Below are 111,535 nucleotides of genomic sequence, written 5' to 3'. Positions count from 1 at the left end.
GGTCCGACACCGTCATGATGCCGAGCGCGCGACGGCCGAACTTGGCGGCCAGCGTGTAGAGCGCGGACGCCTCCATCTCGATCCCCAGGACGCCGTACTCGGCGGTGCGGGAGACCAGCTCCGGGCGGTCGTTGTAAAACAGGTCACCGGAGAACACCTGGCCGACGTGCACGTTCAGGCCCGCGGCCTCGGCGCCGTCGACGGCGGCGCGGAGCAGCTGGTAGTCGGCGGTCGGCGCGTAGTCGATGCCGTGGAAGCGCAGCCGGTTCATCTGCGAGTCGGTGCTGGCGGACATCGCCACGATCACGTCGCGCAGCTTCACCTTCTCGGTCAGCGCGCCACAGGTACCGACCCGGATCAGCGTCTGTACGTCATACTCGGCGAACAGCTCGTGGGCGTAGATCGCGGCCGACGCCTGACCCATGCCGGAGCCCTGCACGGAGATCTGCTCACCCTTGTAGGTGCCGGTGAAGCCGTACATGCTCCGGATCTCGGTGTAGCAGCTGACGTCGGACAGGTAGGTCTCGGCGATCCACTTGGCCCTCAGCGGATCCCCGGGGAACAGCACGCGCGGCGCGATCTGCCCCTTCTCGGCGGCGATGTGAATACTCATGGACGGGATGCTCTCACGGTTGCCGGTCGAGATAGTTTGAAGCAGTGACATATTCGATCACCCCTGGTTCCCTCGCGCTGTCCCGTGCCGTTCTAGACCGTGCTGCCGACCGGAGGCGGGACGAGGAGTGGCTTGAGAAGGCTTGGGCCGCGCCGGACACGCAGGTGGTGCTGGTCGCCGGCGACAAGCTGGCCGTGACGCCGGACCGGTCCTCGCTGAAAATGGTCCCGCCTGGAGCCGCGCCGGAGGGGCTGCGCATCTTCCTGGGGATCGACCGGGAGGCGGGCGCTGGGCAGAGCGCCGACGGCCGCGCGGTGTTCGCAGTACTGGTCGAGGACGAGCCGGACGAGAGCTACGCCGGGCTGCGCGAGATCGGCGGCGTACTGGACGACCGGGAGGCCGGGATCGCGGTCAACGTGATCGGGCTGGCCAACTGGCACGCAGTACACACGCACTGTGCCAACTGTGGCGCGCACACCGAGGTGGTTGATGCCGGGCACGTACGGCGTTGCCCCGAGTGTGGGCTGTCGCACTTCCCGCGGAGCGACCCGGCGATCATCGTGCTGGTGACGGACGACCAGGACCGGGCGCTGCTCGGCCGGAACCCGAACTGGCCGCCGGGGCGATACTCCACGCTGGCCGGCTTCGTGGAGCCGGGCGAGTCGCTGGAGGCCGCAGTACGGCGTGAGGTGTTCGAGGAGTCGGGGGTCGTCATCGGTGACGACGTGTACTACGCGGGTAGCCAGCCGTGGCCGATGCCTTCCTCGCTGATGCTCGGGTTCTACGCACGGGCGACCGGCTTCGAGATCGAGGTGGACGCGGACGAGATCGTCGACGCGCGCTGGTTCAGCCGGGACGCCCTCCGGGCGCTGGTCGATGCAGGCGACATAGCGCTGCCGGGCAACATCTCCATCTCGCGCCGCCTGATCGAAGGCTGGTACGGCGAAGAGCTGTCCGGCAGTTGGTGATCGACCGGCTCAGGCGGCGATCTTCTCGGCGACCTGGGCGAGCGACGGGTTCGTCATCGCGGTGCCGTCGGCGAAGACCAGGGTCGGCACGGTCTGGTTGCCGTTGTTGACCTTCTCGACGATCTTCGCGGCGTCCGGGACCTGCTCGATGTCGACCTCGGTGAACTCGATGCCGGCACGCTTCAACTGCCCTTTCAACCGGTGGCAGTAGCCGCACCAAGGTGTCGAGTACATCGTGAATGCCGCCATCGTGGCTCGCTCCGTCTCTGTTCAGGGCGGGCTCGCGACTCTGTCCGACGGCCCGTCTACTGTGGCTCTCGTTGTATCCGAACCGCTTTCCAGGTGGTGCTTGTTCCCGCATGTCTCAGCCAGTGAGCGATGTCACACAGATGGTCGCGAGTCGGTCCGCCGACTCGCTGCTCGAGGCGCTCGACCCCGAGCAGCGTGCCGTCGCGACGGCGCTGCACGGACCCGTCGTCGTGATGGCCGGAGCGGGCACCGGGAAGACCCGCGCGATCACCCACCGGATCGCGTACGGCGTTCGCACCGGCACCTACGACCCGGCCCGGGTGCTCGCGGTGACGTTCACCCAGCGGGCGGCGGGGGAGATGCGCGGGCGACTCGCCCAACTCGGTGCACACGGGGTGCAGGCGCGGACTTTCCACTCGGCGGCGTTGCGGCAGGCGAAGTGGTTCTGGCCGAAGGTGTACGGCGGTGAGCTACCGCCGATCATCGACCGGAAGTTCCCGCTGTTGACCGAGGCGGCCTCGCGCTGCCGGGTGCGAGTGGATACCCCCACCCTGCGTGACCTCGCCGGTGAGGTCGAGTGGGCGAAGGTGACCAACGTCCGGCCGGACGACTACGCACGCCTCGCGCCGCAGTCGGGACGAGCCCTGGCCGCCTTCGACCCGGCCACTGTCGCGCGGGTCTTCGCGGCGTACGAGGACGTCAAGACCGAGCGCGGCCGGATCGACCTGGAGGACGTGCTGCTCTGCGCGGTCGCGCTGCTCGCGGAGGACGAGCGGGTCGCCGCCGAGATCCGCCGGCAGTACAGGACGTTCGTCGTCGACGAATACCAGGACGTCAGCCCGTTGCAGCAGAGCCTGCTCGATCTGTGGCTCGGCGGTCGCGAGGACGTCTGTGTGGTCGGCGACCCCGCGCAGACCATCTACTCCTGGGCGGGCGCCGATCCGGAAAACCTGGTCCGCTTCGCGTCCCGGCATCCCTCGGCCGCGGTGATCAAACTGATCCGGGACTACCGCTCCACCCCGCAGATCGTGGACGTCGCGAACAAGGTCCTCGACGCCACCGGACCGGCCGGCCTGCCCGGACGCGTCACGCTACGCTCCCAACGCGAGTCGGGACCGTCGCCGACCTACCGCGAGTACCCCGACGAGGTCGCCGAGGCGGACGCGGTCGCCCGGGCCATCTCCCGCCTCCAAGACTCCGGTACTGCGTTACGCGACGTCGCCGTGTTGTTCCGCACCAACGCGCAGTCGGAGAACTTCGAGCAGGCCCTGGCCGAACGGAAGCTCCCGGCCGTGCTCAAGGGGGCCGAGCGGTTCTTCGAGCGGGCCGAGATCCGTCAGGCCGCGATGCTGCTGCGGGGCCAGGCGAAGGCGGGAGACACCTCGGACGACCTGGCCGAGACGGTCCGCGGGATCCTCGGCGGCGCCGGCTGGACCCAGGACCCGCCGGAGGGCAAGGGTGCGGTCCGGGATCGGTGGGAGTCGCTGAGCGCACTCGTCACGATGACGTCGGACTTCGCCGCGGCACATCCCGAGGCCGGGATCGTCGAGTTGATGGCTGAGCTGGACCGGCGTGCCTCGATCCAGCACGCGCCGCTCGCCGAGGGGGTCACCCTGGCGACGCTGCACACGGCCAAGGGGCTGGAGTGGGGCTGCGTGTTCATCGTCGGCGCCCACGAAGGCACCCTGCCGATCAGCTATGCCCAGACGCCCGCTCAGATCGAGGAGGAGCGGCGACTGTTCTATGTCGGCGTGACCCGGGCGAAGGACCAGCTGTCGATCAGCTGGTCGACGTCCCGCTCGCCGGGCGGCCGCGGCCAGCGCGGCCCCACCCGCTTCCTCGACCCGATCGGAGTCCGCACCTCCCGGATCACTGAGCGGGAGCCCTCCTCGCGGTCCGGCGCGCCGCGCGCGTCCCGCTCGGACAAGCCGATCCCGAAGTGCCGGGTCTGCGGCCGCGGCCTGACCGAAGCAGCCGCCCGGAAGCTGGGCCGCTGCGAGGACTGCCCCTCCTCGATGGACCAGAAGCTGTACGACGCCCTGTTCGCCTGGCGTGCCGAGCGGGCCGCCGAGGAGCGGATGCCGGCCTTCGTCATCTTCACGGACGCCACCCTGATCGCCATCGCCGAAACCCGCCCCACCGACGAGCGAGAACTTCTCCGCATCCCTGGCATCGGCCGCACCAAGATCACCAAGTACGCCGAGCCGGTTCTCAACATCTGCACCCGCTGACCCGGCTCCCGGACCCCCACCTCTGGGGGTACTAGGACCATTGGCCGATGTTGCCCGGGCCTGGTTCGCCGTACGTTTCAAACGCGGGAAACAGGGCCAGCTGGGGACGCTCTGGGGTCGGAGACACCACAGCGATGGGAGAGTTCCTGATGGGTATCACCAGACCGCGTACCCGCGCCAAGACACTTGTGGTCGCAGTTGTCGTGGCGGTGGCAGTCCCCCTGATCGGTCTCGGCGTCTCGGCGGGCCCAGCCGCCGCCGCATCGTCCAAGGGTTGCGAGGGCGGTGGCTACACCGTCCTCGGCCGGGGCCCCGGCTTCACCGGAACCGTCGCCGCACCCGCCGGCCGGTTCCTCGTCCGGGGCAAATACACGCAGTTCGAGGTCGACCCGAAGGACTTCGCGGTCTATGACCAGTCGTTCACGGGGGCTGCCAACCCGCTCGACCAGACCGGCGGCCGGTTCACGCCGATCTACGCCGGCAGGATCCCGGACCACCGCGGCCTCGCCCTCAACAGCGCCATCTCGCTGCAGCTCAAGGACGCCGACCTCGAACTCTCGCGGACTGGCACCGGGCTTTCCATGAAGCTGCAGGCGAAGGACTGCGCCAACGGTGGCATCTTCCAGATGGAGCCCCAGCGCTCCGACGGGACCCGTACCCGCGTCGTGCACCAGTTGGCCGCCAGCGCCTTCTACTACGACAACCCGAACTTCCGGGCCCGGCTCGGCCAGTTCCTCGGCTCGGAGTGCACCAGCGTCCAGACCGGGCCGGCCAGCCGCTTCTGTGTCAGGGTCACCCCCCGGGTGAACATCGGCAATGACGTGTCGCCGGACTTCGCGGTCCGCGACAGCGCCCAGGTCGCGACCCGGATACCCCAGCCCGAGTGCGGTCCGGACTTCACCAACAACCTCGGCCTGGCGGAGACCCGTGACCACTGCGGCGGGATGTCCATCTGGGACGTCGCCAGCGGCGGGCGGATGGGGATGGTGACCGGTGAGGACGCGACCGAGGTCGCCAACCCCCCGACCGTCTGCACCCAGAACTGCCAGGCGCAGAACCAGGTCAAGGGCCGGCTGGTCGTCCTCGATTTCCCGTTCCAGGTACCGGCTGGTAGTCGGCTGACGCCGAGGACCTCGACGGAGGGACTGAACGCACCCCTCACCCCCTGATCCGGCGCCCCTCCCCCCGGGCGCCCCAGACCGCGGCGACCTCCTGGCCGCGGTCCGCACGCCTGGCACAGGCTTCCTGTGCCAGGCGTGTGTCGTCCCGCCGTGCAGCTGCGGCGTAAAGGCGTTGCGCGGCTGGGAGTCGGCGCTGCAAGGTTGTCGAGCAGAATTCTGCTGGTGGCAGACTCCGTCCGTTGCGGTGGCAATTAGGTGACAGAGGCAACGATCCCGGAGGGTGCCGAAGGCGCGGCGGAGCGTGCCGGAACGGGGTGACGGGAGCAAGTTTCCGCCCCCGGCGGCGGCAACTTCCGGCCAACTTCGGAAACTGGCCTTAAATAGTTTGCGGGCCCCAACGGACTCGGCGTACTGTTCTTTCTGCGGCCGAGGTATGGCCGAAAACTTCAACCATAGCGATCGAGCTTGCCGCCCGGTTCGCACACAACGAGAGGAGGTGCCTTGGACATGATCACCAACGTCGCTAAGAAGCCGTTCGGCGCTAGCGCGCTGCTTTGCGTCCCGATCCAGGGCGCCTCGCCGCGCCTGCACGGCGCGACCGTTGTGCTGACGGCCATTGGCTTCGTCCCGGTTCAGGGCGCAGCTATGACCGATGTGCGGTACGGCGGTCAGGGTTCTCGAGCATGGAGTCCACCGGTCTGACGAAAGTCAGCCGGCACCTCCAAGGCCGCGGAACCCGAAAAGGGTCCCGCGGCCCTTTTGTTTGTCAGCCACATGTTTGGCGGCCATCGCCCGGTGGTCGTCACCGACGACAAGAGATCAGCACGACAGTCACTCAGGAGGTGACCGGAATGAGCGTTAGCTTCCTCGATGCATTCACCGAGGTGGCAACTGCGCAGGACCTGCCCTGTCGGTCCTACGCACCAGAACTCTTCTTCGCCGAATCCCCGGCGGATGTCGAGTACGCCAAGTCTCTTTGCACCACCTGCCCGCTGAAGGCCGAGTGCCTGGCCGGAGCGCTCGAGCGTTCCGAGCCGTGGGGAGTGTGGGGAGGCGAACTGTTCGTCCAGGGAGTTGTGGTTCCGCGCAAGCGGCCCCGTGGGCGTCCGCGCAAGTGTGACACCGTAACCGCAGCCTGACGACCAACCCCCGAATCGAGACTTCAAGCCATGACGACCCAGCTTTCACCCAGGAGAATTGAAATGCATTTACTTCAAGAAGATCTTGCTCGTGCTCATTGTCGTTCTAAATTGAACGACGCAGAGCAGAACCGCCGCTTCCGCCTGGCGAACCAGATCGTCAAGGCGCAGAAGACGGCCGAGCGGGCCACCCGACGTGCGGAGAAGGCAAGCGCAAAGGCGCGCCTGACCCTCGCCCGGCTGGTCTGATTCCACCCCGGCTCACCCCTGACCAGGCGAGCCGACGCAAGAACTGAAAGACCGAGGGCCGGCATCCACCGAGGATGCCGGCCCTCGCCAGCTCGCTATCCCTCGAGCAGGGCCTGTTGGATGCGGCCGGATTCGTTCTGCTCGACGGGCACGCCCAGGTAGGTGGCGGTGTGGGCCCGGAAGACGTGGTGGGCCGAGTCGATGATGCCCGAGCCCGGTTGGGAGTAGATCAGCTCGCTCAGCGGGCCCGGTCGCCAGCCGGTCTCCTCCTCGACCTTCCCGGGCTGCGGCTTCGGCCGGCGTCTCACCCGGCTCGACGATGCCCTCCGGCCAGCTCGTGTACTGCGACCGCTGCGCCCGCGAGAACGTCCGCAACCTCAAGGGCAAACTCGACAGCACCTGGTGGTAGGTCAGTCGTCGTGGCCGAAGCCCGGGAGGAACTCCTCGAGCACCGACTTGAACGGCGCCTCGGCCTCAAGCTGCGACAGCACCGCGATGCCGCCGATCCAGACGCGATGGATCAGCAGGTACGACGGGGGCAGGTTGATCTTGAGCGCGAGGGACGCGGTGGGCGAGCGGAAGTCGCCGGTCCGGTTCGCCTGGGCGCGCATCCACGCCCGGCTGAACTGGAACGTCTCTTCCCGAGCCGGCTCGGCGAACGGCGCCAGGTAGTCCATCAGCTGGTCCGGGTCGATGTCCATCCGCGGCTTGATGAAGCCCTCTTCGCGCAGGCCCGCCAGCACCGCCGCGCCGTCGCCGTTCAGCGAGATCCGCAGCAGCCGCCCGATCGCCGGTGGCAGCCCGTCGGGGAGCCGTGCGCAGAGGCCGAAGTCCACCACACCCAGGCGTCCGTCGGGCATCACCCGGAAGTTGCCCGGATGCGGGTCCGAGTGCAGCAACCCGGCCAGCCTGGGTCCGCTGAACATGAACCGGACGTACTTCAGGCCGACCTCGTCCCGCTCGGCCTTGGTGCCGCCGGCGATCACGCCGGACAGCGGCTTGCCCTCGATCCACTCGGACACGATGACCGAGGGGGAGTGCTTGATCACGCGCGGCACGACGAACTCGGGGTGGCCCTTGAAGGCGTCGGCGTACTGCTGCTGGGCCTGGGCCTCGCGGTCGTAGTCGAGCTCCTCGCCGATGCGTTCCTGCAGCTCGGCGACCAGCGGCTTCATGTCGAGCCCGGGCACCAGCGAGCCGAACGTCCGGGCGAACCTGCCCAGCTGCCGCAGGTCTGCTCGCAGCGCTTCGGCGGCCCCTGGGTACTGCAGCTTCACCGCGACCTCGCGGCCGTCCTTGAGGATGCCCCGGTGGACCTGGCCGATCGACGCGGCCGCGGCGGGCAGATCGTCGAACTCCTCGAACCGGTCCCGCCAGCGCTTGCCCAGCTCACGCGACAGGATCGCGTGCACAGTCGAGGCCGGCATCGGCGGCGCGGAGTCCTGCAGCTTGGTCAGAGTCGCCCTGTACGGCGCTGCGAGCTCCTCGGGCATCGCCGATTCCATCAGGCTCAGCATCTGTCCGAACTTCATCGCTCCGCCCTTGAGCTCACCCAGGACGGAGAACAGCTGGTCCGCGGTCCGGCGCTGGAACTCGGCCAGCACGGTCTCGGCGGGAGCACCGCCGATCCGTTTGCCCAGCCCCACGGTTGCGCGGCCCGCGGCGCCGAGTGGCAGGCTGGCCAGTTTCGCGGTGCGGCTCAGCGCTTTGCGGGGGAGGTCGGACACGGTCCCATTCTGTCGGGTTGCGCAAGCGGAAACGACGGAGGGGCGGTGGTGGACCCTGGTGGGTCGCACCGCCGCCCCTACGACTTGGTGCGTCAGGCCTTGCCGAGGATCCGGTTCAGGTTCGTACCGCACTCGGGGCACTTGGCCTTGGCCATGCGCGTGCCCTTGTCGTTGACCTTGACCTCGCCGTCGGCGGTGCGCTTGGCCTTGCACTTGACGCAGTAGAACTCGCCGCTCCAGGTCTCTGCCATGAGGGCCCTCTCCTTGCTTTGAATACCAGCCGAGGCATATAACCCCGGCCGTCGTGGATGCTAACGGCAGGCTGTCCTGCCGTAGGCCGTTCGGCCCAGTCGGGATTCACCCTACGGCAGGCTGGGAGTGACTCAAGCGCAACTCCCGCCTAGCGCGCCGCGTGGAAAAGCCTTTCCGGGCCTTGCTGTGACGTGGCTGAGACACAGAACAGGCTCCCGGTGGTCCGCCTTCGGAACCGCTCGGCTTCCCCTCCGAACGGCCCCGGAGGCGGTCCGGGAGTCTGCTGGAGTTGACGCTGCCAGTCGCCCGCCGTGCTGACAAGACCCGGTTGTCCACCCCTGTGGATAAACCTGTGCGCAAGCTGTGGGGCGCGCCGACGGACGCTGTGGACGAGTGGGGGAAGAGGATGTGAACAAACTTCGTCCACGGTCTCGCCAACAGGCACCTGACCTGCGCAAACGTCAATTCACAGGATGTGGACAGAAAAAAGTTGGCGGATTCGAGGGGGTAGCGTCTGAGGCATGGCCGACTCTCCACCGCGCTCGATCCCGCCGTACGTGGACATCCGCCGCAGCAAGCGGCGCAAGCGGACCGTGAGCGCCTACCGCGACGGTGAGCGGGTGGTCGTGCTGATGCCCGACCGGCTGTCCGCCGCCGAGGAGGCGCGCTGGGTCCAGACCATGCTCCAGCGGCTGGACAAGCAGCGCAGCCGATCCCGCGTGTCGGACGAAAAATTGTTGGCCAGAGCACACGATCTCGCGTGTCGTCACCTGCCTGAAGTGCCCGAACCTGCGTCAGTCAGGTGGGTTTCGAACCAGAACAGACGGTGGGGATCCTGCACTCCGGCGGACCGCTCGATCCGCCTGTCGACCCGATTGCAGTCCATGCCGGCCTGGGTGGTCGACTACGTCCTGGTCCACGAACTCGCTCACCTGGTGGAGCCGTCCCACAACGCGGCGTTCTGGAAACTGGTCCACCGCTACCCCAAGTCCGAGCGCGCCGAGGGGTATCTGGAGGGCATCTCCGCCGCCGCCAACCTGGACCTCGAAGACTTCTAGCGTTGCCTACCCTCGGGGTGGCGTTGGGGCTGGCACCAGGGTGGAGTCGGTGGCTTCCTGCATGGTGGCGCAGCCCTGTGTTCCCGAAGGCTGTTACCCGTGACCAGCGCGGCGTCGGGCCGGGCTGGGAGGGTGCGCCGGAGGCGGGCGCGGAGGGGCAGGAACCACTATGTCCAGGGGACAACTCACGGTGCGGGCGGCACGTTGGAGCGCCACCCACCCGTGGCGGGCGATCGCGATGTGGGTCGCGGTCGTCGTCGCGTGTTTCGCGCTCGGTTCGGTCACGGGGACGAAGCAGTCGGACAACGAGGGCGACATCGGCGAGGTGACCCGGGCCGACAACATCGTGAAATCGGGTGACTTCGCGGATCCGGACGTGGAGAGCGTGCTGATCACGCCGCACTCCGGCGCCTTGGACAGGGCCGAGGCCGACCAGGTGGCCGGCGTCGTGACTCAGCGGATGCGCGCCCTCGGTGGGGTCGCGGAGGTCGCTCAGCCGGTGCTGTCGCCGACCAAGGACGCCCTGATCGTCAGGGTGACCCTGAAGGACGGTGACGACAACCGGGTCCAGCCGCTGCTCGACACCACCGCCAAGATCCAGCAGGAGAACCCGGGCCTGCGGGTCGAGGAGGTCGGCGGCCTGTCGATCGACAAGGCGCTGACCGAGACGCTGGGCAAGGACTTCCAGCGGGCGGAGATGTTCAGCCTGCCGGTGACCCTGGCGATCCTGCTGGTCGCGTTCGGCGCGCTCATCGCGGCAGCCGTGCCGCTGGTGCTCGCCCTGTCGGCGGTGGCCGCAGCGATCGGCCTGTCCGCTGCGGCTTCGCAGCTGATCCCCGCGGTCGACGCGGTGAACAGCGTCATCCTGCTGATCGGTATGGCGGTCGGCGTCGACTACTCGCTGTTCTACCTGCGCCGAGAGCGAGAGGAACGCGCCAAGGGCCGCGGTCACGTCGACGCGGTCGAGATCGCCGCGGCCACCTCCGGCCACGCGGTCGTCGTCTCCGGTACTGCGGTGATCATCTCGATGGCCGGGCTGTTCCTGGCTCGCGACGCCGTGTTCTCGTCCTTCGCGGTCGGCTCGATCCTGGTCGTCGCGGTGGCGGTGGTCGGTTCGCTGACCGTGCTCCCGGCGGTGCTGGCCAAGCTCGGTCGCTGGGTGGACCGTCCGCGAGTCCCACTGCTGTGGCGTCTGACGGCGAACAAGTCCAGGCCGCGCTTCTGGCCGACCATGCTGAAGCCAGCTCTGAAGCACCCGGTCGCCACCCTGCTGGTCTCGGTCACCGCGTTGCTCGCGGTGGCGGCACCCGCACTGGGCATGACCCTGAAGTTCCCCGGGACCGAGGACCTGCCGCGGGACACGGCGGTGATGAAGGCGTACGACCGGCTCACGGCCGTCTTCCCGAGCACCGGCACCAGCCACGAGGTCGCAGTACGGGCTCCTGCGGACCAGCAGGCGGCGGTGAAAGCCGCATTGGCCGACCTGGTCAAGCGGACCCAGAGCGACACCCTGTTCGCGCAGGACGGGTTGGAGGAGCCGCGGGTCTCCAAGGACGGCACGGTGACCGTGCTCGAGGTGGCCACGCCGTACGAGGGCGGTAGCCAGCAGGCGCGGGACTCGCTCACCAAACTGCGCAAGGAGCTCATGCCGCAGACGGTCGGCAAGGTGCCGGGGGCGGTGTACGCGGTCGGCGGGTTCGTGGCGGCTGATGTGGACTATGCCGCGCACACGCGGTCGAAGCTGCCGCTGGTGATCGGGTTCGTGCTGCTGCTGACGCTGATCGTGATGATGGTGACCTTCAGGTCCGTGGTGGTCGCGGTCACCGCGATCGGGCTGAACCTGCTCAGCGCGGGCGCGGCGTACGGGGTGGTGACGGCGGTGTTCCAGAACACCTGGGCCGAATCCATCCTCGACTTCCGGTCGAACGGAGCGGTCGTGTCCTGGCTGCCGCTGTTCCTCTTCGTGGTGCTGTTCGGGCTGTCGATGGACTACCACGTGTTCGTGGTCAGCCGGATCCGCGAGGCCGTACTGCGTGGCGTCCCGACCCGACAGGCCGTTGCCGAAGGCATCACGAGCTCGGCGGGTGTGGTCACGAGCGCGGCGGCCGTGATGATCGGAGTGTTCGCGGTCTTCGCCACCTTGAGCACGCTGGACATGAAGCAGCTGGGCGTGGGGCTGGCGGTGGCGATCCTTATCGACGCGACCATCATCCGCGCGGTTGTCCTACCTGCTGTGATGATCCTGCTCGGCGACGCCAACTGGTGGGCCCCGAAGTGGCTGCGCGGCAACAACGCCAAGCACGCCGCCACCCCCACCACCGCCCCGGAGGAGGAGCGCGAACTGACCCCCGTCGGCTGACAACACCCCGTACTACGCGCATCGCCCCGCCGGGCAGTTCCGGGTGGGGCGATGCGCGTTGCGACTCAGGTGGCTGGTTCGAAGCGGACAGTCAGACCTTTGGCGACGGGCGTGTTGCTGCCCTTGGCGACGTCGTCGGCCGACATGAGGACGTTGGTTTCCGGGTAGTACGCCGCTACGCAGCCGCGGGCGGTCGGGAAGGACACCAGTCGGTAGCCGGCCGCCCGGCGCTCGACGCCGGCGAACTCGCTGACGATGTCCACGCGCTGGCCGTCCTTCAATCCCAGCTCGGCCAGGTCGTCCGGGTTCACGAAGACCACCTCGCGGGTGCCGTCGATGCCGCGGTAGCGGTCCTGCAGCCCGTAGATCGTGGTGTTGAACTGGTCATGGCTCCGCATCGTCTGCAGCAACAACCGGCCGGGCTCGGTCGGCAGCCAGGACAGGTCGTTCGCGCTGAACTGCGCCTTCGCGTCAGAGGTCTTGAACTCGCGGCGATCCCGGGCGGCATGGTCGAGCAGGAACCCGCCGGTGGCCCGCAGGCGCTCCTCGAAGTTCTCGTACCCGTCGGCGACCCGGCCGATCCGATGCCGGATCAAGCTGTAGTCGGCAGCGAAATCGGCCCACGGGATCTCGCCGACCTCGGGCACCACGAGGGCCGCGATGCCGCAGACGATGCCGATCTCCGACTTCAACTCCGGTGCCGGGGGCAACAGGTTCCCGGTGGACAGGTGCACCGCGCCTTGGGAATCCTCCACTGTGACCGACTGCGGGCCGTTCGGGGTGCGGTCGTGATCGGTCCGCCCGAGCGTCGGAAGGATCAGCGCCTCCCGTCCGGTGACCGTGTGCGAGCGGTTCAGCTTGGTGGACACGTGCACCGTGAGGTCGCACTCGCGAAGCCCCTGGTGCACAACGGCGGTGTCCGGGGTCGCCATCGCGAAGTTGCCGCCCATCGCGAAGAACACCCGGACCGAGCCGTCGCGCAACCGTCGTACCGTGTCGGTCGCGTCGATGCCGTGGTCGCGCGGCGAGGTGAAGGCGAACTCCGCGTCCAGCTTGTCCAGGAACTCCTCCGGCATCTTCTCCCAGATGCCCATGCTGCGGTCGCCCTGCACGTTCGAGTGGCCGCGCACCGGGCACGGGCCGGCGCCGCGCTTGCCGATGTTTCCCTGCAGCAGCAGGACATTGACGATCTCGGTGATGGTGGCAACGGCCTCACGATGCTGGGTCAGACCCATCGCCCAGCAGATCACCGTCGCCTTGGACTTGATGAAACGCTGGGTGAACTCCTCGATCTCGGCGCGCGTCAGTCCCGTCGCCAGCTCGACCGCGGGCCAGTCCAGCTCGTCGTTGTGCTTGGCGTAGAGCTCGAACCCGCTGGTGTGCTGCTTGATGAAATCCAGGTCCACCACGGTGCCGGGCGCGGCGGCCTCGGCCCGGAGCAACAAGTGGCCGACGGCAAGGAAGAGGGCCTGGTCGCCGCCGATCCGGATCTGCAGGTGCTGGTCCGCCAGCGCGGTGCCCTTGCCGATCCAGCCGGAGGGGCGCTGCGGGTTCTTGAAGTTCATCAGGCCCGGCTCGGGCAGCGGGTTGACCGAGACGATGTCGGCACCGTGCTTCTTCGCGATCTCCAGGTGGCTGAGCATCCGGGGTGCGTTCGTGCCGGGATTCTGACCGACGACGACGATCAGCTCGGCCTCTTCGAGCATCTCGAGCGTGACGGCGCCCTTGCCGCTGCCGATCACCCGCGACAGCGCAGTACCGGATGATTCGTGGCACATGTTGGAGCAGTCGGGGAGGTTGTTCGTGCCGTAGGCGCGGACGAAGAGCTGGTAGAGGAAGGCAGCCTCGTTGCTCGTCCGGCCGGAGGTGTAGAAGACGGCGTCGTCTGGGTTGTCGAGCGCTTGCAGGTGACGGGCCACGACGTGGAAGGCCTCGTCCCAACCGACCGGCTCGTAGTGGTCACTGCCGGCCCGGAGCAGCATCGGCTCGGTGATTCGGCCGAGCTTGCCGAGCTCGTACTCCGAGATCTGGTTCAGCTGGTCGATCGAGTGGTCGGCGAAGAACGCGCGCGGCACTCGTTTACGGGTGGCCTCCCAGGCGACCGCCTTGGCGCCGTTCTCGCAGAACTCGGCGGCGTGCTTACGCTTGGAGTCGGGATCGGGCCACGCACAGGACGGGCAGTCGAAGCCGCCGTCCTGGTTCATCTTCAAGAAGACCTTGCCGGTTCTGGCCGGTCCCATCTCGCGGAAACCGAACTTGAACGACGAGAGCACGGCGGGGACGCCGGCGGCCTTCTTCTTCGGCTGTTCGATGTCGACCATGGTTCAACAATAAATGTTCTATCAGTCGAAGCCGGTTTGATAGGCGTCGGTGTGGCTGGGTGGTGTCCCGCCCCATCCGACCGGCGAGCACTATGTAACGCGATCCCATAGTGCGACCATCCAAGGATTTCTAGAGTCCTCGGCCATGGAGACCCGACGAGCACTTGTCACCGGAGCCGCGTCCGGCATCGGCGCAGCCTGCGCCCAGCGCCTGGCCGCCGACGGTGTCCAGGTCATCGCGGTCGACTACGACGCCGAGGGCCTCGCCCGGCTGTCCTCGGACCGGATCGAGCCGGTCACGGCCGATCTCGCCGAGCTGGACAGCCTCGGCGACCTGCCGACCGACGTCGACATCCTGGTGAACAACGCGGGCGTGCAGCAGGTCGCCCCGGTGGAGCAGTTCCCGCCGGAGCGGTTCGGCTACATCCTGCGGCTGATGCTGGAGTCGCCGTTCCGGCTGATCCGCCAGACCCTTCCCCACATGTACGGCCGCGGCTGGGGCCGGGTGATCAACATCTCCTCGGTTCACGGGTTGCGGGCGAGCCCGTTCAAGGCGGCGTACGTCGCGGCCAAGCACGGGCTGGAGGGCCTCAGCAAGGTGGTCGCACTCGAGGGCGCGGCGCACGGGGTCACCAGCAACTGCGTCAACCCGGCGTACGTCCGGACCCCGCTGGTCACCGCGCAACTGGCCGACCAGGCAGCCACGCACGGGCTGACCGAGGCGGAAGTGCTCGACAAGGTTCTGCTCGACCCGGTCGCGGTGAAGCGGCTGATCGAGCCGGCCGAGGTGGCCGAGCTGGTCGCACTGCTGTGCGGCCCCGCCTCGGCTTCACTCACGGGGAGCTCACTCGTCCTCGACGGCGGCTGGACCGCCCACTAAAGGAGCTCAGAATGTCCACCTCAACACAACCCGTCCGGACGAAGACCCCGATCGCGAGGGTCGTCGGTGCCAGCCTGATCGGCACCACCGTCGAGTGGTACGACTTCTTCCTGTACGGCGTCGCCGCGTCCGTCGTGTTCGGCGATCTCTTCTTCCCCAAGGGAGAGCAGCTCACCGGCACCCTGCTGAGCTTCGCCACCTTCGCCGTCGGGTTCTTCGCCCGGCCGATCGGCGGCGTGGTGTTCGGCCACTTCGGTGATCGCCTCGGCCGCAAGAACCTGCTGGTGCTGTCCCTGCTGATGATGGGGCTGGCAACCTTCGCCATCGGGTTGCTGCCGACCTATGCCCAGGTCGGTGCACTCGCGCCCGTCCTGCTGACCGTTCTGCGGCTCATCCAGGGATTCGCGCTCGGCGGCGAGTGGGGTGGCGCAGTACTGATCGTGTCGGAGCATGGTGATCCCAAGCGGCGCGGATTCTGGTCGTCCTGGCCGCAGGCGGGAGCACCCGCGGGCCAGCTGATCGCCAACGGCGTACTGGCTGGGCTGGCCGCGTTCCAGAGTGACGCGGACTTCAACAGGTGGGGCTGGCGGATCCCGTTCTTGCTGTCGGCCGTGCTGGTGCTCGTCGGGCTCTGGGTCCGGCTGCGGATCGAGGAGTCGCCGTTGTTCAAGCAGGCCCGGGCCAAGCAGGAGCCGACGGACAAGCTCCCGTTCATCGAGGTGATCACCAAGTACCCGAGGGAAGTGCTGACCGCGATGGGCGCCCGGATGGCGGAGAACGTCAGCTACTACATCTTCACGATCGTGATCGCGACCTACGCCAAGGAGCACCTGGGCCTGGGCAAGTCGTTCGCGCTCAACGCAGTACTGATCGGCGCCGCGATCCACTTCTGCGCGATCCCGTTGTGGGGCGCCTTGTCCGACCGGATCGGGCGCAAACCCGTCTATCTGTTCGGCGCGGTCGGCGTCGGGGTCTGGGCCTTCGTCTTCGTCGCCCTGGTGGACACGAAGAACTTCGCCCTGGCCGCCCTGGCGGTCACCGTCGGCCTGGTCCTGCACGGCGCGATGTACGGGCCACAGGCATCCTTCTTCACCGAGCTGTTCGGCACCCGGGTCCGCTACTCCGGCGTCTCGGTCGGCTACCAGCTCGCCTCGGTCGTCGCCGGCGGCCTGGCTCCGTTCATCGCGGTCGCCCTGCTGAAGGCGTACGACTCGGGCTTCGCGATCGCCGTGTACGTCGCGGTCTGCGCGGTGATCTCGATCATCGCCGTCACCTCGTACGGCGAGACCGGCCGGCGCGACCTCGCCACCGTCTGACCCAGCACTCAAGACCCTGCGTCCGAAGAACCGCGGGGCGGGACCCCCGGTTCTTCGGACGCAACTGGTGGGGGTGGCATGATCGCGGAGATGGAGGAACTGCTGCGGTTGCTGGCGGAGGATGCGCCGGGCAACGAGCTGTCCCGGGCCGCGAGGTCGGACCCGGTGGCACGGGAGCTGGCATTGCGGATCCGGGCCGGGATGGACGCGAGCAAGAAGCGCGAGGCCGAGCTGTCCGCCCTGGTCGACGTGGCCCGCGAACTCGCCTCCGCCCGCGATCCCGGTGGCGTCCTGGACACGATCGTGCACCGGGCCCGGACCCTCATCGGCACCGACGTCGCGTACCTCACCCTGTACGACGCCGCGCAGGGTGACACGTTCATGCGGGCAACAGACGGGTCCGTCTCGGCCGCCTTTCAGCAGCTGCGCCTTCCCCTCGGAGCCGGTCTCGGTGGGCTGGTCGCCGAGACGCACAAGCCGTACTGGACGGCCGACTATCCGGGCGACCGGCGGTTCCGGCACACCTCGCCGATCGACAGCGCGGTCGGGGAGGAGGGACTGGTCGCGATCTGCGGTACTCCGCTCATCGTCGACGGCGCCTTCGTCGGAGTCCTGTTCGCCTCCAACCGGACCCGCAGACCGTTCAGCCGCGAGGAGGTCTCGCTGCTGGGATCCCTTGCCGCTCTGGCTGCCGTGACGATCGTGCAGGTGCGGGCGGCGGCCGAAACAGCGGCCGCGCTCGATCAGTTGTCCGAGGCGCACGCCGGGGTCGAACATGCCGCGGCAGCCCACGACCGATTCGCCGAGATCGTCTTGTCCGGTGGAGACGTCGACGCCATCGCTGCCGCACTCGCCGAGCTGCTCGGGGTCTGGGTCGTCCTGGTCGATGCCACGGGCAACGAATTGGCAGCGGCCGGAGAGGCCGACCACCCTCCGGTGCCCTGGGCACAGTCACCGGAGTCCGGCCGGCTGACGCGGATCGGCGACTGCTGGGTCGTCGCCGCGACGGCAAAAGGCGAACGACTCGGCGCTCTGGTCATCGGTGGCGTCGGCGAACTGTCCGGCGCGGACCAGCGCATCGTGGAACGCGCCGCAGTGGTCACCGCGCTGGTCCTCCTCTTCCGCCGGCAGGCAGCCGAGCAATCCCGACGCGCGCAGGCAGACGTCCTCGCCGACGTCCTGAGCGGAACAACCGACCCCAGAGCACTGGCCGACCGTTTCCGCCTGCTTGGCCGCCAGAAGGAGCTCCCCAAGCAGGTGGTGGTCGCCGTCTGCCGGGGCGACCACTCCGGAGTACTGGCTCGCCTCAGTGCGCCGCTGCAGGACAAGCTCGCCCTTGCAGGCCCGTACGCCGGGGACCTCGTGCTGCTGGTTGCTGGGTCGGACGCGCCCAAGGTGTCACGCGAACTGGCGGAGGTAGCCCGGCGTACGGGCGTGACGATCGCAGCTACTGGTCCCGCCAGTTGGGGCCAAGCGCTGGTCGAGGCGCATCAGCAAGCGGCGCGGCTGGTCACAACCATGCTTCGACTCGGGCGGTCGGGGCAGTCAGCCACACCGGATGATCTAGGTGTAGCTGGGCTGGTGGGTGCCGGTGAGGTCGACATTCAGGCTCACATCGATCACGTGCTCGGTGCTGTCGTCAGCTACGACACCCAGCGAGGCACGGACCTGATCGGGACCCTGGAGGCGTACTTCTCGGCAGGCCAGAGCCCGACAAGAGCGGCCACTGCGCTGCACATCCATCCGAACACCGTGCAGCAGCGGCTGGACCGAATCACTGCCCTGCTTGGCGATAACTGGCAGCTGCCGGAGCGCGCTCTCGACGTACAGGTCGCTCTCCGACTGCTAAAGGCCCTCAGGGGCTGAACGGGCGTTCGCGGCCCTCAAGCTCGGCCTGCTGGCCCCCGAGGCCTAGTGTTCCCGCATGGAGGATCGGCGAGTCGTAGTACTGGTTGTTCCGGCGGAGGGGACGTGGGCTCCACCCGGACGGTCGATGGATGCCTGGCGTCTGGCTCTTGCCGAGGACACGTATGAGGTGCTGGCGTCGTTGGACCGTGTGGAGGTCGCCGTGGCCGTGATCGGCGGTGACCAGTCGGCCCTGCCTGGGATCGCCGCACTGACCTACCCAGGCACGCCGGTCTACGCCGCGGGCTCCGTCCTCGACGCGGTCGCGAAGGCGGGCCCGGCAGCCGCGGTCGTAGCGGTCAGCCACGACGCGCCCGATCTCCCGGGTCTCCTGATCGGCAAGCTCTTCCGCGCTCTGTCCTCCGCCGACATCGCCGTCTGCCCGTCCGAAGACGGCTCCCTGGTAGCCATCGGCGTCAACGTCCCCGTCGCGCCCTGGGTGTCGGTGGACCTGGGCTTCGACACGGGACTGGCCGAGTTGGAGCGGACGAAGCCTCGGCGGCATGCGGTGGCGGTTGGTCCTGGCTGGCACAGATTGCGATCAGGCGGTGACCTTGCGCGACTGGATCCCGGCCTGGAGGGCTGGGATGCGACCCGCTCGATACTTCGCGGTGCCTGAGCCGTCACCTTCTCCGGTTCGGCTCGTTTCATCTGGCAGTGGGACCTCGGGGGTGTCCACGGAGGCCGTCGTCGCGACTGGCCTGTCGGTGCCGTTCAGGGGCGGTGAGACCGGCAGCAGCCAGGGAGGTGGGGGAGCGACGACGGCCCGGGGCCGCGTGCGGACGTGTGCGGACCGAACTTCAGGGATCGGTCCGCACACCCCGGCCGCGATCAGGCAGCGATGATGCCGTACTTGATCAGTTCCTTCTCCACCAGGTGCAGGCCGTGCTGGCCCGGCAGCGCGTCGATCTTCGCGTCGATCCGGCGCACCTCGGCCAGACCCTCCTCGCCGCCGTACAGGTAGTTGAGCATGTGCTTCACCTCGGGCGCCGGCATGATCGTCGAACCGACGATGCCCCACGCCTTGTTCAGCGCGAACCGGGCGATCCGTTGTGCCTTCCGGCTGCGCTCCAGCCGGTCGCGGGCCTGGCTGTTGTAGAACGCGACGTGCCGCGTCTCCTGCTTGGCGATCCGCTTCAGGATCTCCGTCAGCACCGGGTGGTTCTCGGACCCGATCAGCCGCGTGTACGCCGAGTGCGCGCACCACTCGTTGATCGCACCCCAGGCCATGTGGGTGGCGATGAAGTCCTCGCCGATGATGTTGGCCAGCAGCGACTGGCGGATCGGGGCGAGCCGGTCCTTCCAGCCCAGCCGGCTCCGGACCGCCTTGGTGCGGTCAGGACCGGTCGGGACGCCGTGCCGTTCGAGGATCTCGTCCAGCACCTCGCCGTGCCAGTACTCCTCGAGGTTCCACATCGTCAGGAAGACGGTGACCTCGGGGTCGGCGTGCGACGGGGTAACGAGCAGATCGCGCAGGTAGCAGACCGTGTGCGTCTCGACATCGCTCATGTAGCTGAGGCACCGCAGGGCGTCCTCGGACAGAGGCTGGGTCTCGAACGAGGTCAGGTCGAGATCGTCCCAGCGGATTCGGCTGGAAGTCTGGGCGTACTGATCGATGTCGAAGCTCACGGAGATCCTTCGGCACACTAGGGCGACCGGATGGGTCGCGATCCGACGAGTGAGATCGAGGGTACGGCCAAGCACCGACAGTCCGCTATCGAATGACCTGCTGGTAAGCCCTGTGCACCAGGTCCTCCACGGTTCGGTCCACGCCGCTGGGCAGCGCGTCGATCCCGAACCACGCCAGGTCGTGCGACTCGTCGCTCACGACGTAGTCCGTGCCCGCCGCCGTCACCAGGAACTGAACGTCCAGGTGGAACGCGCCCCGGCAGCCGCCCGCGAGCAACTCGTGCCGCGACAGTTGCAGTGGGCTCGGGGCGATCTGCAGGTCCGTCAGCCCGGACTCCTCGGTCGCCTCGCGCAGAGCCGCTCCCGCCAGAGTGGTGTCACCGATCTCACAGTGCCCGCCGAGCTGCAGCCAGCGGTTCACAACCTTGTGCAGAGTCAGCAGCACCCTGGTCCCGGACGGATCCAGGACCAGGGCACTAGCGGTCAGATGCTCCGGCCGGCTGCTCCGCCACATCCCGTCCTCGTGCGCCGCGAGGTAATCGAGGTAATGCTCGCGGAGCTCCGCCTGCACAGCGTCCGGCGGATTCCAGTTGGTCAGCGTGGCAGTGGCGTCGGAGTGCAGCGTCACTTGTCGGTGGTGCCTTCTTCGTTGCCCTGGTCATCTTTCGGGGTCTCGTCGGCCTCGCTGTCATCGGCCGGCAAGAAGTCGGTGATGTCGATGTCCGCGAGCTCGCCGGCGTGCTGGGCGAAGCCGATCGGGTCGTCCAGATCAGTGGCGCTCGGCAACAGATCGGGGTGTGACCACAACTCGTCGCGTCCGTCCACACCCCGCGCGTCCCGTACTGCGGCCCACAGGTTCGCGGCGTCCCTCAGGCGACGTGGCCGCAACTGGAGCCCGACGAGCGTGGCGAACGTCTGCTCGGCGGGACCACCAGCGGCGCGCCGGCGGCGTACGGTCTCTGCTAGTTGGACCGCGGCGGGCATCCGGTCCTTCGTCGCCTCGCGGACAACGTCGTCGACCCAGCCCTCCACGAGCGCGAGCGCGGTCTCCAGCCGGACGAGGGCGGCCTTCTGCTGCTCGGAGTCCTCCGGCTCGAAGAGCCCGTCCGCAAGGGCTGCCTGCATCGCCTCGGGGTTCTGCATGTCCACGTCGGCCATCGCGCGCTCGATCTTGCCGGTGTCGACCTCTATACCTGCGGCGTAGTCGGCAACGGCGGCGAACAGGTGCTGCCGCAGCCAGGGCACGCCGGCGAACAGCCGCTGGTGAGCGCACTCGCGCAGGGCGAGGTAGAGCCGGACGTCCTCGTCGGTGAGACCGAGGCCCTCGGCGAACTTGGCGACGTTGTCCGGGATCAGCACCGCCTGCCCGGCGGGGCCGAGTGGCAGACCGATGTCGGAAGAGCTCACGACCTCACCTGCCAGCTCGCCGAGTCCCTGGCCCACCTGGGCGCCGAAAATGGAACCACCGAGCTGGCGGAGCATGCCTGCCATCGGCCCGGCGAGCTGCTGAGCCTCTGCGGGCAGCGCGCCGCCCATCGCGCCGGCGACGTGCTCGGCGACCGGATTGACGAGCGTCTGCCAGACCGGGAGGGTGTTTTCCACCCACTCCGCCCGGCTCCAGGCCGCGGACGTGGTGGAAGCCTCGGGCAGCGTGGTCGCCGGGTCCAGCCAGTGCTCGGCGAGGCGGACGGCGTCGGCGACACGGTCGCTGTCGGTCGGCGTGACGGACCGGTCGCCGGCCGCGGCGACGGTCTTGCGGGCGATGTCCTTGGCCAGGTCCCAGTTCACCGGCTTGCCGTCGGTCGAACCGCTGAGCAGCTGCTGGACCTGCGCGAAGATCGCGTTGAGGTCGGGGGCGCCGCCCGCGCCGGCCGCACCGGAGAACTGCTGGAACATGGCCTCGAACGGAGTTCCCTTGAACGGGTTGTCCGGCTCGTCGCTCATCGGAGTGGGCCTTCCTGTGCAGTGGGGCGTACAACTCCAACGTACTGGTTACCCCGTACCGTTCCTCCATGGGCGAACGAACTCAGCCCGCCGGAAACACAGGGCGAACGGTTTCTCACCCTGTGACTCCGCCCGCAGCAGAACATGAGGAATGGTCATGACCGAGGCGATCAGGTTGCTGGACATCCGTGAGGCCGCGCTGTCCACCGACGAGGTGCTGGCAGCGATCACCGACCCCGCGGCCGGCGGGACCGCGCTTTTCATCGGCACCGTGCGCAACCACGACCACGACCGGCCGGTCGACGAGTTGCGCTATGAGGCCCACCCGGACGCGCTCCGGCACCTGCGCCAGGTCGCCGAACGGGTCTGCGAGGACCCGGCCGTGACCGCTCTGGCGGCCGTGCACCGCACCGGCCCGCTGGTGGTGGGGGACGCCGCGGTGATCGTCGCCGTGGCCGCCGCGCACCGCGACGTGGCCTTCGCCGCCTGCCGCCGGTTGATCGACGATCTCAAGGCGGAGGTTCCGATTTGGAAACACCAGCACTTCACCGACGGTGCGAGCGAGTGGGTCGGTGCTTGTTGACCCGTACGCTGGGCCGCATGAAGGTGGCCGGATGAAGGTTCTGGTGTGGCTGGCGTTCCCGCTGGTCGCCACCGTCCTGGCGATGTGCTGGGCGGCTTGGCGCGGGCGGAGCCGTGGTCCACGCCGGTCCGGTGGCGCCTTCGCGTCGGTGGAGGACTTCCGCCGCTTCAACGAGGCGATGGCCGCTCCCGGTCCCCGCTCCACTCCTGAGCCGCGCGGAGGACTGCGCGGCCTCATCCACAAGTTCAAGATCGCAGGGCAGGGTTCGTGACACGTCGCACCGCCACGCTGGTCACCTCGATCATCGTGCTCGTCATCTCGCTCGGACTCGTCACCGCCTTCCCGGTGCCGTTCGTCTCCTTCAGCCCGGGTCCGGTGAAGGACACCCTCGGCGCGGCGACGAAGGACAAGCCGGTGATCGAGATCACCGGGCACGAGACCTTCCCGACCTCGGGGGAGCTCGACCTGACCACGGTCTCGGTCACCTCGCCGAACCGTGACCTGACCCTGCCGCAGGCGATGCGGAACTGGTTCGACCCGACCCACGACCTCTTCCCGCGCGACATCATCTACCCGCCCGACCAGAGCGCCGCCCAGGTCGAGCAGCAGAACACCGCGGAGATGACCAGCTCGCAGGACAGCGCCGTCGCCGCCGCGCTGGAAGAGGCGAAGGTGCCGTACAACCCGAAGGTCTCGACGGTGTCGAAGGGCAGTCCCGCCGACGGCCACCTGAAGCCGGGCGACGTCATACTGAAGATCGACGGCCAGCCCGCGACCCAGGTGCAGCAGGTCGGCGAGCTGGTCCGCAAGAACAAGGTCGGCGACAACGTCACCTTCCTGATCCGCCGCGGCGGTGCCCAGCAGACCGTTGTGGTGAAGGCCGCCGCGGCCCCTGACGACGCCTCCCGGCCGATGGTCGGCATCGCCATCGGCGTTGACTCGCGGGTGAAGGTGAGCGTCAATCTCGGCCAGGACATCGGCGGCCCGAGCGCCGGTACCGCGTTCGCACTCGCCATCTACGACAAGTTGACACCCGGCCCGTTGCTCGCGGGGAAGCACGTCGCCGGCACCGGAACCATCGACGCGGTCGGCCAGGTCGGCGCGATCGGTGGCATCCAGCAGAAGATCGCCGGAGCCAAGGACGCCGGAGCCACCGTGTTCCTGGTGCCGGCACCGAACTGTGCGGCCGCGCTGCATTCCGGGGTCAAGGACATCCGACTGGTGAAGATCACCACCCTGCACGAGGCGATCGGCGCACTGAAGGCACTGGCCAGTGGAACTGGAGAAGTCCCGGCATGTACTCCCTAGGACCTGATACAAGCTCGCCTGCCGACGCGCTCAGCCGCGCGGTGATCGAGATCGAGAGGCACGTCAGCAGCGCGGGCTGGGACCAGCCCGCGCAGTTGTTCGCGCTGGTTCCGACCGAGGAGTTGCTCCGCGCCGAACCACAGCTGGCTGCCGAGCTCGGTGCCGACGACGCCTCCCAGCCGCTCACGCCGGTCGCGCAGGGCGAACTGCCCGGCGGGATGGACGACGAGCACCTGGCTGACGCGCTGGCACGGATCGAGTGGCCCGAGGGGGTCAGCGGTTGTGCCCTGGCCGTGGAGCGGATCGTGCTGCCGGCTTCGGTCGAGGCCGGCCTTTCCGACGCGGAGTCGGACGCCGAACTGGCCCGCCTGGCAGGCAGCGATCCGCGTCGCCACGAGGTCCGGATGGTGGCCGCCGTACTGCGCGAGGGCGACCGGTTCGGGGCGGTCCGGTTGCGCACCCACGACGAGGACAGCGCAGTGCTCACGGGAACGGACTTGGTCCCCACGCTGTGCGAAGTACTGTCATTGACATTCGAGCCCTCGACCGGTCCGGTCGAGGGTACTGGGGTCGACGGCAGCAGTGACGACGAGGAGAAGCGAGCATGAGCGACGGCGTCTACGACATGCCGGAGGAGCCGCGCCGGTCGCGGCGAACGCCGGGTCAGCGTCCACGGGCGCTGCTGCCTACCATCGCGACGCTGATCGTGCTGCTGATCCTGTTCAGCGTCTTCACCGACCTGTGGACGAACCGGCTCTGGTACCGGTCGGTTGATTTCGGTTCGGTTTTCAGTACCGTGCTGGGCACCCGGGTTCTGCTGTTCCTGGTGGTCGGCCTGCTGATGGCCGCCGCGGTGGTCGCGAACGTGATCATCGCGTTCCGGACCCGCCCACGGGTCGCCCTCGCGCCGTCTCCGAGCCCCGGCTTCGAGCGGTACGGCGAGTTGCTCCAGCAGCGCGGCAAGATCGCCGTGGGCGTGCTGGGCGCCCTGATGCTCGTGTTCGGCGGCTCGGCCGCGTCGGGGGAGTGGAAGGTCTTCCTCGCCTGGCGCAACCGGACCCCGTTCGGTGTCACCGACAAGCACTTCAACAAGGACATCTCGTTCTTCGTCTTCGACTACCCGTGGATGCGGGTGCTGCTCGGCTTCGGCTACTCGATCGTGCTCCTGTCGCTGGTCGCCGCGATCATCACGCACTACCTGTACGGCGGGTTCCGCCCGTCCGCGAAGGGCCAGAAGGCCTCCGGCTCGGCGCAGGTGCAGTTCTCCATCCTGCTGGGTCTGCTGGTTCTCCTGAAGGCCTTCAGCTACTGGCTTGACCGGTTCGGGCTGACAACCTCCGACAGCCGCCTCTTCACCGGCATCTCCTATACGGGCGACCACGCAGTGCTGCCCAGCAAGGAGATCCTCGCGGTCATCGCTGTGCTCTGTGCCGTGTTGTTCTTCGCGAACGTCGTACGGAAGACCTGGCTGCTGCCGGGCGTCGGCACGGTGGTGCTGATCCTGTCGGCCATCCTGCTCGGTGCTTTGTGGCCGGCTGCGCTCCAGCAGCTGCGGGTCCGCCCGAGCGAGCCGGTAAAGGAAGCGTCGTACATCACCAAGAACATCCAGGCGACCCGCCAGGCGTACGGCCTGGACAACACCAAGGTGATCAACTACGAGGCGAAGACGACGGCGAACGCGAGCCAGTTGGCGGCCGATGCCGAGGTGCTGCCCGGTATCCGGCTGATCGACCCGACCGTGGTCGGACCGACCTTCGAGCAGTTGCAGCAGGTGCGGGGCTTCTACTCCTTCCCGAGCGACCTGGACGTCGACCGCTACAAGATCGGCAACCAGACCCAGGACACCGTCGTGGCCGTCCGCGAGGTGCAGGTCGACCGGCTGCCGGCCGGCCAGCGCAACTGGAACAACGACCACACCGTCTACACGCACGGTTACGGCGTGGTCTCCGCCAACGGCAACCAGAGCAACCGGGACGGGACGCCGGTGTGGTCCGAGAAGGACCTGCCGCCGGTCGGTCAGCTCGGCGACTACGAGCCGCGGATCTACTTCGGCGAGCAGTCCCCGGACTACTCGATCGTCGGTGGCCCCAAGGGCGGATCCGCGGTCGAGCTCGACACCCCGGAGGGCAAGAACGGCGGCGACCCGACGCTGAACACGTACACCGGCAAGGGCGGCGTCCCGGTCGGTTCCTTCTTCAACCGGTTGCTCTACGCCACCAAGTTCCGCGACGCCAACATCCTGCTGTCCAGCCGGGTGAACCCGGACTCGAAGATCCTCTACGACCGGAGCCCGCGGGACCGGGTCGAGAAGGCCGCGCCCTGGCTGACTCCCGACGGTGACCCCTACCCGGCCGTCGTCGACGGTCAGGTCGTCTGGATCGTCGACGGCTACACCACCACGGCGAACTACCCGTACTCCGAGAAGGTGGCGCTGGACGACAGCACCAGGGACACCACCACCGGCCGGGGCACGATCGCGCAGCAGCCGAGCGAGCAGATCAACTACATCCGCAACTCGGTCAAGGCGGTCGTCAACGCCTACGACGGGTCCGTCAGCCTGTACGCGTGGGACGACAAGGACCCGATCCTGAAGACCTGGATGAAGGCCTTCCCGGGCACGGTCCAGCCGCGCTCGGCGATCTCGCCGTCGCTGATGTCTCACCTGCGGTACCCCGAGGACATGTTCAAGGTGCAGCGCGACATTCTCGCGAAGTACCACGTGACGGATTCGACCACCTGGTACCAGAACAGCGACCTGTGGCGCGTGCCGGCCGACCCGACCCAGGGTGCGTCCGCAGCTGATTCCTCCGTCATCAACCAGCCGCCGTTCTACCTGTCGCTGCGGATGCCGGACCAGGCGGACCCGAAGTTCTCGTTGACCTCCGTCTACGTGCCGAACGCGGAGCGCGAGAACCTCACCGCCTTCATGGCCGTTGACTCCGAAGCCTCGTCGCCGGACTACGGGCAGTTCCGGATACTCCGATTGCCCGGCAACGTGCAGATACCTGGTCCTGGACAAGTCGCCAACAAGTTCCAGACCGACGATGCGATCCGAACCGCACTGCTGCCGATCAACCAACCCAGCAGCGGCGCTAGAGCCCAGTTCGGCAACCTGCTGACGTTGCCGCTAGGTGGTGGTCTGCTCTACGTCCAGCCGGTCTACTCGGTCCGGACCAGCGGGCAGGGTAGTTATCCGGTCCTCCGGTACGTCCTTGCGGGTTTCGGTGACCGGGTCGCCTTCGGCGCCAGCCTGCAAGAAGCCCTGACGAAGGTCTTCAACACGTCGGTGAGCACGGGCGAGGTCGATCCCAACGCCCCCAAACCGAACAATCCACCGGCGAACCAAACGATCAAGCAGGCGCTCACCGAGGCGCAGACCGCCTACGACGCCGCGCAGGCTGCTCTGAAGAAGGGTGATCTGGCCGGCTACCAGGCGCAGGTCAACAAGATGAAGGCCGCGATCGACCGCGCGGTGCAGGCCGGCGCCGTGGTGACACCGCCGACGCCGACGCCGACACCAACGCCGAGCGGAAGCCCTTCCTCACCACCGCCATCCAGTCCACCCACGAGCCCACCCAGCTCCCCGACGGGATGATCGACTGATCCGGGCGGCGACACCGACTCACCTCGGCGTCGCCGCCCGTTTTCGTGGCGTCACCTGGGCAGGTCATCCACAAGTTTGGAATCACCGCCCGGGAACCCTCAGAACCGGTGCAACTTCTCTGGCAAGGAAAGACGCCTGCAGCAGGGCAGGCGCCTGATCCGCCTCAGGAGGCTGTCATGTCCCTCTCCAAGCTGTTGCGGTTCCGGCTGTTTCGGTCGCATGCCGGGTCGGTGACTCGCCGTATCGTGAGCGCCGGCGCGATCGGTCTTGTCGCAGTCGGCATGCTGCTGCTGGCAACGCCGGCCTCGGCCGTAGGGCTGGATCCGGACTCCTCGTCCCATCACCACCCGCTTCCCCCGTCGACCCAGCAAAGGGCGTGCATCATGGACGGCTTCGTCATCGACCACCTTCCCGGCGGCATCGGTTCGCCGAGCGACTTCGAGTACGAGTGGGAGGACATCGTCTTCCACAGCAGGGTCTGGGAGACCGGCCCCGATCCGGAAGGTGCGACCGTGGTCGACCTTACGGTGAAGACGATCCGCGGCGACAAGCTGACGGATCTCGCCGAGCTGCGCGACTTCCTCACGGAGTACCACGAGAAGGATCCGGACGAGTGGCAGCTCACCCCGGCGCAGATCGGCCAGTACGACGGCTATCTCGCCGAGGGCCAGGTGTTCTACTTCATCTCCCCGGGAGTCGCCGCCGAGGTCTCGATCGACCGGTCCCGCTTCTCCGAGAACGACCTGCTCAAGACCGCGGAAGGCTTCCACCCGGACGAATCCGCCTGACCCACTCGGGGCCCGCGGCCGGCATCGCCCGGGCCCCGTGGTGGTCAGGAGCGCACTGTGATGTCTCGTTTACTGATCGTTCGATCAGCTCAGTGCCCGATCAGCCGATGCAGCCGGTGGAAAGTCTGGACGAACCCGAGTCGCGGCCAGGTCCGCGACGACAGCAGGTTGGTGACCCGCCAGTCCGTCACGACGGAGTCGTAGCCGACTTCGGCGGCCCAGTTCAGCACGGCTTCCCCGAGCGCCCGCCCGGCGCCGATCCCCCTGGCATCGGGGAACACGGCCGCGTAGGCAAGGAAGCCCGCGTTGTCCGGCTTGGCCAGACCGCCGTGTGCGCTGGACTTCTCGATCGAGCATCCGACCGACGAACCGATCACCCGGCCGTTGTACTCGGCAACGAACGTCGCGTAGTCCCTGTCATCGATCGACTCTTCCCAATCCGCCAGCGCCTCTTCCAGCGTCGGTACCTCCCCGGCCGAGAGCACCGGCGACAACCCCTGATGCTGCGGTAACACCAGATCAAGCTCAGCCAGTACTGCGATGTCGCCGCGCCCAGCTCGTCGTACGGTCAGGCCCGGGCGCCCCAATAGCGGCGTACTGGGCACCGGACGAACCGCGTGCGCATGCTGGGATCCGAACCCGAGCCGGAACCACGCGTCGATCAGCTCTGCATCGTCCGGCACCAACGCGTAGAACGCAGTACGACCATCCTCCACCCACCTCACCGCGGCGGCACCGAAGAGGTCGCGGACCTTCTCTGGTTCACGAACCGCATGCCCGGCGCGCTCCACCCAGACATTCGATCCCCACACCGCCGACGGTTTCGGGGCCCCCAGCAAGTATCCGGTGAGCTCGTCGCCCTCAACCAGCACGGACCCGGATGCCCCCTCGGTCTCCCAAGCCGCAGCGACCTCCACCAGAGCGATCTCCGGATCCTCGTACTCCGCCGGCAGCAACGGATGCCTGCTGCGGTGCCGCGCCTGCCTCTCCGCGAGCAACCCTGCCGCAGCGCGCAGATCAGCCGCCTCGAACGGCCGAATGTTCAGTCCAGACATACCCGGACGGTACCGCTGTCCCCGTCGACCCGCCCACGGATTTTCCCAGGTCGGAGGCACGCCGATACTCGATTTGGTTGCACGCCCCGGATCCCCTAAACTAAAGACACAACGACGCGGGGTGGAGCAGCTCGGTAGCTCGCTGGGCTCATAACCCAGAGGTCGCAGGTTCAAATCCTGCCCCCGCTACCACAGAAGGCCCGGACTATACGGTCCGGGCCTTCGCCTTGCTATGTGGGCTTTGACCTGCGGGTTTGTCTCGTCCGAGATTCCCTAGCGTGACGGCCTGGGCTCGGTGAGGGTCGGCTTGTCGGCCGGGTCGTCGGCCAGCTTTCTGCGATCCGTACCCAGATCCGTACCCAACTCGGTTGTTCGTGGGTCGTGCCGGTCGTGGCGAGTTCGATCGGTTCGCCGATCGCCTGTGCCATCGCTCGGTCCGTACCCCGCCACTTGTGGGTATGGATCTGTCCCGTGACGGTCACGTCAGCGTGGCCGATCCGCTCACTGAGCGTCTTGATGTTGTGTCCGGCGTCCTGAGCGATCGTGGCGTAGGTGTGCCGGAGGGGGCGGCCTTCGGGGCCGACCATCAGGTAGTCGGTGTTCGGGTAGCTCTTGCCGTGCGCTTCGCGCTCCTCGTTGATGCGGTCGATGTGCTTCCTGAGGATGATGACCGCGAAGGTGTCGAGGGAGATGCCCCGCCGGCCAGCTTCCGATTTGCCGTCTGATGCCTGTGCTTTGCCGCCGACTACTACGCGTGTGTCGCCGATATCTAGAACACCGCTGTCCAGATCGACCATGTGCCGCTCGACCCCGGCCAGCTCGGAGCGGCGCATCCCGGTCGTTGCTGCGAGCACGCACATGCCCGAATAGCGATCCTCTAGTGCGATCCGGAGGAAGGCCCCTAGTACGACAGCCGTAGTCGTGATGATGCCTTTCGGCAGGGGGCCGCGGAGGGTGGGTGCGGCCTCGGCCAAGAGTGGGGACATGGGACAGGTAGTCGGGACCTTGAACACGTTATTTCGTGTCCGCGGTCCCTGTGTGGTGTTCAAGGTCGCCGCTTCGTGACCGCTGCGCAGTCCGGGCCCGTCCCCGCAACATCACAAGCTCCGGCTGTAGTTCTAGTTGTTCAGGCGACCAAATCTCGTGCTTGGGTTTGGCGGCGCGCTTGCCGCGTACGCGGGGGATAACTGCGGATGGCGCGGGGTTTGAATGGAAGTAGTTTCCACCTGACGGCATCCTTCAAAGGTAGTTGTACGACCACGTGGATATTTCTGACTGACTTCACACTCAGGCCGGGCGAATAGTCGGCCGGGGGCTCTGCCCCGCTTGGAGCGCCGAACCGCTTCGCGGGCGGCGTCGAGATTCGTCCCGCACGCTGCCGCAATCTCTCGGGATGGCGAGGTCTCGTGGACGGTGCGCGCATTCGGAGGTCCACCGAATCTCCTGGCAGGGGTTGTCGGATCCGGAACGTAGTGTTCGTGGAACAGGTGAATGGTGGCCAGTCGAGGGCGCCACAGGGCAACACAAGGAGTCAGGCGATGACGCGTCCGCGGTGCCTATGTCACAGGAATCCGTCGCACTCAACTCGGGAGGCGTTGTGAAGCTCCTTCTCACATCCGGAGGCATCACGAACGAGAGCATCCGCGATGCGCTGGTCGAGCTGCTGGGCAAGCCGATCTCCGAGTCCCGTGCGCTCCTTATCCCCACGGCGCAGTGGGGCCACCCGATGCTCGGGCCTGTCTCTGTGCGGGGCTTCGTCGCCGGCGAGCCTCCGCGGCTCATGTCCAGCCTGGGCTGGGAATCCGTGGGCGTCCTCGAGCTCACCGCGCTGCCCAGCATCGGCGAGGAGCGGTGGGTGCCGTGGGTCCGAGAGGCCGACGTGTTGTTGGTGGACGGTGGCGACGCGTCGTACCTGTGCCACTGGATGCGGGAGTCAGGGCTGTCGGAGGTCATCTCGTCGCTGCCCGAGACGGTCTGGGTAGGTCTGAGTGCCGGCAGCATGGTGATGACACCGCGGATCGGTGACGACTTCGTCAACTGGCCTTCTGCGCTGGACGACCGCACGCTCGGGGTCGTCGACTTCTCGATTTTCCCGCATCTGGACCACGAGCAGATGCCGGGGAACAGCATGGTCGATGCGGAGAGATGGGCCGCCGACATCGCAGGTCCGGCCTACGCCATCGACGACCAGACCGCCATCAAGGTGACCGACGGCACGGTCGAGGTCATCTCCGAAGGGCACTGGAAGGCCTTCCCCGCCTAGCCGCCGACTGCTAGCGGAGTGTCCCAGGGACCCTCCTGTGCGTCGTGCTGGGTCAAGCCGCCGACCGACGGCATAGCCTGACCGCTCATGCCGCATTGGGCGCGCGGCGATGCCGGACGATCAGCCCCGAGCGTCCGCCCCCGCTACGGAAGAAGGCCCAGACCACCAGGTCTGGGCCTTCGCTTTGCCATCTGCCGTCTGACCTGCGCTTTTTCGCATTGTGGCCACCGGGAATCGACCCGGTTTCGACCAGACCCGCGGCTGTGGCCTCGTCGAGGGACGACAGGCAACTCATCGACGTGGCGCCGACCATCTGCGCGACGACAGTGGTCGAGAACTCGCGGCCCACGATCGACGCGGCGTGGATCAGGGTCACGGCGCCCGGCGACAAACGACTCAAGCGGCTCCGGATGGCTTCGCGCACATTGGCAGTCACCGGGGCGAGCCCTCCGGCGACCTTGCCCGCGGGGAGCACGCGCCCCACCTCGCCGACGAAGAACGGGTTGCCCCTGGTGAGGAGATGCACCTGCTGCGCATCGCCGGGGGTGACATCGTGTCCCACCACTGATGCGAGGTGCATCGCCACGCCTTGCTCGGTCAAGCCGGTGAGGTCGAGCTGTCGTGTGATCGGCTCTCGAACGAGGTCGGCGAAGTACGCGGCGTGCTCGTGCTCGGTGTCGCGGTGGTTCACCATGATGAGCACCCGTTCGTCGCGCACGGTTCGCGCGAGGTGCTGCAGCAGCAGGAGCGAGGGACGATCGGCCCAGTGCGCGTCGTCGAGGACAAGGACGAGTGGGCTCCGTGCGGTGATCTCGCGGAACAGTCGCGCGACGGCGTCGAACAGGCGAAAGCGGTCTTCAGCCGACGCCGTGGCCTCCAGTGTCGGCTGCGGCCCACCGAACACGTCGGGTGCCAAGCGCGCGAGGTCCTCGTTGACCTCCGCGATGCCGACCAGCTCCACCGCTCCACGGAGCAGCTGACGCCACGGCCAGTACGGCGGCGCTCCCTCGGACTCGACCGCGACACCCCACAGCGCCGGTATGTCGCGGTCGCCGGCCACAACTGTCAGCTCCTCGGCAAGTCTGGTCTTGCCTATCCCCGGCTCGCCCCGGCACAGCACGATGCTGGGACGCTCCTGCTGCACGTCATCCAGATAGCCGACGAGCGCAGCTAGCTCCCGGTCGCGTCCGACGAGGACACTTCGCATTCCCCAACCATACGAAGCCAGGCTTGGCCCGACACAAGGATCTCCTGGGCAAAGCCGTCGTCGACGGCTGGCTCGACACCGGCGACAGGAGTGGTCGCCTGCCGTGGCGGAGGGTCCTCTACCTCCTAGCAGGTATGCCGGCTTCCCGCTCACCCCACTCCAGGTCGGCCGCTGGCGGGAGTGAGCGGCGCGCGGTTTCCAGTCAGGATGAAGGGACTGAAGCCCACTCCGATCGTGGGCGAATCGGCAGGAGGCAGGGTCAACATGGAGCGTGCAGACTGGCTGGACGGCGCTGTGAATCCTGCGCAGGCGCGATTCCTCATGGTCACGGCCATCACCCACCACCGGATCAGTTCGCCAGTCTGGGGCAAGGACGAGGTCCAGAAGCTGTACGCAGAGCTCAAGGAGATCGAGCTTTCCGCGATGGCGCTGGTCGCTGGCCTCAGGGATAGCGTCGCTGTCGAACCGAGTCCTGAGCCTCCCCCCACTCAGTAGCCGAAGAGAGCCTGGCCTCGTCGCGGTCGCGTCGCTCTCCTGGATCCCGTCGGGGCAGGCGGGTGGCAGAATCGACGTAGTTTCAGTGGTCCGGGCAACGCCGGCGGCAGCGGAGTCGCACGGCGTACGGGCGAGAGAAGCGATGAGATGGTGCGGAGCCGGGTGAGCGCGCCCATCGCACGTTGGTCGGGCAGGCTGCTCGCCAGTGTGGCGATGGTTGCTGCAGTGACCGGCGTCGTCATGCTGCTCAAACCACATGTCCCCGTGCTGAGCCTGTTGGTCCTCTACCTTCTCGCTGTCTTGCCGGTTGCCGTCCTGTGGGGAGCGCGTTTGGCGGCGATCACGTCAGCCGTCAGTATCGCGGTCTTTGCCTTTCTTCTGCCCCCGGATACTTCGGCCCTGGTTGCCGACTCCCGGAACGTAGTGGCGCTGGGAGTGTTCTTGGTGACGGCGGTGGTCGTGGCCGAGCTCGCGGCCCGGTCCCGGCGCTCGGCGGTGGAGTCGGCGCGCCTGACGCAGGAGCAGTCGGCGTTGCGGCGGGTCGCGACACTGGTCGCGCAGTCGGTCCCGCCATCGGCGGTGTTCGAGGCCGTTACGCGGGAGGTCGGCCGGCTCTCCGGTGCAGATCTCGCCCGGATGGAGCGCTATGACGACGACGGGACCGTGACGGGCGTCGCCGCCTGGAGCCGGGGACTCGGCCAGCTGGTCGTCGGAACGCAACTCGACCTCGGCGGGTTGAGTATCGCCCGCGATGTCCGGCGAACCGGCGGCCCTGTCCGGCTCGAGAGTTTCGCCGGCGCCACGGGCGGGATCGCCCAGGAAGCGCGTGCCCTGGGTATCCGCGCGTCGGTAGGTTGCCCCATCGTCGTGGCCGGTCGCCTGTGGGGCGTGATCGCCGCCTCGACGAAAAGTGATACTCCGTTCCCGGCGAACACGGAGTTGCAGATGGCGAGCTTCACCGAGCTCGTCGCCACCGCCGTCGAAAACGCTGAATCGCGCGCGGAGCTTCGCCGCATGCTCGACGAGCAGGCCGCCCTGCGGCGCGTGGCGACACTCGTCGCCGGCGGGGCCGTGCCCGATCGTGTGTTCACTGCGGTGGCCAAGGAGCTCGCTGAGCTGACCGGTGCCGATATCACGGGGATCTTCCGCTTCGAGTCCGATGGGACGGCGACGCTGATGGGGCGCCGCGGCTTGAGCGATGAGGAGATGCGCGTCGGCGCGCGCCTGATGCTGGAGTCGCCCTCGGCTATCGCGTCAGTACAAGCGACTGGCGAGTCCGCACGGTACGACGTGGACGACGCGCTGCTCCAGCGCCTCCCCGAGTTCCTCCGCGAGTGGGGCGTCCAGTCTGCGGTTGCCAGCCCGATCATCGTCGAGGGCCGCTGCTGGGGCGGCATCAGTGTCGCTTCGCGGCAGGGGCCCTTCGGCCCGGCGACCGAGCAGCGCATGGTCGAGTTCACCGAGATCGCCGCCACCGCGATCGCGAACGCGGAGAGCCGCGCACAGCTGACGGCGTCCCGCGCCCGGGTGGTCGCTGCCGGAGATGAGATGCGGCGGCAGGTGGAGCGGGACCTGCACGACGGAGCACAACAACGGCTGGTATCGCTGGCGCTCGAGCTCCGTCTTGCCCGGGACACCGTGCCCGCTGAGCTGCCGGCGCTCAGGGCCGGCTTCGGTCGGGCCGCCCAGGATCTCACCGAGTTGCTGGACGAACTGCGCGAGATTTCGCGTGGCCTGCACCCACCGATCCTGGCCGAAGGCGGTCTCGGCCCGGCGCTGCGGACGCTGGCCCGGCGCTCAGCTGTCCCCGTGCAGTTGCAGGTCGAGACCGAGTCGCGCTATCCAGCGCCGTTGGAGGTGGCGACGTACTTCATCGTTTCCGAGGCGCTCACCAATACGAGCAAGCACGCCGGCGCATCTCGTGCGGAGGTCTCCCTCATGGAGCGAGCCGACACACTGCGGCTGCGCGTCTTCGACGACGGGATCGGCGGGGCAGAACCGCAGGGTGGATCGGGTCTGCTCGGGTTGCGCGACAGGGTCGAGGCTCTCGGCGGTTCGATCGACGTGATCAGCCCGATCGGCCACGGCACGGTGATCATGGCATCACTTCCGATCGAGCGGGCTGAGACGGCAAGCCTCAGTGGGCCGTGACGCAGAGTTCGTTGCCTTCGGGATCGGTCAGCGTCGTGAACCTTTGATAGACCGCCACGACCGTGCCGTTCAGCTCCCGCAGCGGCGCCGGAGTTCACGTCGCGGTTGGGAGGTGGGTACCAGGTTGTCCGGTTCCGTCCTTCGATCGGAGAAGTTGATGTTCGCGATCATTGCCGCTGTGATCTTTGGGTTGGCGCTCATCTTGGATTGGGCTAACGCCTCGGTGAGTGATGCGTTCACGCCACAGACTCTGCTGATGGCTGGGCTGCTATGCATCGCGCTGCACCTGGCCGGCATCGGAACTTCTACCCGCTGGCGCGGTCGCCGGAGGTAGGGAACCCGGGGGCAGTCCCGGCGCATCGACCACGAGGGGATCGGTGTATTCGAAACCCCACGGCGGCCCGGCCGCGATCAGCCACTCGATCGCTGGCAGGCGGTGAAGAGGATGAGTGCCTGGCCGGCCTCGCTGTGGCTGGTGCTGAGCAGGTAGGCGCCGATGAAGAGTGCGGCTGCTGTCGTGAGGTTGAAGTACGCGATGCTGACTCGCTTGATCAGAAACCTGAAGTAGAGCCGCGGATGCCGGTAGAAGAAGATCTCCATCGCCCAGACTGCCGTCAGGATCACCCCCACAATGACGGCCAACACCTGCACTGTCGTGCTCATGGCAACCACCCGCTCGGGCCTAGATATGATACGAGTCTCTGACTATTTCAAGCGAGAGTTGTCTACCGAGGTCGTTGGCCAGATCCTCATGTGCTTCAGGGCTTGAGCCAGGCAGGCAGCTCGGTCGCCGACTTCACCCGTACTGCGGCCTCTCCCGGCTCGGGCGTTTCGAAGTCGGCGAGGTGCTGATCCAGTACTACGTCCGCCACGTCCCGCCGGCCCGCGCTGATCCGATTGTCAGCCCGGCGCCGGCGGATCGTCTCATGGTCCACGTCGAGGTAGACCAGGGTGAACTCCGCGCCGCCTTCGTCCGCCAGAGTTCGCCAGGCGTCCCGGAGGAAACGCAGCGAACTCGTGTCGTCCAGCACCACGTTCCGCCTGGCGGCCAGGAGGGCACGGACTTCGTTGGAGGCAAGTGCGTTGGTGCGGACCCATTCCTCCACGGGGATTCCGTCGCCACCCCACAGGCCGCGGCGCTCGTTGATCTCGTCCAAGCTGACGATGACGGCCTGCAGTGCCGGCGCAATAGCTTGCGCGACGGTGCTCTTGCCTGAGAAGGACGTTCCGCACATCAGCACCAGCCTGGTCACGGGTCGATCCGACCTGGTCGTCCTTGCCGCAGTCAACTGATTTGACCTCAAGTCCGGTTGAGCTAGCAGGATGAAGGGACTCATACGCGACATCGCTGTGGTCAACGTGAACCAGCAGTACGTCCGCCGGGAGGGGTCCACGGCAGACGTACTGCCTGTCGAGCACGGCGGGCCGGTACTTCCTGGCGAAGGACGACGGCAGCTGGCAGCTCGCGGCTGCTCAGAACACGGTCGTAGTACCGGAGGCCTGAACGGGCTCAGGGCATGACTGGTCGGGCGGCGTGTCTCGGGCCGGTCAGCTCACGACGGATGGCGAGGCCGATGGCGACGAACGCCGCGCCCCAGACCAGTGCGGTGATCCCGAGCCAGACGGCGATACCGACGGCTCCGGCGCCCGGATTGGCGACGAACAGGACCCCCAGCAGGATCGAGAGCGCCGCGCTGAGCAGAAGCAGCCAACGGGGTGTCGCCATGTTGGTGCTGAAGGCGCCGACCGCCTCGAACACCCCTCGGACGATGAGCCAGATGCCCAGGATCCAGGTCAGTGTCACCGCCGTCACGGCCGGGCTGAAGATCGCGAAGAACGCCGCGATCAGCGCGATCACACCGATCAACACCAGCCAGACCCTGCTGCCACGCGACTCGGGCTGAAACGCCTGCACGATCGAGCCGACGCCGTCCGTCAACGCCCAGAACCCCCACAGCAGGGCCAGCGCGATCGCTGTCGAGCGTGGCCAGCTGATGGCCAGAATTCCGAAGACGATGGCGATCGCACCACGAACGACGAGCATCTTCCAGCCGGTGTTGAGCCAGTCCCATTCCATCTCCCGACCTCCTCGGTCTGGACGCACCAGAATGTGCGGTTCTCCCCTCATCGTTCTCGCATTCCGAGCCCTCGGCAACGCCCAGATGGGTAGTTCCGGGGCAGATGTGGACAGGCGGGACTGATGTGGCGCCAGGCGGGTATGACAGGCAATTGAGGAGTGCCGGTTCCGGGGGCGGGGCCGGCACCCCTCATCCCCCGAACCCGTCGGACGGCCGCTCAGGTAACGAAACCGACAACATGTATTCGTCTGCGCGCCGAGCCATCGCAGCCGGTGGCGATCGAGTGGTAGGCATGGCGGGCTCGGATTCCAGAAGACCGAGCGACGACTATCCCGCCCCGGGGGGCCGAGGGCGGGTTGGGGGGATTCATGGGAAGAAATCGTGCTGCGCTCGTAGCCGGTGCCGGGCTCGCCGCGATAGTTGTGGCGACCGGATGCGGAAGTACTGCGAACACGCGCGACGCGTCCGCGCCGATCACGGTCACGGCGACGGTGACGACAGAACCGGCCGCTGAAGCATCAAGCGCCACGCCGACGGCCGAAACCTCGAAACCTGCGGGGCTGCTGTCTCAACCTCCGACGACGAAGCCGACCACCAAGGCAACCAAGAAGCCGCCGACCGTCAAACCGACGACTCGGGTCACCAGCACCAGGCCGAAGCCGACGACCAGGCCAACGACGACCAGGCCGACCACGACCAGGCCGACGACGACCAGGCCGACCACGACGAAGCCGACGACGACGTACTACGCGAACTGCGCGGCGGTCCGGGCTGCCGGGGCTGCACCGATCCATCGAGGGGAACCCGGGTATTCGCGCAAGCTCGATCGAGACGGCGACGGCATCGCCTGCGAGACCTGACATTCGACCAGCAGGGCGGCCGCGAGTTGACGAGCTGCGGCGGGTGAGCCGGAGCCGGAGGTTATCGGTCGGTGACGGCTAGTTCGCCTAGCTCGGACCAGTCGTTCTGACCGACCTCGAAGTTGACGATCTTCGGGGTGGCGGCGAGGTATGGCGGCAGCGTCTGCTGAGCCTGCTTGAAGTGGGCGGACTGGACGTGTTCGCCGCCGGCCTCGCCGTCGCGGAACGCCTCGACCAGGACGTATTCGTTCGGGTCGTCGAGGGAGCGGGACCAGTCGAACCACAAGCAGCCGGGCTCACCGCGCGTCGCCGCGGTGAAGTCGGCGGAGATCTCAGGCCAGGCGTCGGCGTGCTCGGGCAGCACCTGGAACTTTGCGGTGATGAAGATCATGAGAGCTCCTAGGATCTGAAGACACGAGTATGCCGATGCTATCGGCGGAGCCCGGGTGCGGTTGTGTCAATTCGAGACCGAGCCCCGGTCAGCGCAGAGTGAAGCCCATGGCCACGGGATCTCGGGGGCCGAACGTGAAGGTTGCTGTGCCGGTGAGGTAGGCGCTGCCTTCGACCTCGGTGACGACCGCTGGGCGGCCCTCGGCGACGACCTCCTCGACGACGCGGCCGAGGAAGGTGGTGCCGATCATCCGCGGCTGGTGGTCACCTCGAGTGCGCGCGTCACGACGTGCGACGGGACGTTGTGGATGGCAACCTTCGAGACCGCGCCCGCGGAACAGGTAACCGGAGGGGATCCGGTTCGACCAGATGCTGCTCGCGATCGTCGACGAGGTCGCCGAGCGGTTCCCGGTGGAGTCGGAGCAGTTCTACCTGCACGGATTCTCCGGCGGCGGCCAGTTCACCCACCGGCTCCGCTACCTGCATCCCGACCGGCTCGCGGCGGCTTCGATCCCGGCGCCGGGGCGGATCACGCAGCTGGACGACAGCCTGCCGTGGTGGCTCGGCACGAAGGGGTTCGAGGAGAAGTTCGGTCAGCCGGTCGACTTCGAGGCGCTGCGCCGGGTGCCGATCCAGCTGGTGGTCGGACCAGACGGGAAGCTGCCGAATCGTTGTCGGCAGCAACGGGAGCGGCTTGGTCAGGCGGCGACGCGGGAGCGGTTCTGCTGGGCCCAGACGGCCCGGCGCAGTTTGAACTTGTCCGGGTAGCCGGCGGCTCTGCCGATCATGTAGACGTCGTGGCTGCGCATGTTGACCATGGCGGCGACGTACCAGACGGGGTTTCCCTCGGCCAGCATGGTGACGATCATCTGGGTGGCGGTGTGCTCGGACATCTCGATCTTCTCCCTGCCTAGTAGGTGCCTTCACTGATACGTCGGATCAGGTCCGGCGATTTAGACACGGGCCGGGGAGATTTTTCTCGGCGGTCTGAGCGGTCGGCGGGGTACCTTCTGAGGAACAGCTGAGAAGAAACGAGCGCCCCGACCAATGATCGGGGCACTCGCCCGTGCGGGTCCCGGGGGGAGTGGGACCTCCACACGTGGGGGGATTTCGAACGTAACCGGTCGGTGGGGTCAGGTCAGAACCATTCCGCGATTCCCCGAACGGGTGTCCGCTCAGCGAACCCCTGCGCCCAACGGTCGCTCCGCCGGGGGAATCCTTGCGTCCGAATGATGGTGGGGCTGGACCCGCGCCTCTTCGGACGCACGGAGTCCCAACGGCCGGCCCCCGGGGATTCTTTGCGTCCGAATGATGGTGGGGCTGGACCCGCGCCTCTTCGGACGCAAGGAAGCCGGGAGCGCCCTGTCACAGGGAGATGATCGCGTCCGCGGCGGAGGCCGTCGCGGCGATCAGGCGGGCGTTGTTCTCGTCGCTGCCGAAGGTGCGCTCGTGGGCCTCGTCGGGCGATCGCCCATGACGCAGATGCCGCTGCTCCAGCCGCTCGTGCCGGACGTCCGCGCTGAGGTCGAGGTACCAGCACGCGTCGAGCAGGGTTCGCCCGGTGGACCACGGTTCCCGGTCGAGCAGGAGGTAGTTCCCCTCGGTGATCACCAGGCTCACCTCGGGCGCGACCGGGATGCTCGCCGCGATCGAGTCCTCCAGGTCGCGATTGAACCGTGGCGCCCAGATCGTCTCGTCGGGGGATCTCTTGAGCCGCTCGAGCAGGGCGACGAACCCGTACCCGTCGAAGGTGTGCGGCGCGCCTTTGACCTCGGCAAGCCCGAGCTCCTCGAGCGCCGCCTGGGCCAGGTGATACCCGTCCATCGGAACCAGCGCGACCTTGTGCCCGTCGGCGATCAGCTGCGCCGCGAGCTGCTCGGCGTACGTCGATTTGCCGGCCGCGGGCGGTCCGGTGATGCCGAGGATCGCGCGGCTTCCACCTGTTGCGAGCTCAACCGCACGGTCGTAAGCCGCTTCGCGTGACGTCATCCCCAGATGTTATTCGCCCAGACCTTGCCCAGGTCGCTCTCGTGGTGGTCAGCGACCAGGCGACGGGCGATCGAGCCGACGGCTTCGAGCTGGAGGGTCTGGTCGTCGTCGGGCAGTCGGAAGCCGAGCGTTGTCACCGTGTCGAGGCAGCGCGCGCTCCCGAGGATCGCCCAGCCTCGCCGCGCTTGTGCAGAGAGGTCGAGGTCCTCGGCCAGAACGAGCTCCCCGCCGACGACGGCTCGCAGTACGGTGCTCAGCCTGCCGCCGGTCTCGCCGTGGCGGCCGAGCACGAGCGACTCACGATGGGCCAGCTCGCAGTCGGCGTCCAGGGTGAGCGACGTCGAGCGGGTCACCTCAGCGTCCGCGGACACCACGAACGGTTCGCCGTGCCAGGTCAGGTGCGCGCCGGCCGTCAGAGTGAGGTCGACATCCCAGCTACTCGACCCCCCACGCATCGCGTAGGCGACGGTGCCGGCCGTCTCGATGATCTCCACCCGGACGGCGCCTTCGACTTTGACCTCGATGCGAACGTGATCCCCGGCCAGCAGCAGCGCACCTGCGGCCACCAGCGCGATCCGGACTATGCCATTCGGAGCAGGCAGCCGACGGGGTGAGAGCAGGCCGGTGGTCAGGACGCAGCGATCGCGAACCGGGTCGGCGACGACCTCAATGCGAGTGAGCATGCGTGTGCGTGATCAGGAGCCCGTCGTCGCCGACGTGCGAGTGCGGCGCCATCGGCCCGGGATCGACCGGTGTATGCCCGCCGCTGCGAACCACTGCTGTCATCGAGAGCACCCAATCCTTGAGTCGGGCGACGGATTCCGCATCGGTCCGCGACAACGCCAGGACCGGCTTGCCGCCGCGAGCTGCTTGGGCATCCGCGACCATCCGCGGGACGTCCACCCCCACGTACGGTGCGAGGTCCGTCTTGTTGACCACCAGCAGATCGGCGCGCGCGATCCCCGGTCCACCCTTGCGGGCCACGTCGCCGCCGCCGGCCACGTCCAGGACGAAGATCTGCGCATCCACGAGAGCGGGGGAGAAGGTGGCCGTCAGGTTGTCCCCGCCGGACTCGACGAGGACCACGTCCAGCGGGGCGAAGTCGCGTTCCAGGTCCTCGACCGCGATCAGGTTCGGTGTCACGTCATCGCGGATCGCTGTATGCGGGCAGGCCCCGGTCTCGACCGCGCGGATCCGCTCTGGGTCGAGTACTCCGGCCGACCTGAGCAGTCGCGCGTCCTCATCGGTGTAGATGTCGTTGGTGATCACGCCGAGTCGTAGTACGGAGGCAAGCTCGCGGCAGACCGTGGCGATCAGCGAGCTCTTGCCGGTGCCGACCGGCCCGGCGACACCGAGCCGGAAGGAACGGTTCCCAGGCTGGTCCGGCTTCTCAGGCATCTCAGGCATGGAACAACCTCATTCTCTCGGTGGCGTGGGCTTGGGCGAAGGCGTCGACCAGCGGAGCGCCGTACGCCGGGATCTCGTCCGGGCTGGTGAATCCTGCGGCGGCGGACGTCAGATCCTCGATGGGTGCATGCAGGGCCGCCAACCACCCGGCCGCCTCGGCAGGGTCGACCGGCAGCAGTTTGAGTGAGGCCGCAACCACGGTCTGCGCGTCGTCATACCCGACCAGCCGCGCTACCTGTTCCGCGGAAAGACCTGTGACCGCGCCGATCGCCCCAACCACCACAGGACGGGCGGTCTCAGTGTCGGCAGTCAGGTGATCGAGCACTGCGGGCCAAACGCGGGCAGCCAATCGCAGGTAGGCCCGACCTTGTCGTCGTGAGGCTGCTCTTAGCGCCTGGCTCGGAGTCCTGGCAGCCCAGGCGGCCTCAACTGGTGACAACGATTGGTTGGCGAGGGCAACTGCTCGTGCGACGGTCGCGACCGCGGCGTCCACTCGGGTGACCGTTCTCAGCCGATCTCGCGCATAGGCGGCGATGTCCTGGTTGCCGTTGGCCCCTAAGCCCGCCCGGACCGCTGGTTCAAGACCTGCGGACTGGGTATGACCGCCGGTCGGCAGGCGGCCGTCGGCAAGCATCAAGGCGACCAATTCGGCTGAGCTCATCAGAACATCGCATAGAGCTGGGCGAGCGGCAGCACCTCGGCCGGCGCGGGTTCGATCAGGTCGCCGTCGACCTTGATCGCGAACGTCTCCGGATCGATCTCGATACTCGGTAGCGCGTCGTTGTTCTTCATCTGTGCCTTGCCCACCTCACGTGTCGGCCGTACTGCGGCCAGCTGCCGGCGCAGCTGCAGGCGTTCGGCGAGCCCGTCGTCCAGGGCCGCGGGGGAAACGAACGTCCGTGACAGGTCGGCCCCGATGGCGTCGCCGAAGGCCGGCCGCATCAGCACGGGTTGAGGCGTCGGGATGGAAGCGTTCGGATCGCCGAGCGCGGCCCAGGCGATCGCGCCACCCTTGACCACCAGCCGCGGCCGGACCCCGAAGTACGCCGGATCCCACAGCACCAGATCGGCCAGCTTGCCGATCTCGACCGAGCCGACCACGTGATCGATGCCATGGGCAACCGCCGGATTGATCGTGTACTTCGCGACGTACCGCCGGGCGCGTTCGTTGTCGGCCGGCAAGCCGGTCCCGAGCGATCCGCGGCGCGCCTTCATCACGTGCGCCACCTGCCAGGTGCGGGTGATCACCTCGCCGATCCGGCCCATCGCCTGGGCGTCCGACGAGGTGATCGACAACGCGCCCAGGTCATGCAGGATGTCCTCGGCCGCGATCGTGGTCGCGCGGATCCGGGACTCGGCGAAAGCCAGGTCCTCGGGGACGTCGGGGCTGAGGTGGTGGCAGACCATCAGCATGTCGAGGTGCTCGGCGACGGTGTTGACGGTGTGCGGCAGGGTCGGATTCGTGGAGCCCGGGATGACGTGTGGCTGGGCGGCGATCGACAGGATGTCCGGCGCGTGCCCGCCGCCCGCTCCCTCGACGTGGAACGCGTGGATCGAGCGGCCCGCGATCGCGCCGAGGGTCGACTCGACGAAGCCCGCCTCGTTCAGGCTGTCGGCGTGCAGGGCGACCTGAAGCCCCCACTCGTCGGCGGCTCTCAGCGCGGCATCGATGGCGGCGGGCGTGGATCCCCAGTCCTCGTGGACCTTGAAGCCGGCGGCGCCCGCGAGCGCCTGCTCGGCGAGACCTTCGGCGCTGACGGTGTTGCCTTTGCCGAGGAGCAGCACGTTGAGGGGGAACGCGTCGAGACTCCGGTGCATTCGCTCGAGATGCCAGGCGCCGGGCGTGACCGTGGTGGCCTTCGACCCTTCGCTCGGACCGGTACCGCCGCCGACGATGGTGGTGATGCCGGTCGCCGACGCCTCGTGGAGCTGCGAGGGCGAGAGCAGGTGGACGTGGGAGTCGATCGCGCCGGCGGTGAGGATCCGGCCCTCGCCCGCGATGATGTCGGTCGATGGGCCGATCTGGAGGTCTGGGTGTACCCCGTCGGCGATGTCCGGGTTGCCGGCGCGACCGAGCGCGACGATCAACCCGTCGCGGATGCCGACGTCGGCCCGCACGATGCCCCACCAGTCGAGCACCAGCACGTTGGTGATGACGGTGTCGGGTGCGCCTTCGGAGCGGGTCGTCGTACCCTGCGCCATCGATTCGCGGATGGACTTCCCGCCGCCGAACACGACCTCCTCGCCGCCTGCGGTGAGGTCCTGCTCGACCTCGATGCACAGATCCGTATCTGCCAGCCGGACCTGATCACCGACCGTCGGACCGTAGAGCGCGGCATAGGCAGCCCGCGAGATCTCAACCACGCTCCACCTGAATCCCCGGCGTCCGCTGCACGGACGTCTCCGAGGCCTGCTTCAGCTGAATCCCCGGCACCCGGCGATTGCCTCGGAGCGCTACGGCCGCCACCTCGCGGGATGCACCCGGCTCGAACCGCTGCGACGTACCGGATGGAATGTCGAGCCGGAACCCCAGCGCGGCGGCCCGATCGAACGCGAGCGCGGAGTTCGCGTCGGGCAGATGCAGGTGCGAGCCGATCTGCACCGGTCGGTCACCGGTGTTGACGATCACCAGCGTCAGTCGTTCGTCGTCAGTCCGGTCCGCGTTGAGCACGATCGAGCCCGGCGCCACTCGTACGGACCCCGGCCTGCGGTCCGGCGCCCCCTGTCCTTCATTGCTAAGTCTACTGGCGCTCGTCATGCTGCTCCTGTTCAGATGATAGGGCTGTGGATAGTGACGAGCTTTCGGCCGTCCGGGAAGGTCGCCTCCACCTGAACGTCGGTGAGCAGTTCGGCGACTCCGTCCATCACGTCTGCGCGCCCGAGCACCCTGCGTCCCGTCTCCATCAGGTCCGAGACGAGGGCGCCTTCGCGGGCGCGCTCGATCACCCAGGTGCTGAGCAGGGCAACAGCCTCGGGGTGGTTGAGCTTCACCCCCCGGGCCAGCCGGTCGCGGGCGACCATGCCGGCCACGGAGAGCAGCAGCTTCTCGGTGTCGGACGGAGTGAAGTTCATGCGGTCGCCGGAAGTACGTGATCGGCCACCTTGTCGGTGCTGAGGCAGAGCGAGCAGACGTACGCGCTGTGCGTCTCGCAGGCCGTCATGTCGGGCCGTTCATAGTCCTGTCGACAGACGTGACAGTGCAGTACTGCGCCCGAGGGGTTGCCGTGCTCGTCGTACATCGGAAGGTCGATGCCGTCGGTGGTCCGGCGCAGGTAGTACTTGCCCCGCGTGGCGATCGCGAGGATCGGCGGGAGCACCAGGGCGAGCACGATCGCGACCAGCGGTGAGTACGGTTTGATCGTGCCGCCCAGACCGCCGAAGAACACCAGGATGGAGACGCCCGCGGCCAGCGCCATCGAGACGAAGCCGACCGGGTTGATCGCGTAGAGCATGCCGCGGCGGAACTCCGGGTGCTTCGGCGAGAGTTTCAGCAGGTACTTGTTGAAGACGATGTCGGAGGCAACGACCACGATCCAGGCCATCCCGCAGTTCGCATAGAAGCCGAGGATGGTGTTCAGGAAGTCGAACATGTTCGCTTCCATCAGCACGAGCGCGATGACCAGGTTGAAGGCAAGGAAGACCAGCCGGCCGGGGTAGTGCCGGGTCAGCCGGGTATAGGAGTTCGTCCAGGCCAGCGAGCCGGAGTACGCGTTCGTCACATTGATCTTGACCTGGCTGATCACGACCAGCACGACTGCGAGCGTCATCGCGAGCCAGCCGGGCAGGAAGCCGCGGTAGATCTCCAGGAACTGGTGCACCGGTTCGTTGGCCACGGATGCGCCGTCGGTCACGTTGGCGATGAGGTAGACGGCCAGGAACAGGCCGATCACCTGCTTGATCGCACCGAAGACCACCCAGCCAGGGCCGGCCAGCAGCATCGCGGTCCACCACCGCCGGGCGTTCTCCGGCGTCTTCGGTGGCATGAAGCGCAGGTAGTCGATCTGCTCGGCGATCTGGGCGATCAGCGAGAGGCAGACGCCGGCTGCGAGGAGCATCGACCCGAGGTTCGTGCTGGAGTTGCTCTCGCCGCGGTAGTCGAAGAAGGTCGACACCGAGTCGGGGTGCGAGACCACGAGGTAGACGAAGGGCAGCACCATCAGGATGAGCCACAGGGGAGTGGTCCACACCTGCAGTGTGGAGAGCACCTTCATGCCATAGATCACCAGCGGGAAGATGACGAGCGTGGACACGGCGTACCCGAGTGCGACTGGGATATGCAGTCCCAGTTCGAGTCCCTGGGCCATGATCGAGCCCTCGAGTGCGAAGAAGATGAACGTGAACGATGCGAAGATCACGTTCGTCACCACCGACCCGTAGTACCCGAAGCCGCTGCCGCGGGTGATCAGGTCGAGGTCGACGTTGTACCGCGCGGCGTAGTAGGCCAGTGGCAGGCCGGTCGCGAAGATGACGACGGCGAAGATCGCGATGCCCCACAGCGCGTTCGTGGTGCCGTAGGAGATGCCGATGTTCGCGCCGATGGCGAAGTCGGCCAGGTAGGCGATGCCGCCCAGGGCCGAGACGGCGACGACGCCGGTCGACCACTTCCGGTAGCTGCGCGGCGCGAACCGCAGCGTGTAGTCCTCGAGAGTTTCGCGGGTGGCGGTGGTCTGTCCTGGAGCGGTCGGCTGCGATCCGGGCCGGTGGTCGATCGAGGGTTCAACGGTCATGGCGAACTCCTGCGGCACCTTCGGGCGGGCTGGTGCACCTGGCCGGCGACGCTGCCGGGGTGATGCACCCGAATGGAAGGAACCTAGGAACGCCCTGTTACCTGCGTGTTGCCGAACCGCTACGTTCGTGTATTTCCAATTGGAAGTAACTGCGGACGTCGAGCTCCAGCTCGCGCTCCGCGGCGCGGAGGCGGCCGGCGACCGTGCTGCCGACGGGGGAGAGCGCGGTGACGATCCGCCGCTTGTCGTCCGGATGGATGCGGCGCAGGACCAGGCCGCGCTCGACCAGCTTGTCGACGTGCCTGGTCAGGCTTGCCGCCGGAAGCACCGCCGCCTCGGCCAGCGCCGACATCGGCTGGCCCGGCTCCTCATGCAGGGCGGACATCACGCGCCATTGCTCGATGGTCAGGGCCAACTCCTCGAGCTGGGGCAGCAGGCCCAGCTCGATCCGGCGCTCGGCCTGCTTGAGCAGGAGGAGCAGGCTGGACGTCATCCGATCTCCTCCTCGGCGTCTCACGGTGCGGCGAATATAACCCAGCGCTCGAAGAATTGCCCTCGGTTCCTGCAGACTGAGAAACCTCAGACCGGCCGTGGTACGGAGGTGCTCGTGCAGATCCAGGACGCACGCCGCCGGGACGTCGTTTCCATCGCCTTCGTCGTCCCGCTCCAGGGTCCGACCGGTATCTACGGTCCGTCCTGCCTGGCCTGCGGACAACTCGCGGTCGAGCAACTCAACGCGCGCACGGGAATCACCGGCCGGCAGATCGAGCTGGTCCAGGTGGACGCCGGGCGACCGCCTTCGGTCGTCGCGGAGGAGGTCGGGCGGCTGGTCGACAGCGGTCGCGTCGACGCGGTCGCAGGCTGGCACATCTCGGCCGTCCGGGTGGCGTTGACCCAGCGGATCGGCGGGCGGGTGGTCTATGCGTTCGCCGCGATGCATGAGGGCAGCGACGACACCCCGGGCGTCTTCATGCTCGGCGAACGCCCGGTCAACCAGTTGCTCCCGGCAACACATTGGATCCGCGAGCAGCGCGGTGTACGCCGCTGGGCGATCGTCGGCAACGACTACGTGTATCCGCGGGTGACGGGGTCGGTCGCGGCGCGGGCGCTGCGCGGTACAGGGTCATCCGTCGTGCAGGCGTCCTATGTTCCGCTCGGGACCACGGCCTTCGGCGATGTGCTCGCGTCAGTGGATCGCGGTAAGGCCGACGGCGTGATCATGCTGCTGATGGGCCAGGACGCGGTGCACTTCAACCGCCAGTTCTCGCGGTTGGGGTTGAGCGACCGACTGCTGCGGCTCAGCCCCGCCATCGAGGAGAACACCTTGCTGGGGGCGGGCGCCGGAGCCAACGAAGGCCTGTACGCCGCGGCCGCGTACTTCGACGGTCTGGAGACGGTCGAGAGCGGGGAGTTCGCCCGCGACTACTACGCCCGCTTCGGTGCTTGGGCGCCGGCGCTCAATGCCGTCGGAGAGTCCTGCTACGAGGCGATCCGCTTCCTCGCCCGGCTCGGCGAGGTGAGCGGATCGATCGATATGTCCTCGGTCGCCGGGCTCTCGTCCGGCCACTTCTACGAGAGCCCGCGGGGACTGATGCGGCTGGACGGCAACCTCGTCGACCAGGACGTCTACCTGGCCGTCGCCGACGGGCTCGAGTTCAAAGTCCAGCAACAGATCTCGCGCACGGGGTGAGGTCACTCGTCCGGCGGAGGTGGCTCTTCGGCGCCTTCGCGTTCGTCGCGTTCGGCCCATTCGAGCAGGGTGTCGATGGAGTACGCGGTGTCGTCGATGGTGGCGTGGAGGTCGCCGAGAGCGGCGAAGCGGGCGGGCACGGTCGCGATGGTGAAGGCCTTGGGGTCGACGTCGTCGATCTCGTCCCAGCTGATCGGGGTCGACACCGTGCCTTCGAGGTTGCCACGGACGGAGTAGGCGCTGGCGATCGTGTGGTCGCGGGCGTTCTGGTTGTAGTCGACGAAGAGCTTCTTCGGATCGCGGTCCTTGCGCCACCAGGTCGTCGTCACGTCATCCGGCGCCCGGCGCTCCACCTCGCGGGCGAATGCCAGCGCCGCACGCCGTACGTCGGAGAAGCCGTGCTCCGGCTTGATCCGCACGTAGATGTGGATCCCGGAACCGCCTGAGGTCTTCGGATAGCCGGTGACCCCCAGGTCGTCGAGGACCTCGTGCGCCACGTGCGCGACCCGGCGTACGCGATCGAACGGGCACTCCGGCATCGGGTCGAGGTCGATCCGCCACTCGTCGGGCTTCTCGGTGTCGGCGCAACGCGAATTCCACGGATGGAACTCGACGGTGGACATCTGGACGGCCCAGACGACGTGGGCGAGTTCGGTGACGCACAGTTCGTCGGCCGTCCGGTTGTACCGCGGGAAATGGACCCGGACGGTCTTCATCCACGGCGGCGCCCCGTGCGGCAGTCGCTTCTGGTGCACCTTCTCGCCGGCGACTCCCTCAGGGAACCGGTGCATCATGCAAGGCCGCTCGTACAGCGCCCGCACGATCCCGTCCCCGACAGAGAGGTAGTAGTTGACGAGGTCGAGCTTGGTCTCGCCGCGCGCAGGGAAGTACACGCGAGCTGGATTGGAGATCCGCACTGTCCGCCCGCCGACCTCCAGCTCGACCGCAGGGCTCTTAGCCTTCGCCGCCTTGGACTCTGCCATGCCGCCAACCTAACCGCCGCAGCCGACATCCGGCAGTAACCAGCCCAGCCCGGTTCTCCGTCAGCCGGACAGTTTCGCGTCTTCTACGATGTCCGACGGCCGCAGGGAAGCCCTGCGGCCGTCGGGGATGTCGACCTGCCAGGGCCTATTGGTTGTCGCCGTCGATGTCGTCGTCCTGGCCGTCCAAGCCGTCGAGCCCGCCCTTGGCCTGGTCGACTCCCTGGTCGATCTGATCGGAGTACTTGCCTCCGGTCTTCTCGTCGGCGAAGTCACCTGCCTTGTCGAGGCCCTCACCGACCTTGTCGCCGTGGTCGTCGACGAGATCCGAAGCCTTGTCCTTCAGGTTGTCGAACATGCTCATGGGGTGAAATTCCTTTCGATTGACTGGATGCGTTCGTCTGGCCGGCGAACTGTGCCGCCTCGGCCGCGGATCCAACACCCCCTCCGCAGGGTGTGCGATCGTTGCCAATGTCACCGAAGCCTGATCCTTCGTCGAACGGCTTCGTCGTCATTGCCTCCCTCGCGAGGTGTTGGCAGGCCGCCGTCACTGTGGGTGAGTTGGTGGTGACAAGTTGTGTTCAGTTACTGTTCCTACCGAACCGACCCCCTTGAATGCAAGGGGTTCAGCCGTGTGTTGGCTCAGAGTTCGGACTTGCCGCGACGCGGCAACCTGATGCGGACAGCAAGTGATCGTGGTGATCGATGAATCCGCTCAAGCAGATAAGGCCGACCGAATAGTTGCTCAGCACAAATGACTCGATCGCAGCGGCTAGTACGGCAGCCGTAGTTCGTGATGATGCCTTTCGGCGGAGGAGCCGCGGAGGGCTGGGTGGTGTGGCCTTGACCAAGAGTGGGGACCTGGGACAGGTAGTCGGGGCCTTGAACACGTTATTTCGTGTCCGCGGCCCCTGTTTGGTGTTCAAGGTCGCCGCTTCGTGACCGCTGCGCAGTCTGAGCCTGTCCCTGCAACATCACAAAGTCCGGCTGCAGCACTAGCTTGCCGAGCGCAACGAAACTCTGTCGTCGCACTCGATCATCCAGACCGACAAAGGGAGCCGAGGTGACGGACGCTTCAGGCGAGGCGGGTCAGCCAGCCGCGGGGGTCGGGGGTACGACCGTACTGAAGGTCCAGCAGGGTGGAACGGATGGAGGCGGTGACCGGGCCGACGCCGTGGTTGACGGAATGGTCGCCGATGGTCAGGTCGCCTTCGGTCCAGGCGAGGCGGCCGATCGGGGTGATCACCGCGGCCGTGCCGGAGGCGAACACCTCGGTGATCTCGCCGCTGCGGATGCCGTCGCGCCACTCGTCCGCCGAAATGCGGCGTTCCTCGACCTTGTGCCCGAGGTCAGCGGCGAGCTCCAGCACCGAGGCCCGAGTGACGCCCTCCAGGATCGAGCCGGACAACTCGGGCGTAACGATGCGCCCGTCGGAGTACACGAAGAACAGGTTCATGCTTCCGCTCTCCTCGATCCACCGGCGCTCGACCGCATCGAGGTAAGCCACCTGATTGCAGCCGTTCGCGGTCGCCTCGGCCAGTGCGGCCAGGCTAGCGGCGTAGTTGCCGCCGCACTTGGCAGCGCCTGTGCCGCCCGGGGTCGCACGGATGGAGGTCGTCGACAGCCAGATGGAGACCGGCTTGGGGCCGGTGTCGAAGTACGGACCGGCGGGCGAGGCTATGACCCCGAACAGGACCTCTCCGGCCGGCCGCACGCTCAGCGCGGCTTCGGTGGCGATCATGTAGGGCCGCAGGTAGAGGCTGGTCTCGCCACTACCGGCCTCGGGCACCCACACCTCGTCCACAGTGACCAGTGCGCGCAACGCGGAGACGAACTCGTCCTGCGGCACATCGGGCAGCGCAAGTCGCTGCGCGCTCCGGCTGAACCGGGCAGCGTTGACCTCCGGCCGGAACGCCCACACAGAGCCGTCCGCGTGCCGGTAAGCCTTGAGGCCTTCGAAGATCTCCTGCGCGTAGTGCAGTACCGCGGCGGCAGGGCTCACCTTGAGCGGCGCATACGGCGTCACCTTCTGGTCGTGCCAGCCGCGCTCGGTGGTCCACCAGGCAAGCACCATGTGGTCGGTGAACGCCTGCCCGAAGCCAGGCTTGGCAAGCACCGCCGTCCGCGCCTCTGCCGTTGCCGGATCGCTCCGCAACTCGACCTCGAAGTTCCACGCGTCTGTCACTGTCGCTCCCCGGTTCGCACCTGTCACGCACCGCACGCTACCCCTGCGCCCGGGCAGAGCTCGACCCACTGCCCACACTGCGGTTCAGGTACGGCCGGCGCGTCAGCAGCTCGCGATAGTCCCGCACGGCCGCCCTGCCAAGCTCCTTCCCTTGCACTGCGGACAGCACGCGGCCGGCAGCGTCGTACAGATAGTGCGTGTGCCACTGATCCGGCAGCTCAACCAGCACACGCATCGCCATCGCCAGCCCAGCTGCAACCTCGCCGTCCAACACCAGGCACCGCGCCAGCCCCAACTCGAACCCAGCCCGCTCCCCGACGTGCTCCACCGGGCAGAGCTCGAGCGCCCGCTCCAACACCACATAGCCCGCGCCCGTGTACCCCAGCTCGCAGCAGACGGAGCCTTCGACCCCATGCAGCTTGTACGCGGCCCAGCCGAACACCGAGGTTGCCCCGCCAACCTCGGCAGGTAGATCCCCAGCGACGCCAAGCAGCTCCCGCAGAGCCTCATGTGCGTCGCCACCCCGACCCAACCGCGCGAGAACCAGAGCACGTGCCGCCAGAGCCCGCGCCCCACAACTTGGCTGGCCTGACAACTCCGGCCCGGCTCCTGCGAGAACCAGCGCTTCGTCGGCGAGGTGCAAGAGGTCCGGCAGCGGCCGATGCTCCGACAGGGCGCTGGTCGCCTCCCAGCCCCGGACCAGGCTCCGGGTCAAGGGCTCGCCGGAACCATCGGCGGTCATGCGGCCCGTCCGCCACCACCGTCCTGCGGCTCGGATCCTTCCCAGCGCGCTCAGGGTCAAAGCGATGAGCACGCTCAGCTCAGCAGCCGGCACTGCGAGGACCGCAGCGGTGTCCGTCCGGAGAAGTTGAAGGTCCGCCATGAGCTCCGGCAGCAGCTCAGCAGGCGGGGTCGTGTGGAAGTCGGCAGTGTGGTTCGAGATGACAGCGGCCCATTCGTTGACCGGCTGTGCCCCGCCGAAGCTGCTTGCGAGGCCGTGACGAGCCACCTCCAACACGTCGACTCCCGCTGGTGCGGCGGACGGTCCACTGGACTGCCCAGCGAGCCGGCCGGTCCTGGGCCGTTCAGTGGCGACTTCCTGGGAGTGGAGCTGGAGGTAGGCGGCTGTGAGGGTCGTGCCTGTGTTCAGTTCGCGGTCACAGAGTTGTGCGAGTTGAGTGGAGCCCGGGCGCTGGCCGCGCTCTACCTGCGATAGGTAGCTGTGGTCGTAGCCCACTCGGGTTGCAAGTTGCCGCAAGCTGAGTGCGGCCGCCTGGCGGGACTGCCTCAATTGCATGCCGAACGCTGCCTCAGCCACAGGAACCTCCCCGTTCGCCGACCCTCTGGTTACGCCTGGTGGTTGCGGTGCGTGCTGGCGACGCTACAACTGCCTACCGACAGAAACTGTTCTGCTGCAGCCGGCCTGCGCTACGGGACTGGGTAAGGGCAGTGTGGGCTGTTCTGGTAGCCCACAGCTCACACCTGTTGGCCGCGGTCTGAGCTGGTGAAACTCTGTTCATGGACAGACAGAACATGGCGCAGCAGAAGCCGCGGCTGTTCCTGCTTGTCCGGCACACACATGTGTCCGGCCTGCGGGGGACAGGCACGCTGGCGGAGGGTGTTGAGTGGTCTGACGGGGCGGTGACGCTGCGCTGGCGTGGGCGGTCTGGCAAGACGTCTGTGTGGGACGGCGGGGTCGATGCGCTGTTGGCAGCACACGGGCGCGGCGGACGTACTCAGGTGCACTGGATTGCCGCTGCACCCTCGTCAATTGCTGCCACAGCCCGGACCCGTGCTGCCGGTGGACCTGCGCCGCGGGCGGGGTCGATACAGGGGGCTGTCGGTGGGGTGTGGATTCCGGCGCCGGGTGCGGACGGGTTGTGTAGGCGATGTGGGCGGGTTTGGCCGTGCCTTGCGTGTGGGCCCTGACGGGGCTTCTCGTCGTCCAGGGCGATCGGCGCGCCAGTGGCGAACAGCTGTCAGCAACGTCGGGTTTCGGACAGGGGCGGGAATCCGACGGCCCGATCCATTGACCGGGAGTTTAGGAACCTCTCTACTAAATGCACCCCCACCGCTCCGGAGGTCCGGTCATGCGTTCTCGCTGTCTTGCTGTGGTCGTCGCTCTGCTGGTCGTGCTGACCGGGTTGGTGACCGGCGCCACCAGCGCCCAGGCCGCGAACCTGCTCACCAACCCGGGCTTCGAGGCCGGTTCGCTCAGCGGCTGGACGTGCGCGGGCGGTTCGGTGGTCTCGAGTCCGGTGCACTCGGGCAGCTATGCCTTGAACGGCGCGGTGTCGAGTTCGGACTTCGCGCAGTGCAGCCAGACGGTCGCGGTGCAGCCCAACACGGCGTACACGCTCTCGGCCTGGGTGCGCGGCAGCTACGTCTACCTAGGTGTCACTGGCGGTGCCTCCACCTGGACACCGTCGGCCACTGGCTACACGCAGCTGACAGTCGCCTTCACCTCCGCGGCCAGCCAGACGTCAGCACAGATTTACGTGCACGGGTGGTACGGCCAACCGGCCTACCAGGCGGATGACGTCAATCTGGACGGTCCCGGAGGCAACCCGCCACCTGGTGGAGCCCCGGGCCTCCCTGGCACGCCGACAGTCACCAGTACTACGAACAGCGCGATCTCCCTGGCCTGGGGAGCATCCACGGGAACAGTCACTGGTTATCGCGTCTACGAAGGGTCCACCGCGGTCAAGACGGTCGCAACCACCACGGCCACGGTGGATGGGCTTACTGCCTGTACTAGCCACAGCTACTCGGTAGCGGCGTACAACAGCAACGGTGAATCCGCGAAAACAGCCGCAACCTCAGGCACTACTACCGGCTGCACCGACACCGGCCTGCCGAAGCACGCGCTGATCGGCTACCTGCACGCGAGTTTCGCCAACGGCTCCGGGTACATCCGGATGGCCGACATCCCCGCGGCCTGGAACATCATCAACCTGTCCTTCGGCGAGCCGACCTCCGTGACCTCAGGTGACATCCGCTTCAACAGGTGCCCGGCGAGCGAGTGCCCCAACGTCGAGAGCGAGGCCGACTTCATCGCGGCGATCAGGGCGAAACAGTCCGCCGGCAAGAAGGTGCTGATCTCCATCGGCGGCGCGAACGGCCAGGTCCAGCTGACCACTGCGGCGGCCCGCGACACTTTCGTCAGCTCGGTCAGCGCCATCATCGACCGCTACGGCCTGGATGGGCTCGACATCGACTTCGAGGGCCACTCGCTCTACCTCAACGCCGGTGACACCGACTTCCGCAACCCGACCACGCCGGTGATCGTGAACCTGATCTCCGCGCTGAAGTCGCTGAAGGCCCGCTATGGCGCGAAGTTCGTGCTGACGATGGCGCCGGAGACGTTCTTCGTCCAGATCGGGTACCAGTTCTACGGCGGCTCGAACGGCGGCGATAACCGGACCGGCTCTTATCTACCGGTGATCCACGCATTGCGTGACTCGCTCACCGTCCTGCACGTCCAGGACTACAACTCCGGGCCCGTGATGGGACTCGACAACCAGTACCACACCATGGGCGGCGCCGATTTCCACATCGCGATGACCGACATGATCAAGGCAGGCTTCCCCGTGGCGAACACCGGGCAGACCTTTCCAGGACTCCGTCAGGACCAGATCGCAGTCGGTCTGCCGGCCGCAGTCAGCGCAGGGAACGGCTACACCGCCCCCGCAGCCGTTCACGATGCGCTCGACTGTCTGGTGAAGGGCCAGAACTGCGGCGGATACACGCTGCGCGGCGGGGTCTCCCCGTCGTTCCGCGGGCTGATGACGTGGTCGATCAACTGGGACCGCTACTACAACTGGGAGTTCCAGAACAGCCACGCGCCGTACCTCGCGGCACTGCCGTGACGGGCGCCGTCAGGGCGGCCTAGTTCGCCTGTGGATTAACGTGCCCCAGAATTCGGTAGGCGCTGGTATGAAGGGATCATGCCAACGTCATCAGCCCGCCCGGTGATCCTGACCGTGGACGACGACCCGGGGGTCTCGCGGTCGATCGCCCGCGACCTGCGGCGCCGGTACGGCGAGGAGAACCGGATCGTCCGGGCGGAAGCCCCGGACCAGGCCCTCGACGCGCTCCGCGAGCTCAAGCTGCGGGGTGAGCCGGTCGCTGTGCTGCTGGCCGACTACCGGATGCCGGGCATGTCCGGGATCGACTTCCTCGAGAACGCGATAGAGCTGTTCCCGCTCGCCCGGCGGGTCCTGCTCACGGCGTACGCGGACACAGACGCGGCAATCCAGGCCATCAACGTGGTCGACCTCGACCACTACCTGCTGAAGCCGTGGAACCCGCCGGAGGAGAAGCTCTACCCGGTGGTCGACGCGATGATCGACCTGTGGAAGTCGACCCCCGAGCAGTCCAGCGACGAGACCCGGGTGATCGGCCACCGCTGGTCGGCTCCGTCCTTCCAGGCCCGGGATTTCCTTGCCCGCAATGCGGTGCCCTACCGCTGGCTCGGCGTCGACGACGACGAGAGCAGGCGTCTTCTCGAAGCTGCCGGGATCGACGGTTCCACGCTGCCGGTGATCATCACGCCGGACGGCACGGTCCTGGTCAAGCCGTCGGATTCCGAGTTGGCCGACAAGGTCGGGCTGTCGACCCACCCGGCCGAGGAGTTCTACGACCTGGTCGTGGTCGGCGGCGGACCGGCCGGGCTCGGCGCTGCCGTGTACGGCGCCAGTGAGGGACTGCGGACAGTCCTGGTCGAAGAGGTCGCGACGGGTGGTCAGGCCGGCCAGTCGAGCCGGATCGAGAACTACCTCGGCTTTCCCGACGGGGTGTCCGGGGCTCAGCTCACCGACCGCGCCCGGCGGCAGGCGGTCCGCTTCGGCGCCGAGTTGCTGACGGCCCGTCAGGTCGTCGGGCTGGAGACCCTCGGATCGGCCCGGCGGCTGCGGTTCTCCGACGGAAGTGAGATCTCTGCCCACTCGGTGATCCTGGCGACCGGCGTCTCCTACCGGAGCCTGGAAGCGCCGGGCGTGGATGATCTGTGTGGCAAGGGGATCTACTACGGTTCGGCGACGACCGAGGGCCCGAGCTGCGCCGGCCAGCAGGTCTACATCATCGGCGGGGCGAACTCCGCGGGGCAGGCCGCGGTCTATTTCTCGAAACACGCCAAACGCGTGCATATGCTGGTCAGAGGTCCCTCACTCGAGGCGACCATGTCGTCGTACCTGATCGATCAGATCGACGGCATCGGCAACATCGAGGTGCACACCTGTACTCAGGTGGTCTCCTGCAAGGGTTCGGAGCACCTGGAGCGGGTGACGCTGACGAACAGCGCGACCGGGGAGAGCCGGGAGGTGGACACGGAGTGGATGTTCGTGTTCATCGGCGCCGCGCCCCGGACCGACTGGCTGCCGGGTGACCTGCTGCGCGACGACCGCGGGTTCGTGCTGACCGGACCGGACCTGCACGGCAAACCGGCCGGCTGGGCCCTGGAGCGGGAGCCGTACCACCTGGAGACGAGTATGCCGGGCGTTTTCGCAGCCGGCGACGTACGAGCCGAGTCGGTCAAGCGGGTCGCCTCCGCCGTGGGCGACGGGGCGATGGCAGTGACCTTGGTGCACCGATACCTGGAGATGCTCTGATGACCACGACCGATGAGGTCCGCAGGCTGAGCCGCGACGAGCTGCGCACGCTGTTCCTCTTCGAGAGCCTGCACGACGACCAGCTCGACTGGCTGGCGCGCGAGGGCTACGTCAGCTCGGTCGACGAGGGCCGGGTGTTCGCCGAGGGCGACACCGCGACCTGCTGCTACGTGCTGATGTCGGGCGGGATCCGGCTGTGCAAGCTCCTGCAGGGCGAAGAGGTCGAGATCAACCGGACGTCGCAGCGCGGCGTTTACGCGGGCGCCTTCAACGCCTTCTTCGGCGCCGACGACCGCAAGTCCTACACGGCCTCGATGTACGTGCTCGAGCCGTCGGAGTTCTTCGTGATCGACGCCGCGACGATGGCGACGATGATGAACGCCTGGTTCCCGATGGCGGTGCATCTGATCGAGGGCTTCGTGATGGGCATGCGGCGGACCAACGAGACGATGGGGCAGCGCGAGCGGTTGCTTGCCCTCGGCTCCTTGTCGGCCGGCCTGACCCACGAGCTGAACAACCCCGCTGCCGCCGCAGTCCGGGCCGCCGCCACGCTGCGGCAGCGAGTCGCCGGCATGCGGTCCAAGTTGGCGATGCTTGCCGACGGCACCCTTGACACCACGAAGCTGCACCAGCTCGTGGCGATCCAGGAAGCGGCGGTCGAGCGGGTGGCGAAGGCGCGCGAGCTGTCGCCGATGGAGCTCAGCGACGCAGAGGACGCGCTGTCCGACTGGCTGGACGACCACGACGTCTCCGCCAGCTGGGACGTCGCACCTGTCCTGGCCGCGGTCGGGCTGGATGTGCCGTGGATGGAGGAGGTACTGACCGCCGTCGGCCCGGAGTACCTCGAGGGCGCGGTGCGCTGGTTGATGTACACGATCGACACCGAGTCGCTGATGAACGAGATCGACGACTCCGTCACCCGGATCTCGACCCTGGTCGGCGCGGCCAAGCAGTACTCGCAGATCGACCGGGCGCCCTACCAGGTGGTGGATCTGCGCGAGCTGCTGAAGTCGACGCTGGTGATGATGTCGAGCAAGCTGGACGGTGTCACCGTGGTGAAGGACTTCGACCCGGAGCTACCCCCGATCCCGGCGTACGCGGCCGAACTCAACCAGGTGTGGACGAACATCATCGACAATGCGGTCGGCGCGATGGGCGGCTCGGGCACGCTGACGCTCCGCACCAAGCGCGACGGCGCCTACGCGGTGGTCGAGATCGGCGACACCGGACCGGGCATCCCGCCGGAGATCCGCAACCGCATCTTCGAACCCTTCTTCACCACCAAGCCGATAGGCGAGGGCACCGGCCTGGGCCTGGACATCTCCTGGCGCATCGTCGTCAAGAAACACCATGGCGACCTCCGGGTCGAGAGCAAACCCGGCGACACCCGCTTCAAGATCGTCCTCCCCGTCGACCCCGAATCCGAGATCCAGGCCCAGGGCGACCTGATCTGAACTCCCCGCGGCAGCTCGGAGCTTCAGTCAGCGGAGGGCTGTGCCGTGGGTGTGGGACAGGAGGGTGAGGTCGTCGCGGGTGGGGAGGGATTCCCAGTCGCCGTGGGCACCGACGCAGAAGGCCCCGCACGTGGTGGCGCGGTCGAGGCGGCCTTCGGGGGAGAGGTTGTCGAGGGTGGCTGAGAGGTAGCCGGAGACGAACGCGTCGCCGGCGCCGATGCTGTCGACGACTGTGACGGGCAGGGCGGGCCGGTGGATGCTGCCCTGATCGGAGTGCGACCACGCGCCCTTGCTACCGGCCGTCACGACGACCTCCTGGATGGCGGTTGCCAGCAGCACCTGCACGGGATCGGCCGCGTCGGTGAGGATGTCGAGCTCGTCCTCCGACGCGAAAACCGTGCGTACGAAGGGCAGAAGCTCTCGCATCGACTCGGCAGCGGCGGCGCGCGACCACAGCCGCCCGCGATAGTTCACGTCGAGCGACACCTGCACCCCAGCTCTTGAAGCAACCCGTACTGTGGCCAGCGTCGCCGCGCGGGCGGAATCCGACAGGGCCGGCGTGATCCCGGTGACGTGCAGCAGCAACGGTGATTCCGACGCCAGGGCGGTGACGCACTCGTCGGCGGTCAAGGTGGAACCGGCGGAGCCGCGGCGGTGGTAGCTCACCCGGGTGATGTCGTGCGCGGGCTGGTCGAACGCGATGAACCCGGTGAACGACTCGTCCGTGAACCGCAGGTAGGCGGTGTCGACACCCTCAGCCCGCAAAGTCCGCTGAACCAGCCGCCCGGGTTCATCGTTGCCCACAGCACCGATCCAGGCGGGGTGATGCCCGAGCCGGGCAAGGCCGATCGCGACGTTGCTCTCGGATCCCGCGACCGAGAGGTGCGCCTCACCGCCCATCCGGAGGGCTGCCCTGGAGCGAATGGACACCATCGTCTCGCCGAAGGTGAGGACGTCAGCCATCCGCGACCGCCGTGAGGAAGGCGGCGGCGCGCGCCGACAGCTCGGACTGGGGGCCGCCGGTGCCGGCGTCGCCCAGCAGCGGGGAACCGACGCCGACGGCGAAGGCGCCGGCGGCGAGGTATTCGGGCGCCGAGGTGGCGTCGATGCCGCCGACGGCGATCAGAGGCGCCGCCGGGAGCGGAGCGCGGAGCTCGCGGAGGTAGCCGGGGCCGTGGAGTTTCGCGGGGAAGATCTTGACCGCGAGAGCGCCGAGGTCGAGCGCGGTGACCACCTCAGTCGGTGTCAGCGCGCCGCAAAGCAGCGGCAGGCCGAGTTCGACGCTGCGGTGGGCTCCACGGGTGATGGCCGGAGTGACGACGAATCCGGCGCCGGCAGCCGCCACCTCATCGGCTTGAGCGGCGGTCACGACGGTCCCGGCGCCGATCAGGACCGAGGGATCGAACTCCGATCGCGCCTTGGAGATCGCCTCCGCGCCGCCCGGGGTCGTCAGCGACACCTCCAGCGCGGTGATCCCGGCGGCTACCAGGGTGCGGACGCATTCCAGCGCCCGGTCCGGTCCGTCGGCCCGGATGATGGCCAGCACCTTCCGCCGGCTCAGTTCCGCAAGCAAGTCCACGACAGCTCTCCTTCAGCGACAGATTTCACCGTATTGCACGGCCCGGACGCGCCGGCGGCCCCCACGGCTGAGAACATCAGACTGGCCTGGCGGAGATCACCAGCCGCCAGGCCAGCTCACCCGACGCCGGTACGACGGCAGCGTCGCCAGGGCCTGCCTCCGCGAGGTCGAAGACGCGGCCGAGCATCGGCTCCACGCCCAGGCTCCGGTATGGCGCGTCTGCCGGGAAGCCGCCGAGATTCCGCCACAGCGCAACCGAAACCGGTTGCCCCAGGCAACTCAGCTCGAACTGCAACGAGTGCGAGCCGTCCCGCACGGAGGCGATCGGGCAGTCGGTCAGAACGGCGCCGACGGCGGTTCCATCAGTCTGCCCATAAGTCGCAAGGTCGATCCCGACAGGGCTCGGCCAGCTGCCCTCGACCCACGGCACAGCTGTGGGCCACAGCGATTCCGTCAGCCCCGCGGCCTCGGGGTAGAGACGGCAGGCAGTACCGTCCGGTGCGTCTACAACAGCGCCGACGTCACACGACAACAGCGCATGCGCCGCCCAGATGAATCGATAGCCGGCCGGCGCGATCAGGCGGTAGTCCACCCACACCGTCTGTTGGCCGGCCTCAACCGGCGCATCGCCGCCGTGGAACCGCCGGAGCAGCACGGCATCCTCATGCTGGACGACGTCCCAGTCCTCGTCTTCCTCCAGCGACGACCACGGCTGATTCCACAGCCCACCGTGGTCCGGGACGCCCCGTACGGTCGGGAAGCACTCGTCGAGCCCGCCGACATCGACGTACGAGGTTGTGCCGGTTCGCGGCCCGGAGATCAGCCCGGGCCCCGACCACAGCCACTCGCGGCCGGCCATCCGCAGTGAGGTCCAGCGCCCGCCGTCTTCCAGGTCAACCGCTACTTCGTTGGTAGGAAGCTCCGTCACCATTCTGCGAAGGATCCGTCCTCGTGCGTCCAGAGCGGGTTGCGCCAGGTGTGGCCCTTCTTGTCCGCGTCCCGTACCGCGGCCTCGTCCACGGTGATTCCCAAGCCAGGCAGGGGATTCCACTCGGCATGGCCGTTCACCCAGGTGAACGGCGTCGGGTCCGTGACATACGAGGTGAGGTCGTTGTCCACGTTGTAGTGGAGCCCGCGACTCTGCTCCTGAATCAGGAAGTTCGGCGTCGCGAACGAAACCTGCAGACTCGCCGCCAGCGAGATCGGCCCGAGCGGGCAATGCGGAGCAAGCAGGGCCCCATGTGTCTCAGCCAGTACTGCGATCCGCCGGAGCTCGGAGATTCCACCGGCATGGGACACGTCGGGTTGCACCACGGCAACCCCCGCGTCCAACGCGGGAACGAATTCCGACCGGTTGTACAGCCGCTCGCCCAACGCGACCGGGACGGTCGAGCTGGCAATCACCTCGGGCAGGTGATGCAGATGCTCAGGCAGCACGGGTTCTTCCACGAACAGCGGGTGCAGCGGCTCGACCGCGTGCAGGATCCGCCGTGCGGCGGCAACCCCGACGCGTCCGTGCAGGTCGATCGCCACATCCCGCTCATCGCCGAGCACTGACCGGGCGGCAGTCAGCCGGGCGACGATGGAGTTGAGCTCGGCCAGTGACGGCGAGGGCTGGATCCGTCCGCTGGCGTTCATCTTCACGGCGGTCATCCCACCGGCGACCTGGGCGGCGACCTGGTCCGCGATCTCGGCCGGCTCGTCACCGCCGACCCACGCATAGACCCGGACCCGATCCCGCACCCGCCCGCCGAGCAACGAAGCGACGGGCGCTCCGTAGACCTTGCCGGCGATGTCCCACAGCGCGTGGTCGAGCCCGGCGACAGCACTGCTCAGGACCGGGCCACCACGGTAGAAGCCACCCTTGGAAAGGATCTGCCAGTGCCGCTCGATCTGCAGCGGGTCCTGGCCGATCAGGTACTCCGACAGCGTCTCGATCGCGGTTCGCACGACTTCCGCGCGACCCTCGACCACCGGTTCGCCCCAGCCCACGACACCGTCGCTGGTCTCGATCCGGCAGAACAACCAGCGCGGTGGGACGAGGAAGGTCTCGATCCGCTCGATCTTCACTTGCCGCCGCCCCGAACCTCGGAGAGGTCCTCGGCGGCCTTCGCCAGCAGCTCCCGCATCGCCAGCTCGGCGCCTTCGGGGTCACCGGCCCGCACCGCCTCAACCACGCGCCGGTGGCTCGGGATGGGGTCGTCGGAAGGTTTCACCTTGTGGACCAGCCGGTCGCGACCGGCCAGGCCGGTCTCCATGATGACCTCCATCTTGGTCAGCAACTCGTTGCCGGTGGCATGGAGCAGAGCCTTGTGGAAGGCCAGGTCCGCGGCCACCGCTGCGAGGTCGTTCGTTGCCGACGACATCGCTTCGAGCGCCGAGCCGAGCGCTTCCAGGTCCACCGGCTGAGCTCGAACGGCCGCCAGCCGGGCGGCGGCCGGTTCGACGATGCCGCGCACCTCGTGGAGCTCCTCGAGCAGCTCGGGCCGGACGTCGTCGTCGAAGTGCCAGCGGATCATGTCGGCGTCGAGCAGGTTCCAGTCCGAGCGGGGCCGGACGAACGTGCCCCGCTTCTGCCGGGCGTCGACGAGCCCCTTCGCGGTCAGCACCTTCAACGCCTCGCGCACCGCGGTCAGGCTGACGCCGAGGTCCGCCTGCAGATCCGGCACGTTGATCGTCGCGCCCTCGGGGATCTGCCCCGACAGGATGCGCTGCGCCATCACCTCCACGATCTGCCCGTGCAAGCCCCGCGACATCCCGCGCTGAATCCCCGTCACACTGCTCTCCAAATCACTGTCGAACCATCCGGGCCACAACCCGCAGTACTCATGCCGAGTCCTTGACCGCTGACCAGCCGCCGTCGACCACCAGACTGGTCGCCGTAACGAAGGAAGCCTCCGGCGACAGCAGGAACGCCACCGCCGCAGCCACCTCGTCCGGCTGCCCGAGTCGCCCGACCGCCGTGGCCCGGGCACTCTGGTCCTTGCCCTCGGGCGTGACGCGGTCCCAGGCGGCCGTGTCGATCGGACCCGGCAGGACTGTGTTCACCCGGATCGACCCGCCGTACTCGACCGCCAGTTGGCGCCCGAGAGCCACCAGTGCCCCCTTGCTGGCAGCGTATGCGGGATGCCCAGGCATCCCGGTCAGAGCGTGCACCGAGGAGACCAGTACTACGGACCCGCCGCGCGCCGACAGGTCGTCGTACAGGGTCTTGAAGCCGAGGAAGGCCGCGGTGAGGTTCACGTCGAGCTGGCGTTGCCAGGAAGCCGGCGACAACTCGTGCGCGGGCCGGACGTCGACCGTGAAGGCGTTGCTGACGAAGCCGTCGATCGGGCCGAGCTCGTCGCGTCCGCGCGACAGCACCTCAGCCCAGGTGTCCGGGGCGGCGACGTCGCCTAGTACGCCGATCGAGCGGCCGGGGCTCTCCTTGCACGGCTGGAGGTCGACCTGGACGACCGATGCGCCCTCGTCGAGCAGCCGCTGCGCACAGGCAGCACCGATGCCGGTGGCGGCACCGGTCACCACGATGACGCGATCAGCCAAACGCACAGACCCTCCAAGGTCTCCAACGATGCACCCAAGTTGACCGTCAGCGAGTGACCACGTCAAGCCAATTTCTCGTAATTTACGAATTAATATTGACATGTCTTCCGACCGGCTGCAAGATCCTCCGCAGAACGAACCACTCACTTGACTGGCACGGCGGACGCCGGTGCCGAGATCTCAGGAGCACGGCATGGCAGCAGATCGGCGCACGTTCCTCAAAGGGCTCGGAATGCTCGGGGCCGCGGCCCTGGTGCCGGGCTGCGCGACCTCGACCACCAGCACCGGTGGCAGCAGCAGCGGCGCAACTGGTGAGCTGTCGCTGCAGTCGAACCTCTCCTCCGAGCAGGCCAAGGCCGCGATGGAGAAGCTGGTCGCCGCCTACAACAAGACAGGCGGCAGCACGGTCAAGATGAACACCGTGGCCGCGGAGATCTTCCGCACCCAGCTCCCGACGTACCTCACGTCGTCGAACCCGCCGGACGTCTACACCTGGTACGCCGGGTCGGTGGCGAACTCGTACGCCAAGAAGGACCTGCTGCTCGACGTCACCAGCGTCTGGGACGGGATGAAGAACTACCCGCAGTCGATGCAGAAGGTCTCCACCGGCGAGAACGGCCAGAAGATCTTCGTGCCGACCAGCTACTACTGGTGGGGCGTGTTCTACCGGAAGTCGAACTTCGCCAAGTGGGGCGTCACGCCGCCGAAGACCTGGGAGGAGTTCCTCGCCGTCTGCAAGACGATCCAGAGCAAGGGCGTCGCGCCGATCGGCATCGGCCTCGGGGACACCCCGTGGGTCGCGTCGGCCTGGTTCGACTACCTGAACATCCGGATCAACGGCGCGCCGTTCCACCGCCAGTTGCTGGCCGGCGAGGGTCGCTTCGACGACCCGAAGGTGAAGGCCGTCTTCACCAAGTGGAAGGAGGCCCTGCCGTACTTCGACCCGAAGGGCAAGTCGTTCCCCTTCCAGGAGGCGACCTCCGCGATGCTCGGGGGCAAGACCGGCATGTTCCTGATCGGCACGTTCTTCGCCGACTCCGCGCCGAAGGACGCGCTCGACGACATCGACTTCTTCCAGTTCCCGATCATCGACCCGGCCGTGCCGGTGGCCGAGGAGGCGCCGATCGACGGCTACTTCGCGAGCAAGAAGGTGAAGGACCCCGAGGGCGTGAAGAAGTTCATGGCCTGGCTGGCCACTGCCGAGGCGCAGGAGATCTACGTCCAGAACTCCTCCGGTACGGCGATCCCGGCGAACCCGGACGGCAAGTCCGCGGACACCCCGCTGGTGCGCAAGGGCAAGGCGATGGTCCAGGAGGCCAAGGAGATCACGCAGTTCTTCAACCGCGACTCCAGCGACGCGCTGCAGCCGACGGCGGACGCCGCGCTGACCAAGTTCCTGGACAAGCCTGACCAGATCGACCAGATCCTGAAGGACTGGCAGGCGGCGGCCGAGAAGGTCTTCAAGGCGTGACCGAGACCGCTGTTCAGGCTGTGCCTGGATCGACCCCCACCCCGCCACCCCGGTCGGGTACGCGGGCGCGGACGGAGCGGCGACCGTGGCGCGTGTCGCCGCTGATCCTCGCGTTCGTCTTCGTCCCGTTCGCGGTCGAGGCGGTCTGGGTGTTCTGGCCGGCCCTGCAGGGATTCTGGCTGGCGCTGACGAACTGGGACGGCCTGTCCGCGCCGAAGTTCGTCGGCCTCGGCAACTTCCACGACATGGTGTCGGACCCGATCTTCCGGACCGCGCTGAAGAACACCGCGATCTGGCTGGTCCTCTTCGGCGGCCTCAGCGTGGCGGGTGGATTCGGGATGGCCCTGCTGCTGCAGAAGGAGCGCCGCGGTGTCGGCATCTATCGCGCCGCGTTGTTCACCCCGGTCGTGTTCTCGCTGGTGGTCACCGCGCTGATCTGGCGCGTGTTCTACCAGCCGGACGGCCTGGTCGACTCCGTACTGCGGGGCGTCGGCCTCGGCAACTTCGTCCGGCCTTGGCTGGCGGATCCCGGCACTGCGCTGTATGCCGTGATCCTGCCTGCTCTCTGGCGGCAGATCGGCTACGTGATGGTGCTGTACCTCGCCGGCCTCAAGGCAGTCGACCCGGCTCTCTACGAGGCGGCCCGGGTGGACGGCGCCTCGGCCTGGCAGCGGACGCGGTACGTCACGATCCCTCAGCTGAAGGGTGTGAACTCGGTCGTGCTGTCGGTGATCGTGATCGACTCGCTGAGATCGTTCGACATCGTCTGGTCGATGACCAGGGGTGGCCCGTACCACTCGTCCGAGCTGCTCAGCACCTACATGTATTCGACCGCGTTCCAGTCCACCCAGCTGGGCTACGCCTCGGCGATCGCCGTGGTGATCTTCCTGCTCGCCCTCGCGGTGATCCTCGGCTATCTGATCAGGGCCTTCCGGGAGGAGACATGACGAACCGCTTCAAGACCACCGGCTATCACCTGGCGATGGGGATCGTGTCGTTCCTGTGGATCGCGCCGATCCTGTGGGTGGTGGTGATCTCCTTCCGCAGCTTCGACGATGTCGCCGCGAACGGTCTGGGGTCGTTGCCGCACTCCTTCACGTTCTCGACGTACAAGTCGGCGTGGCAGGACGCGGACGAGTTCCGCGCGCTGATCAACTCCCTGCTGGTGACGATCCCCGCGGTGATCCTGAGTCTCGGGCTCGCCTCGACCGCGGCGTACGGGTTGGCCCGGTACAGCATCCCGTTCCGCCGGACGGTGCTGCTGCTGATGTTGATGGGCAACCTGCTGCCGCCGCAGATCCTGCTGATCCCGATCTCGCGCTTCGTGGAGCTGACCGGGTACTACGACACGTTGTACGCGTTGATCGCGGTGCATGTCGGGTTCGGGCTCGGGTTCTACACCTTCGTGCTGCACGGGTTCATGCGCGACCTGCCGAAGGAGATCCAGGAGGCCGCGACGATCGACGGGGCCGGGCCGGGGAAGATCTTCGCGAGCGTGATCCTGCCGTTGACCAGGCCGGCCCTGGCGGCGCTCGGGGCGTTGTCGTTCACGTGGATCTTCAACGATCTGCTCTGGTCGATCACGGTGATCAGGTCCGGCGACAAGATGCCGGTGACGCCCGCGCTGCTCGGTCTGCAAGGGCTCTTCGTGTCGTCCTGGAACGTGATCGCCGCAGGCACCGTGATCGCGGCCGTGCCGACCCTCGCGGTCTTCCTGCGGTTCCAGAAGCACTTCGTCTCTGGGCTGGCGATCGGAGCCGTCAAGTGAATCAATGGACGTTGCGAGGGGCAACCACAGCGTATGCCGTGGAGGTTCCCGAGCATGGCCGGTGGGCGGCGCTGGTTGCCTGGGGCCCGCACGCGGTCACCGACGGACCGTCGACGGTCGCCCCTGTCGGAACCGAGCACTTCCTGCCGCGTGCGGACGTGGAGCCGCTGGAATACGCGGTCAGGGGAGTGCGCTACACGAGCCCGACCGAGCTGGTCGTGAGCGGCCCCGACGGCTCCGACGAACTCCGCCCGGTCTTCGTCGGCGCAACCCAGACCGCCGCCCAGGCAGGTGCCGACGGCTGCGGCTCGCTGGAGCTGACCTTCGTCGATCCCTTGCGATCACTCAGGCTCGTCCTGCACTACCGGATGCCGAGCGGTCTGGACGTGGTCGAGCGCTGGGTGTCGATCCACAACGACGGCTCCGACAGCCTCACCTTGCACCAGCACGACTCGGCCGCCTTCGTCATCCCCACTGTCAACGGCGCGCACCTGCGCTACCTCTCGGGCGAGTGGAACAGCGAGTTCCAGCAGGCCGCGATCACGCTGCCCCGCGGCCGGTTCACCGTCGACAGCCGCCAAGGCATCACCGGTCATTCCTTCTCACCCTTCCTGTCCGTCGCAGATGCCGACGACCCGACCGGTACGACGTGGGGCGTCCAGCTCGCGTGGACCGGTTCGTGGCGGCTGAGCGCGGACGTCGACACCACCGGGCAGACCCGGATCCAGGCCGGCCGAGCTCCGTCCAGCCTCGGCCTTTCGCTGGCGCCTGGAGCGTCCTGGGTCTCCCCGGTGGCTGTCGGTGCGTGCAGTTCCGAGGGACCCGACGGGCTGGCTCGTGCCTTCCACGCCTATCAGCGGACGTTCGCGCGAGGGCTGCCGCAGAAGGTCGTCTACAACTCGTGGTTCGCGACCGAGTTCGACGTACGGGCGGACCATCAGCTCGAGCTGGCGCGCAAGGCCGTCCGGGCCGGGGTCGAGACCTTCGTGGTCGACGACGGCTGGTTCACCGGGCGCACCGACGACGCATCGGGTCTGGGGGACTGGGAGGTCGATCCCGCGGCCTTCCCGCACGGACTCGGCGGCTTCATCGCCGACCTGAAGGAGGTCGGCCTGGGTTTCGGCCTGTGGGTGGAGCCCGAGTCCGTCAGCCCTGGTTCGGACCTGGCCGCCATGCATCCCGAGTGGATCCTGGGCACGGAAGGGCGGGAGCCGCTGCTCGTTCGCAACCAGCTCCTGCTCGACCTGAGCCGGGACGATGTCGCCGACTGGATCTGGGAGACCCTGGACCGGCTGCTGTCGTCGTACGAGATCAGCTACCTGAAGTGGGACGCCAACCGGCCGCGGCTCGACGCGGGGGATCTGCGGGCTCGGGATCTCGATGGTGGCGTGGTCACCAACCTGTACAAGATCCTGGACCGGTTACGCACGGACCATCCGAACGTGATCGTCGAAGGATGTGCGGGTGGCGGCGCGCGCGTCGACCTCGGTATGGCGGCGCGCGTCGACACGCTCTGGCCGAGCGACAACACAGCCCCGCTGGATCGGCTGAAGATCCAGCGCGGCTTCCTCAGCGGGTATTCGCCACACCTGATGAGCTCATGGGTCACCGACGCGGCCGGGACGCACGACGGCCGCGAAAGGTCACTGGACTTCCGCTTCCACGTCGCGATGGCAGGCGGTCTCGGTATCGGCGCCGACCTGTCGCAGTGGACCGACGATCAGCTGGCCGTGGCGGCCCGCCACGTCGCGCAGTACCGGGAGATCCGTGATGTCGTTGCGCAGGGCAACGTCTACTGGTTGAGCGAGGGGCCGACGGTGGGACTGCAATACGTGCGGCCGACCAGGTCGGTCGTGTTCCTGTGGGACACCGGCGACACCTCCGTCAGGGGAACTCTGCCGACGCGGCCCCGGCGGATCCCGCTTCAGGGACTCGACGCGACGAAGAACTACCGGGTGGGTGATGAGGTCCACCCGGGCAGCTACCTCCTGCAGGTCGGCATCCCGGATCCGCGGGACAGCGCGACCGACTCGAACTGCCTGGTCGTCGAAACCCTCGACTGACCCGATCCGTCCATCACTGGCAGCAAAGGACATTGATGTGAAACGACTCTCCGCCCTGCTCGGCGGCGTGATCGCGGCGGCCCTGGTGGCCACCTCGCTCGCGACCGCCGCAGCCCCTGCTTCAGCAGCCCCGTCCAGTCAGGCCGACGTGCTCAGCCCGACGCCATACATGGGCTGGAACACGTACTACGGACTCGGCGGCGACTTCACCGACACCACGATCCGGTCCGTCGCCGACTCGCTGGTCAGCCGCGGGCTGGCGAAGGCCGGCTACGACATCGTCTGGCTGGACGGTGGGTGGCAGGCCGATGTGCCCCGGAGTGAGGCCGGCGACCTGCAGCCGAACGCGGCCAAGTTCCCGAACGGGCTCAAGCCGATGGTCGACTACATCCACAGCAAGGGCCTGAAGGCCGGCATCTACACCGACGCCGGTCCGTACATCCCAGGCAGGTGCGGCCTCGGCAGTGGTGGCCACTACCAGCGCGACGCTGACCAGTTCGCGGCCTGGGGCTTCGACGCGGTCAAGGTCGACTACCTCTGCGGCATCGCGGCGAACCTGGACCCGAAGACGGTCTTCACCGAGTTCGCCCAGGCGCTGCGCAACAACGCGAGCCACCGGCCGATGATCTTCAACCTCTGCAACCCGGTCACCTCGCCCGACTGGGGCAACTACCCGGAGTCGCAGCAGTCGACCTTCTCCTGGTCCTACGCCCCGGCGATCGCGCAGTCGTGGCGGACCTACACCGATGTCGGGTTCCAGGGCGACATCAAGTTCAAGGATGTACTGCGGAACTACGACGCGAACGCCCGGCACCCTGAGGTCGTCAAGCCCGGCGCGTTCGGCGACCCGGACTACCTGGCTCCCGAACTCGGCATGTCGGACGAGGAGTTCCGCACCCAGTTGACGCTCTGGTCCGTCGCCGCCGCTCCGCTGGTCGTCGGCAGCGACGTCCGCAAGCTCAGCGCCACCACGGTCGGCATGCTGACCGACCCGGACGTGATCGCGATCAACCAGGACCGCGCCGCCGTCCAGGCCGTGCGCGTCGGAGCAGCCGGTACGACGGAGACGTGGGTCAAGCGGCTCGCCGACGGGAGCCGCGCGGTGGTGCTGCTCAACCGGGGCGACAGCGCGAAGACCCTCACTACGACGGCGAAGGCGGCCGGTCTGAGCGGCTCGAGGTTCACCCTGAAGAACGCCTGGACCAACGCCGTCACCGAGAGCGCGGGCACGATCAGCGCAGCCGTTTCCGCGCACGGCGCGGCCCTGTTCCGGGTCCAACCCGCCCGCGGTGTGCCGGGTGTCCCACACGTGACCGCCGGTATCCCCGTGGTCACCCACGTGGGAACGGATGCGCAGCCTGACGGAGTGGCGCCGGTGGTTGCCGGTGGCGACGAACTCCGCGCCGAGGTCGTCGTGCGCAACGATGGCCTGCTATCGGTGGCCAAGCCCTCGGTGGCCCTTGCCGGCGGCGCCGGCTGGACCGTCAAGCCGGTGAGCAACGCGCCGAAGGTACTTGCCGGGGGCAAGCAGGCAACCTTCGCCTTCACGGTGAAGCTGCCGGCCGGAGCCACTCCGGGGAACGCGGCGCTGACCGCAACCACGTCGTACGAGGTGATCGGTCACGGCAATCAGCGCCAGACGACGGTGTCGCCGGTCGTGGTCGCGCCTGCTCCGCCTTCAGGCGCGGCCGCGCTCTCGCACCACCAATGGATCGTCGCGACCAGCGGCTGGATGTCGCCGACGGTGGACGAGGCAGTCGGTGGTGGTTCGCCGATCAGCCTGGTCGGGCAGACCTACCCGACCGGGATCGGTGTCGCCTCGCCTTCGACGATCCGTTACTACCTGGGCAAGTCCTGCAGCCGGCTGACGGCCACGGTCGGGATCGACGACGCAGTACGGAATGTCGGTCCCGAGGGTGGTACTTCGACCTTCCAGGTGGTCGGGGACGGCAAGGTGCTCTACGACAGCGGCGTGGTCGACCGCGACCACCCGAAGCCGGTCGATGTCGACCTCACCGGGGTTCGGGTGCTCGACCTGCTCGTGGGTGACGCAGGCGACGGCGGCTACAACGACCGCGCCGACTGGGCGGCTCCGGTGGCTACCTGCTGACATGGCCTGAACCAGCCGACCGCTGAGGGGCAGACCGCGCGACGGTCTGCCCCTTCGGTGTGTTTGGGTGGTCGTCGAACATCCGCCCTGAGTTGTGAGGACCTGCATGAAACGTCAGCAGTGGAAGCTCGGTACCGCCGCCCTGGTAGGCGTGGGACTGGTCGTCGGAGGCGTGGTGCACGCGGCAACCGCGGACACCACCAAGTCCGATCCGCAGCAGTTGCCGCCGACCAACGGTTCGGTTGCCCTGAGCACCGCCGAGATTGCCGCGGCCACGCCGAGGAGCGCGAGCGGCGCCATTCGCCCGGCCATAGGTCTGAACAGTCCCGGTGGTGCTGCGCAACCGAAGTCGGCCGAGGCGGTCGCCCTTGCTGCCGCCGCTGGGCCGACCTCGGCGAAGCTGTCGATCAAGGGTGTCTACCAGAGCACCAACTACAACTGCGTGCCCGCGTCGAGCGCGGTCAGCCTCGACACCTTCGGTGTCAGCGTCACCCAGGAGACGCTGGCCAAGAAGATGGGCACCACCACCTCGGGTACCTGGGACAAGACCGCGCTGCCGGTGATCAACAGCTACATCAACCCGCTGGCCTACTCGGTCTGGGACACGGACACCACCGGCAGTGCGACGAACCTGCTCAACTGGGCCGCGTACGACATCGGCACGCTGAAGCGGGCGCCGAAGATCGGTGTCTGGATGGAGAAGCTGCCCTGGAACAAGGGCATGTCAGGGCACATCGGCCACGCCATTCTGATCTACGGCTACGACCTGACCGCCAAGACCCTGACGGTCTGGGACCCGTGGAAGGCGACCGGCGGCACGCACACGCTTTCTGCCGCCGCACTGAACGCCACGATGCAGCAGTACGGTCTGTCGTACCTCGCCGGCCACTCCGATGCGGACCTGGCCAACGCGGGTGACCTGAGCGGCGACAAGCTCGCCGACCTGATCGCGGTGCACCGTCCGACCGGCGCTCTCTACCGGTATACGAACAACGGCAAGGGCGCGTTCGACGGCGGCGCCAACGCCGTGAAGCTCGGCACCGGCTGGAACGGCATGACCGAGCTGACCGGGGTCGGGGACCTGACCGGCGACGGTGTCGCGGATGTCGCGACGATCGAGAAGTCCACCGGCAAGTTGTGGCTGTACCGCGGCCCGAGCCTGTCCGCCTCGACCCGTCTGCTGATCGGCACGGGTGGCTGGAACGGCATGCGCGACCTGGTGGGGATCGGCAACATCAGCGGCGACGCGCACCCGGACCTGGTCGCGGTGGAGAAGTCGACCGGCAAGCTCTGGGTCTACCCGGGTAAGGCGAACGGTCTCGGCACCCGCAAGCAGATCGGCACCGGCTGGACCAGGATGGCGAAGCTCGCGGCCGTCGGTGATCTGTCTCGCGACGGCAAACCCGACTTCGTGGCGGTGGACTCCGGCACCGGCAAGCTCTGGCTCTACAAGGGCCTGACGTTCGCGGGTGGCACCAGCCGGGTCGAGATCGGCTCCGGCGGCTGGAACGGGATGCGCTCGCTGACCGGTGTCGGTGACCTGAACGGAGACAAGATCCCGGACCTGATCACCGTCGCCAACACGACCGGGGACATGTACCTCTACCCAGGCAAGGCGAACGGCCTCGGCACCCGCGTCAAGCAGGGCAGCGGCTGGAACAGCTGAGCCGTCAGCCGGTTGTGTCGTGTCTTCGGCGGGATGTCGATTCAACGGACAGGAGTCCGCCGACGCAACGCCTTTGCGCGACATAAGCAGTCGTGCTCTGCCTCTGTCGTCGCTCGGACTCCACCTATGGTCGCGGATTCTCCGCGCGGCGACGGGGGAGGTGCGTGGTCAGGTGGGTTGTCGCCTACAGGCCGGCGGGGAACTGGTAGGTGGACGGCACGGTCGGGGTCGCGCTCGAGGGGCCGACCCAGACTGCGATCTCCTGGTGGGCCTGGAGCTTGAGTGCCGCCGGGTCGCTGGTGATCAGGGTTCCGTTGCTGTAGACCCGCAGTACTTCGCCGTTGCTGATGGTGGTCGGCCCGACCTGGTGACTGGTCAGCGGCTGACCCCACTCGGTGAAGAACTGTCCGAGAGTGAACGGGACGTTCTCGGCGGATTCGATGTGCACGATGCCGGTGGTGTCGTGCGTGTGGAGCGGGGAGATCGCCTGCCGGATGTTGTCGATTCCGATCTGGGCGGGCACGGTGATGTGCTGACCGTCGACAGTCACATCGAGGTGCGCGTGGTAATGCACGGCCAGCATCTCCTGGCCGAGCATCGGCAGGCCGGCCTGCTGAGCAGCGGCGCTGGCGTCCAGCGGGGCAGCCCAGGTGGCAGGGATGCTTGGCGCAGCGCTGGGCTGGCTGGGCGCGGAGCTCGGCTGGCTCGGCGCGGCGCCCGCAGAGCTGGTGCTACTACAGCCGGTGAGCAGGACCATCGCGGCGATGATCGCGGCGACGACCGCGAGGACTGCCCGATGCCGGGCAGTGCGTGTCGGGGCTGGGATGGGTGTTCCTTTCGCTCAGCAGAGGTTCCTCTTCGAGCGTACCCAGGCCGGGCCAGAATCCGGAGGCCTCCAGGTGAGCGCCGCCCCCCGGCCAGGCGTGACCGGGGGCGGCCCTGTGGTTGTCAGCGGTTGCGGTGCTGCTGGGCGAGGTCGCGGAGGTAGAGGGCGCTCTGCTTGGGGATCCGGGCCTGGGTGTCGTAGTCGACCCGGACGATGCCGAAGCGTTTGTCGTAGCCGTAGGCCCATTCGAAGTTGTCGAGCAGGGACCAGGCCAGATAGCCGCGGATGTCGGCGCCCTGCTGGATCGCGGACGCCACCGCCGCCAGGTGCGAGGAGAAGTACGCCGAGCGACCCTCGTCGGCGACGTAACCGTTCTCGTCCGCGACGTCCTCGAAGGCCGAGCCGTTCTCGGTGACGACCATCGGCAGGTCCGGGTAGTCGCGGCTGATCCGCACCAGCAGGTCGGTGAAGCCCTCCGGCACGATCTCCCAGTCCATCGCAGTACGTGGCTTGTTCAGCGGGAGGGTCCGGCTGATCGGCAGCCCGTCGTCGCCGACCGTCCGGCCGTCCTCGCCGAACCCGGTGAACTTCTGGCTGAAGTAGTAGTTGATGCCCAGTACGTCGATCGGCGCCGAGATCGTCGCCAGATCCCCTTCCTGCACGGGGATCTCGACCCCTCCAGCCGCGAGGTCCGCGATCACGTCAGCCGGGTAGCGGCCGTGCGCCAACGGCTCCAGGTAGAGCCGCGCCCCCATCCCGTCGGCCCGGCGCGCCGCTTCCAGGTCAGGCTCGGCGTCGCTTGCCGGGTACGCCGTGGCCGCGTTGAGGGTGATCCCGAGGTCGATCGGCCGGGTGGCTGCCTCGCGCAGCCGCTCGGTGGCGAGCCCGTGCCCGAGCAGCAGGTGGTGAACCGCCGCCACGGCCGCGGGGTATTCCTTCCGCCCGGGGGCATGCACGCCGTACGCGTAACCGAGCATCGCCGAGCACCACGGCTCGTTCAGCGTGGTCCAGGTGTCGACCCGATCACTCAGCGCGTCGAACACCAGCATCGAGTAGTCCGCGAACCGGTACGCCGTGTCCCGCACCGGCCAGCCACCGGCGTCCTCCAGTTCCTGCGGCAGGTCCCAGTGGTACAGCGTCACCCAGGGGTCGATGCCCTGGGCAAGCAGTTCGTCGACCAGCCGGTCGTAGAACGCGATCCCGCTGGGGTTCACCGGTCCGGTCCCATGCGGCTGGACCCGCGGCCAGGACACCGAGAAGCGGTAGGTGTCGAGCCCGAGGTCCTTGATCAGGGCGACGTCGGCCGGCATCCGGGTGTAGTGCTCGCAGGCGATGTCACCGGTGTCACCGTTGTCGATCGCGCCGGGCGCCCGGCAGAACGTGTCCCAGATCGACGGCGTGCGGCCGTCGACGTCGATCGCACCCTCGATCTGGTACGCCGAGGTGGCGACACCCCAGCGGAAGCCCGACGGCAGGCTGGCGATCAGCGCCGCCTCGTCCGCCGGGGCGGTGAACGCGACAGGTGTTGAGGTGGGGGCAGCTGCTGTGTTCATGGTTGACGTACGACGCCACCCCGCCGGTGGGCAGGGCGGCGTCGTACTGGCTCCCTTCGGGCCGTGCAGTTGAGAGTCGGGGCTGTTGAAGGTGGTCAGGCGACCGGGACGCGACCGGGCAGCCAACAGGCCACCGAGCGGTCCGGGTCGTTCCTGGCCTCGGGCACACCGAGGACTGGGATCTCCGTCGAGCAACGGTCGAACGCGTGCGGGCACCTCGGGTGGAACGAACAACCGGTGGGCATGCCGCGCAGGTCGGGCGGCGAGCCGGGGATCCCGGACAGCTCTCGGCGCGGGCCACGCAGCGCCGGGAAGGACTTGAGCAGGCCCTCGCTGTACGGGTGCAGGGAGTCCTTGTAGAGGTCGGCGGACCTGGCCTCCTCGACGATGCGGCCGCCGTACATGATGGCGATCCGGTCGGAGAACTCGACCAGCAGCGACAGGTCGTGGGTGATGAACAGCACCGAGAAGTCCAGCCGCTCACGCAGTTCGACCAGCTGGGCCAGGATCTGCCGCTGCATCACCACGTCCAGCGCGGTGGTCGGCTCATCCATGATGACGACCTGCGGCTCGAGGACCAGAGCCATGCCGATCATCACGCGCTGCCGCATACCGCCGGACAGTTGGTGCGGGTAGGCGTCCATCCGGTCCGAGGAGATGCCGACCAGCTTGAGCATCTCGTGCGCCCGCGCCAGCCGGGCCTGCTGGCTCAGCTGCGGCTCGTGCGCCCTGATCACGTCGAGCATCTGGGTGGAGACCTTGTGCACCGGGTTCAGCGAGTTCATCGCGCCTTGGAACACGATCGAGGTCTCGGCCCAGCGGAACGCCCGCAGTTCGGCGTTGGTCAGCGCCATCACGTCGTACGGCTGGTCGCCCGGCGGGTGGTAGATCACCGATCCACCGCTGATGACGCCTGGTGGGGGCAGCAGCCGGGTGATGCCGTAGGCCAATGTCGACTTGCCGCTTCCGCTCTCGCCGGCCAGGCCGAGCACCTCGCCGCGATGCAGCGTCAGCGTGACGTCGCGGACCGCCTGAACTGCCTGGTCCCCGAGGCCGTAGTCGACGTTGAAGTTCTTGATCTCCAGCACGGGAGCCTTCATACGATTCCAATCCTCATGCGGCGCCCTTCGCTTCGTCGGTGCTCTTGCGCACCACGGGCGTGACGGGGTCGTTCTTGCCGTTCTGCTGCAGGACGGGGGTGAACCCGACCCGCATCCGGACGGTGTGTCCGTCCTTGGTCCTCACCCGGGTGTGGCCGCTGCTGCGCAGCCGCGGGCTGACGAACTCGTCGATGCCGAAGTTGATCAGCGACAGCGCGGTGCCGAGGATCGCGATCGCCAGTCCGGCCGGGACGAACCACCACCAGGCGCCCTGCGCGAGGGCCTGCTGGCTCTGGGCCCAGAACAAGATGGTGCCCCAGTTCCATTCGGAGATGGTGGAGATGCCGATGAAGGCCAGGGTGATCTCGGACATCACCGCGAAGATCACCGTGCCGACGAACCCGGAGGCGATGATCGCGGTCAGGTTCGGCAGGATCTCGACGGTGATGATCCGCCAGGTGCTCTCACCGGTCGCTCGGGCGGCCTCGACGTAATCCCGTCTGCGCAGCGACAACGTTTGCGCCCGCAGTACTCGTGCCCCCCAGGCCCAGGAGGTCAGGCCGATCACGAGGGCAACCATCAGGTCGCCCGCGCTGGGGATCGTGGAAGCGACGATGATGATCAGCGGCAGCGCCGGGATCACCAGGAAGACGTTCGACAGCGCCGACAGGCCTTCGTCCGCGGCACCCCCGAGGAAACCGGAGCTGACCCCGATCAGGACCGACAGCGCGGTGGCGATGATGCCGGCCAGCAGCCCGACGAACATCACCCCGCGGGTGCCGACGAGCACCTGGCTGAAGATGTCCTGACCGAGGTGCGTCGTACCGAACCAGTGCTTGCCCGACGGCGCCTGGATCAGGTCGCTGCTGCGGGCCGACGGGTCGAACGGCGCGATCCACGGTCCGATGATCGCGATCAGGCAGAAGAAGCCGAGGATGAACAGACCGGTCGCGGCCTTGGGATTGGCGACGAACCGGAGCCGGCGGCGTTTCGCCGGAGCCGCCGCCCCGACGGGACCTTCGGGAGTGACCGCCGTGATGGTGGTGGCTGGTACTTGTGCCGTCATCGGTCAGCCTTCCTTGCGGGTGCGGGGATCGAGCAGCAGGTAGGCGACATCCGCCACCAGGTTCGCGATCAGCACCGACATCGTGATGACCAGGAACACGCCCTGCATCAGCGGGTAGTCCTTCGAACCGACGGCCTGGAAGAGGTTGTAGCCGATGCCGGGGTAGGAGAAGACGATCTCCACCAGCAGGGTGCCGCCGACGATGAAGCCGAGCGACAGCGCGAAGCCGGACACGTTCGGCAGCAGCGCGTTCCGGGCGGCATAGCTGACCATCACCCGGCGCTCCGGCAGGCCCTTGGCGTGCGCGACGGTGATGTAGTCCTCCGACGCGACCGTGACCATCATGTTGCGCATGCTGAGGATCCAGCCGCTGACGGACGAGATCAGGATGGTGATCGCCGGCAGCAGGCTGTGCTTGATCGCGCTGCCGATGAACGCGCCGTCCCAGGACGGCACCAGACCCGGGTCGTAACCGCCCGACGACGGGAAGAAGCTGTCGGTCCCGGCCAGCAGGGTGATGGCGAGCAGGCCGAGCCAGAAGTACGGGATCGACGACAGGAAGGTTGTCACCGGCAACAACCCGTCGAGCCAGGAGCCCCGCCGCCAGCCGGCCAGCACGCCGAGCGACGTACCGATCATGAAGCTCGCGAAGGTGGTGATGCCGACCAGCGCGATCGTCCAGGGCAGGCTCTGCCTGAGGATCTCCGACACCGGCGTCGGGAAGAAGGTGAACGACAGCCCGAGGTCGCCGTGGAAGATCTGGCCCCAGTAGTCGAGGTACTGGCTCCACATGCTCGCGTTCTTGTCCAGGCCGAACAGCACGTAGAGCGAGTTGATCGCGTCGGTGCTCATCTGGCCCTGGAACTTGTTGATCAGCGAGGTGACGGGGTCGCCCGGGATCAGCCGCGGGATGAAGAAGTTGATGGTGATCGCGGCCCACGCGGTGAACAGGTAGAACGCGATCCGCTGCAGCAGGAACTTCACTTCGCCGCTCCTTCCTCGTAAAGCCAGCAGGCTGCCCAGTGGCCCTCGTCACCGGTGCCACCGATGACCGGCAGCTCGAAGCGAGGCGGCAGCTCCGTGGAGCACTTCGGCATCGCGTGGACGCAGCGCGGGTGGAAGCGGCAACCGGTCGGTGGCGTGATCAGGCTCGGCGGCTCACCGCCGGCCTCGTCCGCGGGAGCGTCCGTGGGATTCCCTCCCCGCCCCACCCCGGTCGCATCACCGACGCGGTCCAGCCGGTCGGGGTCCGGTGCGCTCTCGATCAGCAGCCGGGTGTACGGATGGGCCGGTTGCTGGGTGACGGTTTCGGAATCGCCGCCCTCGACCATGCGGCCGGCGTACATCACCATCGTCTCGTCGGCGAAGTAGCGCGCCGACGCGATGTCGTGGGTGATGTAGAGGATCGCCAGGTCGAGGCGTTCCTTGAGGTCCCGCAGCAGGTTCAGGACGCCGAGGCGGATCGACACGTCCAGCATCGACACCGGCTCGTCGGCGAGCAGGGCCTCCGGGTCGGCGCCGAGCGCGCGGGCGATCGACACCCGCTGGCGCTGACCGCCGGACAGCTCGTGCGGGAACTTGTCCAGGTAGCGCTCCGGCGGGGTGAGCTGCACCCGCAGCAGCAGGCTGTTCAGGTTCTCCTCCAGCTCGGCGGCGTTCTTGCCCGCGCGGCCGTGGATCTTCAGCGCCCTGGTCAGGTGGTACCGCACGGTGTGGACCGGGTTCAGCGATGCGAACGGGTCCTGGAAGATCATCTGCACCTGGCGGCAGTAGGCGCGGAACTTGCGGCCGCCGTGCACGGTGACCGACTCGCCGTGCAGCCGGATGTCGCCGGAGGTGCGGGAGTACAGCTGTGCGAGCAGGCGCGCGACCGTGGACTTGCCCGAGCCGGATTCGCCGACGAGCGCGGTGACCCGGCCCCGGCGAAGCGTCAGCTGGATGTCGTCCACCGCGTGAACTGCCTTGCGCTCCGTGGTGAACAGGTCGCGCAGACCCCGTCGTACGGGGAAGTGTTTGGTGAGGTTCTCGGCCTCGAGGACCACGTCTGCCGTGGTCGCCTTGGCTGTCTCGGTCGCCGTCATGAGGTTCTGGACTCCTAGCTTGATCGCGGCACCGCGGCCGGGACCCCCAGGTGGTGGGATCCCGGCCGCGGCAGACCCTTCAGCGTCATGCGCCGCGCCTCCGCACGTCGTCCCCGGCCCAGGCAGGCACCTCGCACCCACCTGGACGCCGGAGCCGGCGCACGGATTCGCAGCGCATGAGGCTAGGCGCCTGCGGGCTTCAGGTTCAGGACGATCTGGAGTGCGTTCTGCTGCGTCGGCTGGGCCGGCGCGTACTGGTTCTGCTCGTCCGGCCAGCCGACCCAGTTCTTGACGCTGTACTGGCCGCCGACGTTGGACGCCGAGGTCGCGATGACGGGCATCTGCTCGACCATGATCTTCTGCAGCGTGTTCAGCGCCGCGGTCCGGGCGGACTCGTCCTTGGCGTTGGCGTACTCGTCCAGCGCCTTGGTCGCCTCCGGGCTGTTGAACCGGCCGTAGTTGCCGCTCACGCCGCCCTTGCCGACCGGCTTGAGGATCTTGCCGTCCATGATGTTCTGGTAGATGTCGTACGGCGTCGCGCCGCCGTTGGTCCAGTGCATCGCGGCGTCGAAGTTGCCTTCGTCGATCGCCTTGAACCAAGCGTCCTGGTTCGCCTTGTCGACGGTGGCCTTGATCCCGATCGTGGACAGGTTGTCCTTGATGATCTCGAGGTCGGTGATGTAGTCGGACCAGCCGGCCGGGTCCGTCAGCGTGATGGTGACGGGCTTGCCGGTCGGGTCCTTCAGGGTGTCGCCCTCGAGCTTGAAGCCGGCCGCGGCCAGCTCGGCCTTGGCGCCGTCCACGTCGACCGCGTGCTTCTTGTCCTTGAACTCCGGAGCGATGAACGACTCACCGGCCGGGGTCGGGATGCCGGTGACGGACTCGACCTTCGGGTAGAAGTAGCCGGCCTCACCCTGCATGAAGATGTCGTCGCGGTTGATCACCTTGTCCATCGCGCGACGCAGGGCCGGGTTGTCGAAGGGCTTCTTGGTGGTGTTGATCCACAGACCGTGGATGCCGAGGTTCGCCGGGAACCAGAGCTTGTGGTTCGCCGCGTCCTTGTCGACGTACACGGCCTTGTAGTTCGGGATGAAGACGAAGCTCCACTCCGCCGAGCCGTTGGCCAGCGCGGTGGTCTGCGCGTTGTTGTCGTTGTACGACGTGTAGCGCAGCTCCTTCACCTTCGGCAGGTCCTGCCAGTACGAGTCGCGGACCTCGAGCGTGGTGGTCTGCGGGGTGAACGACTTCAGCTTGTACGGGCCGGTGCCGATCGGGTTCTTGACGGTGTCCAGGCTCGGGTCCTTGAAGGTGGACCACTGGGCCTTCGGCACCACGAAGACCGTGAGCACCTTGTTCTGGTTCGTGAACTGGGACTTGGTGAAAGTCAGGTCGACCTTGTTGCCGGACGCGGTGATGGTGCCGTAGGGGATCGCGTCGGAGTTCAGGCCCTCGTGGTCCTTGCGGAGCTGGAACGAGTAGGCGACGTCCTCGGCGGTCATCGGCGAGCCGTCGGAGAACTTGACGCCGTCACGGATGGTGAGCGAGAGCTTGGTGAAGTTGTCGGCCCACGCCCACTCGGTGGCCAGCCAGGGCTTGCCCTTCTCGGCCGGCTTGATGCCGTTCACCATCACCAGCGGTTCGTAGATCATCCACCGGTAGCCCAGCGAGGCACCCGACGAGGATCCGAGGAACGGGTTGTGGTTCTCCGTCTGCGGGCCGTTCGGCATGCCAACGTTCAGCACCGTGGCGGTGCTGGCGGAGTTGGCGGTGTTCTTGTTCCCATCCCCGTTACTGCAGGCAGCCAGTGTGACTGCCGCGAGCACGCCCGTGAGGGCTAGCGCGACTGAGCGTCGAGCTCGCATCGTTCCTCCTGTGGTTCGTCCAACTGTGTTTGGCGGTTGACGGTCGGATGACTGTCTGGTGGAGCCTGGGGGGCCTTGGCATCGTGCCGTGAAAGCGCTCTCATGGGAATATCGGCGGCGCTAACAGATCGGTATCGGTGTGCTTCGGTGCGCCGGCGGCGAGGCAGGGGCAGCTACCCCGCCGCCGGCGGGCTAGTGCTCGGTCAGCGGTGAGGGGTCGTCGCCGGCCGGGCGTAGCGACTGACGGGCGGTCACGGGGGCGGTTGAACTGCGGACGATCAGCGTCGTGGGCAGCACTTTGGGTTCCTCGGGCAGCGGCTGGCCGCCGAAGTAGGACATCAGCATCCGGGCGGCGACCTGACCCATCTGGCGCATCGGCTGGTGCACCGTGGTCAGGGGTGGCTCGGTGTGCTGGGCATAGGGGATGTCGTCGAACCCGACCACCGACACGTCGTTCGGCACGTTCCGCCCGGTTTCCCGGACGGCCTGGATCGCGCCGCCGGCGGACAGGTCGTTGTGCGCGAAGATCGAGTCGAATCTCAGGCCCGCGTCGAGTGCCTTCTGCACGCCTTTGCGGCCGCTCTCGTGGGTGAAGTCGCCTTCGAAGACGAGCCGTCGGTCCAGCTCGACACCGGCCGCCGCGTAGGTGTCGCGGAAACCGTCCAGGCGTTCCTGGGTACATCCGAACCAGTCCACGCCGGTGATCACCAGCGGGTGGCGACGGCCGAGTTCCAGCAGGTGCTGGGCCGCGGCCTCACCGCCGGCCCGGTTGGTGGTCGCGACGGACGGGAACAGGGGCTGCTTGGCCCGGTCGTCGATCAGCACGACGGGCAAGCCGCGGGAGTGCAGTTGCTCTATGTAGGCGAGGGTGCCTTCCGGCTCGATCACCAGCAGGCCGTCGAAGGACTGCGCCGAGACCTGGGAGGCGAACTGCTGCATGGACTCCTCACCCCGGTTGCAGGTGAACAGCAGCAGGCCGTAGCCCTCGGACTCGACCACGTCCACAGCGCCCTGCAGCACCTCGCCCATCCACGGCCAGGTGAGCGAGGGGACCAGCATGCCGACGATCCGGGTCCGGCCGCGGGCCAGGCCGACGGCCCGGGCGCTGGGCACGTACCCGAGTTCGGCGATCACCTGGCGGACCCGCTCGGCGGTGCGCAGGTCGAGCTCGCCCTTGCCGTTGAGGACGCGCGAGACGGTGGTCTTGCTGACCCCGGCGCGGGCGGCGACGTCGGCGATGGTGATCGACACTTTCAACTCCCCTCGGGCGGTCGGGGTGTTCCTGGGTCCGATCCGGTTTTGTTTCCGGACCATGACGCTCAGGTTCGGAACCGGTTTCGGAAGCGGTTCCGTAGAGCTAAGCCGAGTGAGTCAGCTCACGTCAATCACGGCGCGATAACGAATCACAGCTAAGTTCACGATTTGTAGGAAGTGGGCCGTCCGGCTGTGCCGCCGCCCTTGGAGTCCGGCCCTGGTGCATGATGGACTGCGGGTGCGGAAACGATTTCACTGGCCCCGCCGGCTGACCGGCGGTGGCATCTTCCAAGGGCGGGTCGACACAACATGGACGTACGCCGGACCACTGTGCGCGACATGCGGCGGTCCAACCGCTCGGTGATCCTGACCAGCATCTACCGCGACGGTCCGCTCAGCCGGTACGAGCTCGGGCACCAGACCTCGTTGAGCGCCGCCAGCGTGAGCAACCTGGTCGGCGAGCTGCTCGAGGAGGGTGTGGTCGAGGAGGCCGGCTCGGTCGAGTCCGACGGCGGCCGCCCGCGCGTGCTGCTGCGGGTGTCTCCGACGTTCGGCTATGTCGTCGGCGCCGAGGTCGGCGAGACCCGGGTCCGTGTCGAGCTGTTCGACCTGGCGATGAAGGTGCTCGCGACCGTCGCCTACCCGATCGAGACCGCGGAGCTCGCGCCGGAGCTGGCCGTCAAGTACGTGATGCAAGGTCTCGCCGAAGTGATCGACGAGGCCGGCATCTCCGCTGACCAGGTGCTCGGCCTCGGTGTCGCGGTGGCCGGCATCGTGGAAGGACCTGCGGATGCGGTGGTCCATGCCCAGACCCTGGGCTGGGACGCGGTGCCGTTCGGCGCGATGCTCGCCGCCAAGACCGACATCCCGATCCAGGTCGACAACGGCGCGAATACGCTCGGCCAGGCGGAGATGTGGTTCGGCGCCGGACGTGGTGCCACCGACGCGGTGGTCGCTCTGGTCGGCTCCGGTGTCGGCGCCGCGCTCGTCACGGGCGGTTCGAGCTATCGCGGCACCCGCAGCAGCGCCGGCGAATGGGGCCACACGACCATCACGTACGCCGGTCGCAGATGCAGGTGCGGCGCCGAAGGATGCCTCGAGGCCTACGTCGGGGCCGAGGGCGTGCTCGAGCGATTCCAGCTGGCCAACAAAGGTATTCCCGCGCCGGGTGGCGACGAGGAGGAGGCCTTCACCGGCCTGCTCGACTCGGTCGGTACCTCGGAGGTCGCGGCCGAGGTGGTCGGGGACACCATCGGGTATCTCGGTGCCGGCTTCGCCAACCTGGTCAACCTCTTCAACCCCGAGCGGATCGTGCTCGGCGGCTGGGCCGGCCTGCTGCTGGGGGAGCGCTACCTACCCCAGCTCCGCGACGCCGTCGGCAAACACGCATTGCGCCAGCCCTATGCCCAGGTCTCCATCGAGCTCTGCGAACTCGGCCGCGACGCCGTGGCTCTCGGTGCCGCGACACTTCCGATCCTTCGCCTCCTCCGTGAAGGCGGCGCCAATCCTCGTTCGGCCCCCGGCCTGATCGCTCGCGCCCGCTGAGCTCCTCGACTGGGCCCTCCACGAGCAGCTGGGATCTGCAGGAGGTTCCGAAGGGATCTGCAGGAGGTTCCGGAACTTGTCAGGTTGCCGTCTGCCGCTACTCCGACTTCAGTACTTCAACTATCCTTTGAAAAAACTACCCTTCTACCCCTTGGGGGTCACCGATGGTCGAGCTTTCCCCGCTCCGGCAGGACTTCGTCTGGGGTACCGCCACCTCGGCGTACCAGATCGAGGGCGCGATCGACGCCGACGGCCGGTTGCCGTCCATCTGGGACACCTTCTGCCGGGTCCCCGGTGCGATCGACAACGGCGACACCGGTGACGTCGCGTGCGACTCGTACCACCGCTGGCCCGAGGACATCGACCTGCTGCGCCAACTCGGCGTGGACGCCTACCGCTTCTCGATCGCCTGGCCGCGGGTGATCCCCACCGGTTCCGGCGTCGTGAACGCGGCCGGCCTGGACTACTACGACCGGTTGGTCGACGAATTACTTGCCGAGGGCATCAAACCGTTCGTGACCTTGTACCACTGGGATCTGCCGCAGGCGCTGCAGGACCTGGGCGGCTGGGACAACCGCGACACGGCGTACCGGTTCGCGGAGTACGCGGCCGTCGTCGGCGCCAAGCTAGGTGACCGCGTGCGTGACTGGGTCACCCTGAACGAGCCGCTGTGTTCCGCCTGGATCGGCCACTGGGAAGGGCGGATGGCGCCGGGCATCACGGATCCGGCGATCGCGGTACGGGCGTCGTACAACCTCTTGCTGGCACATGGGCTCGGGGTCGCGGCGCTGCGGGATTCCGCGCCGGAGCCGCCGTCGGTCGGCCTGGTGGTCAACCTCAGTGGGTGTGAGCCGGCCAGCGACAGCGCCGCCGACATCCGCGCCTCGAGGATCGCCGACGGGCACATCAACCGCTGGTGGCTCGACCCGGTGTTCGGCCGCGGCTTCCCGGCGGACATGGTCGAGACGTACGGCGTGGAGCTGCCCGAGCAGCCGGGAGATGCCGAGATCATCGCCGCGCCGACGGACTTCGTCGGGCTCAACTACTACTTCCGCCAGATCATCAAGGCCGACGAATCCGTTCCCCTGCTGGGATTCAGCCAGGTGCCGGGGCCGAATCCGGAGCACACCATGCTCGACTGGGAGATCCACCCGTCGGGTCTGGAGGAATTGATCCTGCGGCTGGCCAAGGAATACGGCGCCGAGAAGATCTACATCACCGAGAACGGTTCCGCCTGGGTCGACCAGCCGGACGCGTCCTTCAAGGTCGACGACCCGCAGCGAACCGATTATCTGGAAGGGCACCTGGCTGCCTGTGTCCGCGCGGTCCAGCAGGGTGCTCCACTAGCCGGCTACTTCGCCTGGTCCCTGATGGACAACTTCGAATGGGCGTACGGCTACGCCCCGCGCTTCGGCCTGTCGTACGTCGACTACCCCTCCGGCACCCGCGTGATGAAGACCAGCGGCAAGCGCTACGCCGACCTGATCCAGACCCACCGCACGTCGTAGCACCCGGCAGCGATCACAGAGGAGCCGCGCCGGGTCCGGTCGGGTGCGGGTGGCTTGCTGACGGTCACCGGCTCGACGCGACCTGGAAGATCCACCCGACGGCTCGACCGGCTGGAGCGACTTGGCGGATGTGGTTGTGGCTGCTCGTGGAGGGGTTACCCCCTGAAAGTGTGGGTTGACCCACCCGATACTCGTGGGCCGACCCACAAGGTCAGGGGCCGACCCACAAGATCAGGGGCCGACCCACAAGATCAGGGGTTAACCAGCACTGAGGCAGGTGCCGGGGCACCTGCCTCAGTGGAGTTCTAGACGTTCCACTTCTGGTTGGCGCCGCCGGTGCAGGTCCAGATCTGCAGAGGGGTGGCGTTGGCGGAGTTGTTGCCGGTGACATCGAGGCACTTGTTGGCTTGGGGGTTCACCAGGTCCTTGCCAGCCGAATATGTCCATTGCTGGGCGCCGTTGCCGTTGCAGCTGGCTAGTTGGACGCGGGTGCCGTCGGCAGTACCGGCGTTCGCGACGTCCAGGCACTTGCCCAGGGCACGGATCGTGCCATCGCCGGGGCGGGTCCATTGCTGGGCTGCGGTGCCGTTGCAGTCGTAGAGCTGGACCGTGGTGCCGTCGGCCGAGTTCGCACCGGCGACGTCGACGCACTTGCCGGCAAGACCGGTGATCTGGCTGGCGCCGGTGCCGCCGCCGCTGAGGCTGCTGACGCGGACATAGTCGATCGTCATCGTCTGCGGCATCGCGGTGCTGCCGTCCGGGTACCCCGGCCAGTAGCCGCCGACCGCCACGTTCATGATCATGAAGAACGGGTGGTTGTAGACCCAGGTCTTGCCACCCAGGTCGGCGGGAGTCCTGCGCTGGTACTGGATTCCGTCCACGTACCAGGTGATCGAGTTCGGCTCCCAGTCGACCGTGAACGTGTGGAAGCCGTTGGCGAACTGCTGACCACCGGGCAGCGTGTACGCCGCGCCGATGCCGCCGGCGCCGGAGTAGCCGGGGCCGTGGATCGTGCCGTGCACGATGCTCGGTTCGCGGCCGATGTTCTCCATGATGTCGATCTCGCCGTCGGTCGGCCAGTTGCCGCCGCCGAGCATCCAGAACGCGGGCCAGATGCCCTGGCCCCTGGGGATCTTGATACGCGCTTCGAAGCGCCCGTACGCCTGGGTGAAGGTCTGCGCGGTGAGCAGCCGGGCCGAGGTGTACTGGCACGGGCCGTAGTGGCAGGTGAAGCCGCCGTTCTCCTGGCGGGCGGTGATCACCAGGTTGCCGGTGCCGTCGAGGGCGGAGTTGCGGGTGCTGTTCGTGTAGTACTGGCGCTCGTCGTTGCCCCAGCCGGAGCCGCCGATGTCGTAGCGCCACTTGCTGGAGTTCGGGGCCTGGCCGGCCGGGCCGTCGAAGTTGTCCTCCCAGATGGTCGGACCGACCGCGGCGGCCGCCATCGGAGCGGCGGCCGCCCCAGTGACCGGAGCGCCGGCGACCGGAGCGCCGGCCGTCCCGGCGACCGGAGCGCCGGCGGCGGACGGAGGGGCGGCGGTGTCGGCCGACGGAGTACGGGCGTCGGCGGGGGCTTGGAGTAGGGCGGTGCCGAGCAGGGCGGCGCCTGCTGCGAGCAGGGCTGCGGCGCGGTACCGGGGACGCTGGAACCTCATAGGCGTGCCTCATTTCTCGCTCGGCCGGAGTGCGACTGGTCCGGCCGTGGGGGGCGGGGGCGGGACGTGAACGAGACAGGGAATCGCTGGGAGGCAGCCTGGTGTGAGAACGCTTTCACGTCAAGACCACACATAAATATAAGTCGTGAAAAAAGCCTCCCGCGACGTTGACACGGGCATTCACCGATGGTTACCTCGTGCTGACCACCTGTTGCGGCGCGGGCAGACGCCGACACCTGGGGGTCCCATCCACCCTGTGAAAGCCCTTGACCCAAAGGGAGATTCCCCCATGCCCCCGAACGGGACCCAACGTCACGGCCCTCGCCGCAGACGGCTCCTTCCTGCCCTGGCCGGGCTCGCGGCCCTGTGCGTGACCGCCACCGGTCTGAGTCTCGGCAACCCGCAGCCCGCGCACGCGGCGGGCGAGCCGGTGAACGTCTGGCTGACCACCACCAACGACGCCGGCGGCCGCAGCGTGACCCGCGGTCTGCAGCAGCAGACGCCGGTCGCGTTCGGCCCCGCCGGCGGCAGCGCGAACCAGACCATCAACGTCAACGAGAACACGACGTACCAGACCTTCGAGGGCGGTGGCGCGTCCTTCACCGACAGTGCCGCCTGGCTGCTGAACAGCAGCAACACGATCACCGCGGCGACCCGCAACCAGGTGATGAAGGATCTGTTCGACCCGGTCAACGGGATCGGCCTGGCGTTCACCCGGAACCCGATGGGCGCCTCGGACCTGGCCCGGTTCAACTACTCCTACGACGACACCTGCTGCGATCTGAACGACTTCAGCATCAATCACGACCTGGCGGATGTGGTGCCGCTGACCAAGCAGGCCAAGCAGCTGAACCCGGCGCTCAAGGTCAAGGGCGCACCGTGGAGCGCGCCGGCCTGGATGAAGGACAACAACAAGTTCACCAACCGCGGCTGGCTCAAGGCGGAGTACTACCCGCTCTACGCGCAGTACTTCGTGAAGTACGTCCAGCAGAACGCGGCCCAGGGCCTGAAGATCGACTACGTCTCGGTGCAGAACGAGCCGACCTGTTGCGGCACGGACGACACCGGCTACGCGTCGATGAACTGGAACGGCGCGGGCTTGCTGAACTTCACCAAGAACCACCTGCTGCCGGCTTTCCGGGCCGCCGGGATCACCACCAAGGTGCTGATCCTGGACTACAACTGGGGCAACTACAACGACCTCGGGTCGGTCCCGCTGAACGACGCCGGGCTGCGCGCCGATCCGCTGTTCGGCGGCATCGCCTGGCACGGGTACGGCGGTGACGTGAACCTCCAGAACACGATCCACGACCAGTTCCCGGCTGTGAACCAGTACATGACCGAGCACTCCGGCGGCACCTGGATCAGCAACCAGCAGAACGAGGACATGAACAACCTGATCGACTACACCAGGAACTGGAGCAAGTCCTGGGTGAAGTGGAGTCTCGGTCAGGACCAGAACATGCTTCCGTACGTCGGTGCCGGCTGCAACGTGTGCACCGGGCTGGTCACCATTCAGCGTGGCGGCGCCCGCGCCGGCCAGGTGGACAAGACCATCGAGTACTACACGATGGGCCACCTGACCAAGTTCGTGAAGCCGGGTGCGGCGCGGATCCAGTCCGACGCGAACGCCTCGGTGAAGAACGTGGCCTGGAAGAACCCTGACGGCTCGAAGGCGCTGATCGCCTACAACACCACCGGTGGTTCGCAGTCGGTGCGGGTGAACTGGGGCAACCAGTCATTCGTCTACACCCTGCCGACCAAGACGTCGGCGACCTTCACCTGGACCGGTACCCAGGGCAGTGGCGGCGGCGGTGGGACAGGAACGGCGATCACCGGTCTGGCCGGCAAATGCGTCGACGTCGCCGGCGCGAACAGCGCCGACGGGACCACGGTCGACCTGTACGACTGCAACAGCACCTCGGCACAGCAGTGGACCCGTCCCGGTGACGGCACGGTCCGTGCCCTCGGCAAGTGCCTGGACGTCAGCGCCGGCTCGACCGCCGACGGGGCGAAGGTTCAGCTCTACACGTGCAATGGCAGCGCCGCCCAGCAATGGACCTACACGAGTGGGAGAGATCTTGTGAATCCGCAGGCGAACAAGTGTCTCGATGTCACCGGCAACAATTCCGCGAACGGCACCCCGCTGCAGATCTGGACCTGCACCGGTGCCGCGAACCAGAAGTGGACCGTCTGATGCGCCGGCTGCTGGCCGCCAGCGCGGCTCTCGCGCTGGGTGCGGGCCTGCTGATGGCGTCGGCGCCGGCTCAGGCCGCCGAGGCCACCGGTACGATCACCGGCCTGGCCGGTAAGTGCGTGGACGTCGCCGGCGCTGGAACTGCCGACGGTACTGCGGTGAACCTCTACGACTGCAACGGATCCGCGGCCCAAAGCTGGACCAGGAACTCCGACGGCACGCTGAAGGCGCTCGGTAAATGTCTTGACGTGACCTCGGGCTCTACCGCGGACGGCGCGAAGGTCCAGCTGTGGACCTGCAACGGCAGCGCAGCCCAGCAGTGGAACTACACCGCAGCCAAGGATCTGGTGAACCCGCAGGCGAACAAGTGCCTCGATGTCACCGGCAACAGTTCCGCCAACGGCACCCGGTTGCAGATCTGGACCTGCACCGGTGCCGCGAACCAGAAGTGGAACGCGCCGGCTCTGCCCACAACCCCGCCGCCCGCAGGCGGTGCGCCGATGGCGGCGGCGCCGTACCTCTACCAGGGATGGGGCAGCCCGCCCAACCCCGCGACAGTGATGAACGCGAGCGGCGTCAAGTGGTTCACGATCGCCTTCATCCTCTCCAACGGGTACTGCAACCCGATGTGGGACGGCGGTCGTCCACTCACCGGTGGTGTCGACCAGCAGGCGATCAACACGATCCGCAACAACGGCGGTGACGTGGTGGTCTCGGTCGGCGGCTGGTCCGGCAACAAGCTCGGCGAGAACTGCAACAGCGCCGGCGAGCTCGCGGCGGCGTACCAGAAGGTGATCAACGCCCTGTCGCTGAAGGCGATCGACATCGACATCGAGGCCACCGAGTTCAGCAACGCGACCGTCCGGCAGCGCGTGATCGACGCGCTGAAGATCGTCGAGCAGAACAACCCGGGGATCGCCACGTACCTGACCTTCGGCACCACTACGACCGGTCCGGACGGCAACGGCCAGGACCTGATCCGTCGCGGTGCGGCCTCCGGGCTGAACCTGGACGGTTGGGTGATCATGCCGTTCGACTTCGGCGGCGGCTCGACCAACATGGGCACGCTGTCCAAGCAGGCTGCCGACGGGCTGAAGAACCAGGTCAAGAGCGCCTACGGCCTGACCGACGACGCGGCGTACCGCAAGATCGGCATCTCCTCGATGAACGGCGTCACCGACGTCGCCGGCGAGCAGGTGAATCTGTCGGACTTCGAGTCGATGCTCAGCTACGCGAGCCTGCACCACCTGGCCCGCTTCACCTTCTGGTCGGTCAACCGTGACCGCCCGTGCACCGGTGGCGGCGCCGACACCTGTAGCGGTGTCTCGCAGCAGCCTTGGGACTTCTCCAAGGTGATCGGCCGCTACCGGGGCTGATCCACACCCTGGTGTCCGCACAGGACATCAGCAGAGCGACCGCGACCGCGCCCCCGGTTGCGGTCGCTCTGTGCTGTCTGCGTGTTGCCCTTACAAGCCGCGGCGGCGGTCGGTTGACCCTCCGGCGACCGGAGGGTGGAAGCTTTGGGTCATGACCGCGTCGGTGACCATCGGTGAGTTCTCCCGGCTCACATATCTGAGCGTGAAGACTCTGCACCATTACCACGACATCGGTCTGCTCAGGCCGGCCCGGATCGACCCGTCCTCGGGTTACCGGCGCTACGAGACCTCGCAGGTGGAGGTCGCCCACCTGATCCGGCGGCTCCGCGACCTGCGGATGCCGCTCGCGCAGGTTCGTTCGGTGGTCGAGGCGCCGGACGCGGCCACCCGGGACCAGGCACTGCGACTGCACCTGGACCAGATGGAGCGGGAACTGGTCCGGACCCAGGATGTCGTCGCATCCCTTCGCGCGATGCTGACGCAACCGATCGGCGAACTGTCCGTGGAGTACCGGTTCGTGCCCGCGTTCCGCGCGTACGCCGTGGCGGATCGCGTCGAGCGGAGCCAGCTCGGGCCATGGTTTGAGTCCGCTTTCGGCCGGCTCGGGGAGATCGCCGCACGGCAGGGCATCACCGCCACCTCGGGCGCGACGTACAGCGACGAGTTCTTCGCCGAAGACGCCGGAGAGGTGGTGGCGTTCCTGCCCGCCATGCAGGGCCAGCAGCCGGCAGCAGGGGTCGAGTTGATCGACGAGCCGGCCGGGTTCTTCGCGGTGGGAGTGCATGCCGGGCCATTCGAGGATTTCGATCGCAGCTATGGGGCGCTCGGCAGTCATGTCGCCGAGTACTGCGAGGTCGCGCCGGGGCCGATCCGCGAGCTGTACGTCGTCGGTCCTGGTGACGTCGCCGACCCCGCCCAGTTCCGTACCGAGATCTGCTGGCCGATCCAGCAGATCCCCCTTCAGATGAAAGGTTGATCCACCATGTCCGTGTCCCTGGAGAACATCACCTTCGACTGCGCCGACGCCGCCGTACTGGCCGGCTTCTGGGCGCAGGTGTTCGGCCAGCAGGTCGATGCTGAGGGCAACCAGTTCTTCGCCACCGTGAACAAGCACGGTGACGGCCCGTCGCTGATGTTCATCCAGGTCCCTGAGGAGCTGACCGGCAAGAACCGCCTGCACCTCGACCTGGCCGCCGCGGACTGGACCGCCGAGGTGGAGCGCATCGTCGGGCTCGGCGCGAAACGCCTCAACGAATTCCGCGAGTACGGTGCTCACTGGGTCACCCTGAGCGACCCGGAAGGTAACGTCTTCGACCTCGCCGAGGCGCATTGAGCGGTGCGGGGGTCAGCGGAGACGCGGCCGGTAGCGGGTGCCGTCAGAGGTCGCGCGGCCGGTGTCGACCAGTTGGTCCAAGCGTTCCCGGGCCTTGGCGGCCGGCCACCGGAAGGCTCGGGCCAGCTCGGCGGGGGAGGCGTCCAGCATGGTGTCGAGGTACTGCATCGCCGCCTCGCCGTGATCGCCACGCCCGCCGACGTCGAACTGCTCGCAGGTGAGCGTCAGCAGCGCAGCGGGCCAGCCGTTGCTCAGCTCCTGTACTCCGGCGCTCGTGACGAGGAGGTTGCGCTGCAGTTCGGTGATCGCCCGCTGGTACTTGTTCCGATCGCCGAGCAGTGAGCGAAGTGCGGCGCTGGACAGCGGCTCGATTGCCAGCGCCGCGGCGATCTCGTGTGCCGCCGGCGACAGCTCCAGTTGCTCGTGGTCGTCGAGCTCGCCGGCTCCTGGATAGAGCGCCGCCAGCAAGGTGGGTGAGAGGAAGGTCCCACGCCCGCCGAGGTACGCGCCGTACCAGGCGAGGCCGCGGCGGGGGAGCTCGTCCTTCCAGGCCCACACCTTCTGCTCGTCCTCGCCCATGCCGGCGCCGAAGGGCTCGCGGTCTTCCCCTGCGACGGCCTCCCACAGCGACGGGCCGATCGGTCGTGGGGCTGGGAAGAGCAGGGCGAAGCCGACGTCGTCGACGAATTTCCCGGCTCGTTGAATCGTGCCGACTCCACGCCCTCGCACCCACCACCGGCGCGCGCGAGCTTGGCTCGATTCACTGTCCGCGGTGCTCGTGGGACCCATCCGGACAGTCAATCAGCAGTCGGCGATCGCAGGGTGCCGAGAGGCATTGCGCAGCCGGCGGTAGCGGGAGGAGGGTGGAAACGACCGGTGGTGCCACCGGGGCGCCACCCCGATCCGAAGGGGGTGGATCGTGTACGCGCGTTCCACCACGATCATGGCCAGGCCGGAGTCCATCGACGCCGGCATCGCCGAGGTGCGCGACAATGTGATGCCGCAGATCCAGGAGATGGAGGGCTGCGTCGGCCTGTCCATGCTGGTCGATCGCGGATCAGGTCGCTGCATCACCACCAGCGCCTGGCAGTCGGAAGACGCGATGCGCGCCGCCGACCAAGCACTCCAGCCGGTCCGGGAACGCGTCGGGGAGATCCTCGGCGGCAGCCCCCAGGTCGAGGAGTGGGAGATCGCCGTCCTGCATCGCGATCACCGGTCGGGCGAAGGGGCCTGTGTCCGGGTGACCTGGCTGCGGGTCGACCCCGCCGACATGGATCGAGCGATCGATGTCTACAAGCTCGCGTCACTGCCGCGGGCCGAGGAGCTGGCCGGCTTCTGCAGCGCCAGCCTGCTGGTCGATCGCAACTCAGGTCGTGCCGTCTCGTCGGTGACCTACGACAGCTTCGAGGCGATGGAGCAGAACAGGGACGCCGCCGCGGCGATGCGGTCGGCGGCCTCGAAGGACGCCGCGGCCGAGGTGCTGGACACCGGCGAGTTCGAACTGGCAGTCGCCCATTTGCGAGTCCCTGAGATGACCTGACGCCGCCGGAGGACGGCAGGGGAGATGACGACCCGGACCACCTGGTCCGGGTCGTTGACGATCGCGGTCAGTCCATCCGGTCGAGGTGCGCCTCGAGGGCGTCGAGACGGTTGCGCCACAGGTCGCGGTACGGCTCCAACCAGACGTCGATCTCGGCAAGGGGTGCCGGACTAAGGCGGTACCAGCGGCGCTGGGCGTCCTGGCGAACCTCCACCAGCCCGGCGTCCCGCAGTACCTTCAAGTGCTTCGACACCGCGGGCTGGCTCAGGGCGAGCTGCTCGACGAGCTCCCCGACCGGCCGCTCCCCGCCACGCAGCAGATCGAGGATCTCGCGCCGCCTTGGTTCCGCGAGGACCTCGAACGTAGTTGCCATACCAGGAATATAACCGGCGGGGATCCTCAGGCGTACGGATCGGTGATCTCGCGGAGGGCGGTCAGTGCCTGGCGGAGTTGGGCCGCCTTCTTCGGGCCGAGGTGGGCGTTCCACTCGGCCTCGATCTCGGCGACCACCGCGTTCGCGATCGGGACCGCCGCGTGCCCACGCGCGGCGATCTGGACGAGGCGGGCCCGGGCGTCGGTGGGGTCGGGGACGCGGCGCACGTAGCCGGCACGTTCCAGTTGGTCCACCAGGAAGCCGGCTGTCTGCTTGGTCACCTGTGCCTGCTCGGCGAGCTCGGTCAGGCGGGTGCCGTCGGCGCCGATCCGCTGGAACACTCGTCCTTGGGCGGGGGTGATGTCGAACCCGGCCGCGGCGAGCGCCTCGAACACCCGGTTCTCCATCGCGCGATAGGGGATGAAGAGCAGCAACCCGAGGTTCAGTACGTCCGGCATCCTCACATCTTGACTGGTAGTCAGAGAGACTGTCTAATCTGGTCAGAGAAGCTTACTAATTTGGGGGATCGATGGAGACAGAGGAGATCTGGCGGTACGTCGACATCGAGCGGGCCGGTCTCGCCGAGCTGCTCTCCGGGTTGACGGCTGCGGAATGGGCCACGCCGTCGGTCTGCCCCGGGTGGACCGTGCACGACGTGGCCGCGCACGTGATCTCGTCACCGCAGGCACGAGTGTTGCCGGTAATGGTCGGGATGGCCCGGGCCCGGGGTGACTTCAACCGGTTCGTCTTCGAGGAGGCCCGACGCGCGGCTTCGAAGTACTCCGCCGGCGAGGTCGTCGCGCAGTACAGGCGGTTCGCCGGCTCCAGGCGTCATCCGGTCGGTACGACGCCGGCGGATCCCTTGCTGGACGTGTTGATCCACACGCAGGACATCGCCCTACCGCTGGGGATCCGCCGGGAGATGCCAGTCGAGGCCGCGCGGGCCGCGGCGGATCGCATCTGGTCGAAGTCCTTCCCGTTCAAAGCCCGCAAACGCCTCGTCGGCGTGCGCCTGGTCGCCTCCGACACCGACTGGTCCGCAGGCGAAGGCCCGGAGATCCACGGGCCGATCAGCGCGCTGCTTGTCCTCCTGAGCGGCCGCAGGATCACAACGCCCTCCCTCAAAGGCAAAGGCGTCGCTCTGCTCTAGTTCGGCGACGAAGTGGCTGCGGGTCATGCTCGGGGTCATCCTGGGTGGCAGTCGCATGGGTGCGGGATTGATGGGCACCTGCTCTGGAACTACGAGGAGCGGACCGGGTGATGATGAGCGCGCTGGCGACGCAGGAGCCGACAGGAGGGATCGCAGGCTGGGCCGTCGACCTGATGGACCAACTGGGGGCTCCGGGCGCAGGGTTGGCCGTGGCGCTGGAGAATCTGTTCCCGCCGTTGCCGAGTGAGGTGATCCTGCCGTTGGCGGGCTTCGCGGCCAGTCGGGGCGATATGGGACTGGTCGCCGCGATCGTGTTCACCACGCTCGGGTCGGTGGTCGGTGCCCTCGCGCTTTACGGCGTCGGAGCGGTGCTGGGTCGCGACCGGACTCGTGCGCTGGCCGGGCGGATTCCACTGGTGAAGCTGGAGGACGTCGACAAGGCCGAGGACTGGTTCAACCGGCATGGCTCGAAGGCGGTGCTGATCGGGCGAGTAGTGCCCGTGGTGCGAAGCCTGATCTCGGTGCCGGCCGGGGTGGAGCGGATGCGGCTGCCGTTGTTCATCGCATTGACTGCGATCGGCAGCCTGGTGTGGAACTCGGCCCTGATCATCGCCGGGTATCTGCTGGGCGAGCAGTGGACCGTCGTCCAGTCGTCCATCGGGATCTTCCAGTGGGTGGTGCTGGCCGCCGCGGTCGGGGCTGTGGTCTGGTTCGTGGTGGCGAAACTCAGGGCCAGGCGTTCGACATCTGAGAAAGTCAAGTAAAGCGCTCGACTTTGGCTACGCTCGGGGTCTCACTGCCGAATCCTGGGAGATGGATCCCGATGCCCTCAGTCGCCTTCGAGCCGCGGATCGTGCCGGACCCGCCGGCCTGGCCGCAATCTGTCGTCACCGTGGTGGGGAACCCGAAGCCGGGCTCCCGAACCGCTACTGCCGCCGCCTCCGTGGCGGAACTGCTCGCTTCCGAGCTCGGTACGCAGTACCGGATCGACGAGCTGATCGATCTTGTCACGTTCGCTCCGGCGATCTTCCAGGGCGACGCGGCGTCCGAGGAGAATCGGGCGGCACTGGACAGCGCGATCGATCTTGCCGCGTCTGCGTCGGTGCTGGTGCTGGCCACGCCTGTCTACAAGGGCAGCTACACGGGGTTGCTCAAGAGCTTCCTGGATGTGCTCCCGCATCAGGCGCTGGCGGGGTCGGTCGTCATCCCGGTGACGGTCTCGGCCGCACCTAGCCACAAGTTGCTGGCGGATCTGCACCTGCGACCCGTGCTGGCCGAGCTCGGCGCGAGTGTGCCGACGCCGCCGGTGGCGTTGGAGGAGCGGGATCTGGAGGATCTGCAACTGGCGGTGTCCGCGTGGGTGCGGCACAACGCCGGTCTGGTGCAGGCCGCAACCATCGCCCTCCAGCCGGTCGCGGAGCCTACTCCCGCCAAGTGAGATCACACCGGGAGATGTAGCTACGGACCGAGCTCCTTCAGTTCCCTGGCCAAGTGGCGCCGGACCAGTCGTGTCAGTTGTTCGTGCTCTGGTCCGTAGCCGCGTGGGGTCCCTTCCACGAGCATGATCAGGTAGAGGTAGACGCGGTAGAGCGACAGCTTCTCCGCGTCGACCGGACTTCCGTAGCCGGCGAGCAGGTCGTCATCCAACGCGCCGAACAACGTGAGCGAGACGAACTCGGCCACCGGATCGCCCCAGAACGCCCGCTCCCCGTCGATCAGCCCGGTGATCCTTCCGTCGTCGACCAGGATGTTGCCGTCCCAGAGATCGAAGTGGATCAGAACTGCGGTCTGTACGCCGTCCAGCAGGTCGATCCGGTCGAGTACCAGTCGCCGGACCTGATCACCCGGGACGTCCACCTGGAAGCGAGCGGCATCGCGCAGTACGTCGTCGACCATGGACTGGAACGCCGTACTCCACCGGTCGACGAGTCCGTGCTGCGGATAGCCGAAACCCGGGCCGGTGATCTGGTACAGGCCGGCCACCAGCGCGCCGAGTTCGCGTCTGAGAGCGGCCCGCTCAGTGATCACCTCGGCTTGGGAGAACCACGTCCTACCGGGGAGGGCGCTCATCAGCAGGAAGTCGTCGCCCGCGTGCACGACCTCCGGGACCGGCGCCTTGCCCAGCGCGGCGCGGTAGTACTCCGTCTCGGTGCGGATCAGGCCGTGCTCGTAGGTCAACACCGGAGCGGCCGGATCGGGGGAGAGCTTCAACATCAGGTCTCCACCGGACCGGCCGATGCGGTAGACGGTGTTGAAGGTGCCCTCGGTGAGCTCGTCGTACGCCGTCACCGAGGCGGGGTCGACCCCCGCTTGACGCAGGAGCTCGTCGAGTCCCGCTTGGCCGAGGTGCCGCTTGTTCCTCATCAGGGACGGAGGAGGGCGGCGAGGCCGGCCGTATAGGTGGCGGGGCTGACGTCGCCGAGCAGGAGGCGTTGCAGGATGAAGCCGGGGAGCATGCCGAAGAGGACCTGGGCGATGTACTCCGGGTCCGTGTCCGCGTCGATGGTGCCATCGGCCTGGGCCCGGCGGGCGATCTCGACGAAGTAGCCGCGGAGCAGCAGGTACTTCGACGATGCGGTGGCGTGGACTGCCTCGTTGTGCAGGGCCTCGGCCCAGGCCTGTACCGCGATCCGGGTCACGTCGCCGCCGGGCTGTTCCGCGAGGAAGATCACGTGCTCGAGAACCGTCTGCAGGGCGCCGACCGGGGTCAGCGGCTCCGGGCGCGCCAGCAACTCGTCGAAGAGCTTGTCGATCGAGCCGAGCGCGTCGTCGGCGATCGCCGCGACGATCTCGTCCTTGCTCTTGAAGTAGCCGTAGACGGCGCCGGCGGACAGCCCGGACTCCCGGATCACATCGGCCATCGTCGTCTTGTGGAAGCCCTGCTCGGCGACGCATGAGCGAGCGGCGGCGACGATCTGCGCGCGGCGGGCGAGGCGGTGTTCGGCGGTGACCTTCGGCATGGCGCGAACATAAAACGAATGTCCGTTCTTGACAAGCGGAGTGTCCAGGATCAGGCTCAATAAAGAACGATCATTCGGTTTACTTGTCTAAGGAGCGAGCCAGATGTCCGCGGACCAACCCGTCACACAGGATCGCCGGCGTCCGCCGGTACTGGTCGTCGTCGTGCTGCTCACCGCGCTGCTGACGGTGCTGCTGATCGCGTTCGCCTGGCCGGCCGCCCGCTCGGAACCGCGTGACCTGCCGCTGGCAGTGGCAGGTCCGTCCCAGGTGACCGGCCAACTGAAGGCCGGTCTCGAGCAGGCGATGCCCGGGGGGTTCGAGATCACCGGCGTGCCCGACCGGGCTGCCGCAGTACAGGCGATCAAGGACCGGGACGTCTACGGAGCGATCGTGCTCGATCCGCAGAACCCCGAGGTGCTGACCGCTTCGGCCGGTGGTCCGGCCGTCGCGCAGATCCTGGCCCAGTTGCCGGGCCGCCTGGCCGCGCAGACCGGCGGAGTTGCGCCGAAGGTGACTGACATCGTGCCGCTGCCGGCCGACGACCCGCGCGGCGCCGGACTGGCCGCAGGCGCTCTGCCGCTGGTGCTCGGTGGAATCATCGGGGCCGGAGCCCTTACGCAGTTGGTGAAAAGCGGCCGGAGCCGCGTGATCGGCGCGATCGGGTTCGCCGCGGCCGGAGCGCTCGCGCTGACCGCGGTGCTGCAGTACTGGCTCGGCTCACTCGAAGGCAGCTACTGGGGCAACGCGGGGGTGATCGCGCTCTCGATCGGCTCGATCTCGCTGACTTTGCTGGGGCTGGAGTGGTTGCTCGGCACGGCCGGTCTGGCGCTGGGCGGCGCGGTGATGATGCTGCTGGGCAACCCGCTGTCCGGTCTCACCAGCGCCCCGGAGATGCTGCCCAGCGGTTGGGGCGCGCTCGGCCAATTCTTGCCACCGGGAGCAGCCGGTACTGCGCTCCGCTCTGTCAGCTTCTTCGGCGGAGCCGGGGCCGGGCGGCCGTTCCTGGTACTCGGCTGCTGGTTGCTGCTGGGACTGGTGCTCTGCGGCCTGGGATCGCTCCGCAGCCGCACCCGGCGCGTTGTACATGCCCGTCATGAGGCGTCGGCCGTTACGGTTTGAGATGTGAAGCGGCGGTGACCGGATCGTTACGAGCCGGTCACCGCTCAGCAGGGGACAACGTTGTCTGTCAACCATTGACTTCACCGGTCTGAGGCTCCTACGGTCGCGGAAAGCCCGCTGGGTTTGAGCGGTGGTACCGGGATGACAACGATTGCCCGAAGGTGGACGTGATGGCCATGAAGAACGGTTTCAAGCGGGCGGGTGTGCTCGCTGTCGGGGCGCTCCTGCTGGGGGTCTCGGCCTGCAGCCAGGGATCGACGACCAAACAGCCGGACGCGAGCGGCGGTCAGAGCTCCGGACCGGCGAACATCAAGATCGCCTATCAGCAATGGGGTCCGGGCACGGTGATGAAGACCTTCCTCACCGGCGCCAAGGCGGAGTACGAGGCGGCCAACCCCGGCTCGAAGGTCGAGATCGTGCCGGTCGTGGCGAGTGAGAACGACTACTACACCAAGATCCAGTTGATGATGCGCTCGCCCAACACGGCGCCCGATCTGGTCTACGAAGACACCTTCCTGATCAACTCCGACATCACCGCGGGCTACCTGCGGCCGCTGGACGACTACATCAAGGACTGGTCGGACTGGAGTCAGTTCCAGGAGACCGCGAAGGGCGCCGCGAAGGGCCAGGACGGCAAGGTCTACGGCGTTCCGGACGGCACCGACACCCGTGCGCTCTGGTACAACAAGCAGATCTTCGCCAAGGCCGGACTGCCGGCCGACTGGCAGCCGAAGACCTGGGACGACGTGCTCACCGCGGCTCGTGCGATCAAGTCCAAGGTGCCGGGCGTCATCCCGCTGAACGTGTACTCCGGCAAGCCGATGGGTGAGGCTTCTGCCATGCAGGGCCTGGAGATGCTGCTCTACGGCACCAAGGACACCCTCTACAACTTCAACCAGAACAAGTGGGTCGTCGGCAGCCAGGGCTTCAAGGACTCGCTCGGCTTCGTCAAGACGATCTTCACCGAGGGTCTGGCGCCGCAGCCGAAGCAGTCGCTCGACCCGAACTGGGGCAACAAGGTCGGCAGCGACCTGCTGCCGAACAGCAAGCTGGCGATCGCGCTCGACGGCTCCTGGCTCTACAACAACTGGCAGAAGACCGGCGCCAAGCCGTGGCCGCAGTGGACCGAGGTGCTCGGTCAGACCGCGATGCCGACCCAGACCGGTGAGGGCAAGGGCAAGGTCAGCCTGTCCGGCGGCTGGACCTGGGCGATCCCGGCCAAGTCGAAGTCGCCCGACGCGGCCTGGAGCTTCATCAAGACGCTGCAGACGCAGAAGAACGCGACCAAGTACGCCACCGACGGTGCGCAGATCGCGGTCCGCAAGGACGTCGCCTCCGATGCGGGCTACAAGTCGTCCGCGAAGAGCACCCAGTTCTTCACCGACCTGGTGGCGGTGACTGTGTACCGGCCCGCGCTGCCGGAGTACCCGAAGGTCTCCAACGAGATCATCACCGCGATGGAGGCCGTGATGACCGGCCAGTCGTCGCCGGACGATGCCGCGAAGAACTACGACCAGGCGGTCGAGAGCATCGTCGGCAAGGACAAGACGACAACGCAGAGCCAGTAAGCGGTCGGCGTACCCCTTCGAAGGGATTCCTCTGTGACGTCATCTGCAACCGCTGTGCCCGTTCCGTCCGGCAAGTCCGCCGGGCGGACCGGGCCGCCGCGTGCCGCCAAGCTGGTGAAGATGTTGCCTTTGGCACCGGCCATCGGGCTGATGCTGGTCTTCCTGGCCGGCCCGATCCTGTACTGCGTCTACGCCGCGTTCACGAACATGGCGCTGACCGGCACGGGCGCGGCGAACGTGAGGTTCGTCGGGCTGGACAACTTCCGCAAGGCCTTCGGCAGCAGCGCTTTCACCAACTCGATCTGGCTGACGCTGGTGTTCACCCTGATCTCCGCGATCATCGGCCAGAACACCCTCGGCCTCGGACTGGCCCTGCTGATGCGCCGGTCGACGAAGATGGTTCGCAACTTCGTCGGAACCGCCGTGATCGGGGCCTGGGTGCTGCCCGAGATCGTCGCGGCGTACCTGCTGAGTGCGTTCTTCAACGACGACGGCACCCTGAACGTGATCCTGCACAGGATCGGGCTGCCGGGACAGGACTGGCTGTACGGGGCGCCGATCATCGCGGTGTCGATCGCCAACATCTGGCGCGGAACTGCCTTCTCGATGCTGGTCTACTCCGCGGCGCTGAGCGAAGTGCCGAAGGAGATCGAGGAGTCGGCCGAGATGGACGGCGCATCCGGTTTCCGTCGGCTGCTGTTCGTCACGGTGCCGATGATCAGCCGCGCCATCATGACGAACCTGATGCTGATCACGCTGCAGACGCTGAGCGTCTTCGGCCTGATCTACGCGATGACCCGCGGCGGCCCGGGCACCAAGAGCCAGACCTTGCCGCTGTACATGTACGAGCAGGCGTTCAGCTTCTCGCAGATCGGCTACGGCACCGCGATCGCGCTGGTGATGCTGGCGATCGGCGCGGTCTTCTCGCTGATCTATCTGCGTGGACTGAGTTCGGAGGCCGCATGATCGCCCGTGATCGGGTCAGCAAGCTGACCGCCAACCTCGTCTTGTTGGCGATGGGCGTGCTGTTCGTCCTACCGCTGCTCTGGGTGTTGTTCGCGTCGATCAACCGGACCGCCGGCCTGACGGTGCAGTTCCCGACCCACCCGACCCTGGGGAACTTCCGGGCCGTGCTGAACACCGACACGACGTACCGGCCGGTCCTGAACGGCATCATCCTGTGCGGCGGCGCCGCCTTGCTGACGATGATCTGCGCGGTGCTCGCGGCGTACCCGCTGTCCCGCTTCAAGTCGAAGTTCAACCGGCCGTTCCTGCTGACCGTGCTGTTCTGCACCGGCCTGCCGATCACCGCGGTAATGGTGCCGGTCTACGGCCTGTTCGTCCAGCTCAACCTGATCGACACGCTCGGCGGCACGATCATGTTCATGGCGACCGCCTCGCTGCCGTTCGCGATCTGGCTGACCAAGACGTTCATGGACGGCGTCCCGATCTCGCTGGAGGAAGCAGCCTGGGTCGACGGCGCAGGCAGCATGCAGGCGCTCCGGCGGATCGTGCTGCCGCTGATGTGGCCGGGGATCGCGGTGGTGCTGATCTTCACCTTCATCGGCATGTGGGGAAACTTCTTCGTCCCCTTCATGCTGCTGCTCTCACCCGAGCGGCTACCGGCGTCCGTCAGCATCTTCACCTTCTTCGGCCAGTACGGCGAACCCAACTACGGCCAACTGGCGGCGTACTCCCTCATCTACACCTTCCCCGTGCTCATGCTCTACCTCCTCCTGAGCCGCAAGTTGGGCGGAGCGTTCGCCCTGGGCGGAGCAATCAAGGGCTAGTCGTACTGCGCGACAACTCGCAACAACTCGCAACAACTCGCAGGTCCGCGGGCCACGCTGGTCTCTCAAGGCGACGAGGCGGACTTGGCGTAGGCGTCCGCCGCCGTACGAACCATCTTGCTGCCGTCGAGCGACGACACAGGAGCCGCGGACCGAGGCGGATGGAGCGGCGACCGAGGAGTTGTGTGGGGGCGCGCGCTGACGTGTGCGCTGGTGGCGAACGGCCCGTGGGTGGAGGTGGAACACCACGTAGGGTGGCGACATGCCGCTGACCTATCCCATTGCCGAGCAGACGCTGGACAACGGACTGCGTGTCGTCGTCAGCTCGGACAAGGCTGTGCCGATCGTCGCTGTGAACCTCTGGTATGACGTGGGGTCTCGCCATGAGCCGCCGGGGTTGACCGGATTCGCGCATCTCTTCGAGCACCTGATGTTCCAGGGGTCGCGCAACGTCGAGTCCGGGCAACATTTCAGTCTGCTGGAGACCGCGGGCGCCAGTCTGAACGCGAGCACGTTCTTCGACCGGACGAACTACTTCGAGTCGCTGCCGAGCGGTGGGCTGGATCTTGCGCTCTGGCTCGAGGCGGACCGGATGGGGTACCTGCTGGACGCGGTGAACCAGGAGAACCTGGACAACCAGCGGGACGTGGTGAAGGAGGAGAAGCGGCAGAGCTACGACAACCGGCCGTACGGTGATTCGTACGAGCGGCTCGTGCGGCTGCTGTTCCCCGAGGGCCACCCGTATGCGCACATGACGATCGGGTCGATGGAGGACCTGGATGCCGCCGCACTGGAGGACGTGCACGCGTTCTTCCGGAAGTACTACGGCCCGAACAACGCAGTACTGACGATCGTCGGGGACGTCACCGAGCAGGACGCGTTCGACGCGGCCAAGCGGTACTTCGGGCACCTGCCGGCGATTCCGCAGCCGCCGGCCGCGCCGGACGGGACGATCGGGCCGCTCACCGAGGTACTGCGAGACGATGTGGTGGAGGATGTTCCGTCCGACCTGGTGACGATGATGTTCCGCCTGCCGGTGGACGGTACGCCGGAGCTGGACGCCGCCGCGCTCGCCCTCGACGTGCTCGCGGCAGGGCAGAGTGGGCGGTTGAACCGCAGGCTGGTCCGTGACGAGCAGATCGCCCAGTCGGTCTCGGGCGGCGCTCTGCCGCTGATCGGCGGGGTCTCGTTCGGCACGCTGACCGGGATCGCCTCGGCGGACGTCGACCTGCAGGAGGTCGAGGACGCGCTGCTCGAGGAGATCGAGAAGCTCGCCGAGAACGGCATCACCGAAGAGGAGTTGCTGACCGTGCAGGCCCAGGCCGAGCGCGATTGGCTCGAGCAGCTGGCCAGTTGCTCCGGGCGGGCCGACGAGATCTCGCACCACGCGTTGCTGTTCGGCGACCCGAACCGGATCAACACCCGCATCGACCAGCTCCGCGCGGTCACCGCCGAGCAGGTTCAGCAGGTCGCCGCTCAGTGGATTCGCGCCGACGGCCGCGTCCAGGTCACCTACCGCCGCCCTGCCGAAGACGTGGACGCCGCAGCCGAACGCAGTGAGAGTTCCGCCGCAGGCGCGAAAGCAGCAGCCGAGACAGCAGGAGAGCAGGAATGAGCCAGCTTCTGACCACCCCGCCCGCCGTCGCGGCACCGCGGCCGTGGAAGTTCCCGGTCTCGACCAGTACTACGACCCGCGCCGGTACGCCGGTCCACGTGTTCGACCGCCCGGGGCAATACGTCGCCACGGTGCGGGTCACCATCGCGATGCCGCTGGTGGCTGAACCGCGCGACCTCGAGGGCGTCGCCACGATCATGTCGCGGACGCTCGACGAGGGGACCGAGCTCAGGTCCGCCAACGAGTTCGCCGCCGCCCTGGAGCGCCACGGCGCAGCGTACGGGGTGGACGTCAGCTCGGACGCGCTGCACGTGGAGATCTCGGTGCCGGTCTCGCACCTGGCCCCCGCGGTGAGGCTGCTCGCCGAGGCGGTCACCCGGCCGGCCTTCAACGAGGGCGACGTCGGGCGGCACGTGACGATCCGGCTAGGCGAGATCAACCAGGAGCGCGCGAACGCGGGCTACCGCGCCCGCGAGGCGTTCGCCGCGCACCTCTTCGACCCGTCCGTACGGCGCTCGCGCCCTACGGCTGGTACGCCGGACACGATCCGGCCGCTCACGAACGTCCAGGTCGAGCAGTTCTACCTGGAGAACATCGGCCCTGGTCGAGCGCAGATCCTGTTCGCGGGGGATGCCTCGGGGGTCGACGTGGCGTCGATCATCGATGACGCGTTCGGCGAGTGGTCCTCCTCGGTCGGTCCCGCCATCGAGACACCCGAGCCGCTGTATGTCCCCGGCGACCGCATCGTGCTGGTGAACCGCCCGGGCTCGGTCCAGAGCCAGCTCCTGATCGGCTGCCCGGGTCCGGACCGCCGTGAGGACATCTGGGGAGCGGCCGCGGTCGCGAACCACGTCGTCGGCGGCACCATCACCTCCCGGGTGGACACCGTGCTCCGCGAGGAGAAGGGCTACACCTACGGCACCCGGACCAGCTTCACCGCGCCCCGCAAGGGAGGCACCTTCAGCCTGGGCGGAGCTGTTCGTACTGAGGTGACCGGCGCCGCGATCGAGGACGCGCTGCGGATCCTCAAGCAAGCGCGCGACGGCCTGACCGACCGGGAGGTGCAGGAGGCGAAGGACAGCCTGATCCACACTGCGCCCTTGCGGTACGAGCAGGCGGACTCCATCGCCCAGCAGGTCGGCAGCAACATCGCCGCGGGCGTGCCGCTGGACTTCGCCGACACCTACCTCGCGCAGATCGCCGCGACCACCGCCGAGACGGCCACCGAGGCCTACCGCCGGTACGTCGGGGCCAGCGGGCTGCTGGTGGTCATCGTAGGTGAGACCAAGGACGTGCGCGGTCAGCTCACCGGCCTGGGAATCGACGACATCACCGAGCTGAGCTGACCGTCACACTCGGATGACGCCAGGCCCGGCGGATGCTCGCCGGGCCCTGGTTCAGCTGCTCATGCCCAGGCTGAGTTCACCTGGGGGTGCGGAGGCAGGTCGAGCCGCGGTCGCCCAGGGCGTAGGTGTCCCTGGGTCGGGTGTCCTGGGTCGTGGTGACCCGAGGCGTCCCGTGCTCGGGCGGTACCCCTGGCCAGGGCCGGGCGGATAGCCGGGTCCCGGACCCAGGAACACCGAAGGGAATTAACCCGAAATGTAATTGGACAGTTGCTCGCGCTCGAACTCGAGCTCGCCGATCCGGGTCTTGACCACGTCGCCGATCGACACGATGCCGGTCAGAGCGCCGTCCACGACCACCGGGACGTGCCGGATCCGGCGGTCCGTCATCAGCCGCATCAGGTTGTCGATGTGGTCGTCCGGCCCGCAGGTGTGCACCTCCGACGTCATGATCGCGCTCACCCGGACCTCGCCAGCGTCCGGAGTCCCGTTCATCAACCGGACCACATCGCGCTCGGAGACGATGCCGCCCACGGAGGAGCCGTCCGGGCTGACCACCACCGCACCGATGTTGTGCTCGGCCAGCAGAGCCAGCAGCTCGGTGACAGTGGCTTCTGGGGAGATGGTGACGACCTGGTTGCCCTTGCCGCGCAGTACGTCGTTGATCTTCACGGAGCCTCCTGCAGTTCGAAGGGCCAATACCCAAAGGTAGCGAATCAGGGCCGCCAGCGGCAGATCTGGCAGAATGCGGATCGTGATCACCGCCTGCCCGCCCGCCGGAGCCGTGACCTCGATTCGTCACGCCCGGTGAGCGGGTGAGCTGGCGCTCGGACCTCGCAGTACTGCGTCATCGCGATGTCCGCATCTTCGTCACGGCCCGGTTCGTCTCGCTGCTCGGCTCGTCCATCGCCCCGATCGCGCTGGTCTTCGCAGTGCTGGACGTGTCCGACAAGGCCAGCGCGGTCGGCCTCGTGCTCGCGGCACGGAGCATCCCGAACGTGGTGTTCCTGCTCATCGGTGGAGTCATCTCCGACCGGTTGCCGCGGCACCTCGTCCTGGTGGTCGCGAACACTGTCAGCGCGCTGACCCAGGCGTTGGCGGCCGGTCTGGTGCTGTCGGGACATGCGCAGATCTGGCAGCTCGCCGCCATCGAGGCAGCCAACGGGATCGCCGCGGCCTTCGTGATGCCGGCGATGACGGGGATCCTGCCGTCGATCGTGGACCGGGCCGAGCTTCCGCAAGCGAACGCTGTCTCCGGGTTCGCCCGGTCCGTCGCGATGATCGGAGGTGGCGCGGTCGCCGGTGTCATCGTGGGATTCACCAGTCCCGGCATCGGGTTGCTGGTGGACGCCCTGACGTTCGGTTCAGCGGCCCTGCTGTTGTCAAGGCTCACGCTGCCACGGATTGAGCGCGCGACGACCTCCGTGCTGCACGATCTGCGCGTCGGCTGGGCGGAGTTCGTCTCCCGTCAGTGGGTCTGGGTGGTCGTGGTCTCGTTCCTGATCACGAACATGATCTTCACGGCCTGCTACGCCACCCTCGGCCCGGTGATCGCCGACGACACCTTCGGCCGGGTCGGCTGGGGTGCCGTCAGCGCCTGCTTCGGTGCCGGTTTGATTGCCGGCGGCATCTTGATGATCCGGGTCAAACCGCGCTACCCGCTACGGATCGGCATGCTCGGGATGCTGGTCTCCGCACCGATGTTCGTCTGCCTGGCGCTGGCGCCGTACACGTGGGCGGTGGCCGCGATGGCGTTCGTGGTCGGCATCGGGTTCGACATGTTCGGCATCGGCTGGGAGACCGCGCTGGGCCAGCACATCCCGCTGGACAAGCTCTCCAGGGTCGCGTCCTACGACATGCTCGGCTCGTTCATCGCCAACCCCATCGGCCAACTCGCGGTCGGCTACCTGGCGGCGGTCCTCAGCGCCAAGGTCGTCGAACTCTACGGCGCCGCCCTCCACGTCCTCGTAGTACTCCTGACCCTCCTGGTCCCGTCGGTCTGGCGCCTCCAACGTTCCAACGACTAGTACGCCGCCGATTCCTTCCGGGGTGAGGGGTTGGCTTGAACAGGGCGGAAACTTTTTGCCCCTCCGTGCAAAATTGTTTCCGCGCTGTACGAGGCGGGTCGCGGCACTGCATCCGCCTGTACTACGCGGCGCGTCGACTTCGGTAGAGAGCTAGTTGGCGAAGCGGGCGATGACCTCGTCGTGGAGGAGGCCGTTGGTGGCAACGGCGTTGGGGCCGCTGGGGCCGGGGACGCCGTCGACCGAGGTGAATCTGCCGCCTGCTTCTTCGACGATGATCGCGAGGGCGGCCATGTCGTAGAGGTTGAGCTCCGGTTCGGCGGCGATGTCTACGGCGCCTTCCGCGACGAGCATGTAGGACCAGAAGTCACCGTACGCACGGGTGCGCCAGCAGGAATCCATCAGGTCGGCGAACTGGTTCTTCTTGCCGAGCTTCTCCCAGCCCTTGAGGGAGGAGTACGACAGCGAGGCGTCACCGATGTCGGCCACGTCGCTGACCCGGCAGGGCTGAGCGGACATCAGGGCGCGGCCGGTCCACGCGCCGTCGCCGTACGAGGCCCACCAGCGTTTGCCGAGGGCTGGGGCCGAGACGACCCCGACGACGACCTGGTCCTCGATCATCAGGCTGATCAGGGTGGCCCAGACCGGGACACCGCGGATGTAGTTCTTGGTGCCGTCGATCGGGTCGACCACCCAGCGGCGGACCCCCCAGCCGGTGGTGCCCTCCTCCTCGCCGACGAAGGCGTCCCGCGGGCGGGCCCGGGACAGGGTCTTGCGCATCACATCCTCGACCTTGCGGTCGGACTCACTCACCGGGGTCAGATCCGGCTTGGTCGCGACGTGGAGATCGAGCGCCTTGTAGCGGTCCATCGTGGTGGAGTCGGCGTCGTCGGCGAGGATGTGGGCGAGCCGCAAGTCGTCGGTGTGCGAGGGCATGCCGGAAGGCTAACCTGACTCCGGAGCGTACGCGGGCCCAGTCCGCAGGTTGCGGCTCGGTTGCGAGACGATCTGAACCATCCATGATGGTCGAACGTGCAGTTAGTGTCATCGATCAAGGCTGGGCCGACTGCAGGAGGCGTCATGTTCGAACGCTTCGGGGACCTTCCACTCCATGTCCTGGTGCTTCACGCGGCGGTCGTGGGGCTGCCGCTGAGCGCGCTCACGGCGATCGCCTTCGCGGTCCTGCCGAAGTGGCGGTGGCTGCTGCGCTGGCCGACGCTGCTGCTGGGACTGGCGTCGCTCGTGATCGCCTTCGTGACCGTGCAGAGTGGCAAGGCGTTCGTGTCGGCAGTGCCGGAGTTGGCCCAGTTGGTCCAGGTGCACAAGCAGCGCGGCACTCTGCTGCTCTGGTTCTGCCTCGTCTTCGCGGTGGTCGCGGTCCTGGGCTTCCTCGTGCTGTCGGGTCCCTCGCTGCTGGCGAACGGATGGGGCGCCAAGGCAACGAAGAGCCGCCAGTTGGAGCTTGTGGTGAGCGCCGCTGTGGTGATCGTAGGCGTCCTGGTGATCATCCAGACCATCCGCACCGGCGACGCGGGCGCCCGGGCTGCCTGGGACGGCCGCCTGCCGGCCAAGTGATCGCCGGCGAAGGTCGCCCCAGCGAACCAATCCAAGCCAAGTAGCCCCAGCGAACCAATCCAAGCCAAGTAGCCCCAGCCAAGGAGTCCCAGCCAAGTAGTCCCAGTTACGCGGTCTCCATGTCACGGCCCTCGCGGCTTGCGAGCAGACGGCGGAACGAGGCGACCCGCTCGGCGTCGACGCGACCCTCGGCGACTGCCTCGTCCAGAGCGCAGTTCGGCTCGGATTCGGAGTGGGTGCAGCCTCGCGGGCAGTTGCGGGCCTCCTCGGCCAGGTCGCCGAACGCGTTAATCAACTGGTCCGGCTGGACATGCGCCAGGCCGAACGACCGGATGCCCGGGGTGTCCACGATCCATCCGCCCTGCGGCAGCCGGAGCAGCAGAGCACTGACCGACGTATGGCGGCCCCGGCCGGTGTTGTCGTTCACGACCCCGATCGCCCGGTTGGTCCCCGGCACCAACGCGTTCACCAGCGTCGACTTGCCGACGCCCGAGTGCCCGACCAGCACGCTCGTCCGATCGCGGAGCTGTTCCATCAGTTCGCCGAGATCGCCGTCCCGCCGGGTGGCCACGGACTCCACCCCAAGCGGCCGGTAGATCGACAGCAGCGGATCCGGGTCCGCGAGATCGGTCTTGGTGAGGCAGAGCAGCGGCCGCATGCCGGCGTCGTAGGCCGCGACGAGGAAGCGGTCGATCAGCCGGGTGCGTGGTTCGGGGTTCGCCACCGCGACCACGATGACGAGTTGGTCCGCGTTCGCGACCAGGGGACGTTCGATCGGGTCGTCGTCATCGGCCGAGCGGCGCAAGAGCGTCTCGCGGGGGAGTACGTCGACGATCCGGGCCAGCGTGCCCTCGGCGCCGCTGGCATCGCCGTCCAGCTTGACCCGGTCGCCGACGATGACGCCCTTGCGGCCGAGTTGGCGCGCCTTCATCGCGGTCACGACGCGGTCCCCCTCGCCGACCCAGCAGGTGTACCTGCCGCGGTCCCGGGTGATCACAAACCCGGTGACAGCGTCGTCGTACGCCGGCCGGTCCTTCGTCCGCGGCCGGGTCCGGCGCTTGGGCCGGTCGTACTTGGCTTCCTCGTCGTACCGCGACATCAGCCGACCAGCGCCGACCAGAGGTCCGGGAACTGCGGCATGGTCTTGGCCGTGGTCGCGATGTTCTCGATCTCCACGCCGTCCACGGCGAGCCCGAGAACAGCCGCCGCGTGCGCCATCCGATGATCGTGGTACGTGCCGAAAAGCCCACCGTGCAAGGGTTTCGGGCGGATCTCGAGGCCGTCCGCGGTCTGGTTGACATCGCCGCCGAGCGCGTTGAACTCGGTCTCCAGCGCGGCCAGCCGGTCCGTCTCGTGGTTGCGCAGGTGCGCTATCCCTCGCAGGTACGACGGGCCGTCCGCGAGCGCGGCGACAGCGGCGATCACCGGCGAGAGTTCACCGACCTCGCTCAGGTCAAGGTCGACGCCCTGGACCAGGCCGGTCCCGCGCACGGTGAGGCCCTGCGCATCAAGGCTGACCTCCGCGCCGAAGCGGGTGAAGATGTCCCCGAGCTGGGCACCAGGCTGCGTGGTCTCGGTCGGCCACCCCGTGACTGTGACGGAGCCGCCGGTGATCACGGCGGCCGCCAGGAACGGGGCGGCGTTGGACAGGTCCGGCTCGATCGCCGTGTCGACCGCGCGGAGGGGGCCGGGGGCAACGACCCAGCGGTTCGGCTCGCTGTCGTCGACCTGGACGCCCCGCTCGCGCAACATCGCGACGGACATGTCCAGGTGCGGCTGGGACGGCACCGGCTTGCCGTCGTGCCGGATGTCCACCCCTTCGTCGTACCGGGCGCCGGCGAGCAGCAGGGCCGAGACGAATTGGCTCGAGCCGGACGCGTCGAGGGTCACCTTGCCGCCGCGGACCGACCCGGACCCGTTGACGGCGTACGGCATCCGTCCGGTGCCCTGGTCGTCGATCTGCACGCCGAGGGTGCGCAGGGCGCCGAGGATGACATCCATCGGGCGCTCCCGGGCGTAGGAGTCGCCGTCGAAGGAGACGACGCCGTCGGCCAGCGCGGCCACCGGCGGCACGAACCGCATCACCGTGCCCGCCAGGCCGCAGTCGACGTTCGCCGGACCCTTGAGGGAGCCGGGCGTC

106 protein-coding genes, 1 tRNA gene and 2 pseudogenes (2 of these 109 running past the window's edge) are annotated in these 111,535 nt (G+C 67.7%); 52 read left to right on the top strand and 57 right to left on the bottom strand.

Features of this window, described 5'->3' with window-relative positions; translation table 11 throughout:
* A protein-coding gene (gene deoD / locus ABD210_RS28475) for a purine-nucleoside phosphorylase (protein ID WP_344115544.1) crosses the window boundary here: on the bottom strand, positions 1 to 613 show its 5' portion. Its footprint begins 101 nt before the window's first position; only the first 613 of its 714 coding nucleotides appear in the window; its start codon is at positions 611 to 613; its stop codon lies beyond the left edge, outside the window.
* 44 nt (positions 614 to 657) lie between these two features.
* On the opposite strand from deoD, the gene nudC reads away from it, so the two are divergent.
* Positions 658 to 1,581 (top strand): NAD(+) diphosphatase, encoded by a 924-nt coding sequence (gene nudC, locus ABD210_RS28470; RefSeq protein WP_344115542.1) that lies wholly within the window; start codon positions 658 to 660, stop codon positions 1,579 to 1,581.
* A 9-nt stretch (positions 1,582 to 1,590) separates the two neighbouring features.
* On the opposite strand, the gene ABD210_RS28465 is transcribed toward nudC, so the two are convergent.
* A complete protein-coding gene (locus tag ABD210_RS28465) occupies positions 1,591 to 1,830 on the bottom strand; it encodes a mycoredoxin (RefSeq protein WP_344115540.1) in 240 nt (79 codons plus the stop codon).
* 110 nt (positions 1,831 to 1,940) lie between these two features.
* Between ABD210_RS28465 and ABD210_RS28460 the strand changes: the two genes are divergently transcribed.
* From ABD210_RS28460 to ABD210_RS28440, 5 genes are all read left to right on the top strand, one after another.
* Entirely contained in the window at positions 1,941 to 4,061 is a 2,121-nt protein-coding gene (locus ABD210_RS28460; protein ID WP_344115539.1) for an ATP-dependent DNA helicase UvrD2, read from the top strand.
* A gap of 149 nt (positions 4,062 to 4,210) precedes the next feature.
* Positions 4,211 to 5,230 carry a hypothetical protein gene (locus tag ABD210_RS28455; RefSeq protein ID WP_344115538.1) on the top strand — a complete coding sequence of 340 codons (1,020 nt, stop codon included), beginning with the start codon at positions 4,211 to 4,213 and terminating at the stop codon, positions 5,228 to 5,230.
* A 459-nt stretch (positions 5,231 to 5,689) separates the two neighbouring features.
* On the top strand, positions 5,690 to 5,884 hold the full coding sequence (locus ABD210_RS28450) for a hypothetical protein (protein ID WP_344115536.1): 195 nt from the start codon (positions 5,690 to 5,692) through the stop codon (positions 5,882 to 5,884).
* 149 nt (positions 5,885 to 6,033) lie between these two features.
* Complete coding sequence (locus ABD210_RS28445) at positions 6,034 to 6,321, top strand: WhiB family transcriptional regulator (protein ID WP_132193680.1); 288 nt, start codon at positions 6,034 to 6,036, stop codon at positions 6,319 to 6,321.
* 30 nt (positions 6,322 to 6,351) lie between these two features.
* Entirely contained in the window at positions 6,352 to 6,570 is a 219-nt protein-coding gene (locus ABD210_RS28440; RefSeq protein WP_344115532.1) for a hypothetical protein, read from the top strand.
* Between the two features lie 95 nt (positions 6,571 to 6,665).
* Here the strand turns inward: ABD210_RS28440 and ABD210_RS28435 are convergent, their stop codons facing one another.
* From ABD210_RS28435 to ABD210_RS28425, 3 genes are all read right to left on the bottom strand, one after another.
* Positions 6,666 to 6,878, bottom strand: a complete 213-nt coding sequence (locus tag ABD210_RS28435) for a hypothetical protein (RefSeq protein WP_344115530.1) — start codon at positions 6,876 to 6,878, stop codon at positions 6,666 to 6,668.
* A 102-nt stretch (positions 6,879 to 6,980) separates the two neighbouring features.
* On the bottom strand, positions 6,981 to 8,297 hold the full coding sequence (locus tag ABD210_RS28430) for an ABC1 kinase family protein (RefSeq protein WP_344115528.1): 1,317 nt from the start codon (positions 8,295 to 8,297) through the stop codon (positions 6,981 to 6,983).
* Between the two features lie 92 nt (positions 8,298 to 8,389).
* Positions 8,390 to 8,548, bottom strand: a complete 159-nt coding sequence (locus ABD210_RS28425; protein WP_012922897.1) for a DUF5679 domain-containing protein — start codon at positions 8,546 to 8,548, stop codon at positions 8,390 to 8,392.
* 522 nt (positions 8,549 to 9,070) lie between these two features.
* Here ABD210_RS28425 and ABD210_RS28420 point away from each other — a divergent pair.
* Entirely contained in the window at positions 9,071 to 9,607 is a 537-nt protein-coding gene (locus ABD210_RS28420; RefSeq protein WP_344115526.1) for a M48 family metallopeptidase, read from the top strand.
* Between the two features lie 169 nt (positions 9,608 to 9,776).
* A complete protein-coding gene (locus ABD210_RS28415; RefSeq protein ID WP_344115524.1) occupies positions 9,777 to 11,966 on the top strand; it encodes an MMPL family transporter in 2,190 nt (729 codons plus the stop codon).
* A 65-nt stretch (positions 11,967 to 12,031) separates the two neighbouring features.
* Here the strand turns inward: ABD210_RS28415 and ABD210_RS28410 are convergent, their stop codons facing one another.
* Complete coding sequence (locus tag ABD210_RS28410; RefSeq protein ID WP_344115523.1) at positions 12,032 to 14,287, bottom strand: FdhF/YdeP family oxidoreductase; 2,256 nt, start codon at positions 14,285 to 14,287, stop codon at positions 12,032 to 12,034.
* Positions 14,288 to 14,432: 145 nt separating this feature from the next.
* Here ABD210_RS28410 and ABD210_RS28405 point away from each other — a divergent pair, with 145 nt between their 5' ends.
* The 4 genes from ABD210_RS28405 (at position 14,433) to ABD210_RS28390 (ending at position 19,007) form a co-directional block, all read left to right on the top strand.
* Entirely contained in the window at positions 14,433 to 15,167 is a 735-nt protein-coding gene (locus tag ABD210_RS28405) for an SDR family NAD(P)-dependent oxidoreductase (RefSeq protein WP_344115521.1), read from the top strand.
* 11 nt (positions 15,168 to 15,178) lie between these two features.
* Complete coding sequence (locus tag ABD210_RS28400) at positions 15,179 to 16,483, top strand: MFS transporter (protein ID WP_344115519.1); 1,305 nt, start codon at positions 15,179 to 15,181, stop codon at positions 16,481 to 16,483.
* Between the two features lie 78 nt (positions 16,484 to 16,561).
* Positions 16,562 to 18,349: a helix-turn-helix domain-containing protein gene (locus ABD210_RS28395; RefSeq protein WP_344115517.1), complete on the top strand. Its 1,788-nt coding sequence runs from the start codon at positions 16,562 to 16,564 to the stop codon at positions 18,347 to 18,349.
* 58 nt (positions 18,350 to 18,407) lie between these two features.
* Positions 18,408 to 19,007, top strand: a complete 600-nt coding sequence (locus tag ABD210_RS28390; RefSeq protein ID WP_344115515.1) for a glycosyltransferase family protein — start codon at positions 18,408 to 18,410, stop codon at positions 19,005 to 19,007.
* A gap of 212 nt (positions 19,008 to 19,219) precedes the next feature.
* On the opposite strand, the gene ABD210_RS28385 is transcribed toward ABD210_RS28390, so the two are convergent.
* From ABD210_RS28385 to ABD210_RS28375, 3 genes are all read right to left on the bottom strand, one after another.
* Positions 19,220 to 20,017, bottom strand: a complete 798-nt coding sequence (locus tag ABD210_RS28385) for a ferritin-like domain-containing protein (RefSeq protein ID WP_344115513.1) — start codon at positions 20,015 to 20,017, stop codon at positions 19,220 to 19,222.
* Between the two features lie 85 nt (positions 20,018 to 20,102).
* Entirely contained in the window at positions 20,103 to 20,645 is a 543-nt protein-coding gene (locus tag ABD210_RS28380; RefSeq protein WP_344115512.1) for an NUDIX hydrolase, read from the bottom strand.
* Positions 20,642 to 21,961 carry a zinc-dependent metalloprotease gene (locus tag ABD210_RS28375; RefSeq protein WP_344115511.1) on the bottom strand — a complete coding sequence of 440 codons (1,320 nt, stop codon included), beginning with the start codon at positions 21,959 to 21,961 and terminating at the stop codon, positions 20,642 to 20,644. Before ABD210_RS28375 ends, ABD210_RS28380 begins: the two co-directional genes overlap by 4 nt.
* Positions 21,962 to 22,118: 157 nt before the next feature.
* Here ABD210_RS28375 and ABD210_RS28370 point away from each other — a divergent pair, with 157 nt between their 5' ends.
* The 6 genes from ABD210_RS28370 to ABD210_RS28345 all read left to right on the top strand — a co-directional run bounded on the left by ABD210_RS28370 (position 22,119) and on the right by ABD210_RS28345 (position 28,244).
* Positions 22,119 to 22,544 carry a molybdenum cofactor biosynthesis protein MoaE gene (locus ABD210_RS28370; protein WP_344115510.1) on the top strand — a complete coding sequence of 142 codons (426 nt, stop codon included), beginning with the start codon at positions 22,119 to 22,121 and terminating at the stop codon, positions 22,542 to 22,544.
* A gap of 31 nt (positions 22,545 to 22,575) precedes the next feature.
* Positions 22,576 to 22,815, top strand: coding sequence for a hypothetical protein (locus ABD210_RS28365; protein ID WP_344115508.1), 240 nt, complete (start codon positions 22,576 to 22,578; stop codon positions 22,813 to 22,815).
* On the top strand, positions 22,812 to 23,852 hold the full coding sequence (locus ABD210_RS28360) for a YlbL family protein (protein WP_344115506.1): 1,041 nt from the start codon (positions 22,812 to 22,814) through the stop codon (positions 23,850 to 23,852). Before ABD210_RS28365 ends, ABD210_RS28360 begins: the two co-directional genes overlap by 4 nt.
* Positions 23,840 to 24,460: a PPA1309 family protein gene (locus ABD210_RS28355; RefSeq protein WP_344115504.1), complete on the top strand. Its 621-nt coding sequence runs from the start codon at positions 23,840 to 23,842 to the stop codon at positions 24,458 to 24,460. Before ABD210_RS28360 ends, ABD210_RS28355 begins: the two co-directional genes overlap by 13 nt.
* Positions 24,457 to 27,447: a UPF0182 family membrane protein gene (locus tag ABD210_RS28350; RefSeq protein ID WP_344115503.1), complete on the top strand. Its 2,991-nt coding sequence runs from the start codon at positions 24,457 to 24,459 to the stop codon at positions 27,445 to 27,447. Before ABD210_RS28355 ends, ABD210_RS28350 begins: the two co-directional genes overlap by 4 nt.
* Before the next feature lie 185 nt (positions 27,448 to 27,632).
* Positions 27,633 to 28,244 (top strand): hypothetical protein, encoded by a 612-nt coding sequence (locus ABD210_RS28345; protein WP_344115500.1) that lies wholly within the window; start codon positions 27,633 to 27,635, stop codon positions 28,242 to 28,244.
* Positions 28,245 to 28,333: 89 nt separating this feature from the next.
* On the opposite strand, the gene ABD210_RS28340 is transcribed toward ABD210_RS28345, so the two are convergent.
* The gene (locus ABD210_RS28340) at positions 28,334 to 29,299 is read right to left on the bottom strand and encodes a GNAT family N-acetyltransferase (RefSeq protein WP_344115498.1); all 966 of its coding nucleotides are present in this window, start codon (positions 29,297 to 29,299) and stop codon (positions 28,334 to 28,336) included.
* A 115-nt stretch (positions 29,300 to 29,414) separates the two neighbouring features.
* Between ABD210_RS28340 and ABD210_RS28335 the strand changes: the two genes are divergently transcribed.
* Positions 29,415 to 29,491, top strand: a tRNA-Met gene (locus ABD210_RS28335).
* Positions 29,492 to 29,529: 38 nt separating this feature from the next.
* On the opposite strand, the gene ABD210_RS28330 is transcribed toward ABD210_RS28335, so the two are convergent.
* Positions 29,530 to 30,285: a site-specific integrase gene (locus ABD210_RS28330; RefSeq protein WP_344115497.1), complete on the bottom strand. Its 756-nt coding sequence runs from the start codon at positions 30,283 to 30,285 to the stop codon at positions 29,530 to 29,532.
* 611 nt (positions 30,286 to 30,896) lie between these two features.
* On the opposite strand from ABD210_RS28330, the gene ABD210_RS28325 reads away from it, so the two are divergent.
* Entirely contained in the window at positions 30,897 to 31,562 is a 666-nt protein-coding gene (locus ABD210_RS28325; protein ID WP_344115495.1) for a Type 1 glutamine amidotransferase-like domain-containing protein, read from the top strand.
* A gap of 85 nt (positions 31,563 to 31,647) precedes the next feature.
* Here the strand turns inward: ABD210_RS28325 and ABD210_RS28320 are convergent, their stop codons facing one another.
* Positions 31,648 to 32,769, bottom strand: coding sequence for an ATP-binding protein (locus ABD210_RS28320; RefSeq protein ID WP_344115493.1), 1,122 nt, complete (start codon positions 32,767 to 32,769; stop codon positions 31,648 to 31,650).
* 264 nt (positions 32,770 to 33,033) lie between these two features.
* Here ABD210_RS28320 and ABD210_RS28315 point away from each other — a divergent pair, with 264 nt between their 5' ends.
* Entirely contained in the window at positions 33,034 to 33,264 is a 231-nt protein-coding gene (locus ABD210_RS28315) for a hypothetical protein (RefSeq protein WP_344115491.1), read from the top strand.
* Between the two features lie 162 nt (positions 33,265 to 33,426).
* Entirely contained in the window at positions 33,427 to 35,415 is a 1,989-nt protein-coding gene (locus tag ABD210_RS28310) for a sensor histidine kinase (RefSeq protein WP_344115489.1), read from the top strand.
* A 411-nt stretch (positions 35,416 to 35,826) separates the two neighbouring features.
* Here the strand turns inward: ABD210_RS28310 and ABD210_RS28305 are convergent, their stop codons facing one another.
* The 4 genes from ABD210_RS28305 to ABD210_RS28290 form a co-directional block, all read right to left on the bottom strand.
* Positions 35,827 to 36,078: a hypothetical protein gene (locus ABD210_RS28305; protein WP_344115487.1), complete on the bottom strand. Its 252-nt coding sequence runs from the start codon at positions 36,076 to 36,078 to the stop codon at positions 35,827 to 35,829.
* Positions 36,079 to 36,173: 95 nt separating this feature from the next.
* A complete protein-coding gene (locus ABD210_RS28300) occupies positions 36,174 to 36,668 on the bottom strand; it encodes an AAA family ATPase (RefSeq protein ID WP_344115486.1) in 495 nt (164 codons plus the stop codon).
* Positions 36,669 to 36,925: 257 nt separating this feature from the next.
* Complete coding sequence (locus tag ABD210_RS28295; RefSeq protein WP_344115485.1) at positions 36,926 to 37,492, bottom strand: HdeD family acid-resistance protein; 567 nt, start codon at positions 37,490 to 37,492, stop codon at positions 36,926 to 36,928.
* Between the two features lie 569 nt (positions 37,493 to 38,061).
* Positions 38,062 to 38,217: a hypothetical protein gene (locus ABD210_RS28290; protein ID WP_344115609.1), complete on the bottom strand. Its 156-nt coding sequence runs from the start codon at positions 38,215 to 38,217 to the stop codon at positions 38,062 to 38,064.
* A 34-nt stretch (positions 38,218 to 38,251) separates the two neighbouring features.
* Here ABD210_RS28290 and ABD210_RS28285 point away from each other — a divergent pair.
* Positions 38,252 to 38,353: pseudogene (locus tag ABD210_RS28285) on the top strand (excalibur calcium-binding domain-containing protein); the annotation flags it as partial.
* 61 nt (positions 38,354 to 38,414) lie between these two features.
* Here ABD210_RS28285 and ABD210_RS28280 read toward each other — a convergent pair.
* The gene (locus ABD210_RS28280) at positions 38,415 to 38,744 is read right to left on the bottom strand and encodes a putative quinol monooxygenase (RefSeq protein ID WP_344115484.1); all 330 of its coding nucleotides are present in this window, start codon (positions 38,742 to 38,744) and stop codon (positions 38,415 to 38,417) included.
* Positions 38,745 to 38,832: 88 nt separating this feature from the next.
* Positions 38,833 to 38,994 (bottom strand): proline racemase family protein, encoded by a 162-nt coding sequence (locus ABD210_RS28275; RefSeq protein WP_344115482.1) that lies wholly within the window; start codon positions 38,992 to 38,994, stop codon positions 38,833 to 38,835.
* Between the two features lie 118 nt (positions 38,995 to 39,112).
* Between ABD210_RS28275 and ABD210_RS28270 the strand changes: the two genes are divergently transcribed.
* Positions 39,113 to 39,511: a hypothetical protein gene (locus ABD210_RS28270; RefSeq protein WP_344115480.1), complete on the top strand. Its 399-nt coding sequence runs from the start codon at positions 39,113 to 39,115 to the stop codon at positions 39,509 to 39,511.
* Here the strand turns inward: ABD210_RS28270 and ABD210_RS28265 are convergent.
* The 10 genes from ABD210_RS28265 to ABD210_RS28220 all read right to left on the bottom strand — a co-directional run bounded on the left by ABD210_RS28265 (position 39,442) and on the right by ABD210_RS28220 (position 47,359).
* Positions 39,442 to 39,636: a hypothetical protein gene (locus ABD210_RS28265; RefSeq protein ID WP_344115478.1), complete on the bottom strand. Its 195-nt coding sequence runs from the start codon at positions 39,634 to 39,636 to the stop codon at positions 39,442 to 39,444. The two genes, ABD210_RS28270 and ABD210_RS28265, sit on opposite strands and share 70 nt — an antisense overlap.
* A gap of 472 nt (positions 39,637 to 40,108) precedes the next feature.
* The gene (locus ABD210_RS28260; protein ID WP_344115476.1) at positions 40,109 to 40,732 is read right to left on the bottom strand and encodes a nucleoside/nucleotide kinase family protein; all 624 of its coding nucleotides are present in this window, start codon (positions 40,730 to 40,732) and stop codon (positions 40,109 to 40,111) included.
* Positions 40,729 to 41,415: an urease accessory protein UreD gene (locus ABD210_RS28255; protein ID WP_344115474.1), complete on the bottom strand. Its 687-nt coding sequence runs from the start codon at positions 41,413 to 41,415 to the stop codon at positions 40,729 to 40,731. Before ABD210_RS28255 ends, ABD210_RS28260 begins: the two co-directional genes overlap by 4 nt.
* On the bottom strand, positions 41,399 to 42,139 hold the full coding sequence (gene ureG / locus ABD210_RS28250; protein ID WP_344115472.1) for an urease accessory protein UreG: 741 nt from the start codon (positions 42,137 to 42,139) through the stop codon (positions 41,399 to 41,401). Before ureG ends, ABD210_RS28255 begins: the two co-directional genes overlap by 17 nt.
* Positions 42,132 to 42,800, bottom strand: a complete 669-nt coding sequence (locus ABD210_RS28245; protein ID WP_344115470.1) for an urease accessory protein UreF — start codon at positions 42,798 to 42,800, stop codon at positions 42,132 to 42,134. The genes ureG and ABD210_RS28245 overlap by 8 nt, the downstream gene beginning before the upstream one ends.
* Positions 42,800 to 44,503: an urease subunit alpha gene (locus ABD210_RS28240; RefSeq protein ID WP_344115469.1), complete on the bottom strand. Its 1,704-nt coding sequence runs from the start codon at positions 44,501 to 44,503 to the stop codon at positions 42,800 to 42,802. Before ABD210_RS28240 ends, ABD210_RS28245 begins: the two co-directional genes overlap by 1 nt.
* Positions 44,496 to 44,897 (bottom strand): urease subunit beta, encoded by a 402-nt coding sequence (gene ureB / locus ABD210_RS28235; protein ID WP_344115467.1) that lies wholly within the window; start codon positions 44,895 to 44,897, stop codon positions 44,496 to 44,498. The genes ABD210_RS28240 and ureB overlap by 8 nt, the downstream gene beginning before the upstream one ends.
* 11 nt (positions 44,898 to 44,908) lie before the next feature.
* On the bottom strand, positions 44,909 to 45,211 hold the full coding sequence (locus ABD210_RS28230) for an urease subunit gamma (protein ID WP_344115465.1): 303 nt from the start codon (positions 45,209 to 45,211) through the stop codon (positions 44,909 to 44,911).
* Positions 45,208 to 46,866, bottom strand: coding sequence for a purine-cytosine permease family protein (locus ABD210_RS28225; RefSeq protein ID WP_344115464.1), 1,659 nt, complete (start codon positions 46,864 to 46,866; stop codon positions 45,208 to 45,210). The genes ABD210_RS28230 and ABD210_RS28225 overlap by 4 nt, the downstream gene beginning before the upstream one ends.
* 97 nt (positions 46,867 to 46,963) lie before the next feature.
* Positions 46,964 to 47,359: a MarR family winged helix-turn-helix transcriptional regulator gene (locus ABD210_RS28220; protein WP_344115463.1), complete on the bottom strand. Its 396-nt coding sequence runs from the start codon at positions 47,357 to 47,359 to the stop codon at positions 46,964 to 46,966.
* 114 nt (positions 47,360 to 47,473) lie between these two features.
* On the opposite strand from ABD210_RS28220, the gene ABD210_RS28215 reads away from it, so the two are divergent.
* Entirely contained in the window at positions 47,474 to 48,556 is a 1,083-nt protein-coding gene (locus ABD210_RS28215) for a substrate-binding domain-containing protein (protein WP_344115461.1), read from the top strand.
* A 2-nt stretch (positions 48,557 to 48,558) separates the two neighbouring features.
* On the opposite strand, the gene ligD is transcribed toward ABD210_RS28215, so the two are convergent.
* From ligD to ABD210_RS28190, 5 genes and pseudogenes are all read right to left on the bottom strand, one after another.
* Positions 48,559 to 49,539, bottom strand: coding sequence for a non-homologous end-joining DNA ligase (gene ligD, locus ABD210_RS28210; protein ID WP_344115459.1), 981 nt, complete (start codon positions 49,537 to 49,539; stop codon positions 48,559 to 48,561).
* Positions 49,540 to 49,684: 145 nt separating this feature from the next.
* Positions 49,685 to 49,900 (bottom strand): antitoxin, encoded by a 216-nt coding sequence (locus ABD210_RS28205; protein ID WP_344115458.1) that lies wholly within the window; start codon positions 49,898 to 49,900, stop codon positions 49,685 to 49,687.
* A gap of 711 nt (positions 49,901 to 50,611) precedes the next feature.
* Complete coding sequence (locus ABD210_RS28200) at positions 50,612 to 51,757, bottom strand: branched-chain amino acid aminotransferase (RefSeq protein WP_344115456.1); 1,146 nt, start codon at positions 51,755 to 51,757, stop codon at positions 50,612 to 50,614.
* Position 51,758: 1 nt separating this feature from the next.
* A complete protein-coding gene (locus tag ABD210_RS28195) occupies positions 51,759 to 52,730 on the bottom strand; it encodes an XRE family transcriptional regulator (protein WP_344115607.1) in 972 nt (323 codons plus the stop codon).
* Between the two features lie 159 nt (positions 52,731 to 52,889).
* Positions 52,890 to 53,018, bottom strand: a pseudogene (locus tag ABD210_RS28190) (helix-turn-helix domain-containing protein); the annotation flags it as partial.
* A gap of 793 nt (positions 53,019 to 53,811) precedes the next feature.
* Between ABD210_RS28190 and ABD210_RS28185 the strand changes: the two are divergent.
* From ABD210_RS28185 to ABD210_RS28175, 3 genes are all read left to right on the top strand, one after another.
* Complete coding sequence (locus ABD210_RS28185; protein ID WP_344115455.1) at positions 53,812 to 55,590, top strand: chitinase; 1,779 nt, start codon at positions 53,812 to 53,814, stop codon at positions 55,588 to 55,590.
* Positions 55,591 to 55,668: 78 nt separating this feature from the next.
* The gene (locus ABD210_RS28180; protein WP_344115454.1) at positions 55,669 to 57,330 is read left to right on the top strand and encodes an NAD(P)/FAD-dependent oxidoreductase; all 1,662 of its coding nucleotides are present in this window, start codon (positions 55,669 to 55,671) and stop codon (positions 57,328 to 57,330) included.
* Positions 57,330 to 58,784 (top strand): ATP-binding protein, encoded by a 1,455-nt coding sequence (locus ABD210_RS28175; RefSeq protein WP_344115453.1) that lies wholly within the window; start codon positions 57,330 to 57,332, stop codon positions 58,782 to 58,784. The genes ABD210_RS28180 and ABD210_RS28175 overlap by 1 nt, the downstream gene beginning before the upstream one ends.
* A gap of 27 nt (positions 58,785 to 58,811) precedes the next feature.
* Here ABD210_RS28175 and ABD210_RS28170 read toward each other — a convergent pair whose 3' ends face one another.
* The 6 genes from ABD210_RS28170 to ABD210_RS28145 form a co-directional block, all read right to left on the bottom strand.
* Positions 58,812 to 59,747, bottom strand: coding sequence for a sugar kinase (locus tag ABD210_RS28170; RefSeq protein ID WP_344115452.1), 936 nt, complete (start codon positions 59,745 to 59,747; stop codon positions 58,812 to 58,814).
* A complete protein-coding gene (locus ABD210_RS28165) occupies positions 59,740 to 60,363 on the bottom strand; it encodes a bifunctional 4-hydroxy-2-oxoglutarate aldolase/2-dehydro-3-deoxy-phosphogluconate aldolase (RefSeq protein WP_344115451.1) in 624 nt (207 codons plus the stop codon). Before ABD210_RS28165 ends, ABD210_RS28170 begins: the two co-directional genes overlap by 8 nt.
* A gap of 76 nt (positions 60,364 to 60,439) precedes the next feature.
* Positions 60,440 to 61,294, bottom strand: coding sequence for a hypothetical protein (locus tag ABD210_RS28160; protein WP_344115450.1), 855 nt, complete (start codon positions 61,292 to 61,294; stop codon positions 60,440 to 60,442).
* Positions 61,288 to 62,433 carry a galactonate dehydratase gene (gene dgoD / locus ABD210_RS28155; protein ID WP_344115449.1) on the bottom strand — a complete coding sequence of 382 codons (1,146 nt, stop codon included), beginning with the start codon at positions 62,431 to 62,433 and terminating at the stop codon, positions 61,288 to 61,290. Before dgoD ends, ABD210_RS28160 begins: the two co-directional genes overlap by 7 nt.
* The gene (locus tag ABD210_RS28150) at positions 62,430 to 63,140 is read right to left on the bottom strand and encodes a FadR/GntR family transcriptional regulator (RefSeq protein ID WP_344115448.1); all 711 of its coding nucleotides are present in this window, start codon (positions 63,138 to 63,140) and stop codon (positions 62,430 to 62,432) included. The genes dgoD and ABD210_RS28150 overlap by 4 nt, the downstream gene beginning before the upstream one ends.
* A 49-nt stretch (positions 63,141 to 63,189) precedes the next feature.
* On the bottom strand, positions 63,190 to 63,912 hold the full coding sequence (locus ABD210_RS28145) for an SDR family NAD(P)-dependent oxidoreductase (RefSeq protein ID WP_344115447.1): 723 nt from the start codon (positions 63,910 to 63,912) through the stop codon (positions 63,190 to 63,192).
* A 187-nt stretch (positions 63,913 to 64,099) separates the two neighbouring features.
* Here ABD210_RS28145 and ABD210_RS28140 point away from each other — a divergent pair, with 187 nt between their 5' ends.
* From ABD210_RS28140 to ABD210_RS28115, 6 genes are all read left to right on the top strand, one after another.
* Positions 64,100 to 65,377: an ABC transporter substrate-binding protein gene (locus ABD210_RS28140; RefSeq protein WP_344115446.1), complete on the top strand. Its 1,278-nt coding sequence runs from the start codon at positions 64,100 to 64,102 to the stop codon at positions 65,375 to 65,377.
* Entirely contained in the window at positions 65,374 to 66,324 is a 951-nt protein-coding gene (locus ABD210_RS28135) for a carbohydrate ABC transporter permease (RefSeq protein WP_344115444.1), read from the top strand. The genes ABD210_RS28140 and ABD210_RS28135 overlap by 4 nt, the downstream gene beginning before the upstream one ends.
* Positions 66,321 to 67,145, top strand: a complete 825-nt coding sequence (locus ABD210_RS28130; RefSeq protein WP_344115442.1) for a carbohydrate ABC transporter permease — start codon at positions 66,321 to 66,323, stop codon at positions 67,143 to 67,145. The genes ABD210_RS28135 and ABD210_RS28130 overlap by 4 nt, the downstream gene beginning before the upstream one ends.
* Positions 67,146 to 67,183: 38 nt before the next feature.
* Positions 67,184 to 69,208, top strand: a complete 2,025-nt coding sequence (locus tag ABD210_RS28125; protein WP_344115440.1) for an alpha-galactosidase — start codon at positions 67,184 to 67,186, stop codon at positions 69,206 to 69,208.
* Between the two features lie 37 nt (positions 69,209 to 69,245).
* The gene (locus tag ABD210_RS28120; RefSeq protein WP_344115439.1) at positions 69,246 to 71,318 is read left to right on the top strand and encodes an NPCBM/NEW2 domain-containing protein; all 2,073 of its coding nucleotides are present in this window, start codon (positions 69,246 to 69,248) and stop codon (positions 71,316 to 71,318) included.
* Between the two features lie 106 nt (positions 71,319 to 71,424).
* Positions 71,425 to 72,984: an FG-GAP-like repeat-containing protein gene (locus ABD210_RS28115; RefSeq protein ID WP_344115438.1), complete on the top strand. Its 1,560-nt coding sequence runs from the start codon at positions 71,425 to 71,427 to the stop codon at positions 72,982 to 72,984.
* 184 nt (positions 72,985 to 73,168) lie between these two features.
* Here ABD210_RS28115 and ABD210_RS28110 read toward each other — a convergent pair whose 3' ends face one another.
* The 8 genes from ABD210_RS28110 to ABD210_RS28075 form a co-directional block, all read right to left on the bottom strand.
* Positions 73,169 to 73,741, bottom strand: a complete 573-nt coding sequence (locus tag ABD210_RS28110; RefSeq protein ID WP_344115437.1) for a hypothetical protein — start codon at positions 73,739 to 73,741, stop codon at positions 73,169 to 73,171.
* A gap of 191 nt (positions 73,742 to 73,932) precedes the next feature.
* On the bottom strand, positions 73,933 to 75,363 hold the full coding sequence (locus ABD210_RS28105) for a GH1 family beta-glucosidase (protein ID WP_344115436.1): 1,431 nt from the start codon (positions 75,361 to 75,363) through the stop codon (positions 73,933 to 73,935).
* Between the two features lie 95 nt (positions 75,364 to 75,458).
* Entirely contained in the window at positions 75,459 to 76,463 is a 1,005-nt protein-coding gene (locus tag ABD210_RS28100) for an ABC transporter ATP-binding protein (protein WP_344115435.1), read from the bottom strand.
* A 13-nt stretch (positions 76,464 to 76,476) separates the two neighbouring features.
* Entirely contained in the window at positions 76,477 to 77,529 is a 1,053-nt protein-coding gene (locus ABD210_RS28095) for an ABC transporter permease (protein ID WP_344115433.1), read from the bottom strand.
* A 3-nt stretch (positions 77,530 to 77,532) separates the two neighbouring features.
* Positions 77,533 to 78,513: an ABC transporter permease gene (locus ABD210_RS28090; RefSeq protein ID WP_344115431.1), complete on the bottom strand. Its 981-nt coding sequence runs from the start codon at positions 78,511 to 78,513 to the stop codon at positions 77,533 to 77,535.
* A complete protein-coding gene (locus ABD210_RS28085) occupies positions 78,510 to 79,610 on the bottom strand; it encodes an ABC transporter ATP-binding protein (protein WP_344115429.1) in 1,101 nt (366 codons plus the stop codon). Before ABD210_RS28085 ends, ABD210_RS28090 begins: the two co-directional genes overlap by 4 nt.
* Positions 79,611 to 79,792: 182 nt before the next feature.
* On the bottom strand, positions 79,793 to 81,472 hold the full coding sequence (locus tag ABD210_RS28080) for an ABC transporter substrate-binding protein (protein WP_344115427.1): 1,680 nt from the start codon (positions 81,470 to 81,472) through the stop codon (positions 79,793 to 79,795).
* 192 nt (positions 81,473 to 81,664) lie between these two features.
* The gene (locus tag ABD210_RS28075) at positions 81,665 to 82,723 is read right to left on the bottom strand and encodes a LacI family DNA-binding transcriptional regulator (protein WP_344115425.1); all 1,059 of its coding nucleotides are present in this window, start codon (positions 82,721 to 82,723) and stop codon (positions 81,665 to 81,667) included.
* Positions 82,724 to 83,065: 342 nt separating this feature from the next.
* Here ABD210_RS28075 and ABD210_RS28070 point away from each other — a divergent pair, with 342 nt between their 5' ends.
* Both ABD210_RS28070 and ABD210_RS28065 read left to right on the top strand, forming a co-directional pair.
* Positions 83,066 to 84,271: an ROK family protein gene (locus ABD210_RS28070; RefSeq protein ID WP_344115424.1), complete on the top strand. Its 1,206-nt coding sequence runs from the start codon at positions 83,066 to 83,068 to the stop codon at positions 84,269 to 84,271.
* A 164-nt stretch (positions 84,272 to 84,435) separates the two neighbouring features.
* A complete protein-coding gene (locus tag ABD210_RS28065; RefSeq protein ID WP_344115423.1) occupies positions 84,436 to 85,779 on the top strand; it encodes a GH1 family beta-glucosidase in 1,344 nt (447 codons plus the stop codon).
* A gap of 305 nt (positions 85,780 to 86,084) precedes the next feature.
* On the opposite strand, the gene ABD210_RS28060 is transcribed toward ABD210_RS28065, so the two are convergent.
* A complete protein-coding gene (locus tag ABD210_RS28060; RefSeq protein ID WP_344115422.1) occupies positions 86,085 to 87,431 on the bottom strand; it encodes a family 16 glycosylhydrolase in 1,347 nt (448 codons plus the stop codon).
* A 289-nt stretch (positions 87,432 to 87,720) separates the two neighbouring features.
* On the opposite strand from ABD210_RS28060, the gene ABD210_RS28055 reads away from it, so the two are divergent.
* The 4 genes from ABD210_RS28055 to ABD210_RS28040 all read left to right on the top strand — a co-directional run bounded on the left by ABD210_RS28055 (position 87,721) and on the right by ABD210_RS28040 (position 92,337).
* Positions 87,721 to 89,628, top strand: a complete 1,908-nt coding sequence (locus tag ABD210_RS28055) for a ricin-type beta-trefoil lectin domain protein (RefSeq protein WP_344115420.1) — start codon at positions 87,721 to 87,723, stop codon at positions 89,626 to 89,628.
* On the top strand, positions 89,628 to 91,004 hold the full coding sequence (locus ABD210_RS28050; protein WP_344115418.1) for a ricin-type beta-trefoil lectin domain protein: 1,377 nt from the start codon (positions 89,628 to 89,630) through the stop codon (positions 91,002 to 91,004). The genes ABD210_RS28055 and ABD210_RS28050 overlap by 1 nt, the downstream gene beginning before the upstream one ends.
* A gap of 151 nt (positions 91,005 to 91,155) precedes the next feature.
* Positions 91,156 to 91,980 (top strand): MerR family transcriptional regulator, encoded by an 825-nt coding sequence (locus ABD210_RS28045; RefSeq protein WP_344115416.1) that lies wholly within the window; start codon positions 91,156 to 91,158, stop codon positions 91,978 to 91,980.
* Positions 91,981 to 91,986: 6 nt separating this feature from the next.
* A complete protein-coding gene (locus ABD210_RS28040; protein WP_344115414.1) occupies positions 91,987 to 92,337 on the top strand; it encodes a VOC family protein in 351 nt (116 codons plus the stop codon).
* Between the two features lie 12 nt (positions 92,338 to 92,349).
* Here the strand turns inward: ABD210_RS28040 and ABD210_RS28035 are convergent, their stop codons facing one another.
* Positions 92,350 to 93,126, bottom strand: coding sequence for an AlkZ-related protein (locus tag ABD210_RS28035; protein WP_344115413.1), 777 nt, complete (start codon positions 93,124 to 93,126; stop codon positions 92,350 to 92,352).
* 130 nt (positions 93,127 to 93,256) lie between these two features.
* Here ABD210_RS28035 and ABD210_RS28030 point away from each other — a divergent pair, with 130 nt between their 5' ends.
* Positions 93,257 to 93,877 (top strand): antibiotic biosynthesis monooxygenase, encoded by a 621-nt coding sequence (locus ABD210_RS28030; RefSeq protein ID WP_344115412.1) that lies wholly within the window; start codon positions 93,257 to 93,259, stop codon positions 93,875 to 93,877.
* Positions 93,878 to 93,944: 67 nt separating this feature from the next.
* Here the strand turns inward: ABD210_RS28030 and ABD210_RS28025 are convergent, their stop codons facing one another.
* Positions 93,945 to 94,250, bottom strand: a complete 306-nt coding sequence (locus tag ABD210_RS28025) for an ArsR/SmtB family transcription factor (RefSeq protein ID WP_344115410.1) — start codon at positions 94,248 to 94,250, stop codon at positions 93,945 to 93,947.
* Between the two features lie 26 nt (positions 94,251 to 94,276).
* Positions 94,277 to 94,708: a MarR family winged helix-turn-helix transcriptional regulator gene (locus ABD210_RS28020; protein ID WP_344115408.1), complete on the bottom strand. Its 432-nt coding sequence runs from the start codon at positions 94,706 to 94,708 to the stop codon at positions 94,277 to 94,279.
* A gap of 71 nt (positions 94,709 to 94,779) precedes the next feature.
* Here ABD210_RS28020 and ABD210_RS28015 point away from each other — a divergent pair, with 71 nt between their 5' ends.
* From ABD210_RS28015 to ABD210_RS28005, 3 genes are all read left to right on the top strand, one after another.
* Positions 94,780 to 95,400: a maleylpyruvate isomerase family mycothiol-dependent enzyme gene (locus tag ABD210_RS28015; RefSeq protein WP_344115407.1), complete on the top strand. Its 621-nt coding sequence runs from the start codon at positions 94,780 to 94,782 to the stop codon at positions 95,398 to 95,400.
* Between the two features lie 110 nt (positions 95,401 to 95,510).
* Complete coding sequence (locus tag ABD210_RS28010; RefSeq protein WP_344115405.1) at positions 95,511 to 96,164, top strand: DedA family protein; 654 nt, start codon at positions 95,511 to 95,513, stop codon at positions 96,162 to 96,164.
* Positions 96,165 to 96,223: 59 nt separating this feature from the next.
* A complete protein-coding gene (locus ABD210_RS28005; RefSeq protein WP_344115403.1) occupies positions 96,224 to 96,838 on the top strand; it encodes an NADPH-dependent FMN reductase in 615 nt (204 codons plus the stop codon).
* A 20-nt stretch (positions 96,839 to 96,858) separates the two neighbouring features.
* Here the strand turns inward: ABD210_RS28005 and ABD210_RS28000 are convergent, their stop codons facing one another.
* Positions 96,859 to 97,764, bottom strand: a complete 906-nt coding sequence (locus ABD210_RS28000) for a phosphotransferase (protein ID WP_344115401.1) — start codon at positions 97,762 to 97,764, stop codon at positions 96,859 to 96,861.
* Positions 97,764 to 98,360 (bottom strand): TetR/AcrR family transcriptional regulator, encoded by a 597-nt coding sequence (locus ABD210_RS27995; RefSeq protein ID WP_344115399.1) that lies wholly within the window; start codon positions 98,358 to 98,360, stop codon positions 97,764 to 97,766. Before ABD210_RS27995 ends, ABD210_RS28000 begins: the two co-directional genes overlap by 1 nt.
* A gap of 103 nt (positions 98,361 to 98,463) precedes the next feature.
* On the opposite strand from ABD210_RS27995, the gene ABD210_RS27990 reads away from it, so the two are divergent.
* The 6 genes from ABD210_RS27990 to ABD210_RS27965 all read left to right on the top strand — a co-directional run bounded on the left by ABD210_RS27990 (position 98,464) and on the right by ABD210_RS27965 (position 105,799).
* Entirely contained in the window at positions 98,464 to 99,480 is a 1,017-nt protein-coding gene (locus ABD210_RS27990; RefSeq protein WP_344115398.1) for a hypothetical protein, read from the top strand.
* Positions 99,481 to 99,650: 170 nt separating this feature from the next.
* Positions 99,651 to 101,048 carry an extracellular solute-binding protein gene (locus ABD210_RS27985; protein ID WP_344115397.1) on the top strand — a complete coding sequence of 466 codons (1,398 nt, stop codon included), beginning with the start codon at positions 99,651 to 99,653 and terminating at the stop codon, positions 101,046 to 101,048.
* Between the two features lie 33 nt (positions 101,049 to 101,081).
* A complete protein-coding gene (locus ABD210_RS27980) occupies positions 101,082 to 102,014 on the top strand; it encodes a carbohydrate ABC transporter permease (protein WP_344115395.1) in 933 nt (310 codons plus the stop codon).
* Complete coding sequence (locus ABD210_RS27975; RefSeq protein WP_344115394.1) at positions 102,011 to 102,838, top strand: carbohydrate ABC transporter permease; 828 nt, start codon at positions 102,011 to 102,013, stop codon at positions 102,836 to 102,838. Before ABD210_RS27980 ends, ABD210_RS27975 begins: the two co-directional genes overlap by 4 nt.
* A gap of 262 nt (positions 102,839 to 103,100) precedes the next feature.
* On the top strand, positions 103,101 to 104,453 hold the full coding sequence (locus tag ABD210_RS27970) for a M16 family metallopeptidase (RefSeq protein WP_344115393.1): 1,353 nt from the start codon (positions 103,101 to 103,103) through the stop codon (positions 104,451 to 104,453).
* Positions 104,450 to 105,799: a M16 family metallopeptidase gene (locus ABD210_RS27965; RefSeq protein WP_344115391.1), complete on the top strand. Its 1,350-nt coding sequence runs from the start codon at positions 104,450 to 104,452 to the stop codon at positions 105,797 to 105,799. The genes ABD210_RS27970 and ABD210_RS27965 overlap by 4 nt, the downstream gene beginning before the upstream one ends.
* A gap of 243 nt (positions 105,800 to 106,042) precedes the next feature.
* On the opposite strand, the gene ABD210_RS27960 is transcribed toward ABD210_RS27965, so the two are convergent.
* Positions 106,043 to 106,468 (bottom strand): CBS domain-containing protein, encoded by a 426-nt coding sequence (locus tag ABD210_RS27960; RefSeq protein WP_344115389.1) that lies wholly within the window; start codon positions 106,466 to 106,468, stop codon positions 106,043 to 106,045.
* Positions 106,469 to 106,611: 143 nt separating this feature from the next.
* Here ABD210_RS27960 and ABD210_RS27955 point away from each other — a divergent pair, with 143 nt between their 5' ends.
* The gene (locus tag ABD210_RS27955) at positions 106,612 to 107,823 is read left to right on the top strand and encodes an MFS transporter (protein WP_344115387.1); all 1,212 of its coding nucleotides are present in this window, start codon (positions 106,612 to 106,614) and stop codon (positions 107,821 to 107,823) included.
* Between the two features lie 150 nt (positions 107,824 to 107,973).
* Here the strand turns inward: ABD210_RS27955 and hisN are convergent, their stop codons facing one another.
* Positions 107,974 to 108,756 (bottom strand): histidinol-phosphatase, encoded by a 783-nt coding sequence (hisN, locus tag ABD210_RS27950; RefSeq protein WP_344115385.1) that lies wholly within the window; start codon positions 108,754 to 108,756, stop codon positions 107,974 to 107,976.
* 144 nt (positions 108,757 to 108,900) lie between these two features.
* On the opposite strand from hisN, the gene ABD210_RS27945 reads away from it, so the two are divergent.
* Complete coding sequence (locus tag ABD210_RS27945; RefSeq protein WP_344115383.1) at positions 108,901 to 109,395, top strand: DUF2231 domain-containing protein; 495 nt, start codon at positions 108,901 to 108,903, stop codon at positions 109,393 to 109,395.
* A gap of 106 nt (positions 109,396 to 109,501) precedes the next feature.
* Here the strand turns inward: ABD210_RS27945 and rsgA are convergent, their stop codons facing one another.
* Both rsgA and aroA read right to left on the bottom strand, forming a co-directional pair.
* Positions 109,502 to 110,494, bottom strand: a complete 993-nt coding sequence (gene rsgA / locus ABD210_RS27940) for a ribosome small subunit-dependent GTPase A (protein WP_344115382.1) — start codon at positions 110,492 to 110,494, stop codon at positions 109,502 to 109,504.
* A protein-coding gene (gene aroA, locus ABD210_RS27935) for a 3-phosphoshikimate 1-carboxyvinyltransferase (RefSeq protein ID WP_344115381.1) crosses the window boundary here: on the bottom strand, positions 110,494 to 111,535 show its 3' portion. 230 nt of this gene lie beyond the right edge of the window; 1,042 of the gene's 1,272 nt are visible here — the last part of the coding sequence; its start codon lies off the right edge, out of view — the gene reads right to left on this strand; it ends in the stop codon at positions 110,494 to 110,496. Before aroA ends, rsgA begins: the two co-directional genes overlap by 1 nt.

It is taken from the genome of Kribbella alba (assembly GCF_039529635.1).
Lineage (GTDB): Bacteria > Actinomycetota > Actinomycetes > Propionibacteriales > Kribbellaceae > Kribbella > Kribbella alba.
Note: the sequence above shows the minus strand (reverse complement) of the source record. Positions and strands in the feature narration are given on the sequence as shown.

Excerpts from the sequence above, each read along its gene's own strand:
- ABD210_RS28465 (WP_344115540.1), bottom strand. The coding sequence starts at position 1,830 with ATGGCGGCATTCACGATGTACTCGACACCTTGGTGCGGCTACTGCCAC.
- ABD210_RS28460 (WP_344115539.1), top strand. The coding sequence starts at position 1,941 with ATGTCTCAGCCAGTGAGCGATGTCACACAGATGGTCGCGAGTCGGTCC.
- ABD210_RS28455 (WP_344115538.1), top strand. The coding sequence starts at position 4,211 with ATGGGTATCACCAGACCGCGTACCCGCGCCAAGACACTTGTGGTCGCA.
- ABD210_RS28450 (WP_344115536.1), top strand. The coding sequence starts at position 5,690 with ATGATCACCAACGTCGCTAAGAAGCCGTTCGGCGCTAGCGCGCTGCTT.
- ABD210_RS28445 (WP_132193680.1), top strand. The coding sequence starts at position 6,034 with ATGAGCGTTAGCTTCCTCGATGCATTCACCGAGGTGGCAACTGCGCAG.
- ABD210_RS28440 (WP_344115532.1), top strand. The coding sequence starts at position 6,352 with ATGACGACCCAGCTTTCACCCAGGAGAATTGAAATGCATTTACTTCAA.
- ABD210_RS28425 (WP_012922897.1), bottom strand. The coding sequence starts at position 8,548 with ATGGCAGAGACCTGGAGCGGCGAGTTCTACTGCGTCAAGTGCAAGGCC.
- ABD210_RS28420 (WP_344115526.1), top strand. The coding sequence starts at position 9,071 with ATGGCCGACTCTCCACCGCGCTCGATCCCGCCGTACGTGGACATCCGC.
- ABD210_RS28415 (WP_344115524.1), top strand. The coding sequence starts at position 9,777 with ATGTCCAGGGGACAACTCACGGTGCGGGCGGCACGTTGGAGCGCCACC.
- ABD210_RS28410 (WP_344115523.1), bottom strand. The coding sequence starts at position 14,287 with ATGGTCGACATCGAACAGCCGAAGAAGAAGGCCGCCGGCGTCCCCGCC.
- ABD210_RS28405 (WP_344115521.1), top strand. The coding sequence starts at position 14,433 with ATGGAGACCCGACGAGCACTTGTCACCGGAGCCGCGTCCGGCATCGGC.
- ABD210_RS28400 (WP_344115519.1), top strand. The coding sequence starts at position 15,179 with ATGTCCACCTCAACACAACCCGTCCGGACGAAGACCCCGATCGCGAGG.
- ABD210_RS28395 (WP_344115517.1), top strand. The coding sequence starts at position 16,562 with ATGATCGCGGAGATGGAGGAACTGCTGCGGTTGCTGGCGGAGGATGCG.
- ABD210_RS28390 (WP_344115515.1), top strand. The coding sequence starts at position 18,408 with ATGGAGGATCGGCGAGTCGTAGTACTGGTTGTTCCGGCGGAGGGGACG.
- ABD210_RS28375 (WP_344115511.1), bottom strand. The coding sequence starts at position 21,961 with ATGAGCGACGAGCCGGACAACCCGTTCAAGGGAACTCCGTTCGAGGCC.
- ABD210_RS28370 (WP_344115510.1), top strand. The coding sequence starts at position 22,119 with ATGACCGAGGCGATCAGGTTGCTGGACATCCGTGAGGCCGCGCTGTCC.
- ABD210_RS28365 (WP_344115508.1), top strand. The coding sequence starts at position 22,576 with ATGAAGGTTCTGGTGTGGCTGGCGTTCCCGCTGGTCGCCACCGTCCTG.
- ABD210_RS28355 (WP_344115504.1), top strand. The coding sequence starts at position 23,840 with ATGTACTCCCTAGGACCTGATACAAGCTCGCCTGCCGACGCGCTCAGC.
- ABD210_RS28350 (WP_344115503.1), top strand. The coding sequence starts at position 24,457 with ATGAGCGACGGCGTCTACGACATGCCGGAGGAGCCGCGCCGGTCGCGG.
- ABD210_RS28345 (WP_344115500.1), top strand. The coding sequence starts at position 27,633 with ATGTCCCTCTCCAAGCTGTTGCGGTTCCGGCTGTTTCGGTCGCATGCC.
- ABD210_RS28340 (WP_344115498.1), bottom strand. The coding sequence starts at position 29,299 with ATGTCTGGACTGAACATTCGGCCGTTCGAGGCGGCTGATCTGCGCGCT.
- ABD210_RS28330 (WP_344115497.1), bottom strand. The coding sequence starts at position 30,285 with ATGTCCCCACTCTTGGCCGAGGCCGCACCCACCCTCCGCGGCCCCCTG.
- ABD210_RS28320 (WP_344115493.1), bottom strand. The coding sequence starts at position 32,769 with ATGCGAAGTGTCCTCGTCGGACGCGACCGGGAGCTAGCTGCGCTCGTC.
- ABD210_RS28315 (WP_344115491.1), top strand. The coding sequence starts at position 33,034 with ATGGAGCGTGCAGACTGGCTGGACGGCGCTGTGAATCCTGCGCAGGCG.
- ABD210_RS28305 (WP_344115487.1), bottom strand. The coding sequence starts at position 36,078 with ATGAGCACGACAGTGCAGGTGTTGGCCGTCATTGTGGGGGTGATCCTG.
- ABD210_RS28295 (WP_344115485.1), bottom strand. The coding sequence starts at position 37,492 with ATGGAATGGGACTGGCTCAACACCGGCTGGAAGATGCTCGTCGTTCGT.
- ABD210_RS28280 (WP_344115484.1), bottom strand. The coding sequence starts at position 38,744 with ATGATCTTCATCACCGCAAAGTTCCAGGTGCTGCCCGAGCACGCCGAC.
- ABD210_RS28275 (WP_344115482.1), bottom strand. The coding sequence starts at position 38,994 with ATGATCGGCACCACCTTCCTCGGCCGCGTCGTCGAGGAGGTCGTCGCC.
- ABD210_RS28270 (WP_344115480.1), top strand. The coding sequence starts at position 39,113 with ATGCTGCTCGCGATCGTCGACGAGGTCGCCGAGCGGTTCCCGGTGGAG.
- ABD210_RS28265 (WP_344115478.1), bottom strand. The coding sequence starts at position 39,636 with ATGTCCGAGCACACCGCCACCCAGATGATCGTCACCATGCTGGCCGAG.
- ABD210_RS28260 (WP_344115476.1), bottom strand. The coding sequence starts at position 40,732 with ATGACGTCACGCGAAGCGGCTTACGACCGTGCGGTTGAGCTCGCAACA.
- ABD210_RS28255 (WP_344115474.1), bottom strand. The coding sequence starts at position 41,415 with ATGCTCACTCGCATTGAGGTCGTCGCCGACCCGGTTCGCGATCGCTGC.
- ureG (WP_344115472.1), bottom strand. The coding sequence starts at position 42,139 with ATGCCTGAGATGCCTGAGAAGCCGGACCAGCCTGGGAACCGTTCCTTC.
- ABD210_RS28245 (WP_344115470.1), bottom strand. The coding sequence starts at position 42,800 with ATGAGCTCAGCCGAATTGGTCGCCTTGATGCTTGCCGACGGCCGCCTG.
- ureB (WP_344115467.1), bottom strand. The coding sequence starts at position 44,897 with ATGACGAGCGCCAGTAGACTTAGCAATGAAGGACAGGGGGCGCCGGAC.
- ABD210_RS28230 (WP_344115465.1), bottom strand. The coding sequence starts at position 45,211 with ATGAACTTCACTCCGTCCGACACCGAGAAGCTGCTGCTCTCCGTGGCC.
- ABD210_RS28225 (WP_344115464.1), bottom strand. The coding sequence starts at position 46,866 with ATGACCGTTGAACCCTCGATCGACCACCGGCCCGGATCGCAGCCGACC.
- ABD210_RS28220 (WP_344115463.1), bottom strand. The coding sequence starts at position 47,359 with ATGACGTCCAGCCTGCTCCTCCTGCTCAAGCAGGCCGAGCGCCGGATC.
- ligD (WP_344115459.1), bottom strand. The coding sequence starts at position 49,539 with ATGGCAGAGTCCAAGGCGGCGAAGGCTAAGAGCCCTGCGGTCGAGCTG.
- ABD210_RS28205 (WP_344115458.1), bottom strand. The coding sequence starts at position 49,900 with ATGAGCATGTTCGACAACCTGAAGGACAAGGCTTCGGATCTCGTCGAC.
- ABD210_RS28185 (WP_344115455.1), top strand. The coding sequence starts at position 53,812 with ATGCGTTCTCGCTGTCTTGCTGTGGTCGTCGCTCTGCTGGTCGTGCTG.
- ABD210_RS28180 (WP_344115454.1), top strand. The coding sequence starts at position 55,669 with ATGCCAACGTCATCAGCCCGCCCGGTGATCCTGACCGTGGACGACGAC.
- ABD210_RS28175 (WP_344115453.1), top strand. The coding sequence starts at position 57,330 with ATGACCACGACCGATGAGGTCCGCAGGCTGAGCCGCGACGAGCTGCGC.
- ABD210_RS28170 (WP_344115452.1), bottom strand. The coding sequence starts at position 59,747 with ATGGCTGACGTCCTCACCTTCGGCGAGACGATGGTGTCCATTCGCTCC.
- ABD210_RS28160 (WP_344115450.1), bottom strand. The coding sequence starts at position 61,294 with ATGGTGACGGAGCTTCCTACCAACGAAGTAGCGGTTGACCTGGAAGAC.
- ABD210_RS28140 (WP_344115446.1), top strand. The coding sequence starts at position 64,100 with ATGGCAGCAGATCGGCGCACGTTCCTCAAAGGGCTCGGAATGCTCGGG.
- ABD210_RS28130 (WP_344115442.1), top strand. The coding sequence starts at position 66,321 with ATGACGAACCGCTTCAAGACCACCGGCTATCACCTGGCGATGGGGATC.
- ABD210_RS28115 (WP_344115438.1), top strand. The coding sequence starts at position 71,425 with ATGAAACGTCAGCAGTGGAAGCTCGGTACCGCCGCCCTGGTAGGCGTG.
- ABD210_RS28110 (WP_344115437.1), bottom strand. The coding sequence starts at position 73,741 with ATGGTCCTGCTCACCGGCTGTAGTAGCACCAGCTCTGCGGGCGCCGCG.
- ABD210_RS28105 (WP_344115436.1), bottom strand. The coding sequence starts at position 75,363 with ATGAACACAGCAGCTGCCCCCACCTCAACACCTGTCGCGTTCACCGCC.
- ABD210_RS28100 (WP_344115435.1), bottom strand. The coding sequence starts at position 76,463 with ATGAAGGCTCCCGTGCTGGAGATCAAGAACTTCAACGTCGACTACGGC.
- ABD210_RS28095 (WP_344115433.1), bottom strand. The coding sequence starts at position 77,529 with ATGACGGCACAAGTACCAGCCACCACCATCACGGCGGTCACTCCCGAA.
- ABD210_RS28085 (WP_344115429.1), bottom strand. The coding sequence starts at position 79,610 with ATGACGGCGACCGAGACAGCCAAGGCGACCACGGCAGACGTGGTCCTC.
- ABD210_RS28080 (WP_344115427.1), bottom strand. The coding sequence starts at position 81,472 with ATGCGAGCTCGACGCTCAGTCGCGCTAGCCCTCACGGGCGTGCTCGCG.
- ABD210_RS28070 (WP_344115424.1), top strand. The coding sequence starts at position 83,066 with ATGCGGCGGTCCAACCGCTCGGTGATCCTGACCAGCATCTACCGCGAC.
- ABD210_RS28065 (WP_344115423.1), top strand. The coding sequence starts at position 84,436 with ATGGTCGAGCTTTCCCCGCTCCGGCAGGACTTCGTCTGGGGTACCGCC.
- ABD210_RS28060 (WP_344115422.1), bottom strand. The coding sequence starts at position 87,431 with ATGAGGTTCCAGCGTCCCCGGTACCGCGCCGCAGCCCTGCTCGCAGCA.
- ABD210_RS28055 (WP_344115420.1), top strand. The coding sequence starts at position 87,721 with ATGCCCCCGAACGGGACCCAACGTCACGGCCCTCGCCGCAGACGGCTC.
- ABD210_RS28050 (WP_344115418.1), top strand. The coding sequence starts at position 89,628 with ATGCGCCGGCTGCTGGCCGCCAGCGCGGCTCTCGCGCTGGGTGCGGGC.
- ABD210_RS28045 (WP_344115416.1), top strand. The coding sequence starts at position 91,156 with ATGACCGCGTCGGTGACCATCGGTGAGTTCTCCCGGCTCACATATCTG.
- ABD210_RS28040 (WP_344115414.1), top strand. The coding sequence starts at position 91,987 with ATGTCCGTGTCCCTGGAGAACATCACCTTCGACTGCGCCGACGCCGCC.
- ABD210_RS28035 (WP_344115413.1), bottom strand. The coding sequence starts at position 93,126 with ATGGGTCCCACGAGCACCGCGGACAGTGAATCGAGCCAAGCTCGCGCG.
- ABD210_RS28025 (WP_344115410.1), bottom strand. The coding sequence starts at position 94,250 with ATGGCAACTACGTTCGAGGTCCTCGCGGAACCAAGGCGGCGCGAGATC.
- ABD210_RS28020 (WP_344115408.1), bottom strand. The coding sequence starts at position 94,708 with ATGCCGGACGTACTGAACCTCGGGTTGCTGCTCTTCATCCCCTATCGC.
- ABD210_RS28015 (WP_344115407.1), top strand. The coding sequence starts at position 94,780 with ATGGAGACAGAGGAGATCTGGCGGTACGTCGACATCGAGCGGGCCGGT.
- ABD210_RS28010 (WP_344115405.1), top strand. The coding sequence starts at position 95,511 with ATGATGAGCGCGCTGGCGACGCAGGAGCCGACAGGAGGGATCGCAGGC.
- ABD210_RS28005 (WP_344115403.1), top strand. The coding sequence starts at position 96,224 with ATGCCCTCAGTCGCCTTCGAGCCGCGGATCGTGCCGGACCCGCCGGCC.
- ABD210_RS28000 (WP_344115401.1), bottom strand. The coding sequence starts at position 97,764 with ATGAGGAACAAGCGGCACCTCGGCCAAGCGGGACTCGACGAGCTCCTG.
- ABD210_RS27995 (WP_344115399.1), bottom strand. The coding sequence starts at position 98,360 with ATGCCGAAGGTCACCGCCGAACACCGCCTCGCCCGCCGCGCGCAGATC.
- ABD210_RS27990 (WP_344115398.1), top strand. The coding sequence starts at position 98,464 with ATGTCCGCGGACCAACCCGTCACACAGGATCGCCGGCGTCCGCCGGTA.
- ABD210_RS27985 (WP_344115397.1), top strand. The coding sequence starts at position 99,651 with ATGGCCATGAAGAACGGTTTCAAGCGGGCGGGTGTGCTCGCTGTCGGG.
- ABD210_RS27975 (WP_344115394.1), top strand. The coding sequence starts at position 102,011 with ATGATCGCCCGTGATCGGGTCAGCAAGCTGACCGCCAACCTCGTCTTG.
- ABD210_RS27970 (WP_344115393.1), top strand. The coding sequence starts at position 103,101 with ATGCCGCTGACCTATCCCATTGCCGAGCAGACGCTGGACAACGGACTG.
- ABD210_RS27965 (WP_344115391.1), top strand. The coding sequence starts at position 104,450 with ATGAGCCAGCTTCTGACCACCCCGCCCGCCGTCGCGGCACCGCGGCCG.
- hisN (WP_344115385.1), bottom strand. The coding sequence starts at position 108,756 with ATGCCCTCGCACACCGACGACTTGCGGCTCGCCCACATCCTCGCCGAC.
- ABD210_RS27945 (WP_344115383.1), top strand. The coding sequence starts at position 108,901 with ATGTTCGAACGCTTCGGGGACCTTCCACTCCATGTCCTGGTGCTTCAC.
- rsgA (WP_344115382.1), bottom strand. The coding sequence starts at position 110,494 with ATGTCGCGGTACGACGAGGAAGCCAAGTACGACCGGCCCAAGCGCCGG.